This is a genomic window from Caballeronia sp. INDeC2 (assembly GCF_023631325.1).
Classification (GTDB): Bacteria; Pseudomonadota; Gammaproteobacteria; order Burkholderiales; family Burkholderiaceae; genus Caballeronia.
In genome coordinates this window covers 169,910-282,974 of the sequence record NZ_JALQDG010000027.1, presented here as the reverse complement: position 1 = coordinate 282,974, position 113,065 = coordinate 169,910, and the positions used below count along the sequence as shown (strand labels likewise).

The window sequence follows — 113,065 nt, the reverse complement described above, 5'->3', positions numbered from 1 at the left end:
CATTCGCGAAAACATCAGTCCGACGATCGCTGCGCTCGCGACGATCCTCATCGTGTTCTCGACGAGTCTGTTGCTTGCGCTGGAGTGGTTGCGGGGTCGTGCAGCGGCGCGTGCAATCGGGTAAGCGCCGGTCCGAGGAAGGCATCGAGGACTGCACTCGAAGCCCTGCCGGCCTGGCTCGAGTGAGTCCACGCGTTTTCTTGAAGACCCCGCGCGGGCCCGTTCGGACATACGATTCGCGCGAATCTCGAACAAAACCATCGCAAGTCTGGGTGATTAACATCGAAAGTGCCATCAGCATCGGTCCGCGAGATACATTACAAATCGCTTGAGCGCGTGCCAGTAAAGGCGCCGCGTGGGTCTCCCACCCAACGCGAATGATTATTCGCAGTAACGGGATAGTGTATTCACTGATGCAGTATTTATCGGAATATGCTTAATGACGTACGTTCTAGGTCGAGTCAAAGCCTGGAACAATGCCATGACAGCTTTTTCGAAAAGAGCGGACCCGTGGTCACAGACGGTTCACCTGCTCGAAGCGATGCCCTCGGACATCGCTCGCACCGCCCCATCCCAGAAAGCCGCCCGCGCGGAGAGCGGTTTCCTCGAACGTCTGACGCGCGACTGGAATCGCACGCATCCGCAACATGCCGACGATCGGCTGCCGTTTCCGCAAGCGATCGTGCGCGTGATCGAGCGTCCGAGCAGCGCGACGGCGCTCGTGTATTGGTCCGATCCCGGAACGTGCCACTACGGTTATCAGGGCTGGCGCGCCACGACCGCGACGGCCGAAGGCGTGTGCTCGCTTTCGGGGATGCCGATTCATCGCGGCGATCAGGTGTATCGGCCGTCGCAGCGCGATCCGAAGCCGCAAAACGCAGCGGCAATGATCCTCGCCGCCGCGATGCCCGAAAACGCCGAGGAGATGGAAGTCGATCTGCACGGCTGATCGCATCGGCGGCAGGACCGGCATCGGTCGATGCCGGTCCTGCCGCCGCGCGCGTTCAATAGCCGACCGTGATGCGCTGACGGATGTGCGCGCCGCTTTCGAATTCGTCGAGGAAGGCGATCGCGTAGTCGTCGTATGAGATCCAGCTTCGCCCGCTGCTATCGACGAGCAATTCGTCCACGCCGAGCCGGAATTTCTGCGTGCGCGGACCGGGCACGAATTCCGCCGATGGCGAAACGAAGGTCCAGTCCACATCGCGCTCGCGGCGCAGCGCATCCAGAAACGCCGCGCCCGCCGTGGCTTCCGGCTTGTAAGCCGCGGGAAAGCCCGGCAAATCTAGCACGCGCTGACCGGGCGCCGCGTACAGGCTGCCCGCGCCGCCGACGACCAACAGCCGCCGCACGCCCGCGCGTCTCACCGGCTCGACGATCGCGCTTTCCGAAACGGTGGCGAAGCGCGCTGCGCTGAACGCAGCGTCGTGTCCGGCGAGCGCGGTTGCAAGCGCGTCGGAATCAAGCACGTCGACGGTGTGCGGAGTCACGCCGTCCCGCTTCTCGAGCGCGGACGTGTCGCGCGCGATCGCTGTGACGGTGTGTCCGCGCCGCAACGCTTCCTCCAGCAGACGGCTGCCGACGTTGCCCGTCGCTCCGATGATCGCGATTTTGCTCATCCACGTTCTCCTTTGCTTTACGGCGTTCGCACCGATATTCGTCGAAACAGCCGATTCATGTTAAAGGGAAATAAACGGTGCACCAGCGACCGCTTTCCATCGTCTTTGTTTCCACATCAGACGAAGTCGGAGAATCGATCGGCGCACGGTCGTTATTAAAAGCATACGTAACAAACATATGGTCATGCAATTTCCGGGCCGAATCCAGTCTTTGTCCGCAATATCGACACACCATTGACATAATCAAATCGCACGTTCGGAAGCGCACGTCGCCGTTACACTAGAGGCCCCGCACTCTCTCGAAACGCGCAACAGCGGCGATTACCGGCGGGCCGCGCAGGCCGTTTAGGAGCGAGTCCTCAAAATCGAAGTCGCCAAAATGTCATGACGTTGGTTTATATTGCAGTTCCTCGCCGCTCCATATCCGGAAGGAGTTAATCGTGAAGAATCCGCAATTGCAGGGTGCCATCGAAGGACGCGACAATCCGGCGGGCGAAACCGCCTACGAATCGATTCCGGTTCGCGCCGTCCCAAAGGAGTCCGCCGACGAACCCGGCTACTCCGATTCGCTGGACATCCCGCTCAATTACGGCATCGTGATGGACGCAGTCAGAGACGCGGTTCGCGCGAATCCCTGAACGTTCGATTTTTTTATGCGAAGCGCCCCACTCGGGGCGCTTTTTTTTGGTCGCGAAAAATGATCCGATGCGCCGCAGACTTGCTAAATCGCAGCCATGTAGCCGCCACTTTGGTAAGACAAATAATCGCTCGATGGGCTATTGGATGACAGAAGTCAATCGGTGCGAATCAGAGCCGACGCGCCGAATGAACTGCATTAACGGGATGGTACACTGCCGCCTCCGCCGCGGCGGGCGGGCCGCGCCCCGGAATTCGAGACGTGCGCGCATGTCGATATTTCGTCCACCCCAACCGTTGCCGAACGCCCGGATTTGGTCGTCCGCCACGTTCTGTTCGCCCGATTGGACAGCGAAATCCGCTGCTAGTCTTTCCACTGGCGAAAATAATCGCATTGAAGTAAGTTCAGACGTGTAATAGCGCCTGGACAAGCGTCCGGATCAATGCTCGCGGTTAAAGGGATGGCCAGCGAGGACGTAAACAAGACTGATCAACCACGCGCTGTGGCTCGCGCCCTGCCGAACCCAAAACATGGCCGCTATTTTCGATTACCTGCTGGACAGTCAGATTTCACGTCAATGGCGAGGCCTTCTGGCCGCCCTTGCGGACGAATTCGAAGCGCAAATCGGGCGCAACGAACTGCGGCAACTGATGCATCGCGTGGGCAGCCGCTTCGCGGAGGCCCGACCGCTGCCGCCCTGCGATTCGACATCGGCGCTCGCCGACGCGCTCAACGCCTTGTGGCGCGACACCGACTGGGGCTTCGTCGAACTCGCCGACGAACGCGACTACTTGAGCATCGTGCATTACTGTGCGCCGCTGCCCGCTTTCGGCGAAAGTGCGCTGGCGTGGACGCCCGCGTTTCTCGAAGGGGCGTATCAGCAGTGGCTCGCCGCGCTCGGCGCGCAAGGACTCGCGATCCGGCAGGCGAGCGAGTTCGGCGACGACGCGGCCGTCGAATTCCGGCTCGCGCGCGTCGCGGCCTGAAGCATCTTCAGTGCAATCCGACCGCCGCCTCGATGCGGCGGCATCGAGCGCCCCGACGGGCGGCTCCAGACAAGCAGCACCGGCCAGGCATCAAGAAAAGGCACGACGAGGAAGCGGCATCATGAATACTTCGCGCGATATCGAGAAGCTGTTCGATCATTTCGGCGGCAACGCGGGCGACTATCAGGAAATCGGACGAGAAAACGAGGCGAAGACGGCGCGCACGCGTTGGCCGCTGCTCGCTACGCTCGACTTCGCCCAGCCGGCGATTCCCGAGATCGCGCCGCGCCGGGAAGCGCAGCCGAACATCGCGCGGGCGCGTTCGAACGAACCGTCCGGCGAGCCGGCCGACAAGCCGACGCCGATTCATCGCGGCAGGCAGCCGCTTTTCACGCGGCCGCATCGCCGCACGATTCCGGCTGTCAATCCGCCCGCCGCGGAGTCGCTGAGCGCACTGCGTTTTTCGGTGCTCGCCGAAGCGGCGTCGAACGAAACCGGAACGATTGCGGATTCCACGCTCGCGCCCGTCGCAAGCGTGCCGCCCGTGCAGACGCCCGCAGCCCCAGTCGAATCGAAGCGCTTGGCGAGCGACGCCGGCGCGGCCGCGCCCGCCGCGCCGCCGTCGATTCTCGGCAAGCTCTTCGGGCAGCCGGCGCAGCACGTCCCGAGCTCGCCCGCGGGTTCACTCGACGCCGTGTTCGAGCGCCTTCGCCACGCGCGTCCGCAGGGCGACGAATCCACGAACACGCCCGCAAGCCGCCACTCACGCTCATGAAAGTCATCACCGTAGTTTCCGCGAAGGGCGGCGTCGGCAAAACGACGCTCGCCGCCAATCTCGCTTCGGTGCTCGCCGCGCGCAACCGCCGCGTGATCGTGCTCGATCTCGATCCGCAAAACGCGCTGCGCCTGCATTTCGGCATTCCGCTCGACAGCATCGACGGCATTTCGCGCGCGACGCTCGCGGGCGATCCGTGGCAGACGGTGATGTTCGACGGCGTCGACGGCGTGACCGTGCTGCCGTACGGCGCCGTGATCGAGGACGACCGCCGTCGCTTCGAGGCGCTCGTCGACAACGATCCCGGATGGCTCGCCCACTCGCTCCAGTCGCTCGCGCTCGACGCCAACGACATCGTGATCGTCGATACGCCGCCGGGCTCGTCCGTCTACACGCGCACCGCGCTGACGGCGGCCAACTTCGCGCTGAATGTCGTGCTGGCGGACGCCGCGTCCTATGCCGCGATCCCAGGCATGGAGCGCATGGTCGATGCCTACGCCGCGCCTCGCCACGATTTCGCGGGCCAGGGCTATGTCGTGAATCAGGTCGATCAGTCGCGCCAGCTAAGCAAGGACGTGCTGAAGGTGCTGCGCAACATGCTCGGCACGAAGATGTTTCCGGGCGTGATTCATCAGGACGAAGGCGTCTCCGAATCGCTCGCGTGCGACACGACGCTCATCCATTACGATCCGCTTTCGCAAGCCGCCGCCGATCTGCGCGCGTGCGGCGACTGGCTCCTCTCCGCCATCGATGCGATGGCCGCCTCGTCGAGGAAGCTCGCATGAGTTCCGCCAAGATTCCCTCGCCCGAGACAGAGGTCAGCGTCGCGACCTCGCGCCTCGAACGTTTCGTCGATGCGGGCATCTGGGGCAGCCGGATCGTCGTGATCCTCCTCACGATCTTCGCGGCGTTCGCGCTGTATTTCGTCGTCACGGTGCCACTCGCGTTCGGCCAGCAGCTCGCCTTCGCCACCATCTGCTTCATCTGCGCGCTCGGGTTTCGCCGTCTGCAAGGCCAGTACGCGACGCTCGTGATGATCATGCTGTCGATCGTCGCGTCGGGCCGATACATGTTCTGGCGTCTGACCGAAACGACCTATTGGGAACGTCCGCTCGACGCCGCGTGGGGCCTGCTGCTCGTCGCGGCCGAAGTCTACGCGTCGCTCGTGCTCCTGCTCGGCTACTTCCAGACGGCGTGGCCGTTGAAGAGGAAGCCACTGCCGCTGCCCGCCGATCGCAGCCAGTGGCCGACCGTCGATGTCTTCATCCCGACCTACAACGAGCCGCTTTCGGTCGTGAAGCCGACGATCTACGCGGCGCTCGCGCTCGACTATCCGTCCGACAAGCTCGCGATCCACGTGCTCGACGACGGCCGCCGTCCCGAGTTCAAAACGTTCTGCGAAGAAGTGGGCGTCAATTGGACGATCCGCACGCACAATCGTCACGCGAAGGCCGGCAACATCAACGAGGCGCTGAAGGTCACGAAGGGCGAATTCCTCGCGATCTTCGACTGCGACCACATTCCGACGCGCTCCTTCCTGCAGATCTGCCTCGGCTGGTTCCTGCGCGACAAGCTCCTGTCGATGCTGCAGACGCCGCACCACTTCTTCTCGCCCGATCCGTTCGAGCGCAATCTCGGCACGTTCCGCAAGGTGCCGAACGAAGGCGAGCTGTTCTACGGCCTCGTTCAGGACGGCAACGATCTCTGGAACGCGACCTTCTTCTGCGGCTCGTGCGCGGTGCTGCGCCGTTCGATGGTGGAAGAGATCGGCGGTATCGCGGTCGAGACCGTGACGGAAGACGCGCATACCGCGCTCAAGCTGCATCGGCTCGGCTATACGACCGCGTATCTCGCGATTCCGCAGGCGGCGGGCCTCGCGACCGAAAGCCTCTCGGGGCATATCGGGCAGCGCATCCGCTGGGCGCGCGGCATGACGCAGATCTTCCGCATCGACAATCCGCTCACCGGCAAGGGCCTCAAGATCGGCCAGCGGCTCTGTTATCTGAACGGGATGCTGCACTTCTTCTACGGCGTGCCGCGTCTCGTGTTTCTCACCGCGCCCTTGTCGTATCTGTTCTTCGGCGCGCACGTGATCGAAGCGGCGGCGAGCACCATCGCGATCTTCGCGCTGCCGCACATGATGCACGCGAGCATCACCAATTCGCGCATGCAGCGCAGCTTCCGCCACTCGTTCTGGGCCGAAGTGTATGAGTCGGTGCTCGCGTCGTACATCACTGCGCCGACGCTGCTCGCGGTCATCAATCCGAAGCTCGGCAAGTTCAACGTGACGGCCAAGGGCGGCCAGATCGCGAAGGATTATTTCGACTGGTACATCTCGCGCCCTTACCTCTTCCTGCTGCTCCTGAACCTGCTCGGCTTCGTCGCGGGCGTGGTGCATATCGTCATGAACTGGCACGTGCGCAGTGAAGTGAACACGACCATCCTTAACCTCTGCTGGACGGTCTACAACATGCTGATTCTCGGCGCGTCGGTGGCGGCGGCGAGCGAGCGCAAGCAGGTGCGCGCGACGCATCGCGTGACGATGAAGATGCCCGTGATGCTCAAGTTCTCGACCGGCCGCACGCTCGCGTGCGAGACCATCGATTATTCGGAAGGCGGCGTGGGCGTCGCGCTGCCGAGCAAGCTCGAAGTGCCGATGCACGAGCGCGTGACCGTCTCGCTCTTCCGTGGCGACGAGGAATATGCGTTCCCGGCGACCGTCGGTTATACCGAGCCGGGCCGCGTCGGCTTGCGTTTCTCGGAGCTCACGCGCGAGCAGGAATACGACTTCGTCAAGACGACTTTCGCGCGCGCGGATGCCTGGACGGGCTGGTCCGAGGGACGCCGCCCGGATACGCCGCTGCGCGGGCTGTCACACGTGCTGCTGGTGGGCACGCGCGGGATTGCGGGATTGTTCGAGCATTTGTACAGCGACCTTCGGACCTGGATGAACAAGCGCCCAGTCGATGTGAAGAAGCTGAAAACCAAAGACCAATAATGGGCACGGGTATGTCGAAGTTGCGCGTTGATAACGAAACGGGCGAGCGCGCGCCGCGTTTTTGCGAAAGACCGCTGGGCCGCGCGCTGGCCGTCTTGATGGCCTTGCAGACCGCATTCGCCGCGCCGATCGCATCCGCGGCCGCGGCGGCGACCGCGGCTTCAGGAGCCGACTCGCCGGCCACGCAGCAGGCGACGGGCGTCGGCGCCGTGCCCGCGCCGAGTCCGGCCGTGGTGTACAACCCCGCCGCGATCCAGCAGCCGGCGCTCGCGATGCCCGTCCCCGCGTTCTCCGGCAAGCCCGACAAGCCGCTCACCTCGCGCATCCCGACGACCGCCGATCCCGGCACGCTGGTGCCCGGCGGACGCCGCCAGACGCTGACCTTCGCCGACTACGGCGCGCTCGATCCGCTGCAACTGCGCGGCACCGACGGCCAGAACGGCATCGCGTTCTCGGTGCGGGGCGACGAAGTCGTGACCGGCGCGATCCTGCATCTGATCTATAGCTATTCGCCGTCGCTGTTGCCTTCGATCTCGCAACTGAAGGTGCTCATCAACGGCGAAGTGGCTGCGACCCTGCCCGTGCCGCGCGATCAGGCCGGCATGCTGGTCGCGCGCGACGTGGCCATCGATCCGCGCTTCATCACCGAGTTCAATCACCTCAACGTGCAGTTGATCGGGCATTACACGCAGCAATGCGAAGACCCGTCGAGTTCGACGCTCTGGGCAACAGTGAGCAACGCGAGCTCGCTCGATCTCACGTATGCATCGATTGCGAACAAGCCCGATCTCGCCGCGCTGCCGCAGCCGTTCTTCGACCGTCGCGACGTGCGCCGCCTCGAGCTGCCCTTCGTGTTCACGGGCAAACCGAGTCTCGCCGCGCTGGAATCGGCGGGCATGGTCGCGTCGTACTTCGGCTCGCTCGCGGGTTATCGCGGCGCGATCTTTCCGGCGCAGACCGACAACGTGCCGCTGTCGGGCAACGCCGTGGTGTTCGCCGTCGGCGATGCGAAGATCGCGGGCGTCGATATTCCGCCGGTCTCCGGTCCGACGATCGCGCTCGTGGAACGCGACGCGAACGCGCGCGGCCGCCTCCTGCTCGTGCTCGGCCGCGACGACAACGATCTCAAGACCGCGGCGAAGGCGCTCGGCGTCGGCCAGAACACGCTGTCCGGCACGAGCGCAACGATCACGCAGTTCACCGACCTGCAGCCGCGCCGCCCGTACGACGCGCCGAACTGGCTGCCGACCGATCGCCCCGTGCGTTTCGGCGAACTCGCGGAAGCGCGCGATCTGACGGCCCACGGCTACGATGCCGACGCCGTGCGCGTGAACCTGCGCGTGCCGCCCGATCTCTTCATGTGGCAGACGAAGGGCGTGCCGGTCGACCTCGGCTATCGCTACACGGTGCGTCCGGCGCCGGACCGCTCGTCGCTCAATATCAGCGTGAACAACGGCTTCGTGCAGTCGCTGCGCATTCCGGCGGTGTCGACATCGACGTTCGATCTCGGCCAGTACTTCAGCCGCGTGCTGCCGGACAAGACCGTCGCCGCGCGCCGCGAGATCTATCTGCCGCCGCTGCTCATCTCGCCGCGCGCGCAGTTGCGCCTGCACTTCTACTACGACATCCCGAAGACCGGCGAATGCCAGGGGCGCGTGCTGGATAACGTGATCGGCGCGGTGGATCCGAACTCGACCATCGATCTGTCCGGCTTCCCGCACTACATGGCGCTGCCCGATCTGGCCGCGTTCGCGAACGGCGGCTTTCCGTTCACGCGTCTCGCCGATCTCTCGCAGACGGCGGTCGTGCTGCCGAACGAGCCGAATTCGGCCGACTACAGCCTGTATCTGCTGGAGATGGGCCGCATGGGCGCATCGACGGGTTATCCGGTGACGGGCGTCACCGTGACGAGCGCGAACGATGTCGACCGTTTCGCCGACAAGGATCTGATCATCCTCGGATCGCCGGGACGCCAGCCTCTTCTGCAACGCTGGGCCAAGCAGATGCCTTTCTCCGGCGACGGCGACGCGCGCACGTTCCAGCTTTCCGATGTCGCGTTCAAGCTCGTCGACTGGTGGCATGGCGAGCAAGGCCCGGAACGCTCGCCCGCGCGCGCGGATCTTTCGCTCGTGAGCGCCAACGGCGATGCGCTCCTGACCGGCTTCGAATCGCCGCTAAAGAGCGGACGCAGCGCGGTGGCGCTCATCAGCGCGGCCGGCCAGTCCGACGCCGATCTTTCCGCCGCCCTGCTCGACAACGACCTGCTGCCTTCCATCCAGGGCGCGATGGCCGTGATCCACGGCCGTACGGTGACGGTCACGTCGAACGGCGAGGCGTATTACGTCGGCCATCTTTCGCCGATGCATTACATGCGCTGGGCGTTGTCGTCGCATCCGCTCTTGCTGGTGCTCGGCGGCGTGCTCGCCGCGCTCATCATCGCCGCCCTGTTCTACCGTGCGTTGCGCTCGATCGCCGCGCGGCGTCTGAGGGACTGATATGCGGGTATCCACCGCCAAGTTTTTCGCTGGTGCAGTCATCGCCGCGTCCGCGGCAAGCACGCAGGCGGCGCAGCAATGCGACTGGCCCGCGTATCGCATCTTCGTCGAACGTGTCGTGCAGGCCGATGGCCGCGTGGTCGACCGCTCGACCGATGCGCAGCAAACCACGTCCGAAGGCCAGTCCTACGCCATGTTCTTCGCCCTCGTCGCGAACGACCGCGCGAGCTTCGACCGTCTGCTCGGCTGGACGCGCACGAATCTGTCGGCCAATCAGTTCGATGCGAACAACCTGCGCCTGCCCGCGTGGCAATGGGGCAGAAGGCAGGACGGCTCTTTCGGCGTGATGGATCCGAACTCCGCCTCCGACTCGGATCTGTGGATCGCCTACGACCTCTTTCAGGCGGGCCGTCTGTGGAAAGAGCCGATGTACACGAAGCTCGCCTACGCGCTCGCGACGCAGATCGTGAAGCAGGAAATCGTCGATCTGCCGGGCCTCGGTCCGATGCTTCTGCCGGGTCCGCAAGGCTTTCGCATCGGCGATGTCACGCGGCTGAATCCGAGTTATCTGCCGCTGCCGCTATTGCGCGGGCTCGCGCACGAGATGCCCGACGGCCCGTGGACGAAGCTCGCGCAAAACGCCGCGAAGATGATCAAAGTCACGTCGCCGCACGGCTATGCGCCGGACTGGGCGGCTTACCGGAATGGCCAGTTCGTCGTCGATCCGAAGAACGGCGATGTCGGCAGCTACGACGCGATCCGCGTATATCTGTGGGCCGGCATGGCGTCGGCCGGCGATCCGCTCGCGCGCCCTTGGCTCGACGCGCTCGGCGGCATGCGCCAGAGCGTCGCGCAGACGGGTTTCCCGCCGGAGAACGTATCGACCATCAGCGGCGCGGCGAGCGGCGAAGGTCCGCTCTCGTATTGGGGCGCGCTCGCGCCGTACTTCAAGGCGTTGAACGACGAACGCGGCCTCGGCCTCGCGCGCACCCATCTCGAAGCGCTGGTCGCGCCGCCGGGCGCGGGACGCGAGCCGGTCTACTACGACCGCGTGCTGGGTCTCTTCGGCGGCGGTTTCATCGACGGGCGTTATCGCTTCGATGAAAACGGGCGTCTCGTGACGAACTGGAGAAGCGCATGCTGATCCGGACGCGCAAACGCATCATCGCGGCGCTCTTTTGCGCCGCGCCGTCGATGGCCTTCGCGCAGGCCGCCGCGACCGATCCGCTCACGGTGCTCATCGATCAGGGCAAGTACTGGCAGGCGCACCGGCGTGGCGACCTCGCGGAGCAGGCGTGGCAGAAGGTCCTGCGCATCAATCCGAAGCAGCCCGACGCGCTCTTCGGCATGGGCATGGTGCTCGCCGACCGCAAGGACGGCAGCGGCGCACAGCAGTATCTCGCGCAGTTGCGTCAGGTCGCGCCGAACTATCCGAACATCGACGAACTCGGCCGGCGTCTGGGCGAAACCAGTTCGCGCGATCAGACCGTCAACGACGCGCGGCGTCTCGCGCAAAGCGGACAAAGCGCGTCGGCGGTGCAGGAATACAAGCGCGCGATCGAGGGCAAACCCGCGACGGCCGCGCTTCAACTCGAGTATTACCAGGCGCTCGCCGCCACGCCGCAAGGCTGGGACGAAGCGCGCCGCGGCCTCGAACAGCTCGCGCGCCAAAATCCCGACGATCCGCGTTATCAGCTCGCGTATGCGCAGCATCTGACTTATCGCGATACGACGCGGCGCGACGGCATCGCACGGCTCGCGAAGCTGTCGGGCGACAGCTCCGTCGGCCCGGATGCGAAGAAGAGCTGGCGGCAGGCGCTCTTGTGGCTCGGCGCGCGCGCATCGGATGCGCCGCTCTATCAGGCATATCTGCAAGTCTCGCCGGACGACGCCGCCGTGAAGGCGCGCTTCGACTCGATGGTCCAGCAGGACAAGTCCGCCCGCGAACGCGCACAGGCCGACTCCGCCGTCGATGCGCGCGGGCGCACTGTCGCGGAAGGCTTCACCGCGCTCGATCGCGGCGATCTCGTGACGGCGCGCGCGCGTTTCTCGTCGGTGCTCGCGAGCGATCCGAACGACGCCGACGCGCTCGGCGGCATGGGCGTCGCGTCTCTGAAGCAGGAGCGTTTCGCGGAAGCGCGGACGTATCTCGAACGCGCATCGCGGGCCGGCAACCCGGCGCGCTGGAAAGATGCGCTCACGAGCGCGACTTACTGGACCTATACGAGCGATGCGATCGGCGCGCGCAGCAACGGCCAGATCGCGCAGGCGAAGGCGCTCTTCGAACGCGCGATCGCGACCAATCCATCCGATGTCACCGCCCAGGTGCTGCTCGGCGAAATGCTGCTCGCGAACGGCGATCCGCGCGGCGCGGAACAGGCGTATCGCATGGCGCTGCGCCGCCAAGCCGACAATCCCGATGCGATCCGCGGGCTCGTCGGCGCTTTGGCCGCGCAAGGTCGCGGCGACGAGGCGCTCGAATTCGCCAATCGACTGAACACGGAGCAGCAGGCGAAAGCGGGAGGCATCAACAAGCTGCGCGGCGAAGCGCAGGCCGCGCAGGCGCGCGCCGCCGAAGCGCGCGGCGATCTCGGCGCGGCGCGCAGTCTCTTCGAAGACGCGCTGCTCAACAATCCCGACGATCCGTGGCTGCGGCTCGACCTCGCGCGCATCTACGTGCGTCAGGGCGCGGTCGGCAATGCGCGCAGCATGATGGATGGCCTGCTCGCCACGCATCCCGACATGACCGACGCGCTTTACGCGAGCGCGTTGCTTTGCGCCGAAACGCAGGACTGGTCGGCGGGCCTCGCGCAACTCGACCGTATTCCCGCCGCGCAGCGCACGCCGGCGATGACCGCGTTGCAGCATCGTCTGTGGGTGCAACAGCAGGCCGAACTTGCGACGCGCACCGCCGTCGCGGGCCAGCGCCAGCAGGCCTTCGCGATCCTGCGCCGCGCCGAGCCGGTCGCGGCGGGCAACGCGGAACTGATGGGCGCGGTGGCGTCGGCGTATGTCAAGGCGGGCGATCCGGGACGGGCGCTCTCGCTCGTGCGCGGGGCGATCGCCAGTGCGCCGAACGACACCGGCTTGTTGCTGCAATACGCGGGAATCTTGTCGGCGACGCAGCAGGACGCCGAACTCGGCTCGGTGATGCGCCGGCTTCAGTCGATGCCGCTCACCACGCAGCAGCGCGCCGACTTCAACAATCTGAACGTGGGGATCGTCGTGGCGCGCGCGGATGTCGTACGCAGGCAAGGCGATCTCGCCGCCGCCTACGACGTGATTTCGCCGTGGCTCGCCGCGATGCCCGACAACGCTGATCTGCAAGCCGCGCTCGGCCGCCTGTACACGTCGGCGGGCGATGACCGCAACGCGCTCACCTGCTATCAGAATGCGCTGTCGCGACGTCCCGACGATATCGGCCTGCAGACGGCCGCGATGTCGGCCGCGAGCGGCGTGCGCGATTTCAAGCTGGCCGAAACCTACGCAAATCAGGCGTATCAGGCCGCGCCGAACGATCCGGGCGTGCTCGCCGCGATCGGCCGGATGTATCGCGCGCAAGGCAAGCTCGATCTCGCCGCGCAGTTCCTGCAGCGCTCGCTCGTCGCCGCCAATACGCCGGCGCCGGTCGCGTCCGCTCAGGGTCGCGGCAATGTTCCGCCGGGCTGGGAAAGCGCGATGAGCCGCATCGGCTCGAATCCGCTGCCCGGCACCAATCCGTTCGAAGGCAAGACGGCCGTCGATACGGCGTCGAATCCGGCGCTCGCATCGGGCGCGTCTTATCGTCAGGCCCTTCCTCAGAGTTATTCGCAGCCCGTGCCGACCTATCTGCCGCCTCCTCAGCCCGCGCCTTATACGACGCCCTACGTGGCGCCTTCCTCCGCTCCGCCGACGATGCCCAATGCCGCGCCGCGTTCGGCATCGAGCGGTGGATACGGTCCGGACACATATGGCTCGGGGCAATCGGGCGCGCCGTTGCAGCCTTATCCGGGACAGGATGGGGGGGCGTATCCGGCGCAGGGGTATCAGCAGCAGCCGGTGTATCAAGCATATCCGCAACAGCAGGGGTACCCGCAGCAGCAGCCTTATCCGCAACAAGCGCCGTACCCTACCCAGGACCCCTACGCCGCGCCTTGGCCGATGTCGCCCGGCGCGCGCGATGCGCAGTCGAACGCCTACGCGCCGCTGCCGGCCGCCAGCACGACTAAGAAAAAACAGGCGTCATCGCGCAAGACGACGGCGACGCGTCCCGCCGATCCCTACGCGTCCGGCGCGCCGCAGCAACAACAACAGCCGCAGTACGCGCAGGCGCCGTACGGCCAGCAGCCCTATTACGCGCCGCCACCGCCGCAACAGTACGCGCCGCAGCCGTATATCCCGCAGCCGCCCGCGGGCTACGCGCAGCCGTATTACCCTTCGCAGGCGCAGCCCGCACAGCGCGCCGCCGCGGCCGCGACGATGAGCGCGGGCGGCGTTCCGGTGCCGGTCGCAAATTCTCAGACCGCGGGCGTCGCGGAAGAACTCGCGCAAATCAACCGCGAGCAGGCGAGCACGGTCTCGGGCGGTCTCATCTTCCGCAGCCGCGACGGCGAGGACGGCCTCTCCAATCTGACCGATATCGAAGCGCCCATCGAAGGCCGCATCAAGGCGGGCAACGGGCACGTGATCGTGCGCGCGACGCCCGTCACGCTCGATGCCGGCACCGCCAGCAGCCAGCCGAACACCCTCGCGCGCTTCGGATCGGGTCTGGGCGCGACAGCCAATCCGCCGACCAACAACTACGGCTCGCAGACGGCGACGGGCGTCGGCCTTTCGCTCGGCTATGAGAATCGTAACTTCAAGGGCGATGTCGGCACGACGCCGCTCGGCTTTCGAGAAACCAATGTCGTCGGCGGATTGCAGTATCAGAACGCGATCAGCGACAAGGTGTCGTACTCGCTCGCGGTCGCCCGCCGCGCCGTTACAGACAGCCTGCTCTCCTACGCCGGCACACGCGATCAGGGCGCGAATCTCGAATGGGGCGGGGTGACATCGACGGGCGCGCGCGCCGATCTCGGCTGGGACGACGGCACGAGCGGCGTCTACCTCAACGCGGCGTATCAGTTCCTCGACGGCAAAGAGGTCGCCACCAACAACGCCGTGAAGGGCGGCGGCGGCATCTATACGCGTCTGCTGAAGGACGCGGACCAGACGCTGACCGTCGGCGCGAACACCACGCTGATGCACTACGACAAGAACCTGTCGTACTTCACGTACGGGCAAGGCGGCTACTTCAGCCCGCAGCAGTACGTGATCCTGAACTTCCCGGTCGAATATGCGGGACGCACGGGGCTTTTCACCTACGATCTGAAGGGCTCGATTGGCGTGCAGCATTATCGTCAGGACGCGTCGAACTATTTTCCGACGAACGCGACGTATCAGTCCATAGCCGCGAACTCCGGCGCCACCCCGGACGCGGGCGCGGTCTATCCCGGCCAGAGCAAGACGGGCGTGTCGTATTCGCTCAGCGCGACGGGCGAGTACCAGCTCGCGCCGCAGCTCGCTTTCGGCGCGACGGCATCGTTCGGCAACGCGTATCAGTATCGCGAGTGGCTCGCCGCGGTGTACGTGCGCTACAGCTTCACGCGTCAGAGCGTCGCGCAGCCGGTGTTCCCGCCGCAGGCGTTCAGCTCGCCGTATCTGTCGCTGTCGAACTGATGTTCGTTCTTGCGTGTGCTGTGCTTGCGGCCGGGATTCGCCGGATCCCGTTGGCGCGTCGGTTTTGGCGTGTCGGTCTATTAGCGTTGCCGCTGTGCGGGGCGGCGTTAATAAACCAAAAACAAAACGGGATCCGGCGAAGTCCCACATCATTCGCCTTAGCGAAAGCGTCGAATACGCTCTTGTCTTGAAGACACTGCCGCAAACGAGCGCATCCGCAAAAGACATTCGAATGAAAACGCAAAGCGCGCTCGTCGCGAACAACGACCAGTTCCTGCGCGACCTGCAGTTGCTCTGCATCGTCGCGCGGCGCTCGAGCTTCATCGCCGCGGCCACCGAGACCGGCATCTCGCCCGCGCACGTCAGCAAGCGCATCGCGATGCTTGAGACGAGCCTCGGCGTCAGGCTCTTCATGCGCACGACGCGCCGCGTCTCCATCACGAGCGACGGCGAAGCGGCCTTTCAGTGGGCGCAAAAGATCCTCGACGACGTGCAAGGCATGGCCGACGCCTTCGCCGGACTCGACGATCCGCGCGGCCTGCTGCGCATCGGCACGAGTCTGCGGCTCGGACGCGAGCACGTATCGCCCGCGCTCACGTTGCTCAGGCGGCGTCATCCGGGGCTGGAGATCTGGCTCGAACTGCTCGACCGGCGCGTCGATCTCGTCGGCGAGAACTTCGATATCGACATTCGCGTCGGCGAGGTGCTGGAGCCGCATCTGATCGCGCACAAGATCGTCGATAGCTTTCGCGTGCTCGCCGCCGCGCCCGCGTATCTCGAAAGGCGCGGCGCGCCGAAGACGCTCGCCGAACTCGCGCAGCACGATTGCCTGCTGTTTCGCGGACGCGATCAGCGCTTCGGCGTCTGGCGGCTCTCCGGACCCGACGGCGAAGAAAGCGTGAAGGTGACAGGGCCGATCGCATCGAACCACAGCGACATCGTGCGGCAATGGGCCGAGGACGGCTTCGGTATCGTGATGGGCTCGATCTGGGATGTCGCCGGCAGCCTGCAGGACGGCAGGCTCGTGCCCGTCCTGCCGCACTATCGGCAGCGCGCGGACGTGTGGGCGGTGACATCGGCACGCTCGTCGCATTCGGCGAAGATCCGCGTGTGCATCGACTTTCTCAGGCAGCAATTGACGCGCGGTCCTTACGCGCTCGTTACATCGGGCCCCGCCGATTTTTAGTCTTCGGCGCGTTCGAGCGGTAAAAAGGTAATCCGCCACTTTTTGTCCGCAATCCGCGAGGATTGAATCCTCCGCTGCTCCTGGCTCGCGCCTTCGCCTCAACTCCTTATCCTGCAAGCCCCGACATCTACCGCGCGGCGTTGCGCCCGCGTCACGGAAACCGGAAAAAAAGCCTGTCCCAAGTAAGTGTTTCTTTCCAAATGTTTCTGAGACGTGTAATGATACCGATTCGCATTTAACTGAATCGCGACAATAGGCCGAGTCAATGAAGCCCGTCGCGAACAACGGGCGCTTACAGGGCGCCGCCGCCGGTTCTTCTCGACGACGTCGCCCGCTCCGCTTTGATCTCGGTTCGATCACATCGGCACGCGAAAACCCGCTTCGCTGCCGGTTCGGATTCACAAACAAGTATCGGGGAAACGACATGTTGAGAAAGACGCCGCTTGCCGCGGCATTGGTAACTATCGTCGCGGCGCCCGTAGCCGCGCCGCTTTACGCCCAGACCGCACCGCAGGCCGCGCAAGCCGCACCGCCGAACGCGCCTTCATCGCAAGTCGCGCAAGCGGCCGCACCGCAAGGCGCTTCCGCCGCCACCGCGCCCGAAACCGCCGCCCTGCCCGCCGTCAAAGTGACGGGCCAGGCCGACGCGCCCGATTTCCAGCCGGACATGTCGAGCGTCGGCGCGAAGGTGCCGACCGCGCTGCGCGACATTCCACAGGACGTCGTCGTGGTGCCGAAGGCGGTGTTGAACTCGCAGGCGGTGAGTTCGTTTTCCGATGCGCTGCGCAACGTGCCGGGCGTCACGCTCGGCGCGGCCGAAGGCGGCCAGATCGGCAACAACATCAATCTGCGCGGCTTCTCGGCGCGCACGGACATCTATCTCGACGGGTTCCGCGATCGCGGCCAGTACTACCGCGATACCTTCAACCTCGACTCGATCGACGTGCTGTACGGCCCGTCGTCGCTATACTTCGGGCGCGGCTCGACGGGCGGCGTCATCAACCAGGTCAGCAAGCAGCCGAACATGAAGCCGCGCGCCGATGTCTCGCTGCAGGCAGGCACGCACGACCGCTTCCGCTCGACCGTCGACATCAATCAGCCGATGACGGATACCTCCGCGTTCCGCATCAACGCGTTCGGCCAGTCGCTCGGCTCGACGCGCGACGAGATGATCAACAAGGACTACGGCATCGCGCCCGAAGTGAAGTTCGGCATCGGCACGCCGACGCAAGTGACGCTGTCCGCGCTGATCCAGCACAACCGCGATCAGCCCGACTACGGCATTCCGCCGTTGAACGGCCACCCCGCGCCGGTCGATACGAAGACGTTTTACGGCTTCACCGACGACCGCACCATTCAGGACGTGCAGACGCTGAACGCGCGCGTGGAGCATCGCTTCAACGACATGTTCACGCTGCGCAACCAGACGCAGTTCAGCCACTACAGCACCGAGGCGCGCGCGACCAACGCCGCGGCCGTGCTGACGGGGCCGCTCGGCACATCGCCTGCGCTTTCGAACGGCAACTACACGACGCTGCCATTGTCGTCGCTCTTCGTGCGTCTGCAAGGCAAGGACCGTAATATCAACGATCACTCGGTCTACAACACGACCGACTTCCAGGGCAAGTTCGCGACAGGCTTCCTCAAGCACGACATGCTCGCGGGCGTCGATCTGAGCCACGAAACGTACAGCAACCAGAGCTTCACCGCGACCACGCCGGGCCTGCCGTCGAACACGCTCGCGATCGTGCCGCTCGTAGATCCCGCTTACGTGCCGCGTCCGGCGAACTATCGCGAGGTGGCGACCAATCTCGCGGAATCGAGCGCGAACGGCATCGGCCTTTATTTGAACGATACGATCTCGATCGGCGAGCACTGGAAGTGGGTCGGCGGCGTGCGCTGGGACCGCTACGAAGCGGCCATCCACAACTCGATCAACGCGCCGGGCTACGCGACCCAGACGAACTACTTCACGAGCGTGCGCACCGGCGTCGTGTGGCAGCCGGCGGACTGGCAGTCGTACTACGTGTCGTACGGCACGTCGTTCAATCCGTCGCTCGAAGCGCTCACGCTCACCAACGGCCAGCAGAACACGCCGCCGGAACACAACCGCTCGTATGAAATCGGTTCGAAGTGGGATCTGCTGAACGGCGGGCTGTCCATCACGCAATCGCTCTTCAATATCGACAAGACCAACGCGCGCACGCAGACATCGACGGGCGAATACACGCTCGACGGCGACGTGCGCGTACGCGGTTATCAATTGGGCGTCGCAGGCCACATCACGCGTCAATGGCAGATGTTCGGCGGCTACACGTATATGGACGGCACGGTGCAGAAGGCCTTCGACGGCACCACGGGCAACCAGCTCGCCAACACGCCGCATCACATGCTGACGCTGTGGACCACGTATGACTTCACGCCTGTTTGGCAGGTTGGCGGCGGGCCGTCGTATGTGTCGTCGCGCTATGCGGCGAACAACAATCTCGTCCAGGTGGGCGGCTACGTGCGCTGGGACGTGATGGCTGCGTATCATCAGAAGAGCTACGATATCCAGTTCAACGTGCAGAACATGTTCGACAAGAAGTACTACGACGCCCTGATTCCGTCCGACGGCGGGCGCGCGGTGCCGGGTCTTGGCCGCACGTTCATCGCGACGTTGAATTACCGCTTCCGTTGATGTGAATGCGAGCGCGCCGCGCGGCACGCGGCGCGCGTTCGCGAAGGCAATAACAATGATCCTCTCGATACCGAACGTGCTGAGCGCGGAAGATGCCGCCACGATGCGCGCGCGACTCGAAGCCAGCGACGCATGGGTCGATGGCCGCGCGACCGCGGGCTATCAGGGCGCGCCGGTCAAGCGCAACATGCAGATCGCGGAAGGCTCGCCGATCGCGCTCGAACTGGGCGATGCGCTCGTCGGCGTGCTCGAACGTCATCCGCTTTTCATCAGCGCCGTGCTGCCCAATCGCGTGTATCCGCCGCTCTTCAATCGCTATGAAGGCGGCATGCATTTCGGCAGTCATGTCGATGGCGCGATCCGCATCGTGCCCGGTCATGGCGCGCGCGTGCGCACCGATGTGTCCGTCACGCTTTTTCTCACGCCGCCCGACGAGTATGACGGCGGCGAGCTCATCATCGAAGATACCTACGGCGTGCAAGAAGTGAAGCTTCCCGCCGGGCATGCGATCGTCTACCCCGCGACGAGCCTTCATCAGGTACGGCCCGTCACGCGCGGCGCGCGCATATCGAGCTTCTTCTGGGCGCAAAGCCTCGTGCGCGACGATGCTCAACGCGCACTACTCTTCGATCTCGACAATTCCATTCAACGCCTGAACGCGACCAACGGCGACGAAGCCGCGAAGCGCTCGCTCGTCGGCTGCTATCACAACCTGCTGCGCATGTGGAGCGATACGTAAGTTACGCGGCGCGCAGTGCGTTCGAAGGCGCCTGCCCCACTTCGGCGAGCAAGGCTTCATCGCGCGCGATCACATCCGGCAGATGCGCGCGAAGGAACTCGACCCACGTGCGCGTCTTCGCATCGACGAACTTGCGTGACGCATAGAGCGCATAGAGATTCGTGCGTTGCAACGTGTGACGCGGCAACACGCGCACGAGCGAGCCATTGCGCAAGCCCTCGATCGCCGCATAGAGCGGCAACATGCCGATGCCCATGCCTTCGCGGATCGCGACCACGAGCGATTCCGCGATATTCACCTGCACCGTTCCGCTGATCTGCAACGTCTCGCGGCCCTCGGGCCCCTCGAGCGTCCATTCGCGCGCGGGAAACGCGGGCGTCTGCAAGGTGAGGCAATCGTGCTGCGCGAGATCGGCCGGTTCCTTCGGCGCGCCACGCGAAGCGATGTAGCCCGGCGATGCGCACAGGATGCTGAAGGTCGCGCCCAGCTTGTGCGAGATGACTTCCGAATCCGATAACGCGCCCGCCGACACGACAGCCACGTCGCTGCTGCCTTCGAAGAGATCGGGCATGCGCTGCGACAGCGTGAGTTCCACTTTCACATCGGGATAGAGCGCGCGATATCGGGCGATGGCGGGCAGGATGTAATGCTGTCCGACGCTCGCGAAGCTGAACATGCGAAGCGTGCCCGACGGATGTTCATGCGCGCAGCTCGCTTCTTCTTCGGCGCCGTCGATGTCGGCGAGAATCTGGCGCGCGCGCTTCAGATAGCGCTCGCCCGCCGACGTGAGCGCGAGACGCCGCGTCGAGCGGTTCATGAGGCGCGTGCGCAAATGGGCTTCGAGTTCGGAGACGGCGCGCGACATCGCGCCTGTGGTCGAGTTCATCGACTGTGCGGCGGCCGTGAAGCTGCCGGCTTCGATCACGCGGGTGAAGACCCGCATGTTCTGTAGGGTATCCATCAAACCGTAACGATGACATCGGAGGCGCTATTGTCCGCTTTCGCGCGCGATCGATTGTTGTTGAATCAGGAAAGAATGTTCCCTGATTCCCGCATTAATCCGGCAAGACAGCTTGCCTACAATCGGCGCCTTCTTGAGCAGAGGTATATCGGCGGATCGCATGTCGTTTCTGGAAGCACGCTTGTCGACGCGCGACTGGTTCGCCACCGACGGCCACGTGTGGCTCCATCTCGCGAAGACGCTGCTTGCCGCGTTCATCGCGATGGGTCTCGCGATGCGCCTGGAACTGCCGCAACCGCGCGTTGCGATGACGACCACGTTCGTGCTGATGCAGCCCTTCGCCGGCATGGTCCTCGCGAAGAGCGTCTACCGGTTCGCGGGCACGGCGCTCGGCATGCTCGCCGCGCTCGTTTTGGGCGCCGCGTTCGTGCAGCAGGCCGAACTCTATGCGCTCGCGCTGACGATATGGGTCGCGGCCTGCACCGCGTTCGCGGTGCGTTATCGACAGTTCCGCTGGTATGGCTTCGTGCTCGCGGGCTATACGGCCGCGTTGATCGGTATTCCCGCCGTCACCGATCCGAACGGCTTGCTCATCGCGACGCTCACGCGCGGCGCGGAAGTCATGCTCGGCATCGTGTGTTCGAGCGTGGTGAGCGCGCTCGTCTTCCCGCGTCATGCCAGCGCGACGCTCATGCACTCGCTCGATGCGCGTCAGGCGCGCTTCGCTGCATTCGCCGCCGACGTGCTGCGCGGCCGTCTCTCGCGCCTCGCGCGTGAGCGCCGTTTCGCCGATTTCGTCGATGAGATCGTGGGCTTCGAAGCGACGCGCGGCTTCGCTGCATACGAGTCGCCCACGATGCGTCAGCAACACGGCAAGCTCGCGCGACTGAACAGCGCGTTCATGGATGCGTGCGCGCGCCTGCATGCACTCGATCAGTCGATGAAGCGTCTGCTCGCCGACGACAACACGCAATGCGCACACGATGCACTCATGCCTTTCCTCGAAGAACTCGCGCGCATCTTCGAACGCGCATCGCCGAACGTGCAATTCGAACGCTACAAGGCGACGCTTCCAAAGCGCCTGCGCGATGCGCAACGCGGCCTCGCCCACGCCGACGATGCGACGCAACTCGACTTCACGACCTCGGCGGAGCTTCTGTATCGCTTCATCGCCGATACGATTCGTTATGTATCGATCGCGAACAGCGCGCATCCTCAAGATCGCGCATCTTCGCGATATGAAGCGAAGACCAACCGCTTCGTGCTCGCCGCGACGTTCATGCGCACCGGCATCGTGATCGCCGCGACCGCGTGGTTCTGGATCGTCACGGCGTGGCCGAGCGGTGGTTACGCGGTGATCGGCGCGACGTTGGCTTGCGCGCTGTCGTCGGCATCGGCGCGGCCTTCGAAGTTCATCGCGCAGATGGCGGCGGGCGCGGCGCTCGCGATCGTCACGGGCTACGTGTATCTGTGTCACGTGTATCCGGCCATCGACGGCTTCGCGCTCCTGTGCGCGATGCTCGCGCCACCGCTCGCGGCAGGCGCATTCCTCGCAATGCGCTCCGACACCGCCGGATACGGTATCGGCTTTTGCGTGTTCTTCTGCCTGCTCGCCGCGCCCGATAACCGCATCGTCTACGATCCGGCGCTGCTGCTGAACAACGGCCTCGCGGTGCTCGTCGCGATGCTCGCCGCGGCCATCGCATGCGCGGTCCTCGTGCCGCCGCGCACGTCCTGGCTCATCGGCAAGACGCTCGCCGAACTGCGCGCTCAGGCCGCGCTCGCGTGCGAAGGCAAACTCGCGGGACTCGGCGAGCGCTTTCATTCGGGCACGCACGATCTGATGTCGCAATTGCGCGGGCTGCTCACGCGACGCTCGCGCGAACATCGTCATGCGCTGTCGTGGATGCTCGTCACGCTCGAAGTCGGACAGGCGATGATCGATTTGCGGCACGAAGCGCGTGCGCTCGATGCACAGCGCTTTCCCGATGTATTGCGCATCGCGTGGAGCACGTCGCTCGCGCGCGTGCTGCGCGATATCGCGGTGCTGTTTCGCACCCCCGACAGCGCGACGCTGCGCCGTGCGATCGGTTCGGTCGTCGCATCGATCCTGATCGCGCAGGGCATGCTCGAACTCGCGCGCGCCGACCGCGAAGCACGCCACAACATGCAACGCGTGCTCGCGTGCCTGCACTTCATCCGCACCGCGCTCGTCGATCCCGATGCGCCTTTCGTTCCTTCGCATGAAAAGGTGCCTTCCTGGCGCAGCGATTAATTCGCGGCATCGTGCGTCTTATAGTGAAGTCGATTCATCGTCGGCGCGCTCATTTGCCGCACTTTCACGGCGGCTTCAGGCGTTCGTACGTGCCTCGAATTGGATGAAACGCAAAGTCGTGCGGCATTGGGACAATGTCTTTCAACCTTGCGATTCGACGGCAAAGCGCGCTACCTATAATCGCCTTCGTTTAAAACGAAGCTCTGGAAGATAGACGTCGATGTACGAAGACCGTATTCGCTGTGCCGCCTTGCGCGGAAAAATCACCTCGGCCGCCGAAGCGGTCCGACTCGTGCGCGACGGCATGATCGTCGGCACGAGCGGCTTCACGCGCGCGGGCGACGCGAAGGCCGTGCCGCTCGAAATAGCGCGCCGCGCGCGTGAAGAAAATGAACCGTTGCGCATCACGCTCATGACAGGCGCATCGCTCGGACATGACACCGACCGCATCCTGACCGAAGCCGGCGTGCTCGCGCGCCGCCTGCCGTTTCAGGTCGATAGCACGCTGCGCCGCGCGATCAACCGCGGCGACGTAATGTTCGTCGACCAGCATCTGTCCGAGACCGTCGAGCTGCTGCGCGCGAATCGCCTCGGCAAACTCGATCTCGCGATCATCGAGGCCGCCGCGCTCACGGAGACGGGCGGCATCGTGCCGACGACTTCCGTCGGCAATTCCGCGAGCTTCGCGATACTCGCGGAACGCGTGATCGTCGAGATCAATCTTGCGCAACCGATGGCGCTCGAAGGCCTGCACGACATCTGGATTCCCGAGCGCCGCCCGCAACGCGAGCCGCTTCCGATCGTGCGCCCGCATGACAGGATCGGCGCCGCGGCAATCGAGATTCCGTTCGACAAGATCGCCGCCATCGTCATCACCAATACGCCGGACAGCGCGTCCACCGTCTTGCCCGCCGACGCGGACACCGCGTTGATCGCCGGGCATCTGATCGAGTTCTTTCAGCATGAAGTGTCGCGCGGGCGTCTGCCGAAACAATTGCCGCCGTTGCAGGCGGGCATCGGCACGATCGCGAATGCGGTGCTCTCGGGATTCGCCGCGTCGCCGTTCGAAGCGCTGACGATCTATTCCGAAGTGCTGCAGGACTCGACCTTCGATCTGCTCGATTCCGGCAAGGCCGCGTTCGCATCGGGCGCGTCGATCACGCTGTCCGCGCAACGGCATGAGAAGGTGTTCAGCGATATCGAACGCTACCGCGACCGGCTCGTGTTGCGGCCGCAAGAAGTGAGCAATCATCCTGAGGTCATCCGGCGTCTCGGACTCGTCGCGATCAACACGGCGCTCGAAGCCGACATCTACGGCAACGTGAATTCGACGCATGTCGGCGGCACGCACATGATGAACGGCATCGGCGGCTCGGGCGATTTCGCGCGCAATGCGGCCTACGCGGTGTTCGCCACGAAATCCGTCGCGAAAGAGGGCCGCATTTCGAGCATCGTGCCGATGGTGCCGCATTGCGATCACAACGAACACGATGTCGATATCATCGTGACGGAGCGCGGGCTCGCGAATCTCACGGGCCTCGCGCCACGCGAACGCGCGATGAGCGTGATCCAGAACTGCGCGCATCCGCTTTATCGCGATCTGTTGCGCGACTATTACCGCGATGCAGCAGCGCTCGGCGGGCACACGCCGCATCGTCTCGATCAGGCGTTTTCGTTTCACACGCGCTTTGCCGAGAGCGGTTCGATGCTTCGTTAAAGCGTTATCGCGCGCATTATGCTGCGCCGCGAAAGCGAATGCTGCGCGACAACGAAGCCGCTGCGCGAAGTTTAGGCGCACAATGGCGGGAGCCTGCTTGGGCTGGCGAACAGGAGGAGCATCATGACCGCCATCACCTGGGTTCTTGCCGCCGATGGCAGCCGGGCCCGGATCTTCGAAACGCAAGGTTTGAAGCTGGACCTGCGACAAGTCGAGGACATCAGGAACCCGGCCACGCGCGCGGCGGAAACGGCAGAAAGGGACCGGGAGAAATTCGCGAGAACCGTCGCCGAGTATCTCGAACAGAGTCGCCTGCATCAACGATTCGATCGCTTGCGCCTCGCCGTCGAGCCCAGGTTTCTCGGCTTGCTGCGCAATCATTTGAGCGGCGAAACGCTCAAGCTCGTGTACGAGGAAGTCAACAACGACGTGTCGAACATGGACACGCGCGATATCCGGCGTCAGCTCGACCGGCCCTGAACAGCGCTTCTGGCGCGCCGTTCCCCGCGAGGAGACACGGCGCGCCGCGCGTCACGCCGCGGGCATGATGTTCTGATTGCTGCGGAACACATTGTCCGGGTCGTAACGCCGCTTCACATCGGCGAGCCGCTCGTAATTCGGCCCATACGCCGCCTTGACACGATCGCCTTCTTCACCCGTCATGAAGTTCACGTAGACGCTGCCGAGTGCGTGCGGCGTCATCGCGGCGAACATGTCGCGCGCCCATTTCGTGCACTTCTCGTCGTCAGCCGCATCGCTCCAGCGGCCGTGAATGTTGATGGTATAGATCGAATCGCGGTTCGCGTAAGCCGTTGCATCGACAGGAACGCGGTTGGTCTGCCCGCCCATCGCGCCGATGAAAACCTCGCACTGCGTCGACGGAAGCGACTTCACCGCATTCGTCAGGATATCGAACGTTTCGTCGTTCAGGCTCGCGAAGTTGTGCGACTTCCAGTAGTTGCGCTCGCCGGGCGTCAGCAGCGGATCGAATGCCTTCTGCCATGCGGCGAACGGCATCGCCCCGAGATGCTCGCCGTAAGGCGTGCCGAAGCTGCGCGCGGGCGCGAGCGCCCTTTCACCGTTTTCAACCGGCCCGACATAACAACTCGCCAGCACGACGACCGGCTTGCCATGCACGTCTTCGGGCAGGAACGGCAACGGCGGCGCGAGACGCAGCACGGCCCACACGGTCAGATCGTCGGGGCTTTGCGCCACGAACTCGCGATACTTCGGCAGCACTTCGTCCGCCTGTTCGAGCGGATACACGACGAGCCCGCCGTAGATCTGCGGACCCACTTCATGCAACTGGTATTCGAATAGCGTCACGACGCCGAAGTTGCCGCCGCCGCCGCGCAACGCCCAGAAGAGATCCGGATCGCTTTCGGCACTCACGCGCCGCCATGTGCCGTCCGCCGTGACGATCTCCGCCGCGACGAGATTGTCCACCGTCACGCCGAACTTGCGGCTGATCCAGCCGAAGCCGCCGCCGAGCGTGAGACCCGCGACGCCTGTCGTGGAGTTGATGCCGAGCGGCGTCGCGAGACCGAATGCCTGTGCTTCGTGATCGAAGTCGGAAAGCAGCGCGCCGGGTTCGACATAGGCGCGTTTCGCTTGCGGATCGATACGCACGGATTTCAGCGCGGAGAGGTTGATCATCAAGGCGTCGTCGCTGACTGCGCTGCCCGCGATATTGTGCGATCCGCCGCGAATCGAGACCAGGAGACCGTTGTCGCGCGCGAACGCGAGCGCGGCGATCACGTCGGCCGTGCCCGCGCAGCGCACGATGAGCGCGGGGCGTCTGTCGATCGTTGCGTTCCAAACTTTGCGTGCATCGTCGTAGTCGGCTTCCGACGGTGAGATGATCCTGCCTCTCACCGACGCCTTGAGGGTGTCGATCGCTTCGCCTGAGATGTTGACCATTGTGAGACCTCGCTGCTGAGTAAAGCGCTGCGACGTTTCCGACCCTGCCAGTTGGTACGCGAAAGCGCAAGGAACCCGCCGTCGGATCGCGGGTGGCGTGTCGATCGGATGCACACCGGAGAGACCACGAGAACGGGAGTGAAATGCGGGAAGCGGACGCTTCGATCCGCTCGTTGATTTAATGCCTCGGGTTACGCGATGTAAAGTGCCGGACCAGTGAAATCGTGCACGCGATCTAGCATGTATCGGACAAAGTTGCCGATGAGGGGCGATAGCTAATTTAGCACTTCATAACTTTGATTCGGACAGTTATATATTGGCGTCGATTAAGGACACACTGCTTATTTAGAAAGCGAAACGGGCGTCTTGCGACGCCCGTCGAACTGCATTGCGACGCTACGCTCTCAAGCCCGCTCGAGCACCGCCATCTCCCGCACCACCACCAGCAACATCGAAAGACTCGCTCCGCCGCTCGCCCGCAGTTCCGCCAGCAGCCGCGTATAGCGATCCAGCGCGTCTTGCCGTTTCGCGCGCCAGCTTTCGACGATCACATCGGGCGCGTCGATGCCACGCGATTGTTCGAGCGCGCTCACGGTCAGCGCGCGCTTCAGTCGCGCGAGCTCTTCCAGCGCCGCCGCGCGTGCGAGCAGATCCCAGTGCGTCGTGATCGGCAACGCCATCGCCCGTTCGGCGATGCCGCGATAGTCGAGCAGCGTGCCGATGCCGAAGTACACGCTCGCGACGAGTTCGAGACTGCGCTCCGAGCACGCCGCCACTTCCGCGCTGTCGAGCACCGCCGTCGCGATCTCGCCGCTCGCGACGCGCGCCGCGAGACTGCTTTCGACGCCCGCATCCTCGAATTCGCGCCGGCGCGCGTACCACGCGTCGAGCTGCGGCGCGGGCAAGAGCGCGGGCAGTTGCGGCGCGAGCCGCTGCGCCGCCTCGCGGCAGCGCGCAAGCAAGCCTCGCGCTTCGTGCGCGCCCGACCCGTTGTGCTTCAGATGACGCAGGAACCAGAGCGACGTATCGTCGAGCAGACGCACGACATCGACGAACATGCGCGCCTGCACTTCATCCGCGACGATATTGTCGAGCTTGTCGATGCTGCGCCACAGATCGTCGAGATCGAACACGTCGCGCACCATCAGCGCCGCGCGCACGATATCGCTCGGGCACGCATCGGTCTCTTCCATCAGCCGATGCACGAACGTGCAGCCCACGCGATTGACGAGCGCATTGGTCAGATGCGTCGCGGCAATTTCGCGCTTCAGCGGATGGCGCTGCATCGTCTCGCTATAACGTTGCTGCAAGGGCTTCGGGAAATAGTCGGGCAGCATGTCCGCGACGAGCGCATCTTCCGGCACGCTCGATTCGAGCAGTTCGTCGTAGAGCCACATCTTGCCGTACGCGAGCAGCACCGCGCGCTCGGGCGATGTAAGGCCCGACTTCGCGGCCGCGCGCTCGCCGATCTCATCGTCCGATGGCAGGAACTCGATCCTGCGCTTCAAGCGGCCCGCGCGTTCGAGGAAGCGCATCATGCGCGCCTCGGCATCGAGCGTCTCGGCCTCATGACGCTTCGCGATCGACAACGCCTGCGTCTGCGCATAGTTGTCCTTCAGCACGAGCAGGCCGACTTCATCGGTCATCTCGGCGAGCAGCGCGTTGCGCTGCTTCTCGGTCATCTCGCCATCCGCGACCACCAGCCCGAGCAGAATCTTGATATTTACTTCGTGATCCGAACAATCTACGCCTGCCGAGTTATCGATTGCATCCGTATTGATGCGCCCGCCGCGCTGCGCAAACTCGATGCGCCCCAGTTGCGTGAGCCCGAGATTGCCGCCTTCCGCGACGACCTTCACGCGCAGCTCCGCGCCGTTCACGCGCACGGCGTCGTTGGTGCGGTCGCCGACTTGCAGATGCGTCTCCGCGCTCGACTTCACGTACGTGCCCACGCCACCGTTGTAAAGCAGATCGGCTTCGGCAAGCAGGATCGCGCGAATGAGTTCGTTCGGCGCGAGCACCGATGCGCTGATTCCAAGCGCCTTCTGCACTTGCGGCGAGATCGGAATGGACTTCGCCGTGCGCGGATACACGCCGCCGCCCGTCGAGATCAGCGAGGCATCGTAATCGGCCCAACTCGAACGCGGCAGCGCGAAGAGACGCGCCCGTTCTTCGAAGCTCGTCGCCGCATCGGGCGTCGGATCGAGAAACACATGCCGATGATCGAACGCCGCGATCAGCCTGATATGACGCGACAGCAGCATGCCGTTGCCGAACACGTCGCCTGACATGTCTCCGACGCCGACCACGGTGAAGTCCGTCGATTGCGTATCGAAGTTCATCTCGCGGAAATGGCGCTTCACCGATTCCCACGCGCCGCGCGCGGTGATGCCCATCTTCTTGTGGTCGTAGCCGACCGAGCCGCCGGACGCGAATGCATCGTCGAGCCAGAAGCCGTATTCGTGCGCGATCGCGTTCGCGTAGTCGGAGAACGTCGCCGTGCCCTTGTCCGCCGCGACGACGAGATACGGATCGTCGGGATCGTGGCGCACGACGTCAGGCGGCGGCACGATGCCATCGGGCGTGCGGTTGTCGGTCACATCGAGCAGGCCGCGCAGGAACATCTGATAGCACGCGACGCCTTCGTTGAGAAACGCTTCGCGATCCGTCGCGGGCGGCGGATTCTTCACCACGAAGCCGCCCTTCGATCCCACCGGCACGATCACCGTGTTCTTCACCATCTGCGCCTTCATGAGGCCGAGCACCTCGGTGCGGAAGTCCTCGCGCCGGTCCGACCAGCGCAGGCCGCCACGCGCGACGCGTCCGCCGCGCAAATGCACGCCTTCCACGCGCGGCGCATAGACCCAAATCTCGAACATCGGCTTGGGCTCGGGCAGGCCCGGCACTTTCGACGGATCGAGCTTGAAAGACACATACGGACGCGACTGGCCGCTCGCATCGCGATGAAAATGGTTCGTGCGCACCGTCGCCGTGATGACGCCCAGAAACTGCCGCAGGATGCGGTCTTCGTCGAGATTGGGTACCTGATCGAGCGCCGCCTCGATATCGGCGAGCACGCGTTCCGCGGCCTTGTCGCGCTCTTCGGCCGAGCCGCTGCGCGCCGGATCGAAGCGCACCATGAAAAGTTGCAGCAGCTTCTTCGCGATCAGCGGATTGCCGATCAGCGCGCGCTCGATATACGCATCGCTGAACGTGGAGCCGACCTGTCGCAGGTACTTGGCATACGCCCGCATGATCGTCACGTCGCGCGCGCCGAACTGCGCGCGCAAGACGAGACGGTTGTAGTCGTCGTTCTCGATCTCGCCCGACCACACGCTCGCGAACGCGTTCTCGAAGAGCGGCTTCACGCGGTCGATGTCGAACTCGACGTCGTCCTGCAATTCGAGCCCGAAATCGTGGACCCATGCATTGGGCGCGCCGGTCGGCTCGATCAGATACGGACGCTCTTCGTCGACACGCACGCCGAGATGCTCGAGCATCGGCAGGCTATGCGACAGCGCAATCGGATCGCCGACGCGATACACCTTGAAGCGGAACGCGCGCCGCCCGGCTTCGATCGGACGGTACAGACTCATCGACAAACCGCCGGGCCGCGTGTGCGTCGCCTCGATCAGTTCGATGTCGCGCACCGCCGTGCGCGCCGGATAATCTTCGCGATAACCCGCGGGAAACGAATCGGCATAACGCTGCAACAGACGATTGCCCGCCTCTTCGCCGTGACTGTCGATGAGCGCATCGGCGAGATCGTCCTGCCAGCGGCGCGCCACCTGCACGATGCGCGCTTCGAGCTCGCGCGTATCGACTTCGGGCATCGCACCGCGGTCTGCGCGTACGACGATATGAATTCGCGCAAGTGGCGATTCGGATAAGAGCGGCGTGAACTCGATGCTCTTGCCGTTGAACGCCTCCATCAATACCTTGCTGATGCGGCGGCGCAAGTCGGTGTTGAACTTGTCGCGCGGCACGAAGACGAGGCACGACACGAAACGGTCGAAGCGGTCGCGCCGCACGAAGAGACGCGTGCGCTGATGTTCCTGCAAACGCAGCACGCCGATCGCGATATCGAAGAGCACGTCTTCATCGGCCTGGAAAAGCTCGTCGCGCGGATACTGCTCCAGCACGGAAATGAGCGACTTCGCCAGATGCCCTTTTTCGAGGAAACCCGCGCGCCGCACGATGTTCGCGCATTTGCGGCGCACGATCGGAATCTCGGAAGTCGGCACGAGATACGCGGTCGACGTGTACAGGCCGAGAAAGCGCCGCTCGCCGGTCACCTTGCCATCGGGCGACGTGCGCTTCACGCCGACATAGTCGAGATAGCCAGGCCGATGCACCGTCGCGCGCGAGTTGGCCTTCGTCAAAAAGATCGGCGCCGCGCCTTCGATGATCGCGGCCGCGCCCGGCGGCAACGGCGTCACGTCGCCCGCCGAGGGCTCGCGCAAGGTTTCGCGCAGAATGCCCAGGCCCGAGCCGGCGACGCCGCGCAACGCGGGACCGCCTTCGTGCTCGACGAGCTCGTAATCACGGCAGCCGAGGAAGGTGAAATGGTCCGCGACCATCCATTCGAGGAACGCGCGCGACTCGATGCCATCGGGCGTCGTGTCGCGCGTCTTCAGATCGCCGATCGCGACGCGCGCCGCGTCGACCACCTTCGGCCAGTCCTCGACCGCCGCGCGCACGTCGCCCAGCACGCGCGCGATGTTGTCGCGCACTTCGTCGAGACGCTCGCCGTCGCCGCAACGGTCCACTTCGAAATGAATGAACGATTCGAGCTCGGAGTTGCCATCGCCCGCTTCGGCGTGACCCTGACCGATGCGCTCGATTTCGCCCGCATGCGCGCCCGTGCCGGAGCGCCACACGCGAAACACCGGATGAATCGCCGAATGCAGCGCGAGACCGAGGCGGTTGAGTTCCATCGACACCGAATCGACGAGAAACGGCATGTCGTCGTTGACGATCTCGACGACCGTGTGATCCGAGTGCCAGCCGTGCTGCTCCAGATTCGGGTTGTAGACGCGCAGCACCTCGCGCCCGGGCACGAACTTCTGCGCCGTCTGCCAGTGCGCCATCGCGGCGCCGTAGAGATCGGCGACATCGCGGTTCGCGATATCCTCGACATCGACCTGCTCGTAGTAATAGCGAAGCAGCGGCTCGATTATTTTGAAGGCTGGCTCCGGCAATCGTCCGCGCGCGAAGTCCAGAAGATCGTTGATGAGCTGTTCGACCCGCGCTTCGTTCTTGACCAGCATGATGTCCTCCCGAGGCTTTCGGTTGCGATGCGGTTGCGGCGCTCTTCGAGTCAATCAACAAGATTATGCGCCGGCCCGCGCCATTGGCCCCGGGTCCGGCATGTGCGGTTGCACAAAGACGGTGCGCGCATGTCCCGTACCTTAGCCGCGCCGCGTGACCTTTGCGCGACATCGGCTTTGGACTTATCTTCGATAGCGGCGCATCAGCCGACGGAGGAATCGTTATGCACGACACGACGCAAGAGACAGCGCAGCAAACGGTCGTCACGGTGCGGCCGCAGGAAAAGCTCGCGACGGTTCAGCATCTTCCCTATTTCATCGGATTGTCGGCGGCGACGGCCGGCACGCGCGGCCTCGCGATGCATCTCGTCGTCGTGCCGCCGGGCGGACGCGGCGAGCCGCATGTCCATGTGGGGTACGAGACGGGCATCTACATACTGGAAGGACGCATCGAAACGCGCTATGGGCCGGGACTGGCGGAATCGGTCATCAACGAGCCGGGCGACTTCGTGTTCATACCGCCGGGCGTGCCGCATCAGCCGGTCAATCTGAGCGCAACGGAGCCTGCGCGCGCCGTGATCGCCCGCAACGATGCGAACGAGGCGGATCGCGTCGTGCCATACGATCCGGCAGACGCGAAGCCTCAGTAGCCGGAAGCGCCGGTTCCCGGAAGATCGACGTAGCCGCTGTCGGCGAAGCGCGCGCCGCCGAACGCGCCGCCCGCGAGCTTGCCGCGCACCGCATACGACACCTTGCTGACGGTGTCGCCGCTCGCGAAGCCGAATGCCTGACGCGCGACCGAAAACGCCGATACGGTCACCGGCACGGACACCACCGTCTCGCCGAAACGCGGCACCGTCCCGCGCTGATCGCTCACGCCGCTCGCGAACGCGCGGCCGTTGAGGTCGAGATCGAGCGCGACGCCGTCGAAGTCGATCGGCGCATCGTTCGGATTCTGCACGCGCAACTTCACGGCGAAGCGCATTTCGAGCCCTTGGCCTTCGAGCGGTTCGATGCCCGCGACGGTCACGCGCATCGCGTCGCGGTTGAAGAAGCCCGCGCAGCCGTCGAGCGCGAGCATCGCGAACAACGCGAGGAAGAAGAACAGGAAGCGATTGCGCATGGGATTCGATTGCATGAGAACGTGACTCCTCGCGATGTCGTGCTAGATGTGCAGCGCATTCAGCAGCATGCGGCCATAGACGTGATGAAACCAGACATCGTCGACGACGAAAAGCGCCGCAGCCCACGAAGCCGCCACGATGATCAGATCGCAATGCCCGCTCGTCCACAGTCTGAGCGAATGCCGCCCGACGATCCACGGCACGCCGAGCGGATTGGGCCAGTCCGCAAGCAGATGCATGAGGCCGCCGCACGCGAAGCCGAACGCGAGCGGCGCCGCCGGATGCTGCCCGAGAAAGTGATAGGACAGCGCGAGCAGCGCGGCCCAGCCGATGCCCCAGTGCGTGAGGGTGCGATGCGTGATCCAGAGCCGGCGCGCGCGCGTCCACCATGCGACTTCGAGCCAGTCGGGCGCGGTGGCGCCGACGACGCCCGCGAGCAGCGCAAGCACGCCCGCCACCATGTCCGCGCCCGCGTCCCTGACCGGATGCATCACGACCGCCGCCGCGATGATGCCCGCCGCCCATCCGGTCGCGTGATGCGCCTTGCTCGATGCCATCGAAAAACCTGCCTTTGTAGCCCATGCCGAAGAGCGCGCATGTTCGCACGGCGGACACATCCGAAGCCGGGCTGAAACATAAACTTACGCAATTGCGCGCGTCGAAACACGCTTGTGATCACATCGGCGGCGACGCGGCGCGGCGTTGACTAAAATGATTGCTAGATTGCTGCGCAATTCACGCTGCGGACGCTCTCGAAGCGTCCCACGCCCGCCTGCGCATCAGGCATTGAACGTATCCATACCCATCCGGCCGTCATGCAACACCTGAAATACCTGAGCGCCTACCCGAACACGCTACAGGACAAGGTGCGCCGATTGATCGCCCAGCAACAACTGGGCGCTTATCTCGATGCGCGCTATCCGAACAAGCACGCGGTGCAGTCCGATCGCGCGCTTTATGCGTATTGCTCGGACCTGAAGCAGGAATTCCTGCGCGTCGCGCCCGCCATCGACAAGGTCTTCTACGACAGCAAGCTCGATGTGCTCCGACACGCGCTCGGCCTGCACACCGCGATTTCGCGCGTGCAGGGCGCGAAGCTCAAGGCGAAGAAGGAAATTCGCATCGCCTCGCTCTTCAGGGACACCGCGCCCGAATTTCTTCGGATGATCGTCGTGCATGAACTTGCGCATCTGAAGGAAAGCGATCACAACAAGGCGTTCTATCGGCTGTGCGAGTTGATGCAGCCGGGCTACCATCAGATCGAATTCGACTTGCGGCTTTATCTGACGCATCGCGATCTTGCGCGTACCAAGGTGGCGTGAGGGTCGCTGCGGTGCATCAGTATGACCAGGCAAGCGCGGCGGCGTATCCGGCGGGCGCGGTGAGTGAAACTGCATCGAACGCGCCTGCATCGCGCGTGAGTGCGTATCGAACGCCATCGCGCGGCAGCACCGAAAAGCGGTCCATTGCGATCGTCGCGCCGCCGATGCCGTCGCCGTGGGCCTTCAGCACTGCCTCCTTGGCCGTCCAGCAGTCGAAAAACGTCGCGTTCCGGGCGGGCTCCTCGGCCATCGATTCGATTTCTCGGCGGTCCATCTCAGCGAGCACTGCGGGCGCGAGTTCGCGCCACTTGAACGTCGCCTGGGCTTCTTCGATATCCACGCCCACACGCCTTGCCCGCGACACCGCGATCAGGCCATACGCGCCCGAATGCGACACATTGAAGTCCGGCGCGTCCGCATGCGCGAGGAACGGCCTGCCGCGATCGTCGGCGTCGAGCGCGAGCGTCGCGGCATCGCGGCCCGTCTCGGCGGCGAGCACGTGCCGCAACGCGCAACGCACGGCGCTAAAACGCGCGGCATCCGCATGACGCATGAAGCGCGCGGCGCGAGCGCGCTCGCTCGCGTTCATCACCGCATAGGCCGCGCTGTCGAGCGGCGCTGAGAAATCGATATCGACCCGCCATACGCGAACGTCCGCAGGCGCAGCGGCGGGAAGCGGCATCGGCTGGATGTCGAAGGGAAGCGCCGTTTCGGTCATTTGGGTGCGTACTGCGCCTCGCCGTTGCCGAAGGACCAGTTCTCCTTTTTCACTTCCACGAGACTGATGAACACGTCCTCGCGCGGCAGTTTCAGGCGTTCGTGCAGGCCATCGGCGACGGCCTTGTAGAACGCGCTTTTCTTCGCGAGATCGCGGCCTTCGTTGAGCGTGACCTGAATTACGACGCAATCGTCGGTGCGGCTGATGCCGAGATATGTGCGATCGACGATGAAATCCGTCGCGCCGTGCTCGGCGATAATCTGGAAGCGATCGTTCTCGGGCACGTCGAGCGTCGTGCGCATGGCGTCGTACACCACGTCGCCGATGGCCGTGCGATACGCGCTGTCCTTGCCTTTCTGCAGATCGATGCGAACGAGCGGCATGATTCTCTCCTCGTAGATGGTTTCAGCGATAGTCCGGATGCAGCAACAGTTGCGGCAAGCCCGCGCGATCAACGTACACGACGGCGTTCTGCCTGAATTCGATCATCAGCGCATCGGCTAAGTCGGGCGTCGCGCCGAGCACGAAGAGGCTCGATTCGGCCGCCCAGATGTTCTTTGGATCGACGCCTTCGCCCGGCAGCGCTCGCAAATCCAACTGCGCGACGCGCTCGATCAGCTTGCGTTGGCGCGCCGCGTTTTCTTCCGGCGCGAGCACTTGCCCGAACGGATTGAACGCCGTGACGAACACCGCGCTCGCGACATCGTGTTGCGCGAGCAACGACGCCGCCCCGCCATTCGCGACGCAAATTTTCATGTCGATGGCCGGCTGCGCATCGATGCGATAGATCGCCGCGCGATACGCATCGAGCGTCGCGGACGGCAGTCCTTGAGTGCGATTCAGAACGATCGGCTGGCCGTGCGGCGTGGCGGGCGCGGCCTCATCCCATTCGACGCGTCTGCGCGCGAGCGTCTCCTCGCTCACGCAGCCCTTTTCCGCCGTGATGCGTTCGAGCGCGTTCAGCCAGTGCACGTAGTACGTATCGCCGTGGTCGGGATCGCCCGCCGCCTGCGCCTCGCCGATGGCGACGCTCAACGCGTGCGCCCACTCCTTCCACGTGAACACGCCGCGCTCGTACAACGCGAGGGTCATCGCGAAAGCCTGCGCTTCCCACGGCGCGCGAAACACCAGGCCGTCGTCGCCGAAAGGCAACTCGGGCAAGACGGCGCGCAGTTCCCGCAGCTTCGGTTCGTTCGTGGTCATGTCACGCGCGCGCGGCATCGAGGTAAGGTTCCCAGCAATCGACGCATACTGAAGATGCGGTCGTGTCCGGTCCCCACAAGGCTTTCGCGTCGAAACGCACGGTGTAGAGCCACTGGGGATGCTCGCCGTGGCCGAGCGCGTTTTCGTCGGGGAACACATGCGTGCCGCGCACCGCGACGATGCGCCCAGGCTTGCCCCGGCAATAGCGCGGCAGACGCGTGTGCGTCGGCGGATTCATCAACTTCGTGCGAACTTCATCGCCGACGGCAAAACGCGCGGGCGATGTCGCCGGCCGCTCGACCGGTGAGCCGCGCAAGAGCGCCGCGCTCACGTCGGCCGCCTTCAGCACGCGCACGTTCGGCTTCGCGGCGGTTTGCGAACGGCCGCTCGCGATTTCGTCCGCGCTCGCGAGTCCTTTCGCCATCAGGAGCTTCTTCAAACCCTCGAACCAGATTTCGTAATAGCTGCTGCCGAGATATTGCGCGGGCGGCAGGCTTTCGCGCGCGGCCCGCGACGTGTCGATGTTCCATTGGCCCGTCGCGCCCATCGCGAGCGTGGCGGCCAGCACCCGCCGCTCCCACTGCGCATGAAAAGGCGATGCGCCCGGCGCGTCGCAAGCGTCGATTTCAACGGGACCGAACGCCTGCATGCCGCCCATGTCGTGCGCCGCGTTCATGCCGATGCTCCCATCGCCCGCGACGGCGCGAGCGCGAGGCCCGTGCCGATCATCGAATCGCGCGTGACGAGATCGGCGAGCGCGTCTTCGTCGAGATGATCCGCGCCGGCAGGACGCATCGGCACGACGAGATAGCGCACTTCGGCGGTCGAATCCCACACGCGCAACTCGACATGCTCAGGCAATTCGACGCCGAAGTCCTTCAGCACGCCGCGCGGATCGATCACCGCGCGCGAGCGATACGGCGCCGACTTGTACCAGACGGGCGGCAGCCCGAGCACCGACCACGGATAGCACGAGCACAGCGTGCAGACCACCATGTTATGTACGTCCTCCGTGTTCTCGAGCGCGACCATGTGCTCGCCCTGCCGCCCGGTGAAGCCGAGCGACGCGATGGCGGCGGTGGCGTCGTCGAGCAACCACGCGCGAAACGCCGGATCGCGCCACGCCTTCGCGACCACGCGCGCGCCGTTGCGCGGCCCGACCTTGTGCTCGTAAGTCTCGACGAAGACATCGAGCGCCTGCGGATCGACATAGCCCTTCTCGACCAGCAGCGATTCGAGCGCGCGCACGCGCAGATCCATCTCCGGCAACGCGCTGCCGTGGTGATCGTGGTCGTGGTCGTGGTGATGAGGATGATCGTGGCTCATGTGCGGACTCGCGAGTGGCACAGACGTCACACGTTACCGGAGTGCGCGCGCGCGTGCAAACGCCGGCACGCTGCCTATACTTCAATCAGCGTCTCATGTGAGGAGGATGCCATGACACGCAAGTACATCGATTGCCGCGAATGTCCGAGCGATGTGAAATGCAGCGTCGCTCTTTCCGCCGACACCGAGGACGAACTGATGGAGGCGGCCGTGCAGCATGCGGTCGCCGTGCATCGGCATACGGACTCGCCCGAGCTGCGCTCGCAGTTGAAGACCTTGTTCCACGAGGGCACGCCGCCTGCCTGATCGCGGTGATCGGCTTCGGGTTGTCAGCCGAGCTCGAAAGTCGTCACGCCGAACACGTTCGCAAGCGGCACGTCCGGGGCCGCCTGCGTGTACATGCGCGCCGTTTCGAACACGCTCTTCATGTCATGCTCGACGGCGAGCGCAACCGCGGCGGGATTGCTTTCGGGTACGTCGAGAAACACGGTTTCGCCCGGCAGTACACTCACGAGCGCGCGATACAGCGCGCGCGCCGTCGCGATGTCGTCGGCGAAAAGCGGACCAATCTTGTGACCCGTGCCGCAACGCCGGATCACGGCGAGACCGCGCACCGCGTCGCCATCGAGCGCGGCGAGTGCGCGCGCGTGCTTCTGCGGCTGCGACAGCCACGCTCGCAGAAACGCCGCGCGCTCGCAGGCGAACATGCGCGTGTCGTAGTGGAGCAGACGATCGAAGGGAACGGCGGACGCATCGGCGATCGTCACGCCATCGACGGGATCTTCATCCACCGGCGCGATGCCCTCGTAGCGCACGTTGCGATACGCGAGCACGAAGCCCGATTTCCGATAGTTCGGCTGCTGCGCGAGCACGCCGTCGAGCCCGATGTTGCGCGCGCCGAGATAGCGCATGCCTTCGTTCCACAGGCGCATGCCGAAGCCCTTGCCGCGCCATTCCGGACGTACGATATACAGGCCGATGAAGCCGAATGCGTCGCCGTATGCAACCGCCGAGATGCAGCCGACCGGCGCGCCGTCCCATGTGCCCATGAAGAAGCCGTGCGAATCGGCGGCGAAGAACGAGCGGGCGTCGTCGAGGCCCGGATTCCATCCTTCGGCCGCGGCCCAGTCGAGCGCGACGCCGACATCGCGCGGTGTCATGCGGCGGATGGCGAAGCGAGGATCGTCGGGCGTGGCGTGAGACGGACAGCGAACGGACGACATGGGGCACGCCTTGGCGAAATGCAGGGGCGTTCAGTGTCGCGCGTTTCTAATGCAGGGGAAAGGTGCAGCGAGGTGCGAGTACAACGGGGACGAAGAGAACGGCGGAAGGACATCGAGGCGAACGTGCTCCGCCCCGGTCAGGAGTACCCTTGGCGCCGCTCGCCGCGGCCGAAACTCTGGCGCGAGCGCCAGTCCTCGGTGCGCAGGACATGCTCGCCGTCCTCGCGCGCGGCTTCTTCGGAATCGAAGCCTTCGTCACTATACGCGACGACTTTGATTCCGCCCCCCGCCGCTCGCTCGACGGTAATGCCCCAATGCCACCCGCCTTCCTGATGGAAGATATGCAGAGTCGGCTTCGACGATGTGGTCAGTTCCATATGTGCGGCTCCTTCAGGCAGACGTCCGTAATGCTTACCGGTGCTGCCCGATGAAACGCTCTGTGTGTGCCGGCGTTTGATTATTCGTGTCGATGTCTCGATGAAAGCGGAAGGTCATGCCACCCGCCAGGAACAGCATACGCAATGCGATGCTGCGTTGCAACACGAGCTTTCCCTAAGCGTGGCCGGAACGGAACGCGCTTTAGAGGAAGTAACGTGAAATAGCGGGACTGTGGCGATCGTTGAGTGCAGTAATGGGCGTGCGCGTCTCGCGGGACCGTTTCACTCGCCGTCCCAGTAGCCCAGCGAATCGCCGGCGCGGAACACGGCGCGCAGGCCTTTCACGCCCGGTTCATCGGCGACGAGCACGGCCTGGCGGCCCGTATCCGGATATTCGACGACTTCAGGCGATTGCATCGTGCTGATCGCAAGATAGCGCAGCGCCCGCGCCCCCGTATTGACGATCTGATGCGCCGTTTCGGAATCGCCCGGCGGACAGGCGATGACATCGCCTGCGCGGATCGCATGCGTTTGTGTGCCGAGCCGCACTTCGCCCTCGCCTTCGATCACGAAAAACATCTCCTCGTTCACGCGGTGGTGATGAAACGGAAACGCGCGCTTGCCCGGTTCGAGCACGATGAGGCTATAGCCGAGCTTTTTTGCGCCGAGCATGCCGCCGATACGCGCGATGCGCGGCGCGTAGCGTTCGGCGGCGGCGCCCGTCGGTGCGGATTCGGACGGAAGCGGTTGCGGATCGAGCGAATCGAGATTGACGATGGGCGGTTTCATAGGGGTTCGATGGTTGAAGTCATGCGCTTGTCGCACGAATGTCACGCGTGCGTTCATGCTCGCCGAGCCATGCGGCGATGGCGTTGCACGTCCAATCGGGATCGTCGTGCGGCAAGTCGTGGCCGGCCCACGGATGCACGCCGTGCGTTGCGCGCCATTGCTTCGCGATGCGCGCCGAACATACTGGATCGACGAGCCGGTCAGCCGCCGACGAGAGCAGCAACACGGGACAGCGCGGCGCATCGGCAGCCGCGCGAAATCGCGCGGCTGCCGCGAGTTGCCGCAGGGCATTGGCCGCGCTCGCGCCGTGCGTGCGCCGTAGCCGCGCCCAGTGCGCGATGTCCGCATCGCGCGTGTCGCGGCGATTGCAGGTGAGCTCGAGAATCGTCGCTTCGCATTGCTCGGGCTGCGTCCATGTCATCGCGATGCGGGCAAGCATCGGCCATGCGGCGGGGCGCAGCCGTTCGGGCAGCCGCGCAAACGGACGCATGCTGGTGTTGATCAACACGAGCCGCTCTATCTCGCCCGCGTGACGTTCGGCCCACGCGGTCGCGACCATCGCGCCGAGCGACATCGCGAGCACGCGGCATGGCCAGCGCACCTTCAGCGCCGTGGCGCGCTCGCGCACGAAATCCATCATCGCGACGACGGAAAGCGGCGCCGCGTGCGCATGCTCGACGCCATTTCCCGGCAGATCGATACCCACGACACGCTCGCTCTCGCCGACCAACCCATGCGATACGAGCGCCGCATCGAACGCGCCCCAATGACGCGTTTCGCGCGTGAGCCCGCGCAGAAGGACCCAATCGCTCATGATGCGCTCGTGCGCTGCCAATGCTCGCGCGCACGCCGCAGCACGTCCTCGCGAAATTCGCCGCTCGGCAGCCAGCGCCGCGACGAGAAAGCGGCGCGCGTGAGGAAATCGAAGAAGTTCGGATGACGCCGCAGCACGCGCCGCGTGCGATGCGCCTTGATCGGATTGAAGATGCCGAGGCGCGAGAACATCTGCATCGGATTCTTGCGAATCCAGCGCCACGAGCCGAGCTCGAGCGTCATCGGCAGAAAGATGTTGGGCGCGCGCGAGCGGTCGTACGCGAAGTCCCAAAGATCGCCGTGCAGCAAATATTGATGGCTCTGCGGCTCGAAAGCATAACCGTGATGCGGATACGATTCCTCGAACATCGTTTTCAGCAGAAACATTTCCGGCAGATGCGCCATCTGACGCTCGGTGCGCGCGTATGGAAACCAGATGCTGTCGTCCCAGCCGAAGCCCGAATGACAATCGAGCGCGAAGCTGAGCGGCCGCGACATCAACTGTTCCTCGACGACCGACAGCAGCGCCGCGCTCTCCACTTCCATGTGGCCGTCGAGAGGTCCGCGATACCACGGCAGCCACGGCCCGATGCGCTGGCCGCCCGCGAGAAACGGCACGCGTCCCTCGGCGCTTTGCGGCGCGTTGCGCATCAGGTCGACGCCGTTCGGATTCGCGCGGGTGCGGGCGAACATGCCGCCGGGATTCACGATCGGCATGAAGATGAGACGGATCGCGCGCAATTGATGATGCAGCGTGTCGTCCCATTCGAGGCGACGCAACAGCGCGCGCATGTATTCGAGCACGAGCTGCGTGCCGATGCATTCGAGCCCATGCACGCCGCCGAAAAAACCGATGGCGGGCGCTTGCGGATCGTCGGAGCCGATCGACGCGGTCAGAATCGGAAACGATTGATGGCGCGCGCGTGCTTCGCCCATCGTGCGCCACGCGAAACGCGCGCCGCCCGCGATGCGAATCGCCTTCAGTTCGTCCATCTCGGGAAAACTGCTGGTGACGGCGACGTTCGAGGTGCTCATGACTGCGGCCTTCTTGTCGTGTATTCGCTGGCTCAGGCTATGGCTCGGTGTCGCGCCGGCGTTTGCCGCCCGAAAAAATCGAGTATAGGGCGGATCGTCAGTACACGACGTATCGCCTATCACGCAACGCGCAGGCGAAACGCAGTGTATCGCTCAGTACCGGGAACGGGTTATGCACATTCTCGTTCTGTCACCTAGAATGAAATCGCCGTGTCATGCGGTGTGAGGGTTCTGTCATGTCATCCATTCCCCGTTTCATCGTCGGCGCGCTGGCATTGTGCTGCGCCGCCTCCGCGCTTGCGCAACCGCAGGCGCAAACCAGTGATCCGAACGCGCCGAAAACACGCGCGCAAGTCCGGCAGGAATTCCTGCTGTGGCGCTCGGTCGGCTACGATCCCAACGACTGGCTGAACTATCCGGACAACGCGATGCGCGCGAGCCGCATCATCGCGCAGCGTCAGGCTCGCGGCCAGACTTCTGTTCAGTAAGCCGGCATTCGTCAGGCGGACGCCGCGCGCGGTTTCTGTCCGCGCAAAATGCGCCGCGCAATGCTCCAGCGATGCACTTCCGAGGGACCGTCGTAGATTCGGAACGCGCGCATGTCCGCGAAAATCCGCGCGACGACGGTCTCGTGCGTGACGCCTTGGCCGCCGAGCATCTGCACCGATCGATCGACGACGCGCCACAGCGCCTCCGATGACACCACCTTCGCAATGCTCGATTCGTGCTTGCCGAGCACGCCCTGATCCAGCACCCAGGCGCAATGCCAGATAGCGAGGCGCGTCACGTGCAGATCCATTTCGTTGTCCGCGAGCATGAAGCCGACGCCTTCGTGTTCGCCCAGCGCACGGCCGAACGCCTGACGCTCTCGCGCGTACGCCGTCGCGACATCGTGCGCGCGCCGCGCGGCGCCGAGCCAGCGCATGCAGTGCGTGAGACGCGCGGGCGAGAGCCGCACTTGCGCATAGCGGAACCCTTCGCCCGGCTCGCCCAACACGTTCTCTTTCGGCACGCGCAAACCCTCGAAGCGCACGACGCCGTGGCCGCCGGGAAAGCACGTATCGAGAGAATCCATTGCACGTTCGATGACGATGCCCGGGCTCGACATATCGGCAAGGAACATGGTCGCGGGGCCGTCGGCGAATTTCGCCATGATGATCGAGACCGAAGCGCCGTGCGCGCCCGTGATGAACCACTTGCGTCCATCGATCACGTATTCGTCGCCGTCCTGCGCCGCGGTGGTCTGCAGCATCGCGGGATCTGCGCCCGCGCCCGGCGGCGGCTCGGTCATGCAGAAGCATGAACGGATTTCGCCCGCCGCGAGCGGACGCAGCCAGCGCTCCTTTTGTTGCGGCGTCGCGATGGCTTCGAGCAGATGCATGTTCCCTTCGTCGGGCGCGGCGATATTCAGCGCGACGGGACCGAGCGGCGAATAGCCCGCTTCCTCGAACAGGATCGCCTTGGCGACGTGATTCAGGCCGAGGCCGCCGAATTCGGGCGACACGTGACTCGACAACAGTCCCGCCTTGCGTCCTTTCGCGACCAGCTCGGCGCGCAGCGACTCGTTCGGGCCATGCGGCGTGCAACGCGGATCGCGCTCGAAGGGCATGATTTCTTCCGCGATGAACGCGCGCACGCGCGCCTGCAGATCGGTGAGTTCGGGCGAGAGCGAAAAGTCCATCGGCAAACCTCCAGGGGCGGGCTGAACCCAAGCTTAACCGCACGAACGCATCGCGCGCCAGAGGCTTTGCCCGTACATGCTCACTCGTCGTACTCGGTGTATTTGCGCGCGTCGCCTTTCACCTTGTGCGCCGGATACTTCGACCGGTTCAGCGCCATTTTTTCGATCAGCGCGCGATGCAGATCGACGTCGAGCGAATCAGCGAGCATCACGAGATACGCGAGCACGTCCGCCATTTCGTGACGGATCGCGCGTAGTTTCGCTTCATCGAGCTCGGCTTTGTCGCCGGTGGCGAGCCACGTGAACGGTTCGAGCAGCTCGCTCGCCTCGACGGACAGCGCCGCCGCGAGATTCTTCGGCGAGTGAAAGCGGCTCCAGTCCCGCTCGCGGACGAACTCGCGCAGCATGTCGCGCATCTGGACGAGCTCGCCTGTGCCTTCGTGCTGGTTTTGCTGCTGCATGGCCTTCCTCTGATGTTTCGTTGTGCGCCTTTAGCTTAGCGCGACGGCCGAGTTTCTTCGCCTTTGGCTGTGCCTCGCGCCCGAACTACGCCTCGTTTCGTCCCAGATCGACTTTGCGATGTCGGAAACTCGCTTACGTCGCGTTCGAATCCGCGAATTCGAGACAATCTGTCGCACGCCGGTCAATTTTCTTGCGTTGATTAACTACGACTCATAGAATCGTAGTTAATCGATGACGACGATGACCGTCCGTCGAACGCCCTCAATATCGAATTTCAAGGAGCATCGAAATGTTCAAACGCATTCTCGTGATCGGAGCCGGCTTCGCAGGCATGTGGAGCGCCCTGTCCGCCGCGCGCCTTATCGATCAACACGGCCGCACGGATATCGAAGTCGTGCTGATCGCGCCGGAGCCGCACTTGCACGTGCGTCCGCGTCTGTATGAAGAGAACGCCGCGGGCATGAAGGCGCCGCTGCTGGACATCTTCGCGTCCACGGGCGTCCGGTTCATTCAGGGTACGGTCGAGCGAATTCATGTCGAGCGCAACGAGGTCGACGTGCTCGGCGCGGACGGCACACCGTCGTCGCTGAACTACGACCGTCTCGTTCTGGCAACCGGCAGCCGCCTGTTCCGCCCACAGATTCCGGGGCTCGCGCAGCACGCGTTCAGCGTCGATCAGGTCGATGAAGCCGCCGCGCTCGAAGCGCATATCAAGGCGCTCGCGACGCGGCCCGATACACCCGCGCGCAACACGGTGGTCGTCGCCGGCGGCGGCTTCACGGGCATCGAAACGGCGGCGGAAATGCCGGCGCGCCTGCGCGCGGCGCTCGGCGAGGACGCGGACGTGCGGGTCATCATCGTCGAGCGCAACGAGGAGATCGGTCCGGACCTCGGCGCGGGTCCGCGTCCGGTCATCGTCGAGGCGCTCGAGTCGCTCGGCGTGCAGTGGCGGCTCGGCGCGACGGTGACGTCGGTCGATGCGAACGGCCTCGGCACGTCCGACGGCGAGCGCATCGAGGCGAGCACGGTGATCTGGACCGCCGGCGTGCGAGCGAGCGCTCTGACCGCGCAGATTCCCGCCGAGCGCGATGTGCTGGGCCGTCTGCATGTGGATCGCAATCTGCGCGTGCTGGGCGTCGACACGGTCTACGCCACGGGCGATGTCGCCTACGCCGCCACGGACGACGAAGGCAATCACGCGATGATGTCCTGTCAGCACGCGATGAACCTCGGCCGCTCGGCGGGCCACAACGTTGCAGCGGACTTGCTCGGCGATGCGCCGATTCCGTATAGCCAGCCGAAATACGTGACGTGTCTCGATCTGGGCCCGTGGGGCGCGGTCTATACGGAAGGCTGGGAGCGTGAGGTGAAGATGTCGGGCGCGCAGGCGAAGCAACTGAAGACGCGCATCAACACCGAGTGGATTTATCCGCCGAGCGCGGCGCGGGCCGAAGCGTTCGCGGCTGCGGACCCGCTGCGTATCGTTGTAGCCTGAAGGTTCACGCCGCCGGATAAAGCCCGAGCGTGCGAGCGTGCAGGCGCGCGAGGCCTAGCAGTGCATCGGTGAACGGGGTCGGCACGCCGGTCATCGTGCCGAGCTCGCGCACCGACGCGACGAGCGCATCGAGCTCGACCGCCTTGCCCGCCTCCACGTCCTGCAACATCGACGTTTTCATCGCGCCGAGCTTGAGCGTGACGGCGTGACGGTCTTCCGGTTGCTGATCGATGGGAATGCCGAAGCGCGCGCCGATCTCCTTCGCTTCGAGCATTACGTTGGTCACGAAGCCGCGCACGAGATTGTCGCTCAGAATGCGGTCGGTGGTCGCGCCGGTAATTGCGCTGATCGGATTCATCGTCATGTTGCCCCACAGCTTGAACCAGACATCGCGTTGAATCTGCGCAGAGAGCGTGGCGTCGAAGCCGGCCTTCGAAAAGAGCGACACGAGCGATTCGGTGCGTGCGGTGGGCGCGCCCGCGGCTTCGCCGAGGATCAGGCCTCTGCCCTGACAATGCCGGATGACGCCCGGCGCTTCGACGAAGCAGCTCGCATGCACGACGCAGCCGACCGTTTGCGCGCCGGGTATCGCCGTGGCGATCGTGCCGTGCGGATCGACGGACGATAGTCGCTTGCCGGTGAAAGGCTCGTTAAGGCCGTCGCAGAACCACCAGGGCACACCGTTCATCGCGGTCAGCACCGTGGTATCGCTCGAAAGCAGCGGCGCGATATGCGTGGCGACGGATTCCATCGCGGGCGCCTTCACCGCCACGACGACGAGATCCTGCGCGCCGAGATCCGCGGGTTCGGCGCTGGCCGCGACCTTCACGGTATGCGTCGCATCTTTCTCGATCAGCCGCAGCCCTTCCTTCTTCAACGCTTCGAGCGTCGCGCCGCGCGCGACGACGCTGACATCGCAGCCCGCCTGCGCGAGCTTCACACCGATCCATCCGCCGATGGCGCCCGCGCCATATACGCATACTTTCATGGTCCCGATCCTCGCTCGTGGCAATCATCCGATCGTCATTGTAAGAGCGGGACGTGCTATGCGCCGCACGATCAGTGCGCGATACCCGTGGCGAGCTTCGCGACCGTGAGCAGCGTCAAGCCGAATGCGCCCGCGAGCATCACGGCGATGACCGGCAAGAGCGGCAGCTTCACGTGCGCGAAATCGGCGTTGTGAGACGCGCGCTTGCGCACGCCGAAAAAGCTCCAAAACACGATACGCATCATCTTCAAGAGTTCCATGAGCGGCTCCTTCGCCTGGGTTCGAATCGATCTTTCATGCATCGATGTTGCGCGCCGCGTCATATGAAAAACAGCAGCAGTTGCGATGTTTTCGGCGATAGCAGAACGGCGCGCGAACTGGACTGCTACCGTCGAATCGATCGCAACTGCTGCTTACGGAATGCGCCGGCGCCGTCTATCGTTGGCCCTCTCTCCGCCATGCCGCCGCATCCATGTACCGATATACCGAGTTCGACAAAGCCTTCGTGAAGAGCCGCGCCGCGCAATTCCGCGATCAGCTGGAGCGCTGGCAGGACGGCCGCCTGAGCGAAGACGCGTTCCGCCCGCTGCGCCTGCAAAACGGATGGTACGTGCAGCGCCATGCGCCGATGCTGCGCGTGGCCGTGCCCTACGGCGAGCTGTCGAGCGCGCAATTGCGGATGCTCGCGCGCATCGCACGCGAATACGACGATCCCGATCCCGAGGTCTATCGCGCCGCCAGCGAAGCGCAGGGCAAGCTCGGCACCGACCGCCTGCCGACGCATTGCGCACACTTCACGACGCGCACCAACGTTCAATTCAACTGGATCCCGCTCGACAAATCCGCGGACGTGATGGACCTGCTCGCCACTGTCGACATGCACGGCATCCAGACGAGCGGTAATTGCATACGCAACATTTCCTGCGATGAACGCGCGGGCGTCGCGCCCGACGAAGTCGCCGATCCGCGTCCTTTCGCCGAGATCATGCGGCAATGGACGACGCTGCATCCCGAGTTCGCGTTCCTGCCGCGCAAGTTCAAGATTGCGATCACGGGCGCGAGCGAGGATCGCGCGGCGACCGCGTGGCACGACGTCGGCCTGCAACTCGTGCGCAACGAGAACGGAGAGCTCGGTTTTCGTGTGAGCGCGGGCGGCGGCATGGGGCGCACGCCGGTGATCGCCACGCTGATGCGCGAATTTTTGCCGTGGCGGCACATCATGAACTACATCGAGGCGATCGTGCGTGTATATAACCGCTACGGACGCCGCGACAACAAGTACAAGGCGCGCATCAAGATCCTGGTGAAAGCCGAAGGCCAGCGCTATATCGACGACGTCAACGAAGAGTTCCGCCAGATCGTCGAGCATGACGGCGCGCCGCATCTCATCTCGCAGGCGCAACTGGATCGCGTGAGCGCGTCATTCGTGCCGCCCGCGTTGAATGCGCCGCGTAGCGCGTCGGATGAGATCGATGCGAACGCGCATCCGCTCTTCGCGCGCTGGCTGCAACGCAACGTGGCGACGCACAAAGACCCCGCGCTGCGTATCGTGACGCTGTCGTTCAAGCGTCTGCTGCAATCGCCGGGGGATGCGAGCGCGGACCAGTTGGATATCGTTGCGAATCTCGCCGATCGCTTCTCGGCGGGCGAAGCGCGCGTCACGCACACGCAGAATGTCGTGCTGCCGTGGGTGCGCGCAAGCGAACTCTTCGCGCTATGGCAAGCCGCGCGCGAGGCAGGCTTCGCGAGCGCGAACGTGCAACTTCTCACCGACATGATCGCGTGTCCCGGCGGCGACTTCTGCGCGCTTGCGAATGCCCGTTCGCTGCCGATCGCGCAGGCCATCGCGGAGCGTTACCAGGATCTCGACGAACTCGACGACATCGGCGAAATCGATCTGCACATCAGCGGCTGCATCAATTCTTGCGGGCATCATCACAGCGGGCATATCGGCGTGCTCGGCGTCGACAAGGACGGACGCGAGTGGTATCAGATCACGCTCGGCGGATCGGACGGCAGCGCGGCGAGCGGCGCGGCGCAGCCCGGCAAAGTCATCGGGCCGTCGTTCAGCGCGGCCGAAGTGCCGGATGTGATCGAGGCGATTCTCACGACCTATCGCGATGTGCGCGAGTGTCGTGAGCGCTTCGTCGACACGATACGCCGCGCGGGTCTCGAACCGTTCAAGGCCGCGGCCCATGCAGCCCGAACGAACGACGAGGCGACAGCGTGAATAACACTCGACGGATGCGCATTTTCGCGCATCAGGATCAAGACGTAGATACGAACGATCGCGTAGTTATCCTCGCAAACGACGACGATCCTCAATCGTTAAAAGATCGCCTGGCGGATATCGATCGCATCGAACTACATTTTCCGCATTTCACCGACGGCCGCGCTTATAGCCAGGCTTATCTGCTGCGCAAACGTCTGGGCTTCGCAGGCGACTTGCGCGCGACCGGCGACGTGTTGATCGATCAACTCGTGCAAATGGAGCGAACGGGATTTTCGAGCGCGGTGCTCAAGGAAGGCGTGGATCTCGCGGACGCCGAACGGCAGTTTGCGCGTTTCGCGGGCTACTATCAGGGCGATCTGGCGTCGCACTGAGAGCGCGCATTCGGACGGATATAAGAGCGCTTGGACGCCTTTCAAGAGCCGCCGCGCGAAAATAAATTGCGCTTGAAACATAGCTCTCCGGTATTGAAACGATAGCCTTCGCTCCTACTTTGGATGCACAGGCAGCGATAACCGCGCTGTCGTTTCAACTTCCTGCTGCCGGCCACGTTGGGCCGCATTATCGGAGACTGGACCATGAGTGACTTTTATTTTGGCGGCGACGTTTTCTCGGAGCTGGATCGCGTGCAACGGCATATGTCCTCGCTCTTAGGCAATCTTCCATCCAGCATTCGTTCGAGCCGTGCGGATGCTTTCCCTCGCCTGAACATCGGCAGCACGGATGACGCGATTCATATCGTCGCATTCGCGCCGGGCGTCGAGCCCGCATCGCTCGATGTGACCGTCGACAAAGGCACGCTCACCATCAGCGGCGAACGCAAGGCGCAAGCCACCGTGGAAGGCGCGCGCACGTATGCGAAAGAACGCTTCGCCGGCAGCTTCCGCCGCGTGATCGAGCTGCCGCAGAACGCGGACGCCGACAAGGTCGAAGCGCGCTATGAGAACGGCACGCTGTCCATCACCATCGGCAAGCGCGAAGCATCGAAGCCGCGCGCGATCACCATTCAGTAAGAGGGAAAACATCATGACCGAGAACACGCAAGTCGCCCCGCAAGCCACGAACGAAGTGACGCGCAAGAACGAAGACACGGCGCGCCGCGCAACAGTGACGCCCGCGGTCGATATCGTCGAGGATAGCCACGGCATCACGCTGTGGGCCGATCTGCCCGGCGTGTCGCGCGAGAAGCTCGACGTGAAGGTGCACGATGCCCGCCTTACCATCGAAGCCGAAGCGGAGCTGCCCGTGCAAGGCGCGGTGCGTGTGCATCATGCCGAATTGCGCGCGCCGCGCTTCGCTCGCGCCTTCACGGTGAGCGATGATTTCGACACCGCGAAGATCGACGCGAATCTCACTAACGGCGTGCTCAGGCTCACGATTCCGCGTCGCGAAGAAGCGCGTCCGCGCCGCGTCGAAGTGCGAGCGGGCTAAGCAACCATAACAACGTGATAACCCTTGCCTTGAACGGCCGCGATCTTTTCGCGGCCGTTTTCTTTTTTGCGCCGCACGCACGCCTCTATAATCGTCGGCGGCGGCTTAAGTCGCCTACATTCGAATACTCATCGCAAAAAAGGGACTATCGTGAAGAGGCTGTTGACGGTGTTATTGGGTTCGATGCTGACCGTATCGATCGGAGCGCATGCAAAGGAATGGTCGACGATTCGCTTCGGCGTCGATGCAAGTTATCCGCCTTTCGAATCGAAAGCACCCGACGGCTCGCTGGTGGGCTTCGACATCGATGTCGGCAATGAACTCTGCCGTCGTCTCAACGCGAAATGCGTGTGGGTCGAGAATGCATTCGACGGCATGATTCCGGGCCTCAAATCGCGCAAGTTCGACGGCGTGCTCTCCACGATGTCGATGACGCCCGCGCGCGTCAAGCAAATCGCCTTCTCGAGCAAGCTCTTCCATGTGCCCACGCGTCTCGTCGCCAAACGAGATTCCAGTATCCAGCCGACGGCGGAATCGCTCGCGGGCAAGACGGTCGGCGTCGAGCAAGGCTCGATGCAGGAAACCTATGCGAAGGCGCATTGGGGCGCGAAGGGCGTGAAGGTCGTGTCCTATGCGGATCAGGATCAGGTCTATCAGGACTTGCTCGCCGGGCGCCTCGACGCGTCGCTGCAAAATGCCGTGCAGGCCGAACGCGGCTTCCTTGAAACGCCGCGCGGCAAGCCCTACGGCTTCGCGGGCGGCGCACTGGAAGACAGCGCGATCTTCGGTCCCGGCACGGCCATCGGCTTGCGCAAGGAAGACACCGACCTGAAGGAGAAGCTCGATGGCGCCATCGCCGCGATGATCAAGGACGGCACCTATAAGCGCATCGAACAGAAGTACTTCGACTTCAATATCTACGGCGAGTAAATGTCATGGCGAAGCCCGCGAACGATCAATCGAATGTGCATCGCGCAGCGGTGCAAGGTTATACGGCCAACGCGGACAGCTACGTGCGCGGGCGGCCCGATTATCCGCCGCAACTCGCGGGCTGGCTCACCGATACGCTCGGGCTGAAACCCGGCGCGAGCGTCGTCGATCTCGGCGCGGGCACCGGCAAGTTCACGCCGCGTCTCGTGCAGACGGGCGCGCGCGTGATCGCGATCGAGCCGGTCGATTCGATGCGCGCCAAGCTCGCGGCCACGCTGCCCGATGTGCAAACGCTCGCGGGCACCGCGCAATCGATTCCGCTCGGGAACGCATCCGTCGATGCCGTCGTGTGTGCGCAATCGTTTCACTGGTTCGCGAGCCGCGCCGCGCTCGACGAAATTGGTCGCGTGCTGAAGCCGGGCGGCCGACTCGGCCTCGTGTGGAATCTGCGCGATGCTCGCGTGCCGTGGGTCGCGAAGCTCGACGCCATTGTCAATCGTTATGAAGGCGACGCGCCGCGCTACTACACCGGCGCATGGCGCAACGCGTTTCCGCATGAAGGCTTCGGCCCGCTGATCGAAACGCATTTCTCGCTCGGCCATACGGGTTCGCCCGAAGACGTGATCGTTCATCGCGTGCGCTCGACGAGTTTCATCGCGTCATTGCCTGAAGCGGTGCGCGCCGAGATCGACGAAGAGGTGCGCAAGCTCATCGAAGCTGAACCCGAACTCAGCGGCAAGCATGAAGTCACCGTGCCTTACGAAACCGCTGCATTCATCGCGATCAAGTCATAAAGATCGGCACGTAATCGAGCAATGCGCACGAGCCGACAGTAGAATGTCCACGGCCTTCGCGTTCTTGTCCGCTGAGGGCCGCGCCCGAATGGAGATGTGATCCGCACGATGTGATTCGTTCCCGCGAGGAGAGTCCATGAAAGTGCTCGCCGTTCATCCCAGCGGCCTGATGTACACCCGCGTGTTCCTCCGGCTCGAACCGCTCGGGCTCGAAACCGTGGCGGCCGCCGTGCGTCAGGCGGGACACGATGTCCGCCTGATCGATCTGCAAGTCGAAACGCATCGCGACTTCGAGCGCCTCGTGCGCACTTGGCGACCGGACGCGCTTTGCTTCTCCGGCAACTATCTCGCCAACATTCCCGAAATCATCGATCTCGCCAAGACGGTCAAAGCGCTGCTGCCCGATTGTTTCGTGTTCGTCGGCGGACATAGCGCATCGTTCACCGCGAGCGACATGCTGCGTCATGCCGAAGGCGCGATCGATTGCGTGCTGAAGGGCGAAGGCGAGGCATCGGTGACTGCGCTGCTTCATGCGGCCGCGACGAAGAACGACCTGCTGGCCGTTCCCGGCGCGGTCACGATCGACGGTTCGGGACCGCCGCCGCGCTTCGTCGAAAGTCTCGACGACATGCTTCCCGCGCGCGATCTGCTGCGGCATCGGCGCAAGTATTTCATCGGTACGCTGGACCCGTGCGCGTCGATCGAATTCGCGCGCGGCTGTCCGTGGGACTGCACGTTTTGCAGCGCGTGGACTTTCTATGGCCGAAGTTATCGCTCGCGCAGTCCCGAAGTGATTGCCGATGAACTGGCGTCGATACGCGAGCCGGGCGTGTTCATCGTCGACGATGTCGCGTTCGTGCATGCAGAGCACGGCATGGAGATCGGCCGCGCGATCGAGCGGCGCGGCATCCGCAAGAAGTACTACCTCGAAACGCGCGGCGACGTGCTCCTGCGCAACAAGGATGTATTCCGTTTCTGGCGCACGCTCGGCTTGCAGTACATGTTCATCGGCATGGAAGCGATAGACGCCGAAGGACTGAAAGCGTTTCGCAAGCGCATCACCCTCGACAAGAATTTCGAAGCGCTCGAATTCGCGCGCTCGCTGGGCATTACCGTCGCGCTCAATCTCATCGCCGATCCCGAATGGGACCGTGAGCGTTTTGAAACCGTGCGGCAATGGTGCCTCGATATTCCCGAGATCGTGAATATCAGCGTGAATACGCCCTATCCCGGCACCGAAATCTGGCTGCGCGAACAGCGTCGTCTTACCAGCCTCGATTACCGGCTCTACGACATTCAGCACTCGGTTTTGCCGACGCGCCTGCCGTTGCCCGAGTTCTATGCGGAACTCGTGCGCACGCAGCAAGTGCTCAATCGCAAGCACATGGGCTGGGCCGCGTTGCGCGGTGCGGCGGGGCAAGCCATGCACTTGCTGATGCATGGACAGACGAATTTCGTGCGCATGCTGCGGCGCTTCAATTCGGTCTTCGATCCGCGCCTGCAACTGGGCGATCATGCACGCGAGGCTCGATATCTGATGACGCCGCCGCCCGCGCCGGACGCCTCCGCGAACGTCAAGGCCGTGTATATTCACGGGCCTGCGGGACGCAAGTCGCGCCGCATCGACGATGCAACCGAGAAGTTCGTCGACGCAACCAGAATGAGCGCCGATTAGCGTCCTGACGACTACCCACAAGCGACAAAGAGGAGCAACGATGGCGACACTCAAGCAAGTGCAAGCAAAACTGAAGAAACTGCAGGCGCAGGCCGAGCAATTGATCGCGAAACGCGCGCAAGCCGTGCTCGACGATATCCGCGCGATGATGGAGAGGCACGGCCTCACGACCGCGGATATCGATCGGCACGGCAAGAAGGTCAAACGCGCCGCGAAGCCGAAGGTCGCGTTGCCCGCGCCAGCGGGTCGCCACCAGGCGATGACGAAGCTCGCGAAAAAGGGCAAGCTGCCCGCGAAATATCGCAATCCGAAGACCGGTGAGACCTGGAGCGGCTGGGCCCGCCCGCCTGCGTGGATCGCCAATGTGAAGGATCGCAGCAAGTTTCTGATCGATGCGCAAGGCGCGGAGAAAGCGGTCAAGCCGAAGGTGGCCAGCAAGAAAGTCGCTGCGAAGAAAACGAAAACAGCGCAAACGAGCGCGCCCGCGGCGAAGAAAAAAACCGCGGCGACTGCCGCGAAGAAAACGACTTCGGACAAGCCGGCCGCAAAGCGCAGCGCGCCGCGCAAACGTACCGCGAAATCGGCGAGCGCTGCTCCCGCGGCTGTGCCTGAGCCGAACAATGCGAATGCGTCGGCTGACAGCGCATCGGCATCGAATTAGCCTTTTTTAGCAAGGCACGGAAGAATCGACACGGGTGCGCGACAAGCGTTGCGCGCCCACGAAGGCCTTTGGTGTCGGCATGGTGCTTGCGTATATCACAACACACCTGCCGAGAGCGCCGAGGACATCATGCATCATTCGATCGAACCACACGAGCTGATGAAAATCGATATCGCGCGCTTTCAGATCGTTCAAGTCTCCGACGGCAATTTCACGGTCGTGCTTTGGGAAGCGCCGGCGGCCGGCTCGAATCACATGGAAACCTCGACGCTCACGATTCGTCTGTGCGATCCGCTCAATGCGGTGCGCCGGAAAGACGTCTGCGAGCATCTGCGGGCACATCTCGCCGCGTCGCGAACGAGGCGCTTGCTAAAGGTCGCCGTCGTGTAATCCCATTGTTTGAGATCGCCGAAAACTCAATTGGCTTTTCGTGCGATTAAAAAGCGGCTCAGTCCTTCTACACTGCGTTCACAAGTCGGGGGCGTTTCGTTACGAACGACACTTTTCTCCGACTGTGGTTGTCGTTGACCGACAACCGCACCTCCTCATATTCGTCGGAGCAATCTCGTGAACACACGTCTCGTAGTGGGCTTTGCTATTGCATTGAGTTCTCTCTTTGCCGGTTCGGCATTTGCAAGCGGTTATGGCCCGGCGCCGCATTATCGTCCCGATGTCGGTGCGCCTGCTTCGCAGCACGGCGTCAGCGCGCAAACCTTCGCGGCGGAAGAAGCCGCGCAAGGGCGCGGTGATTTCGGCAATACGGAACGCACTGCGCAGAATCAGCGCGGACAGGTTTCCGCATCGGCTTCGTCGCAAGTCGCGCAATAAGATTCGGGCGGACGCGATGAATCGATTCGTCGTGTCCGCTTTAAAAATCTCTGATCGTAGTTTCTAAAAAAGTCCAAAGCGCGTCGTCGACGGAATAAGGGACGTTGAATCTGAAGCACGCGCTTTGCGCATCGTCGGGACGGAAATACGAACCGGGCGCGAGCCATATGCCGTGCTCCAGCGCGCGGGTCGCGACTGCACTTTCTTTCGCCGGATCGATCGGCAACGCACCCCACACGAAGAGGCCCGCACGCGGACGCCGGAAGAGTTCGATGCCCAATGCGTCCATGCGATCCTCCACGAGCGCATGCGCATCCTTCAGCTTCTCTACGACGAATTCCACATGCCGCGCATAGCGCCCTTCCGTCAGCACTTTCTCGACGATGCGCTCCGTCGCCTCCGATGACGTCAGTCCCACTGCCATCTTCGTGCGCGCCAGCTCGCGCAGCACATCTCGCTCGGCGACGACATAGCCGCAGCGCAGCGCGGGCGTGATCGTCTTCGCGAAGCCGCCGACGTACAGCACGCGGCTCAGCCCTTCCATCGCCGCGAGCAACGGCGCGCCGGGCGGCGCGAGTTCGCGGTTCACATCGTCCTCGACGACCCACAGTCCGTGGCGCTCCGCGATCTGCATCAGACGAAACGCCGACGCCATGCCGAAGGTCGCGCCCGTGGGATTCTGCAAGGTCGTGTTGAGAAAGACCGCTTTCGGCCGATGCTCGATGACGATGCGCTCGAACACGTCCGTATCGATGCCGGCGGCGGTGCGCGGCACGCCATGCACCTGTAGCCCGGCGAGCCGCAGAATCTGCAGCAGATTGCAGTAGCCCGGATCTTCGACGACGACCGCATCGCTCGGACGCAACAGCGTGCGCACGATGAGATCGAGCGCCTGCGTCGCGCCCGCGGTCAACAGCACATTCGACGCGGCATCGACCGGCAAGCCGTGACGGTCCATCTGCTCCGCGATGCGCTCGCGCAGCGGCACGAAGCCATACGGATGTCCGTAATCCGCGATGCGCGCCGCCGGCACGCGGCTCACCGCGCGCAGCGCATGTTGCAAGCCGCTCTCGTTGACCCATTCGTTCGGCAGCCAGCCGCAGCCGGATTTGATGGGCACGGAATAATCGGCGAATACGTCCGACAGAAGCCACGTCGCGGTGAGGCTCGGCGGCTGCCATTCGACGGCTCTAACGCGCTCGCTGCGCCCGCGCGCGGCCACGCGATAGCCCGAGCCGCGCCGCGCGGTGACGAGGCCCATCGACACGAGCCTGCCATACGCTTCGGTCACCGTGAACGTGCTGAGACCCTCGGCCTCGGCGAGACGCCGCACCGAAGGCAAGAGCGCGCCCGCGCGCAGCGTCTGCTCTTGGATGGCCGAGGAAAACGCGCGCACCAGTTGTTCGACGAGCGTCGGCGTTTGCCGCGTGCCGCGCTCCAGCTTGAGTTCGATCATGGCTTCGAGGTTAGCGTGGCCGACAAGCATCGGCCAATACAGTTTTCAGCATTTTGCCAGCACAGTTGGCAGCGCAGTGATCCAACTGTCTATGCCGCGTAATTTTGCGGAGGAATACAGTGAGTGACCGTTCTTTCCGAGGAGGAGACCTGCCATGAATGCTCGCCCCGTCATCGACGACCTTTCGTCGTTCTGGATGCCGTTCACCGCCAATCGCCAGTTCAAGGCCGCGCCGCGTCTGCTCGAAAGCGCGAAGGGCATGTATTACCGCTCGACCGATGGACGCGAAGTGCTAGACGGCACGGCGGGCCTCTGGTGTGTGAACGCGGGCCATTGCCGGGACGAGATCGTCGATGCGGTGCAGAAGGCGCTGTCGACGCTCGACTTCGCGCCGACTTTCCAGATGGGTCACCCGCTCGCCTTCGAAGCCGCGAGCAAGGTCGCCGATCTGATGCCCGAAGGGCTCGACCGCATCTTCTTCACGAACTCGGGCTCGGAGTCGGTCGATACCGCGCTCAAGATCGCGCTCGCCTATCACCGCGCGCGCGGCGAAGGCCAGCGCACGCGCCTGATCGGTCGCGAGCGCGGTTATCACGGCGTCGGCTTCGGCGGCATTTCGGTCGGCGGCATCGCACCGAATCGCAAGACGTTCTCGGGCGCACTGTTGCCCTCGGTCGATCATCTGCCGCATACGCACGATCTCGCGCATAACGCGTTCACGAAGGGCCAGCCCGCATGGGGCGCGCATCTCGCCGAGGATCTGGAACGCATCGTCACGCTGCACGATCCGTCGACGATCGCGGCCGTGATCGTCGAGCCGCTCGCCGGTTCAACGGGCGTGCTCGTGCCGCCGCAAGGCTATTTGCAGAAGCTGCGCGACATCTGCACGAAGTACGGCATTCTGCTGATTTTCGATGAGGTCATCACCGGCTTCGGACGTTTGGGCAAAGCGACGGCGAGCGAGTACTTCGGCGTGACGCCCGACCTCATCACGATGGCCAAGGCGATCAACAACGCGACCATTCCGATGGGCGCAGTCGCCGCGCATCGCAACGTGCACGACACGGTCGTCGATGCGGGCGCCGCAAACGCCATCGAACTGTTCCACGGTTATACGTATTCGGCGCACCCGGTCGCGACCGCCGCGGCCATTGCGACGCTCGATCTGTATCAGCGCGACAAGCTGTTCGAGCGCGCGGCGTCGAAGGCCGAGAAGTTCGAAAGCGCCGCGCACGCGTTGCGTGATGCGCCGTTCGTGAAGGACATCCGCAATCTCGGGCTCGTTGCGGGCATCGAGCTCGATTCGCGCGACCGCGCACCCGGCGCGCGTGCGTATGAAGTGTTCGTCAAGTGCTTCGAGGCGGGCGTGCTCGTGCGCTATACCGGCGATATCCTCGCGTTCTCGCCGCCGCTTATCATCGAAGACGATCAGATCGATCAGATCTTCGGCACAGTTAGGAAGGCGCTGGAAAGCGTGAAATAAGCGCTTTTCTCGCCGAGCCGACAGCCCGGTTTCTCGCGGCCAGGAACCGGGCTTTTTCTGTCACCGCTCCATGACGAGCAACGTCGATGTCGCCGATGCGAACAATCTGCCGCTCGCATCCCTGAGCGTCGCTTCGGCGAACGCGGCGCGGCGTCCGATCGACAGCACGCGTCCCTCCGCGCGCAGCAAACCCGAATCGCGCGTGAGCGCCTTGTGATACGCGACTTTCAAGTCGAGCGTCGTATAGGCTTGCGTTGCCGTCAGGCATGAATGCACCGAGCATCCGCAGGCGGAATCGAGCAGCGTCGCCGCATAGCCGCCGTGCACGGTGCCGATCGGGTTATACGCGTGATCGCCGGGCACGCCCACGAACACCGCCCTGCCCGCTTCCACTTCGATGAACTCGAAATTGAGCGACACCATGATGCCCGGCTTGCGTCCACACGCGATCAGCTTGCGCAGTTGCGCGAGACCGTCCAGGCCGGCGGCGGTTTCTTCGATCAGGCTCATTTCGTCGTCTCCGTTTTATCGCTGGCGGTTTTGATCACGTCGTCGTCGCCGGTGACGCTCCAGCCGCCGCCCAGCGAGCGATACAGCGCCACCGCCGCGAGCGCGTGTTCGCGCTTCGATTGATTCAATGCATCTGCATCGCGCAGATACGATTGCTGGGCGTCGAGCACATCGAGAAAGCTGGCCGCGCCGCCCTTGTACAACTGCGTCGACAGCGTGAGCGACTGGCCGGATGCCGAGAGCGCATCGGTCAGGCGCGCGGTCGATTCGGTCGTGCTGACGAGATCGCTGCGCGTATCCTCGACATCCTTCAGCGCTTCGAGCATCGTCTGACGCAGACGCAGTTCCGATTCGCGCATCCTGCTGCGGTTCTGCTCGATCTCCGCCGTGATGCGCCCGGCGTTGAAAATTGGGCTCGTTGCGTTGAGCGCGGCCGAGAACAGGTTGTCGGTCAGCGTCGGCAAGCCGAGATACGACGATGCGAGCAAGCCATCGGTCAATCGCAGCGAAAACTTCGGATAGCGCTCCGCACGCGCGACGCCGACTTCCGCCGCGCGCTGCTGCACGGTCGCATATGCGGCGAGCACATCGGGACGGCGCAACAACGCTTCGGACGGCAACATCTGCGGCGCGCCGCTCGCCGGCAGCGGGATGACGGGCGCGTCGCCCGGATTCGCGAGCATCAGCTTGTCGACGGATTCCGGCGTGCGGCCCGAATACACCGCGATCAGGCTCAGTTGATGTTGAATCGTCGCCTGCGTGCGGGGCACGCGCGATTGCAGATCGCTCAACTGATTCTGCGCGCGCGCGACATCGAGCTTCGTCGAGAGACCGTATTGCAGCCGACGTTGCGTGAGCTTCAATGCGCGCTCGCGAATCTCCAGATTGTCTCGCAGGATCTTCAGTTCGGCTTGCGCCCAGCGCAGATCGACATACGCGGCGGCCGTATCGGCGGCGAGCGCGAGCCTGATCTGATCCGCCGCATGTTCACGGCCGATGAGCTGCGCCTGCGATGCAAGCAATTCCAGGCGCTCGCCGCCGAACACATCGGGCGTCCAGTTAAGCGTTAGGCCGAAGCCCGCCTGCTTCACATAGCCGAGCGGCGGCGGCGTGTTCTGACGTGAGTACGATCCGCCCGCGTTTGCGTCCAGTTGCGGCAGCAAGGCCGCGCGGCGTTGCGTCGTGATCGCCTCCGCCTGCTTCACGCGCTCGATCGCCGCCTGCACGTCGAGGTTGTCGTTCAACACCGAAGCGACCAGTTCATGCATGACCAGATCGTTGAACTGATTCCACCATGCGGTGGGATCGATAGCCTGCTTCGGGACATCGACGCTCCAGTCGGCGGGCGCGCTCGCGTTCACGGTCGCCGGAAGATCGGCGTGCGTTTCGGGCTGCACCGCGCACGCGGCGAGCGTCAGAACCGTCACGCCCGCAAGCATGTTCACGAGTAGTTTCTTCATGATCCAAGCATCCGTTTCAATGCGCGTCCGAGGAAGGCGGCGCGCTCGTGATCGGCTTCGCGAACATCACCGTCGTCAGGCCGAAGAGAAAGCACAGCGCGAGCACGTAGAAGCAATCGGCGAAGGTCAGCACGAGCGCTTCGCGCATCACGAGCGCATGCAGCGATGCCAGACCCGCCTGCGACGCATCCAGCGCATCGCCCGCGACGGACGCGAGATGGGCGGAACTGCGCGACAGCAGATCGTCGATGACGGGGCGGCCGATCGTCACGTTCTCGTTCAGTCGCAGGTAATGCAGATTGAGCCGATCGTTGAGCATCGTCGCACTGACCGCGATACCGATCGCGCCGCCGAGATTGCGCATCAGATTGAAAAGCCCGCTCGCCGATTTGAGCCGCGACGGCGGCAGCGAACCGAGCGCCATCGTCACGATGGGCGGCACCGCGAATTGCTGACCGATGCCGCGCAACGCCTGAGGCAGAAGGAACTGTTGCCAGCCCCAATCGTGCGTCAGCGGCGTATAGAAGTAGCAGCCCGCGCCGAAGCAGATGAGCCCGAATGCGAGCAGCACGCGCATGTCGATGAAACGCGACGCGAAGCCGTACACGCCGATCGAAAGCAACTGGAAACAGCCGACCGACAGCAGCGCGAGACCCGTATCGAGCGAATCGAAGCCGCGCACGCGAGCGAGAAACACCGGCGTCAGGAACACCGACACGAAGATGCCGATGCCCGTCACGAACGACAGCACACTGCCGATCGCGAAGTTGCGCACCGCGAGCGCACGCAGATCGACGATCGGGTCCTTCGCCGTGAATGCGTGCACGAGGAACAGGAAACCGCAGATCGCCGAAATCCACGTACACGCGATGATCACGTCGTCGCCGAACCAGTTCTTGCGCGGGCCTTCTTCTAGCACGTATTCCAGGCAGCCGAGAAAGCCCGACATCAACGCGATGCCGAGATAGTCGCCTTTTTTCAGCAACGAAAGATCGGGCTGGTCGATGTTCACGTACTTCGGCACGAGCAGCGCGACGACGAGACCCGGCGCGACGTTCAGATAGAAGAGCCAGTGCCACGACCATTGATCGGTGATCCATCCGCCGATCACGGGTCCGATTGCGGGCGCGAGCGACGCCAGCGCACCGATAGTCGTCGATGCAATCAAGCGCTGCTTGCCTGGGAAGATCACGAAGGCGGTCGTGAACACGGTCGGGATCATCGCGGCGCCGAGCGCGCCTTGCAGTCCGCGAAAGAGGATCATCGAGTTGATGTCCCACGCCATGCCGCACAGCATGCTCGTGATCGTGAAGCCGACCGCCGATGCAACGAAAAGCCAGCGCGTGGAGAACACTTTCGACAGCCAGCCGGACATCGGAATGACGAGAATCTCCGCGATCAGATAGGACGTCTGCACCCAGGACAGCTCGTCCTGGCTCGCGGACAATCCGCCGCCGATATCCTTCAGCGACGACGCCACGATCTGGATATCCAGCGTCGCCATGAAGAAGCCGAGGCACATCAGCGCGAACGCGAACACGCGCTGTTTGATCGGCTGGCTCGCGGGATCGGAGGGAACGGTGTAAGTCATGACTGCTCCTCAGCCGTTCGACTGCTTGCCGAGGTGGACCTTCACGGTCGCCGAAAGGCCCGGACGCAGCACCGATTCCATGCCCTTCGGCACATCGAGACGAATACGCACCGGCACGCGCTGCACGATCTTCGTGAAGTTGCCGGTTGCGTTTTCCGCGGGCAGCACGCTGAAGGTCGCGCCAGTTGCGGGCGCGAGACTTTCAACGTGGCCGGTGAGCGGCACGCTCGATGCGTCGAGCTCGACGTCCGCTTCATCGCCCACGCGCATTTTCTTGAGCTGGTCTTCCTTGAAGTTCGCATCGACCCAAAGGCCCATCGAAGGCACGATGGTCAGGAGCGATGTGCCGACGTTCGCGAGCACGCCCACGCGCGCCGTGCGATTGCCGACATAGCCATCGACGGGCGAGCGGATCGTCGTGTATTCGACGTTCAGCTCCGCGACGCGGCGTGCCGCTTCGGCCGTCGCGACGCGCGCTTGCGCATCCGCGATCTGCGCTTCGATCACGCTCAACTGGCGCTTCGCCGCCACCAGCGACGCGCCGCTGCGATCCACCGCCGCCTGCGCCTTCGTATAGTCCGCGTCCGCGCGCTCGACGATCTGGTTCGACACGGCATCGTCCTTCACGAGCTCGCGATAGCGCGAACGATCCTGCGCGCTGCGCGTGAGTTCCGCCGACGATGCGCGCACTTCCGCCTGCTGCTGACTGATGACGGCCGCCTGCAACGCATCCTTCGCCTGCAACTCGACCACCGACGCGCGTGCGCCCGACAGTTCGGCGTCGGCTTGCGCGAGGCGTGCGTCGTAGTCGCGCGCATCGAGGCGGATCAGCACCTGGCCCGCCTTCACACGCTGGTTGTCCTGCACGAGCACATCGGTGACGAAGCCGTTGACCTTCGGCGCGAGCACGGTGACATCGCCGCCGACGTAGGCATCGTCGGTCGTTTGCACGAAGCGCAGCACGAGCGCCCACCAGGTCACGGCCGCGATCAGCGCGAGCCCGACCAGCCCGAGCGCGAGCAGCATCCAGGGAATCTTGCGCGCCGGCCGCGCCAATGCGGGCGCGGAGACCGATGGAATATTCGTCGTAGGTGTCGTCATGTGTGGTTATAGTGCATATGCACAATTTTGATTGGAGAAAGGGAGAATCCACTGCCCGTCATAGCCCGGAAGACTAGATGTGCATATGCACCAAGTCAACAGTCATAGCGCGCACGAATGAATAACGCTGGCGGAAAGAATCGCGTCGAGCCTTGCGTCACAAGGCCCGGAGGCTTTTCGGCGGGTCGGACAGCATGCCTTCGTCGGCGCAAAAGCGCACCGCGTGTTCGACGAATGTGCGGACCTTGGCCGGCAAGAGCGCGCGCGTGCTGTACGCGATGCGAATCTCTATGGCGGAATCGACGCGCTCGTACGCGTCGAGCAGCGTGACGAGCCGCCCCGTCGCCACTTCCTGCGCGACGAGCGCCGCCGGCAACACGCCGATGCCGAATCCCTGGAGCACCATCTCGCGATTGAACACCGCGCTGTTGGACGACATGTCGTGATCGAGCGGCACGCGCACTTCCTCGCCGCCGATGCGAAACGTGAGCGCGGGCTTGCGGATCGACGGCGACATCGGCACGAACACATGATCGACGAGTTCGGACGGATGACGCGGCGCGGGACGCCGCGCGAGATACGCGGGACTCGCGACGAGCACGAGCGGAATGGTTTCGAGCAGGCGCGTGACCGCCGTATCGGTGGAGAGCATGAACGGCAGCACGATCGCGAGATCGTAACCTTCGCCGACGAGATCGATGGGCCGCTCGGTCAGCGTCACGTCGAGGCGCACGTGCGGATGCGCGCGCCGGAAACTCGCGACGAGCGGCGTATAGCGGCTTGTCATCACCGTCGTGTGCGCGACGAGCCGCAACAGGCCCGTCGCCTCGCTCGCGCGGTTCGATGCGCGCTCTTCCATCGCCTGAAGTTCGTCGAGCAGGCGCGAGCAATCGGAGAAGAAGCGTTCCGCGGTTTCGGTTAGCGAAATCTGCCGCGTCGTGCGATTGAAAAGCCGGCTGCCGAGCCGCTCTTCGAGGCCCGCGATCGCGCGCGACACGACGGGCGGCGACAAGCCGAGTATGTCGGCCGCACGCGCGAAGCTCTTCGCTTCGACCACCGTGCAAAACACCTTCAGGCTCGTCAGATAGTCCATGTGCGTGATCGTGACGCGTGCAGAGAGCCTCGATCATGGCATGAAGCCGCCGCACTCGCACGATGAGACGATCGCGCGGTTCAACGAGCCGCGCGAGCATTCACGCGAAAGACGCATGCGCCTAAAGTTCGATCCATGCCATCGAGATGGCGCAACCACTGAATCAAGGAGCACACCATGTCACGTCTTTCCCAAGTCAACGTCAATGAAGCAACGGGCGCTGCCGCCGATCTTTTCGCCGCCATCAAGAAGGCCGCCGGCCGCGTGCCGAACGCGTACGCGGTCATCGGCACACATAGCCCCGCCGCGCTCGGCGCCGCGCTCAACGGCGATGCGATCCTCGCGAAGAGCAGCCTCGAGAAGGCCGACGTCGAGGCGATCAAGCTCGCCGTCAGCGAACTCGCGGGTTGTGATTACTGTGCCGCCGCGCATACCGTCGTCGGCAAGATGGTCGGGCTATCGCAAAAGGAAACGCAGCAGATCCGCGCGGGCGAAGCGACCGGCAACGCGAAGCGCGATGCGCTCGTACGCTTCGTGCGGCATGTCGCGGGTTCCACAGGCACCATCGACGCGGCGCGTCTCACCGAAGTGCGCGAAGCGGGCTACTCGGAAGCGCAAGTCATCGACACGCTGTTCGCCATGAGCGTCATCAACTTCACGAACCTCGTGAATCGCGTGAACGACACGACGCTCGACTTTCCGGCGCTCGTCTGAGCTACGCCGGGCCCTTGGTCAACCGGTCGATGACGGAACTCACCAGATCGACCGGCACCGGAAAGACGATCGTCGAGTTTTTGTCGCCGGCGATTTGCGTGAGGGTTTGCAGATAGCGAAGCTGCATCGCCTGCGGCGCCTGAGCGAGCATCTGCGCCGCCTGCAAAAGCTTCTCGGACGCCTGCAACTCCCCTTCCGCATGAATGATCTTCGCGCGACGCTCGCGCTCCGCTTCGGCCTGGCGGGCGATCGCGCGGATCATGGTCTCGTTGATGTCGACGTCCTTGATCTCGACGTTCGACACCTTGATGCCCCACGCGTCGGTCTGCGAATCGAGCACGCGCTGGATGTCGGTGTTGAGGCGCTCGCGCTCGGACAGCAGTTCGTCGAGCTCGTGCTTGCCGAGGATCGCGCGCAACGTGGTCTGCGCGAGCTGGCTCGTCGCATCGAGAAAGCGCGCGACCTGGATCACCGCCTTCTCCGGATCGACGACGCGAAAGTACACGACCGCGTTCACCTTCACCGACACGTTGTCGCGCGTGATGACATCCTGCGGCGGGACGTCGAACACGACGGTGCGCAAATCCATGCGCACGACTTGCTGCACGACCGGAATGATCAGCACGAGCCCCGGTCCCTTCACTTTCCAGAAGCGCCCGAGCATGAACACGACGCCGCGCTCGTACTCACGGAAGATGCGCACCGCCGATGCGACGATGAAGATGACGAACGCAATCAGAATGCCGCTGAAACCAAAGGTAAGCCCCATTTTTCAAGCCTCATCGTCGATATGTTCAGGAATGACCGGCCTCGCGTTCGCCGTCGATCGGCTCGACGGTCAGCGTGAGGCCGTGACGCGAGATCACGCGCACACGCGCGCCTTCGTGCGGCAACGCTCGCGACGCGGCCGGCTGCACACGCCAGCGTTCGCCGTGCACACGCGCCCAGCCGCTTTCGGGCTCGTGCGTCAACATCACGCCGATGCTGCCGAGCATCGCTTCGCCGCCGCTCACCACGGGCCGCTTGCGCGCTCTCAACGCGACGCCCGACACGGTGAACACGAACAGCGCCGTGAAGAGCGCGAGCCCCACGACGACGCCGACGGGAACGCCGAAGCCCGGCACGTCGGTATCGATCAGCATGAGCGCGCCGATCGCGAACGCGATGATCCCGCCGATGCCGAGCGAGCCGAACGTCGGCAGAAACATTTCCGCGACCAGAAAGCCCATGCCGAGCACGATCAATCCCAGTCCGACGAAACTGATCGGCAATAGTTGCAGAGCGAACAACCCGACGAGCAGGCAGATCGCGCCCGCGACGCCCGGCAGCACCATGCCGGGATTCGCGAACTCGAAGAAGAGCCCGTACATGCCGATCATCATCAGGATCAGCGCGACGCTCGGGTCCGTGATGGTCGCGAGAAAGCGGCTGCGCCAGTCGGGCTGCACGACGACGAGCGGCGCGTGCTTCGTCGCGAGAACGTGATCGCCGCTCGCGGTCTTGACGTGGCGGCCGTCGAGTTTGGCGAGCAGGTCGGGAACGTCGGCGGCGGTCAGGTCGATGACGTTCTGCGCCAGCGCTTCCGCCGCCGACAGCGCCACCGCCTCGCGTACCGCGCGCTCCGCCCATTGCGCGTTGCGTCCGCGCAGTTGCGCGAGGCCGCGAATGTAGGCGGCGGCGTCCTGCATCTGCTTGCGGGTTTCCGTCGATTGCGCGTCCGATGCGGCCTTGCCCGTGCCAGCCGGCTCGCGCTCCGGTCCGCCCATGCCGAGCTGCACGGGCGACGCCGCGCCGAGGTTCGTGCCCGGCGCCATCGCCGCGATGTGGCTCGCGTAGGTGATGTAGGTGCCCGCGCTCGCCGCGCGCGCCCCGCTCGGCGCGATGAAGGCGACCACCGGCACGGGCGAAGCGAGTATCGCCTGGATGATCGAACGCATCGAGAGATCGAGGCCGCCCGGCGTATCGAGTTCCAGCACGGCGAGTTGCGCGCGCTCGTCCGCTGCCCGGGCAAGCGAACGCACGACGAAATCCGCACTCGCCGGGCCGATCGCGCCCTTCAGCGGGATCACGACGGCAGGCGCCGTTGCTGCTGCGGTCATCGGCGTGAATGCGAACGCCATCAGCAATAGCGCGCAGCGTGCGCAAGTCCACAGCCAGTCGGCGAGGTGCGTTCTCATCGGCGAAAACCGGACGCGCGCATGCGCGACGGTTCCTCGTTTGGTCTCTCTCTCAGCTTAGGTCAAATCGAGAATCAAGGCCGCCGCGTCGTGCGGTCGATGACCTTTTCGACATCGGCCGTCTCGCCGAGTGCCGACACGAAGCGCGCCGTGTCGAAATCGCGCGACACGCAGCCGTCGAGATAAATGAAGCGGCGTTGCAGCGTGAGCCACAGGCTCGTCTTCTCGCGCCATTGCAGTGACGCGTTCAGCGAATTCAAGCGCCGCGTCACGCTCTCGGCGATTTCCTTGTCGTAGAGATAGCTGTTCGAGAGGCGGCAGCGGCCCGCGATCCAGCAGCTATTGCCCCGTTCGATGCGGTAGTGCGCTTCGTCGAGCCATTCCTGTTCGGTTTCGACCGGGCCGCGCGGCGCGGCGCAATCGGCAATGGCGCTCGATACGTGCAGGAAGGGATCGTTGCCGCGATTCTCGCGTTTGTCGTCGGCGCCGAGCGTGAGCGATGAGGCCGTCAGCACGGCGATGAACGAGAGCATTTTTCCTTTTGAAAGCATTCGGACCATCTTCGCGCCTTGCATCGAACCATCGTCCAGACAGGATAGTTCATCGCATCGTAACGAACCGGCGCGCGGGAAGCCGGTAAACTCGCACAACGGCGTACCGCCCATTTTTCGCACCGAGGCCGACATGAAACAGGCACTCCACCATCTGACGGTCGCGACAGGCTCGCGCGGCCTGCACGAAGTCACCCGCGAGATCGATCACTGGATCGATCTTCAGGACGTTCGCACCGGCTTGCTCACGCTGTTTTGCCGGCATACGTCGGCGTCGTTGCTGATACAGGAGAACGCCGACCCCGATGTGCGTACCGACCTCGAACGCTATTTCGAAACGGTGGCGCCGGAAGCGCCCGGCCGCTACGTGCACGACACCGAAGGCCCCGACGACATGCCCGCACACCTGCGCACCGCCCTCACCACCGTGCAGCTTTCGATTCCCGTCGAAGCGGGCCGCATGGTGCTCGGCACCTGGCAAGGGATCTACGTGTTCGAGCATCGGACGGCGCAGCATCAGCGCGAACTCGTCTTGCATCTGATCGGCGAGTGACCTAATATACGCACCGCGTATATTTACGGGACGATGACGGTGACTCAGGAACTTCAGCAGCAGACGATTCTTCGCGACGCCATGCGGCGTCTGAACATGACTCGCGACGCCTTCGCGTCGCGTATCGGCGTGACGCGGCGCGCACTCGATACCTGGCTGCTGCCGGACGAGTCGCCGGAATCGCGCGCGATGCCGGAAATCGCCGCGCGTTACGTCGGCGAGATTCTCGCGGGCATGCCGGAAACGGGTGCGTATACGCAGAGCGCACACTCGACAATCGAATTCGAAGGCCGGCCGCAACTGCTTTCGATCGACCAGTTTTCGCGCGAATCCGCCGAAGCACTGTTTCGCACGGCCGACATGATGCAGCCTATCGCGCGCCGCAAGAAGATCACGCGCGTGCTCGAAGGCGCGGTGCTCGCCAATCTGTTCTTCGAGGCGAGCACGCGCACCCGTGTGAGTTTCGGCGCGGCGTTCGCGCGTCTCGGCGGCTCGGTGTGCGACACGACGGGCTTCACGTTCTCGTCGATGGCCAAGGGCGAGTCGATCTACGACACGAGCCGCGTCATCAGCGGCTACGCGGACGCGATCGTCGTGCGGCATCCCGAGCAAGGCTCCGTCGCCGAATTCGCGCGCGCGACGAACATTCCCGTCATTAATGCCGGCGACGGTCCGGGCGAGCATCCGAGCCAGGCGCTGCTCGACCTCTATACGATCCAGCGCGAGTTTTCGCGTCTCGGGAAGATCGTCGATGGCGCGCATATCGCAATGGTCGGCGACCTCAAGTACGGGCGCACCGTACATTCGCTCGCCAAGCTGCTTTCGCTCTACAAAGGACTGAAGTTCACGCTCGTGTCGCCGGGTTCGCTGGAGATGCCGGCGCATATCGTCGAACGTATCGCGCGTGGCGATCATGTGATCGAACAAACCAGCGATTTGCGCGCGGGACTCGCGGGCGCGGACGTCGTGTATGCGACGCGCATTCAGAAAGAGCGTTTCGCCGACGAATCCATCGAAGGCTATATGCCCGATTTCCAGATCAACCAGGCGCTCGTCGACGATGTCTGCGGACGCGATACGCTCATCATGCATCCGCTGCCGCGCGACAGCCGCCCCGGCGCGAACGATCTCGCCACGGATTTGAATCACGACTCACGCCTCGCGATCTTCCGTCAGACCGACAACGGCATCGCGGTGCGCATGGCGATCTTCGCGGTGCTGCTGGGCGTCGAGCATCAGGTGCGCCATTCGATGCGCGACGCGGCGTGGAAATCGCCCGCCTCCGTCGGCCCGGACGATGCCGTATTCCACGGCTTCGATTGATACGTTTTTTACACGGCGGCCCTATCTCTTAACGTGACGTTGACGAAAGCCGGCCTATGCTTCTACACAAGGAATACGTGATGGAGCAACGGTCATGGATATGTCGCTTGCATGGGTGGCCAGCCGCAAAACATTACACGATGAAGGTTTCGGCGCATTCCAGCGTGTGCGCATTCTGGCGCTGGCGCATTTCGCGGACAGCGAGGCGTCCAGGGAGCGTATACGTGCGCTGTTTCATTCGCCGCTTGGCATCTATGTGAGCCAGGCGCAGCGCGAAGGCTGCGAGTTGCGGCTCGAATTCGATACGGCCAGCGAGGATCTCTCCTTCACGCTGCGCACGCTGAAACGTGTCCTGCCGGAAGCGCGTGTTGAGGGAATCGCGCCGCGCGTGTTTGCGCATCGAACATGCACGCGCGGCGCGAGTTGACAACTCATGTTTTCAATCGCTCGATCAGATCAGGATGATGCTCACGCATGAATTCGGCGTAGGGCTTCATCCGTTTGAATTCTTCGTCGGAAAGCTCCCACGTGTCGGGGTCCAAGGCTATACCTCTGTTGATCTCCTCTTCTTCCTCGGGCGTGTTAAGGATGAATCCGTTATAAGTTCTTTGCATACCGCTTAACCTCTCTATTATTTGCGCGGCGCAGGCTGATGATGCGCCGCGTCTCGTTTCTCCGCGTGAGTACCACGCAGAACGTACGTCCGCGGATAGGCGCATAACCCACCTCGCGAACCTCTCCATACTCGCGACGATCGTCCACTTCCAGCACGATGTCGTCCCAGGCGATCTCACTTGCAAGACCGAGCGACACGCCGTGCTGTATCCGATTGATCGCGTCCTTCAACGGGTCAAACGTAATGTCGCCGAAGTGCATTCATTGTGGTTCCCAAAAGTAGAAGTGACAAGGCACGAAAGTTCTGATTTGCGGATCGTCTTTTAATCCGAACTCCGAAGCATTCGCGTCACTTCATTCTTCTGCAAAACCTCAAGGCTTTTCTATAGACCGATTGGCCAGCGCGCACGTGTGATCCTGAAGCTCTTCGGACGACGCCCAGTCGCCCGGCTGAACGTGATCGTTGAGCAAAAAGAACGCCGGTGCGCCATCGCTGCGCACGGCGCCCGCGAGCAGCAGCGTCTGTTCGCCCATCGTCTGACCGCGACTGGCGGCGTAGGGCGCGAGGAGCTTGAAGGGATCGGTGTGTGTGAGATCGGCATCGTCGATGCGCATCGCGCTGTAGACATGACCGCGCAGTCTCACCGGCAGCGGCTTCCACTCGGTGCCGATGCCCGGTCCCACTTCGCGCAGCGTCTGCGCGACATCGGACGCGAGGCAATCGATATGAATGTGGAACTGATTCTGCGTGCGACCGCTCGCGGAATTGATTGCAAGCGAAACTTCATCGCGCGGCAACGTCCGGCGCAATGCGCGATCCACATAGCCGCGCGCGTGCCACGCGTCGCGGAAATAGTTCGGCGCATCGGGTTCGAGCAACGCGGAACTTTCGATGCCGCTCACGCGCGCGGTCGGAATCAGCAGATACTGCGCGATGCCGACGATATCCTTCAACACCGCATAGCCGCCCGCGAGATTCACGTCCGCGCATTTCTGCTGAACGTGCGCGCCCTCGGCCGCCGGCTCGCAATAATCGTGGACGATCTCCCATAGCGCGTTCGGATTCGCCGCGCACGCGAGCGGCAAACAGAGCAAGCCGAACGCGGCGAGTCGGCGGAGTGTGATCGTGGGTTTCATCGGCATGATCGGGCGGCGCAAAAATAGAGAGGCTGCCGGATTATGCTTGCAGGCGCGTGAAAGCGCCTCGAAACGCGATAAAGCCCCGCATCGCAGAGATGCGCGGCTTTATATTCGAACGCGCGTCAGACTGCTTCGGCGCGATTCACCGGATGCGGTTCCTTCAGCTTGTTCGCGACGCGCGCCGCCTCGAAGTACGACGCGTTCGGCGGACGCTTGAGATATTGCCCCGCGCCGCGCTCCGCCCGCAGATCGCCGTTCGCCCACGCGAGCGCGCCGCGCGTGAGCGTGTGCGTCGCGACGCCTTGCACCGTCATGCCTTCGAAGACGTTGAAGTCCACCTTCTGATGATGCGTCTTCACGGAGATCGTGCGCGTCGCTTGCGGATCCCACACGACGAGGTCCGCGTCCGCGCCCACCTGCACCGCGCCTTTTCGCGGATAGAGATTGAAGATCTGCGCGGCATTGGTCGACGTCACGCGCACGAACTCGTTCGGCGTGAGACGCCCCATGTTCACGCCGTGATGCCACAGCACCGACATGCGATCCTCCACGCCGCCGCAGCCGTTGGGAATGCGGGTGAAGTCCTCGCGGCCCATCGCCTTCTGCGACGCGCAGAACACGCAATGATCGGTCGCCGTCGTGTGCAGTTGCCCGGATTGCAAGCCGCGCCACAGCGCTTCGCGATGCTCGCTCGTGCGAAACGGCGGGCTCATGACGTGCGCGGCGGCGCGCGTCCAGTCGGGATCGCGATACACGGATTCATCGATCACGAGATGCCCCGGCAGCACTTCGCCGAACACGCGCAGTCCATCGTTACGCGCCTTTGCGATCACATCGACCGCATCTTTCGCCGAAACGTGCACGATATAGAGCGGCACGCCGAGCACCTGCGCGATGCGGATCGCACGATTCGCCGCCTCGCCTTCCACTTCGGGCGGACGCGATAGAGGATGCGCCTCCGGTCCCTTGAAGCCCTTCGCCAGTAGTTGCTTCTGCAACTGGAAGACGAGTTCGCCGTTTTCCGCGTGCACGGTCGGCAGCGCGCCGAGTTCGAGCGAGCGCGTGAAGCTGTTCACGAGCACTTCATCGTCGGCCATGATTGCGTTCTTGTACGCCATGAAGTGCTTGAAGCTCGACACCCCGTGTTCGTGCACGAGCAGCCCCATGTCGCGATGCACGGACTCGTCCCACCACGTCACCGCGACGTGAAAGCCGTAATCCGCCGACGCCTTTTCCGCCCAGCCGCGCCACTCCTTGAACGCGTCCATGAGCGGCTGCTTCGGGCTTGGAATCACGAAGTCGATGATGCTCGTCGTGCCGCCGGAAAGTCCTGCCGCGGTGCCGGTGTAGAAGTCGTCGCTGGCGGTCGTGCCCATGAAGGGCAGTTCCATGTGCGTATGCGGATCGATGCCGCCGGGCATGATGTATTGGCCGCCGGCGTCGACTGTCTGCGTGTCTGCGGGGGTGTCGAGATCATTGCCGATGGCGAGGATCGTGCCGCCTGCCTTGGGGTCTGCGCAAAGTACGTCTGCGCGGTACGTGCGGTCTGCGTCGATGATCGTGCCGCCGCGAATCAATGTTGGCATTTTGGTGTGCTCCTTGACTTTGTTTCGGTCGCTTTGCTTTGCTTTCGTAAAGTCCTGATTCTGTGTCGGTCTATTGGCTCTGCCCTATGGGACAGTGCCAATAAACCAACGCCCACACGGGATCAACAGACAAGAAAACATCAAGCACTCAAAACCCCCGCCCTCGGGCTCCCCCGCAACTTCATCCAAGACCCATAAACGATCGCCGCAAGCACAAGCCCCACGAACCACGCATACGTATAGAGCGTATTGAAAAACACAGGCACGCCAGGAAACGATGCGGGAAACGCCGTATGCAAAAACCCAGGCAAATTCGGCAGCACGCCGACAAGCAACGCCACCACCGCCGCCACATTCCAGCCATTGCTATACGAATACTCGCCGTCCTCATCGAAAAGCTCACGCTGATCGAGCCGCGTGCCGCGAATGAAGAAGTAATCGACCATCAGAATCCCCGCAACCGGCCCGAGCAGCGCCGAATAGCCGACGAGCCAAGTAAAGATATACCCCTGCGTGGTAGCGAGAATCTTCCACGGCATCATGACGATGGCGATCGTCGCCGTGATCATGCCGCCCGCGCGATACGAAATACCCTTCGGCCACAAGCTAGAAAAATCGTATGCCGGTCCGACGAGATTGGCCGCGAGATTGCAGCACATCGTATCGAGCGTGAGGATGATGAGCGCAATTCCCACGCCGATGCCCGTCATGCGGCTCGTGAGATCGATCGGATCCCAGATCGCCTTTCCGTAGATCACGACCGTCGCCGACGTGACGACGACCGAGATCACCGAAAGCAACGCCATCGGTACAGGAAGGCCGATCGTCTGGCCGATCATCTGATCGCATTGCGTGCGCGCGAAGCGTGTGAAGTCGGGAATGTTGAGCGCCAGCGTCGCCCAGAAGCCGACCATCGCGGTGAGGCCCGGCCAGAACGTCGCCCAGAAAAGCCCTTCCTTCTTGCCGCCCGCAACGAACTGCGACGGCGCCGAGAGCATCGAACCGAGTCCGCCCGCCTTGCTCGTCGCCCACCAGACGAGCGCGACGCACATCACGACCTTGATCGGCGCGGACCAGCTTTCGAGCCAGCGGATCGAATCCGTGCCATGCCAGATGAAGTAGAGCTGCAACGCCCAGAACACGAGAAAGCACGCGAGCTGTCCGATTGAAATGTCGATGAGCGGCAGCGCCGCGCCATGCAAGGCATTGCCCGTGAGGATATTCGCGAGCGTGTAGATCGCGCTGCCGCCCAGCCACGTCTGAATACCGTACCAGCCACACGCGACGATCGCGCGCAGCATCGCGGGCAGCTTCGCGCCCTGCGTGCCGAACGACGAGCGCACGAGCACCGCATACGGAATGCCGTGCTTCGCGCCCGCGTGTCCGATCAGCAACATCGGCACGAGCACGATCAGGTTGCCGAGCAGGACCGTCAACACGGCCTGCCACGGCGACATGCCCTGATCGGTTAGACCCGCGGCCAGCATGTACGAAGCGATATTCATCACCATGCCGACCCACAGCGCCGCGAAGTGATACCACTTCCAGGTGCGCTGCGCAGGGCCGGTCGGCGCGAGGTCGTCGTTGTACAGACTGCTCGTCTCGACGTTATGCGCTGTCTGATTCATCGGATGCACTCCGTTTCAGTGTGCTGTTGATCATGGAATTTCAACGACGACGAGCGCTATGTCACGTTATGCCGCTTTCGCGGGTTCCTCCGCATCGACGCGAGCGGGATTGTTCGGATGCGTGGTCCAGTTCGCGTATTCGCCCGCATCGACGCGTTCCATCGTGATGCACTGCTCGACCGGGCACACGTGCATGCACAGATTGCAACCGACACATTCCGAATCGACCACTTCGAAATGGCGCTTGCCGTCTTTCTCCTTCAGGATCGCCTGATGCGATGTGTCCTCGCACGCGATATGACACAGCCCGCACTGGATGCACTTGTCCTGATCGATGCGCGCCTTGATGTCGTACTTGAGATTGAGGTACTTCCAGTCCGTGACGTTCGGCACGGCGCGGCCGCGAATGTCGTCGAGCGTCGCGTAGTCTTTCTCGTCCATCCAGTTCGAGAGGCCGTCGGCGAGATCGGACACGATGCGAAAGCCGTAGTGCATCGCCGCCGTGCACACCTGCACGCTGCCCGCGCCCAGCACCATGAATTCAGCCGCATCGCGCCACGACGAGATGCCGCCGATGCCCGAGATGGGCAGATTAGGCGTCTCCGGATCACGCGCGATTTCCGCGACCATGTTGAGCGCGATCGGCTTCACCGCGGGACCGCAATAACCGCCGTGCGTGCCCTTGCCGTCGACGGCCGGCAGCGGCGCCATCTGATCGAGATCTACCGCGACGATCGAGTTGATCGTGTTGATGAGCGACACGCCGTCCGCGCCGCCCTTGAACGCGGCGCGCGAGCCCATGCGAATATCGCTGATATTGGGCGTGAGCTTCACGAGACACGGCAGCTTCGTGCCTTCCTTTACCCAGCGCGTGACCATCTCGACATACTCGGGCACCTGCCCCACCGCCGCGCCCATGCCGCGCTCGCTCATGCCATGCGGACAGCCGAAGTTCAGTTCGACCGCATCCGCGCCCGTGTCCTCGACTTGCGTGAGGATCCACTTCCAGTCGCGCTCGTTGCACGGGACCATCAACGAGACGATCAGCGCGCGGTCAGGCCAGTCGCGCTTCACTTGTTCGATCTCGCGCAGGTTCACGTCGAGCGGACGATCGGTGATCAGTTCGATGTTGTTCAATCCGGCGATGCGCTGCCCGTTCCATTGCACCGCGCCATAACGCGAGCTCACGTTGACGACATGCGGATCGAGCCCGAGCGTCTTCCACACGACGCCGCCCCAACCCGCCTCAAACGCGCGGTTGACGTTATAGGCCTTGTCGGTCGGCGGCGCGGACGCGAGCCAGAAAGGATTCGGCGATGTAATGCCGGCGATGTTGCAGGTCAGATCGGCCATGTTTATGCGGCTCCTTATGTTCTTCAGGCGGCTTTGATCGCAGTCAGCTCGAACGACGCGTCGATGGACGCCGCCGCGAGCTTGCCGTCCTGCACGGCCTGCACGGTGAGATCGAGTCCTTCATGGGTCGCGCAATCGCCGCCGGCCCACACTTTCGCGAGCGTCGTCTGACGATTCTCGTCGGTGACGATGCGCCCGCCGTCGAGCGTCAGCAACGCGCGGTCGATGCCGACGGGCACGAGCGTCTGACCGATCGCCTTCAGCACCATGTCCGCGTCGATGACGAAGCGCTCCGTGTCGCGCTCGAATTCGACGCCGGTCACGTGTCCGCCATCGCCGATGAGACGCACCGGCTTCGCATGCGTGACGATGCTTACGCCGTTGGTCTGCGCAAACTCGCGCTCGGCCCACGTCGCGCTCATGTTCTCGACGCCGCGCCGGTAGACCATCGTCACGTTCGCCGCGCCGAGCTTGGCGGCCTGCACGCATGCATCGACGGCCGTGTTGCCGCCGCCGATCACGACGACGCGCCGGCCCACCGGCACATTCGCGAGGTCGTCGGCCTGGCGCACTTGCTCGATGAAATCGACCGCGTTCATCACGCCGTCCAACGTCTCGCCTTCGAGCGCCAGTTCGCGCACGCCCGCAAGACCGAAGCCGATGAACACCGCGTCGTATTGCTTGCGCAATTCGTCCAGCGTGAAGTCGCGGCCGAGCGCGTGACCCGCCTTGATCTCGATGCCGCCGATCGAATAGAGCCATTCGATTTCGCGCTGCGCGTAATCCTCGACCGTCTTGTATGCGGCGATGCCGTACTCGTTCAGGCCGCCGGGTTTGTCACGCGCATCGAAGATCACCGCATGATGGCCCGCCAGCGCGAGCCGATATGCGCACGCAAGCCCCGCCGGTCCCGCGCCGACGATCGCCACGCGCCTGCCCGTCTCCGCAGCGCGTTTGAAAAGCGGCGCGCCTTTCGCCATCGCCCAGTCCGTCGCATGACGCTGCAACGCGCCGATCTTCACGGGATCGTCGCCCGGATGATTGCGTACGCAACTACCTTCGCACAGGATCTCGGTCGGGCACACGCGCGCGCACATGCCGCCGAGCGGATTGGCCGAGAGGATATCGACGGCCGCGCCCTTCAGATTGCCGTTGCCGATCTTGCGGATGAAGCTCGGAATGTCGATGCTCGTCGGGCAGGCCTGCACGCACGGCGCGTCGTAGCAGTAGTGGCAGCGGCTCGCGGCGGCCGCTGCGGCGGTGGCGTCGAGCAACGGCGCGACGTCCGAGAATTCGCATGCGAGCTGTTCCTGCGTGAGGCGATGGCTCGCTATATCGCCGGTCGTTTTTATGGTCATGCGCGTTCCTTGTGGGGACGTACGAGTGCCCGTCATCCGCGCGCAATGGCTCGGACGACGATGAACGTGAGACGAAAGAGCGCTGCTTTACGTGGATGAAACGTGTTCCGAGGCGCGCTCCAGCATCGCGTGCAGAAGCACGTTCGCGCCCGCCTCAATCCATTCCTGGCTCGCGTCTTCGATTTCGTTATGGCTGATGCCGTCGACGCACGGCACGAAGACCATCGACGTCGGCGCGACTTGCGAGAGATAGCACGCGTCGTGGCCCGCGCCCGACACCATGTCGCGATGCGAATAGCCGAAGCGCTGCGCCGCCGCGCGCACGGACGCGACGCACGCGGCATCGAATCTGACGGGCTCGTAGTAGAAGATCTGTTCGAGCTCGGTCTGCAAGCCGATCTCGCCGGCAATACGCGCGACGCCTTCACGCAGCGCGGCGTCCATGCGCGCGAGCACGGCATCGTCGGGATGACGGAAATCGACGGTGAAGAATACGCGGCCCGGAATCACGTTGCGCGAGTTCGGATGCACCTGCATCATGCCGACGGTCGCGCAGGCGAGCGGCGCGTTGTCGAGGCCGATGCGGTTCACGAGATCGACCACGCGCGATGCGCCGAGCAGCGCGTCCTTGCGGCGCGGCATCGGCGTCGGGCCCGCGTGCGCTTCCTGGCCCGTCAGCGTGATCTCGTACCAGCGCTGACCTTGCGCATCGGTGACGACGCCGATCGTCTTGTCCTCGGCTTCGAGAATCGGGCCTTGCTCGATATGCAACTCGAACGCCGCATGCAGCTTGCGGCCGCCGCACGGCAGATCGCCCGCATAACCAATGCGCTTCAGTTCCTCGCCGATCGTCTTGCCGTCGACGTCCTTGCGCGAGAGGCCGTAATCGAGCGAGAACACACCCGCGAACACGCCCGATGCGACCATCGCGGGCGCGAAGCGCGAACCTTCCTCGTTGGTCCAGATGACGACTTCGATCGGATGCTCGGTCTCGATGCCGCGATCGTTGAGCGAGCGGATCACTTCGAGTCCGCCGAGCACGCCGTAGATGCCGTCGAAGCGCCCGCCAGTGGGCTGCGAATCCGCATGCGAGCCGGTCATGACCGGCAGCGCATCGAGATTGCGTCCGGCGCGGCGCATGAACACGTTGCCCATCTGATCGACGCTCACGGTGCAACCCGCTTCTTTAGCCCAACTAACGATGAGATCGCGCCCTTGCTTGTCGAGATCGGTCAGCGCGAGCCGGCACACGCCGCCTTTGGGTGTCGCGCCGATTTTGGCCATCGTCATCAGGCTGTCCCACAGACGCTGGCCATTCACCTGGATGGACGTATCGAGACCCGCCTCTCTGATTGCATCCGTTACGACGTTCATTCGCCTCGCTCCTTACGATCGACTTCGTACGTGAGTGACTTCGTTTCGTGCACGCCGGGCGCCTACGGTGCGATGCTGCACGCGCCCGGTGCACACTTCTGTCATGCGATGCCTGATGCGCACGACACGCTTCTTCGCTTTTTCGAGCGTTCTTCAAATCCTGTCCGGTTGGACAGGTTGTAGCCGATTAAAATAAGCAAATCAACGACTTTCGTGTGCGGACAAACACGGAGCAATCTAAGCGATAACCGTGCCATTGCAATGCAGCATCGACAGGCATTGGCCGTAACGCCCTTTTCGACGCGATGCAGCGCCGCGTGCAGGATCGGCGCGAATGAGGCACGATGCGGCACACACGAAAGATCAAATCGACGATGAGACACGACGACGCGGCTGACGGCATGACCGAACACGCGGACTCCGCGCCACCTTTGCGGCGACGCAAGGCGCAGATTCGCGAGAGCAACGAAGCGCAGCTGCTGGCGTGCGCCGAAGAAGTTTTCGCGGAAAAAGGATTGGAAGGCGCAAGCACGGCGATGATCGCCGAACGTGCCGGCTTGCCGAAGGCCAACCTGCATTACTACTTCCCGACGAAGCTCGCGCTCTATCGCCGCGTGCTGGAAGATTTGTTCGAGGACTGGCATCGCGCGGCGGACACCTTCGAATGCAGCGACGATCCGGTGGAAGCGATCGGCGGCTACGTGCGCGCGAAGATGGAGTTGTCCAGACGCCGGCCGCTCGGCTCGAAAGTGTGGGCGAGCGAGATCATCCACGGCGCGCGTCACATGCAGGACATCCTCAACGAGCGCGTGAAGCCGTGGCTCGATACTCGCGTCATCGTGATCGAAAGCTGGATCGCGCGCGGCCTGCTCGCGCCGGTCGAGCCGGACACGTTCATGTTCATGATCTGGGCGATCACGCAGCATTACGCCGACTTCGATGCGCAGATCCGCGCATTGAAAGGCAAGCGCGCGCTCACTCGCAAGGCCTTCGAGGAGCAGACGGAGGAAGTCGTGCGCCTCGTGATTCGCGCGTGCGGCGCGGTCTCGCCTCGCGTCGAAGAGAAACGGGACGCGCAATAAAAAACGCCGGTCGCTCGATAGCGGCCGGCGTTCGACTTCCTTACTGCTTGTACTTACTGCTGCGCTGCTTCACTGCGGTACTGCAACTGCATTTCTCGCAAGAGACTGATACTGCCAACGCTTTGCTGCACCATCTACCGCTGCTGCTGCTCACTGCTACTGCTTCGTCGAGCTCGACTTCGAGATCGTCGAGCTCGACTTCGAGAGCCGATCAGTGACCGAAGTAGACCGAATTGCGATCCGACATCGACACGTTAGCGCGCGCGACCGGCGCGGCTGCGCCCGATTGCGAAGTGCCAGCCGTCGAAGGACCGTATGCCGATCCACCATTCTCAGCGTTCACACGCGCTTCGGCGGCCTGAATGTTTTGCGGGTAGTTCACGCGATCGGTCGACGGATCGTAGCCGGCCTTTTCCAGTTGAACCAGTTCCGCGCGCACTTGAGCGCGGGTCACCGGCGCGTTGTCTTGCGCGAACGCGAAAGTCGGAGCGGCCAGAGCGCTGGCGATGACGAGTGCGGGAACGAATGCCTTGATCATGATGAACCTCCAATAGTCTTGTTTTGAAATCGAAACTGAATCGGAAGCTTTTTAAGTGGTTTCTGATTTCGTTTCGCTTGAAGACAGTGTAGGAGGCCGCCGCCCTAGGGGAAACCCCAATTTTCACGAAACATAATTGTCGGGATCGCAACAATCCGTTTCGCGACGCGAAGCGCATCGAGGTCTCGCTATATTCGATCAAGTCATTGTTTTTACTGCATTAACTACTCGCACGCGCGGGTCGGAAAGGCGCGCGCAATCGAGTCGTCATTGCGACATCGCCAGACGATCGCCATTCACGCGCCAGTTTTTACGCGGCGGTCGTGTAGGTAAGCGCGGCTGTCAGGAGTTCGCGCAGCAAAGGCTCGATCGAGTTCGCCTTGGCTTCGTCGTAAGCGAACGGCGACGATTCTTCCATGTAGCTGATCTGCGTCAACTCCAGTTGAACCGCGTGAACGCCCTGCTCGGGCTGGCCGTATCGCCGCGTGATGTAGCCGCCCTTGAAGCGGCCGTTGGCCACTGTCGAAAAGCGGCCGTCGCGCTCGACGATTCCCGCGAGATGCTCGGCCAGCCCCGGCACCGCCGATGCGCCGTCCGCCGTGCCGAAGTTGAAATCGGTCAGGCGTCCGTCGAAAAAACGCGGTACGACCGAGCGGATCGAATGCGCTTCCCACAGCAGCACGCGGCCGTGCGCCTGCCGCAGCGCGTCGAGTCCACTGGCGAGGGCATCGTGATAAGGCTGCCAGTACATCGCGCGACGCGCATCGATCTGCTCGCGCGACGGCTCGTGGCCCGGCTTGTAGAGCGGCGCCTTGTCGAAGGTGTCGACCGGACATAGTCCCGTCGTGTCGCGGCCGGGATAGAGATTCGCGTCGTCGGGCGGACGGTTCAGATCGACGACATAGCGCGCGTAATGCGGCGTCAGTATCGATGCGCCCAGCTCGCGTGCGAACGCGTAAAGCCGCTCGAGATGCCAGTCGCAATCCTCGGTGAGTTGTGCGACGGGCGTCATCTCATCGGCGAGCGCGCAGGGAATCTGCGTGCCGCGGTGCGGAATCGAAATCAGCAGCGGCGCGTTGCCGCGCTCCAGCGTGAAAATCGAAGAGTCGTTCATGAATGACCTCAATCGAGCAAGCCGCGCAACGCGGCGCGATAGCGGGCAAGCGCTTCGTCTTCCTGCGCGTGACGGCGCGCGTCGATCACCTTGCGGCCGGAGACGAAGACATCGCGGACCGGCGTGTCGCCATGTTCGCAGAAGACCGCGCTCGAAAGCCACGTTTCGGGCGCATGTCCGCCGATGCCCGGATGCGCGTCGTCGAGCACGAGCCAGTCGGCGCGCATTCCCTGCGAGAGCGCGCCGACAGGGCGTCTAGTCGCGTGCGCGCCGCCGTCGAGCGCGGCGTCGAAGAGACGATCGGCGGGACGGCTCTGCGTCGGCGACGCGAGCACGTTGCGCTGCTGACGGCACAGGCGCTGGCCGTATTCGAGCAGACGCAGCTCGGAGCGCCAGTCCACGCCGACATGACTATCCGAACCGACGCCGATGCGCCCACCCACATCGAGATAATCGCGCGACGGAAAGACGCCGTCGCCGAGATTCGCCTCGGTCGTGAGACACAGGCCCGCGACCGCGCCGCTTCCCGCGAGACGCGCGCATTCGCCGGCGTCGATGTGCGTCGCGTGTACGAGGCACCAGCGCTCGTCGACGTTGAAATGGTCCAGCAGCCATTGCACCGGACGGCGGCCCGTCGCCGCGACGCACGCCTCGACTTCGGCCGTCTGCTCCGCGACATGGATATGCACCGGCGCACGGTCGAAGCGCGCATCCAGGCCTTCGAGCACCGCCGCGAGCGATTCGCCCGATACCGCCCGCAACGAATGCGGCGCGACGCCGTAACGCCGCATGCCGTTCTCGGGCCGCGCGCGGGCGAGCGAGTCGATGAGCGCGAGCAGCGCGTCGGGCGTGTTGAGAAAGCGCCGCTGATCGTCGCGCGGCGCGGCCTTGTTGAAACCGCCGTGCTCGTACAGCACCGGCAACATCGTGATGCCGATGCCCGCGCGCCCGGCCGCATCGACGACGCGCTCGGCGAGTTCCGCGCGATTCGCATACGGCGCACCGCCGGGCGCGTGATGCACGTAATGGAACTCGCACACCGACGTGTAGCCCGCTTTGAGCATCTCGATGTAGAGCCAGTGCGCAATGTCCGCGAGCGACTCCGGGCCGATCCGCGCGGCGAAGCGATACATCAGATCGCGCCAGCTCCAGAAGGTGTCGGCGACGCTCGCGCGATATTCGGTGAGGCCGGCCATCGCCCGTTGGAACGCGTGCGAGTGCAGGTTGGGCATGCCGGGCACGACCGGGCCTTTTGCGCGTTCGGCGCCCGCGGGCGCCGCGCTGTCGGGCGCAACCCGGACCAGCGTACCGTCATCGTCCCATTCGAGCAGCACGTTGCGCCGCCATCCATCGGCGAGGCGCGCGTGATCCGCGAAGAATGCGCTCATGTTCCCGTCTCCCTTTTTATATCGATGCGCGGCCGATCACAAATCGTCGATGCCGATGTGCAGCCAGGCCGCGTCGTCCGATGCCTCGAATTGCAGTTCGGCCGCACGATCGAGACGCAGCGTGTCGCCCGTTTCGAGCGTATGCCGCGTGTCTCCGGCGGCTTTGATATCGATCCTTCCACGCACGCAGAAGATGAAAGTCAGATCGTGACGGGCATCCGGCGAGCACGATGCGCGCCGGACATCCACCGTCGCGCGGGCGCGACCGCGGCGCACCATCACGTTGAAATCGCGCGTCGGGCCGTTTATCAGCGTCGCGTGAATCGGCGTTTCGCCCGCAAAGCGCGCGATCGCGAGCGGCGCGTCGAGCGTATGTACGCGGCCGTCCGCTTGCTCGAGACGCATGCCCGCGCCATCGAGCAGCACGAGCACGCGATCGACGCCCGCGAAACGCGAGAAAGCGCCGTCGGATGCCACGTCAGCCATCGACAAACGCCAAGCGAACGCATCGAGCGACGCGCCAAGCGGCCCCGCCGCGATCTCGCGCGTCACGCCGCCGCCGTTCTTCCAGGGCGTGGCCACGAGCGAACCGGCTCGAATGATCATGGCGTTCAGAAGTGCCCCGTGAATTGATAACGGTCGCCCGGATGCCAGAGATTCGCGACCGATGCCACCGCGTCGCGCGACCACGTGCGCCGATGCAGCAGCAGACACGGCTCGTGCTCCGCCATCGCGAGCGCGAGCCGGATTTCCGCCGACGGCACCGACGCCTCGATCCGGTATTCGACGCGCTGCAAGGGCGCGGCCGTCATCAGATACTGGTTCGGCGTGATCGCCGTGAAATCCTGGCGCGCGTACTCCGGCGCGAGCGCGGGATTCACGAAACGCTCTTCCATCTGCACCGGTTCGTCGTTCTCGAAGTGCAGCACGCGCGAATGAAACACCGGGCTGCCGAGCGTGAGATGCATTTCGTCGGCGAGCGCCTCGTCGACGATCGATGCGCCCAGATGCAGCACATGCGCGCGATACGCGTGGCCGCGCGCGACGATTTCATCGGAGATGCTGCGAATTTCGACGAGCGTCGACGCGTATTTCGGCTGCGCGACGAAGGTGCCCGCGCCCTGCACGCGCGTGAGCACCTGCTCGGCGGTCAGCTCGCGCAGCGCGCGGTTCACCGTCATGCGCGCGACCTTGAATTCGCGCGCGAGCTCGTTCTCGGAGGGCACCTGATCGCCCTCCTTCCATTCGCCGATATGAATGCGCCGGAGAATGTAGTCCTTGATCTCCTGATACGCGGGCGTGCTCATACAGGCTGTTCCGACGAGAACGCAAACGGGCTGTGCCGCGCGATCGCGCCGTCCTGCACGAGCGTTGCGATCGCGGCGATGTCGGGCGCGAAGTAGTGATCCAGATCGTAATGCGCCACGTGCGCGCGCAGCGTCTTCATCACGTCGAGCAAGGGCGCGCTCGTCTGATGCGGCGCGCGCAGATCGACGCCCTGCGCCGCCGCGAGCAGTTCGATCGCGAGAATGTTCGCCGTGTTGCTGGCAATGTCGCCGAGTTTGCGCGCGGCGAACGTCGCCATCGAAACGTGGTCTTCCTGATTCGCGGATGTCGGCAGCGAATCGACCGATGCGGGATGCGCGAGCGTCTTGTTCTCCGATGCGAGCGCCGCAGCCGTCACGTGCGCGATCATGAAGCCGGAGTTGACGCCGCCGTCGCGCACGAGAAAAGGCGGCAGGCCGGAGAGCGTCGCGTCGATCAGCAGCGCGATGCGGCGTTCCGCGAGCGCGCCGATTTCGGCGGCGGCGAGCGCGAGGTTGTCGGCGGCGAACGCTACCGGCTCCGCGTGGAAATTGCCGCCCGACAGCACTTCGCCCGTGTCGGGGAAAATCAGCGGGTTATCGGAGACGGCATTCGATTCGATCAGCAGGATGTCCGCCGCGTGGCGCATCTGGTCGAGGCACGCGCCCATCACCTGCGGCTGGCAGCGCAGGCTGTACGGGTCCTGCACCTTCTCGCAGTCCGCGTGCGACAGGTTGATGCCCGAGCCCTTGAGCAGCGTGCGGTACGCCGCCGCCGCCTCGATCTGCCCGCGATGGCCGCGCAGTTCGTGGATACGCGCATCGAACGGGACGACGGAACCCGCCGCCGCATCGACCGACAGCGCGCCCGCGACGAGTCCGGTACGGAACAGATCCTCGATCGCGAAGAGGTTGTAGAGCGCGAGCGCCGCCGACGCCTGCGTGCCGTTCAGCAGCGCGAGACCTTCCTTCGCCTGCAGCGTGAGCGGCTTGAGGCCCGCTACCGTGAGGCCGTCGAGCGCACTCGCGCGCTCACCGCGAATGCTGACCTCGCCGATGCCCAGCAGCACCGTCGACATATGCGCGAGCGGCGCGAGATCGCCCGATGCGCCGACCGAACCCTTGATCGGGATGATCGGCAGCACGTCGGCGTTGAAGAGCGTGATGAGCGCGTCGATGACCTCGCGGCGGATGCCCGAATGACCGCGCCCGAGGCTCGACAGCTTGAGCGCCATCAAGAGACGCACGACCGGCCGCGACATCGGCTCGCCGACGCCTACCGCGTGAGACAGCACGAGATTCTTCTGCAGCAGTTCCAGTTGATCGGCGGGAATGTGCGTATTGGCGAGCCGCCCGAAGCCCGTATTGATGCCGTAAGCCGGATCGCCCTTCGCGGCAATCGCGGCGACGGCGCGCGCGCTCGCGTCGATGGCGTCGAAGCTGGCGGCATCGAGTTGAAGCGGGTCCGAACCACGCGCGATGCGGCGCAGTTGCGGGAGCGTCAGTTTTCCGGGCGTAAGCGTGATCATGGTTCGTCCTGTCTATACAAGTTAGACTCAAGTCTAAACGTGCCGAAAGGACGAAACAAGGGGATATCCGGGATATCACTAGGTTCATCCCGGGAAGTTCATGCGTCTTGTCTATACAGATTTCACGTTTCCAGCACCTTTTCCATCACGAACTGGACGAAGCGCTGCTCGCGCACGATGACCGCACGCGCCAGGAGCATCGTGAAACCGCAATACTCGAAGAAAGGCCGCGCCGTGACGCTCGAGTAGGTATGCAGGGTTTGCATGCCGGCTTTTTCCGCTTCGGCTTCGATGCGCGCGAGCAGCGACGTTGCCACACTTTTGCGCTGATGCAGCGGATCGACGAACATCATGTCGATGAGACCGTTTTTTTCGAGATCGGCGAAGCCCGCAAGTTCGCCGTCGACGAGCCCGACCCATGTCGGGCGGTTCGCGCGGGCGAGCTCCCATTCGTCCCGGTCGGCTTGCGCCCACGCTTCGATCTGCGCTTCGTTGTAGTCGGCCGATGCCGTTTCGCGAACGGCGCGTTGGAACAGATCGATCACACCGTCGAGATCGCTGGCACGATACGGTCTCACATCGATGAGAGGCAGCCCTTGCATTTCATCACCTTCGTTTACTGTCAAAAGAAAAAACCGCTGCCGAGGCAGCGGGGGTCTAGCGTTGAAAACGCGGAAAATTTGTACGGGAATGAATCGGAAATCGGGCGCGCGCAAACGTTGAAATTGCAGGGAGTCGAATCGCGGAATCGCGCCGTCGGGAGGCCTTCAGGAAACCACGGCCACCGTCGCGATACCGAGCGCGGTCATCAGCAGCGATGCGCATACGTGGATTGCGATCTCAGCGAGCGCCCAGCCGAGCCGCCCTTGCTGCAAATGCGCGACCACTTCGGCCGAGAACGTGGAAAACGTGGAGAGCCCGCCCATCAGCCCGGTGATGACGAACAGCCGCCATTCCACCGAGATATCCGGAAAGCGCGCGAAAAACGCGACTGCCACGCCGATGACGTAACCCGCGATGACGTTCGATGCGAACGTGCCGAGCGGCAGATTCGGAAAAATCGCATTCAGGCGCAGACCGAGGACCCATCTGAGCAGCGACCCAAGGCCGCCGCCGAGCCCCACGGCGATGATCGACAGATACATGAGTTGTGTGAAATCGATTCGAAATTAACTGCGTTGTGCCTCGCGTGCGAGCCGCTCGACCAGTGCGCCGCGGCTCGTCTCGACGATCCAGCCGTCCTTGTGCCGCAGATGCGCCGCCCACGTGCCGTCGCGCCGTTCTTCCCAGCAGCCGGCATCGCGGCCGTCGATGAAAAGCGAGCCGCGCGTAACGAGCTGGGGATCGGCGGGGTCGAGCACCTCGTCGTCATTGTGTTCGAGCTTCACCGTGTGCATGAGCGTCGTCTGCAAAAAGACGTCAAGACCAGAGCCGGTCTCGCGAATGGCTCCATTCTAACGATACTCAAAGCGCTTGGTCCAAACGCTCACCGTATCATGAAGGACATTGCCGAAAGGCAATTGAGTATTCGCACGACATGTTCGACTGAAGGCGCATCGAAAGCGAGCGTCACGGCATCGATGCGTTCGAGCGCCGGCCATTGGCAGAAGAGATCGGCGAAGGCGCTCGTCTGCGCGCGCAGTTCGCAGCGAAGGCCGATGACAGGCGAGCGTTTCGCATGTGACGACGACGCCGCCGCTTCGATCGTTTCGCGCGCGGCGAGCCGGATCGCGTCGCATGCCGCGGCGGGCGTTTCGGTCACGCCGCTCGAATAGCCGTGCGCGGTCTTCACGCATAGAAAACGCGCGCCGGGAAATGCGGGGAGCGTCTCGGCGCCGAACACGTCGTCGCCCGTGAGTAACGCGACACGCCCGCCGTGTTCCTCAGCGAGCCTGCCGTAAAGCCCCGCCTCGCCGACTTCCTCGCCATCTAGAGTGACGCGCGCGAACGCGGCGCTGTTGATCGTATGCGCGAGGATGCCGCGGCTTTGCGCGCGCGCGTGATAGCCGATCATGAAGACCACTTCCGGCGATGCTTCCAGCCCCGCCATCATGCCGAGCGTGCGCGGCTTGCCGAGCACGAGACGCGCGCGCTGATCGATGAGGTCGGGCATCAGATTGCGAAAGCCGCCGTGCGAATCGTTGATCCACACTTGCGATGCGCCGCCATCGAACGCGCCTTGCGCGGCCGCATTCGCCTCGCGCGTCATCCAGCGGCGCGCCTGTTCGTATTCGGCGTTGCCCGCGCGCGTCTGCTCCGGATGGAACACGCCCGCGATACCTTCGATATCCACAGAGATCAGCACTTTCATGGTCTTGTCCTCAATGCGTCCTTGAGCGATATGCGCCGATGGCCATCGCGTCCGGCGACCGTCTCCGCGCTGAAGAGCGCATCGAGGATCGCTTGTTCGATGCTGTCGGCGGCGGCCTGAAAGAGAGGATCGAGCCGCGCGTCGCTGATGAGCGGCGGTATAGCGATGAAGTCCGCATCGTGCGGCACGGTGTAGGCGGTCGTGAACGCCAGCGCGATATCGCCGCTGCCGTGACCGTACACCGAGCCCGTGCGCGCGAGGCCGGCGGCGGAACGCATCGCGAGACGGCGCAACTGACGCGCGTCGAGCGGCGCGTCGGTTGCGATCAGCATGATGATCGAGCCTTGCTCGGGCTTCGCGTTCGCTTCTTTCATCAGCGTCTTTCCGACGGCATCGCCCGAGATCATGAGCTGCGGCAAGCGGCCGAAGTTCGCGAGCACGAGCGCGCCTGTCGTGTATGCGTGCTCGTTGATCTGCACGACGCGCGAAGCCGATCCGACCCCGCCTTTCAATTCGAAGCACGACATGCCGCGTCCCGCTCCGACCGCGCCGCGTTCGAAATCGACGCCGCACGCATCGAGTGCGCTCATGTAATGCGCTTCGCGAATCGCGAGCGCCTGCATGTCGTTGAGATAGCCGTCGTTGCATTCGAACACGAGCGGATTCACGCTCGGATCCTCGCGTCCGATACCCGGATTCGCGGCGATGGCAGCGCGAATCTGCGCATTCGCGATCGTGCCGACACCGAAGGTATTGGTCAGCGCGACCGGCGTTTCGAGCACGCCGAGTTCTTCGACCTGCACGAGCCCGACGCTCTTGCCGAAGCCGTTGATCACGCACGCGGCGGCCGGCACCTTGTCGCGATAGACGTCGCCGTCGTGCGGGCGAATCACCGTCACGCCCGTTTGCACCGCGCCTTCAGCGAGCGTGCAATGACCGACCGTCACGCCCGCGACATCGGCGATCGTGCCGCGCGGCCCCGCTTCGAGCGGACCGATATGCGTCATGGCCGGTCGAGCTTCGGATCGAGCGCATCGCGCAGGCCGTCGCCGAGCAGATTGAACGCGAGCACCGTGAAGAAGATCGCGAGACTCGGGAAGATCGCGACGTGCGGCGCCATCGCCATGTCGGCGCGCGCTTCGTTGAGCATCGCACCCCACTCGGGCGTGGGCGGTTGCGCGCCGAGTCCCAGGAACGACAGACTCGCCGCCGTGATGATCGACGTGCCGATGCGCATCGTGAAGTACACGACCACCGACGATATCGTGCCGGGCAGGATATGCCGCGCGAGTATCGTCCAGTCCGACGCGCCGATGCTCTTCGCCGCCTCGATATAGGTGAGATGCTTGAGCGCGAGCGTATTGCCGCGCACGAGCCGCGCGAACGCGGGAATGCTGAAGATCGCGACCGCGCACACGACGTTGACCATGCCGTTGCCGAGAATCGCGACGACGCCGATCGCAAGCAGAATCCCGGGGAACGCGAACAGCACGTCCGCGATGCGCATCACGATGCGGTCCCACCATCCTTCGTAATAGCCCGCGAGCAAACCGAAGAACGTGCCGATCACCGCGCCGAGCACGACGGAGAGCAAGCCCGCCGTCAACGAAATGCGGCTACCGACGAGTATGCGGCTCAGAATGTCGCGCCCCAGCGAATCGACGCCGAACCAGTGCGCCGCCGATGGACCGGCGTTGAGCGCGTCGTAATCGAAGTAGTTCTCCGGATCGTAAGGCGCGATATACGGCGCGATGATCGCGATCACGATCAGCAGCAAGACGAACACGGCCGCGATCATCGCAATGTGCTGTTGCCTGAACTTGCGCCAGAACTCCGTCCACGGCGTGCGGATTTCTTGCGGCGCTTGCACCGCGTTTTCGGCTGCCACGCTCATCGCGTCCTCACTTGAAACGAATGGTCGGATTGATGATCGCGTACAGCACGTCCACGATCAGATTGATCACGATGAACTCCAGCGAGAACAGCAGCACTTCCGCCTGAATCACGGGGTAATCGCGCATCTCGACCGCATCGACGAGCAGGCGTCCCAGCCCCGGCCAGTTGAACACCTTCTCCACGACGATCGAGCCGCCGAGCAGAAAGCCGAATTGCAGACCCATCATCGTGACGACGGGGATCATCGCGTTGCGCAGGCAATGCTTCACGATGACCATCGGTTCGTGCACGCCCTTCGCGCGCGCGGTGCGCACGAAGTCCTCGCCGAGCACTTCCACGAACGACGCGCGTGTGAAGCGCGCCATCACGGCGGCCACCGCAGCCCCGAGCGTGATCGATGGCAGCACGTAACCCTTCCATGTGCCGTCATCGACGATAGGCAGCCAGCCGAGCTTCACCGAGAAGATTTCCATCAGCAGCATGCCGAGCGCGAAGGCCGGAAACGATATGCCCGATACCGCGAGCGTCATGCCCAATCGATCCGGCCAGCGATTGCGCCACACCGCCGACACGATGCCGATCGTCATGCCGAAGACCACCGCCCACACCATGCTCGCGAGCGTGAGCCACAACGTCGGCATGAAACGCTCGGCGATTTCCGTCGACACGGGCCGCTTGCTGCGCGTCGACATGCCGAAGTCGAAATGCACGACCTTGCCGAAGAAGCTCACGAGCTGTTGCGGCAGCGGCTTGTCGAGGCCGAGATCCGCGCGCACGAGCGCGACCGTCGCTTCGTCGGCCTCCGCGCCCGCGGCGAGCCGCGCGGGATCGCCCGGCAGCATGTGCACAAAGAAGAACACCAGCACCGCGACGATGAAAAGCGTCGGGAGCAGACCTAACAGGCGTTTGGCGATGAAGTTGAGCATCGTTTTAAGTCAGATGCGGCCGGGCGATCACGTCCGGCCGAAAGCGATTACTTGATCGCGATCTCGTCGAAGCTGAACGAGCCGTCGGGCATCACGTACGCGCCGGAAAGACGCTTGCTGCGCGCATACACGACCTTCTCCGTGACGAGGAAAATCCACGGAGCGTCGGCCCAAATGCGCTTTTGCGCATCGGCGTAGAGCTTGGCCTTCTCGCCGCGATCCGTGGTGGCGAGCGCCTTGGAGAGATCGTCGTCGACCTGATCGTTTTTGTAGTACGCGGTGTTGAAGAGCTTCGGCGGGAACGACGTGCCGCCGAGCAGCGGCGAGATCGCCCAGTCCGCTTCGCCCGTCGACGACGACCAACCGATATAGAGCATGCGCACGGGCGCCGTCTTCGGATCGGGCGCGCTCTCTATGCGCTGCACGCGCTGCCCCGCTTCGAGCGCTTCGACCGTCGTCTTCACGCCGACTTGCGCGAGTTGCTGCTGCACGAACTGGATGATCTTCTGCGCGGTCGTGTGGTTATAGCCCGACCACAGCACGGTTTCGAAGCCGTTCGGGTATCCCGCTTCCTTCAACAATTCGCGCGCCTTCGCGGGATCGTATTTCCACGGCCCGAGCTTCGTCGCGTAATCGACGCCCTGCGGCACCACGCCTTCTGCGGGCATGGCATAGCCCGCGAACGCGACCTTGACGAGCGCTTCCTTGTTGATCGCGTAGTTCATCGCCTCGCGCACCTTCGGATTGTCGAAAGGCTTTTGCAGCACGTTCATGCTGACATAGCGCTGAATGATCGACGGCGCCGCGATCAGATCGACCTTCGGGCTTGCCTTGAGCGTCCCGGCCTGCTCGAACGGAATCGAAAACGCGAAGTCCGCTTCGCCCGTCTGCATGAGCGCCGCGCGCGTGTTGTTATCGACCACCGGCTTCCAGTCGATCATGTCGATCTTCGGCAAACCCTTCTGCCAATAGCCCGTGAATTTTTTCACCTTCAGGTCGTCGGTCTGCTTCCATTCGACGAACTCGAACGGGCCCGTGCCGACCGGATGAAACGCGATGTCCTTGCCGTACTTCTTGAGCGCGGCCGGCGAGATCATCACCGCCGACGGATGCGCGAGCACGTTGATGAACGCCGAGAAAGGAATCTTCAGCGTGATCTTTACCGTGTACGGGTCGACAACTTCGGTCTTGTCGATCTTGTTGAAGAGGTTGTAGCGCTTGAGCTTGTTGTCCGGATTCGTCACGCGGTCGAACACGGCTTTCACCGCGTCCGCGTTGAAATCGGTGCCGTCCTGGAACTTCACATCCTTACGCAAATGGATCGTGTAGACCTTCGCATCGGGGCTCGCCTCGTAGCTCGTCGCGAGCACGTTGCGGATCTTCATGTCCTTGTCGAAGCCGAAAAGGCCTTCGTAGAAGGACTTCGCCACCGCCTGCGAGAGCGTGTCGTTGGCGTCGTACGGATCCATCGTCGTGAAGGTCGAAGCGACCGCCATCACAGCGGTGCTTTGCGCGTGCGCCGCGACGGGCGCGAGTGCGGTCAGCGTGGCGAACGCGCTTGCTGCGAGCATCGCGCGCAATTGAAAGGACGGCATCGTTGGACTCCTTTTTGAAGTGCTTCTAGTAAGCGCCGCCAACGTGATGCTCGGCGACAAAATGATCTGGTCCGACTGCAACCAGCTTTGCGACGATCGGCTCATCGCCGAGCTTGCGGATCGGGCTCGGAATCTCGTCGGCGGCGAGCATGCGTTTCGCATGCCTGCGCGACGGGTCGGCGACCGGCACCGCGCTCATCAGCTTGCGCGTGTACGGATGACGCGGCGCTTCGAACACGGCGGCGCGCGGCCCGATCTCGACGATCTGCCCGAGATACATCACGGCCACGCGATGACTCACGCGTTCCACGACCGCCATGTCGTGCGAAATGAAGAGATACGCGACGCCCAGCTCGCGCTGAAGATCGAGCATCAGATTGACGATCTGCGCGCGCACGGAGACATCGAGCGCGGAGACGGATTCGTCGGCGATCACGACTTTCGGATTCAGCGCGAGCGCGCGCGCAATCGCGATGCGTTGTCTCTGCCCGCCCGAAAATTCATGCGGATAGCGCTGCGCCGCTTCGGGCGGCAAGCCGACCTTTTCGAGCAGCCAGTCGACGCGCGCCTGTGCTTCCTTGCCGCTCGCGACGCCATGCACGAGCAACGGTTCCATCACCGAGAAACCCACCGTCAGACGCGGATTGAGCGACGCGAACGGGTCCTGAAAGATGAACTGGATATTGCGCCGCAGTGTCTGCAATGCATGGCCTTCGAGCTTGCTGATGTCGCGTCCGTCGAATTCGATGGAACCGCTCTGGCTCTCGACGAGCCGCAGCAACGAACGTCCCGTCGTCGATTTGCCGCAGCCCGATTCGCCGACGAGCGCGAGCGTTTCGCCCGGGCGCAGGTCGAAGCTCACGCGCTCGACCGCATGCACCGCGGCCGTCGTGCGGCCGAACAAGCCGCTCTTCACCGGAAAGCGAGTGACCAGATCGCGCACGCGCAGAATCGGCCGGATGGTTTCATCGACGGCGGGCTGCGTTTCCTTTTCGACCGCTTCCGATGGCCGCAACGCGCTCGCATCGTCGGGCGCGATGTCCACCGGCTCCGCTTCGAGTATCGGGAATTTCGCGGGGCGATCGGTGCCGCGCATCGCGCCGAGGGTCGGCACGGCGGCGAGCAGCGCCTTCGTGTAGGGATGCTTCGGCGCATGGAACAGCGTGTCCGAATGCGCTTCCTCGACCTTCTCGCCGCGATACATCACGAGCACGCGATCGGCGACTTCCGCGACCACGCCCATGTCGTGCGTAATGAAGATCACGCCCATGTTCATTTCGTCCTGCAGGCCGCGCACGAGTTGCAGGATCTGCGCCTGAATCGTGACGTCGAGCGCGGTGGTCGGCTCGTCGGCAATCAGCAGCGCGGGCCTGCACGAGAGCGCCATCGCGATCATCACGCGCTGGCGCATGCCGCCCGACAACTGATGCGGATAGCGCGCGAACACGCGTTTCGATTCGGGGATGCGCACGAGATCGAGCAGACGCAGCGCTTCGGCGCGCGCCTCCGACCGGCTCTTGCCCTGATGCAGCGCGATGGCTTCCGCGATCTGGTCGCCGACCGTGAACACGGGATTGAGCGATGTCATCGGCTCCTGGAAGATCATCGCGATGTCCGCGCCGCGCACGCTGCGCATCGCCGCGGACGACGCCTTCGCGAGATCGAGCACTTTCCCGTTGCGCCGCCTGAACGCGATGCTGCCCGAGACGATGCGCCCGCCGCCATGCTCGACGAGACGCATCAGCGCAAGCGACGTGACCGATTTCCCCGAGCCCGATTCGCCGACGATCGCGAGCGTCTCGCCGCGATCCACGGTGAACGAGAGGTTGCGTACGGCTTCGATCGTACGCGAGCGCGAGCGGAACGAGACCGACAGATCGCGCACGTCGATCACACGGGAATCGGGCAAGGTCGCAGTCGTCATCGATAGATCGCCGTGACGGGCGCTTCGCCTGCGCGCGCATAGCCGCGATACATGCCTTCCGTGTTGAACGGCAGCACGACGTTGCCCTTCGCGTCAACGGCGATGAGGCCGCCGCGTCCCTCGATGCGCGGCAGCTTGTTCGTCACGACATCGTGTGCCGCGTCTTCCAGCGACAAACCGCGATATTCCATTTGCGCCGATACGTCGTACGCCGCAAGCATGCGGATGAACATCTCGCCCGTGCCGGTGGTCGAGACGGCGCAGGTCGCGTCGTTCGCATAGCAGCCCGCGCCGATCAACGGCGCATCGCCGACGCGGCCCGCCTGCTTGTTGGTGATGCCGCCCGTCGATGTCGCCGCCGCGAGATGACCGTTCGCGTCGAGCGCGACCGCGCCGACGGTGCCGAACTTCTTGTCGGGATCGATGGGATCGTTGTCGAATGCGAACTTCGTCATCGCATCGTGATCGAGCATCGTGCCCGATGTGCCGCGCGCCTTGAGCCATTGCTGATGGCGCGCTTCGGTATGGAAGTACGACGGCTCGACGAACTCGAGCCCTTGCGCCGCGGCGAACGCTTCCGCGCCCGCTGCCGTGAACATCACGTGCTCGCTCACGTCGAGCACGCGGCGCGCGGCGAGCACGGGATTCTTCACGCGCGTCACGCAACTGATCGCGCCGGCTTCGAGCGTCGCGCCGTCCATCACGGAGGCGTCGAGTTCGTGCGTGCCGGCCGCCGTGAACACCGCGCCGTGGCCCGCGTTGAAGAGCGGACAGTCTTCGAGAAGACGGACGGCTTCGGTGACGGCGTCGAGCGCGTTGCCGCCCGCGGCGAGAATGCGCTCGCCCGCGCTCAAAATCTCGCCGAGCGCCGCGTGGTAGCGCCCTTCCGTTTCGGCGTTCATCGCGTGGCGCAGAAGCGTGCCCGCGCCGCCGTGAATGGCAATGACTGGTGTGGCGTTCATGTCTCGCGTGGTTCCGTGTGAGTGTGTCGTTTCGCGGCCGTGCGGCGCGGCGCGGAGACCGTCTGCGGCCCTTTGGCGATCGACGGTGCGACGAGCCACGGCAGAACGAATTCGGTCAGTCCAGACGCTGCTTCGACCGAGCGTTTCGCCCGATGCGCGACTGCATCGCAGAGTGCTTCGACGACGGCGAGCACCGCCGTGTCGCAATTCGCCGCGAGCCTGCGTTCGGCGTGAATCGCGAGCAGGATGTCGGCGACTTGCGCGAGCGGCGACGCGGCGCTGTCCGTGAGCGCGATGACGCGCAAGCCGTGATCGCGCGCGAGCCGCGCCAGCGTGATGGTGTCGTCGACATAACGCGGGAAAGCGATCGCGATCAGCACATCGCCGCGCGACGCCGTGAAGAGCCTGCGCGCCGCGTGCGACGGTCCGCCCATCAGCGCGAGCGATTGAACGTTCGCGCAGTACGGCGTGAGTCCGTGCTCCATCAATCCCGCGAGGAACGCGCTCGCGCCATAGCCGACCACGAAGATGCGCGGCGCAGCGAGGATCATGTCGACGATCGCGCCGGCCTTCGCGCCATCGACGGAAGTCTGGGCAAGACGCAGATTCGCTGCCGCCTGCGCGAGCGATGCATCGAATACTTCGGCCCCGCTCGCCGGCGATTCGAGCGCGGTGCGCAAGCGCTCGACCGGCGCGATGGTCGCCTCGAAGCCGCGCACGAGCGCCTCGCGAAACGCCGGATAGCCCGAGAAGCCGAGCGCGCGCGCGAAACGGTTCGCCGTCGCCACCGACGCGCCCACCGCGCCCGCCAGCTCGTCGATGCGCATCGTCGCGGAACGGAACAGGTTCGCCAGCACGAACGCACCCATGCGCCGATGAATCGGCGTGAGCGTCGGCATGGCCGCCGCGATGCGCGCGGAGATCAGGACGTCGGCGTTGGCCGGCGCACGAACCGATAGTGAACGGGACATGGAATGCGCTGCGCTCTCATGGCAATCAAACGCGATGAAAGTATATTTACTCGAAAAACCCGCCAAAAAAAATTCATTTTCATCGAACTCGGGTTTTCGATAAGGCGCGCAAGCAGGCCGCTTCCGATGCATCGAACGTGCACGATCATGCACAATACGGTGCGCGCCGCGCCGAGAAAGCGCATGACGCGCATGCGCTCATAGCCCTCACCCAACCGTATGAACTTCGACTTCCTTCCCGATCCGCTGCCCCATCTGCTCGCCGCTCATCCCTGGGCGCAACTGGTCGCGGGTCTCGTCGCGCTCGCGCTGATCGCGCTCTTCCTGCAATGGGTGATCGTGCGCATCGTGCTGTATGTCGCGCATCGGTTGCTCGTGCTCGCCGGTCATCAGAAGTGGGACCGCGCGTTCATCAAGCATCGCGCGTATCACCGCCTCTGGTACGCGGTGCCGTTCGCGACTATCGCGCTCGGCATCGACGAGGTGCCGCGCATCGGCCATTGGGCGACGGGCATCGGCCGCGTCGCGCACGGCGGCGCGTGGATCTGCATTTTCTTCGCGGCGGGCAGCGCGCTGTCCGCGTGGCAGGACGTCTATGCGGAAAGCAAGGAAGCGCAGACGCGCTCCATCAAGGGCTATATCCAGATCGGCAAGCTCGCGCTCGCCCTCGTGTGCGGCGTGCTCGTGCTGTCGATTCTCATCGACCGCTCGCCGCTCTGGATGCTCTCCGGCCTCGGTGCGCTTTCCGCCGTGCTGCTGCTCGTGTTCAAGGACACGCTGCTGTCGCTCGTGGCGAGCACGCAGTTGACGTCGAACGACATGCTGCGCATCGGCGACTGGATCGAGATGCCGCAAGCCGCCGCCGATGGCTTCGTGAAGGACATCGCGCTGCATACGGTCAAGGTGCAAAACTGGGACAACACCGTGACCACCGTGCCGACCTACAAGCTTTTTTCGGAGAGCTATCGCAACTATCGGCACATGTTCGAATCGGGCGGGCGGCGCATCAAGCGAACGTTGCGCATCGACGCGCAATGCGTGCGCTTTCTCACCGAGGAAGAGACCGCGCGCCTCAAGCGCTTTCGCCTGCTGCACGATTATCTGGAACAGAAGCAGACCGAAGTAGAGCAGGCGAACCGCAATCTCGGTGAACTCGCTAACGAGCCCGCGAACCGGCGGCGGCTCACGAATATCGGCACGTTTCGCGCGTATGGGCTCGCGTATTTGCAGCGGCATCCGGAAATCCGCCAGGACATGGCGATTATGGTCCGCATGATGGAGCCGCAATCGGAAGGCATTCCGGTCGAGGTCTACTGTTTCACCGCGACAACCGCGTGGACGCAATACGAGCGCATTCAGGGCGACGTGTTCGATCATCTGCTGTCGATCCTTCCGGAGATGGGCCTGCGGCTGTATCAGGCGCCGTCGGGCGCGGACATGACCGGTTTCGCGGGCCGTCTGCGCGGCGAAATGCCGGCTCTTTGATTCGCGGCATTCGCGTCGTCAAAAAGGATCAGGCAAGAATCCTCCACTTTTGTGTATTCACGTTGACGCTTCACGCCCTTACGATTTAACCATCGCCGATGCGCCTTTTTTCCGCAGCTTCACAGCCGCGGTGGAAACGCTTTTTCCGCGCATCGCCACTCAATCGTTATAAAAGGAAAACTCAACGTGATCGATCGCGTCCATGCCATGCGTGTCTTCACGCGTGTCGTCGATACGAACAGTTTCACGCGCGCCGCCGAGTCGCTCGGCATGCCGCGCGCGAGTGTTTCGACGACCGTGCAACAACTCGAAGCGCTCGTCGGCGTGCAATTGCTCGCACGCACGACGCGGCGCCTGAATCTCACCGTCGACGGCGCCGCTTACTACGAGCGTTGCGCGCAAATCCTCGCGGATATCGACGAACTCGAATCCGGTTTCGGCGCGGGCGAGGAGCGTCTGCGCGGACGGCTGCGCGTCGAGATGCCGGATACCGTCGCGACGTCGATCGTCGTGCCCGCGCTGCCGGAGTTTCATGCGCGCTATCCGCACATCGAGTTGTCGATCGGCATCGGCAATCGCAATGTGGATTTCGTAGGCGAAGGTGTCGATTGCAGCGTGCAACTCGGCGAACTGCCCGATTCGGGTCTGATCGCGCGCCGGCTCGGCATGCTCGAACAGGTGACGTGCGCGAGTCCGGCGTATCTGGACCGGCACGGTACGCCCGAAACGCTCGACGACCTCGCGCAGCACGTCGCGGTCAATTGCATCTCGGAGAAAAGCGGCCGCCCCGCCGACTTCGATTTCGATGTCGACGGAGAATCCGTCACGATGAAGATGCGCGGCTTCGTGCAGGTCGCCGACGAGCATGCGTACCTCGCATGCGGCATCGAAGGGCTGGGGATGATCCAGCCGTTGCGCATCGCGGCGCAGCCGTATCTGCGCTCGGGGCAGTTGCGCGAATTGCTGCCGCAATGGAAATCGCGGCCGCTCAAGGTGTCGGTGGCGTTTCTGAAAAGCCGTCAGGCGACGCCGCGTGTGTCGGTGTTCGTCGACTGGCTCGCGACGCTCTTCGAGCGTTCGCAGCAGATCGACGACACCCTGACGAGCCTCTATCGCTCGGCGCAGCGCCGCGGCTCCACCCGCCGGGATCGTCCCGAGGAAGAAACCGCCGACGCGTGAGGCCCGCGTCGTCGCGCTATCTCACGGGCGTGGCGGCATTCGCGCCCACGACCGTGTTCCACTTGCGCACTTCCCAGCGCTCGACCAGCCCGTTCTTCACGTACGGATCGTTCTTCGCGAAATCTTCCGCGGCGGCGGGCGAGTTGCTGTGAAACAGAAGCATCGCGCGATCCGCGGGCGCATCGAGCGCGCCCGCGAGCACGATGTCTCCCCGCTCGACCGCCGCCCACGCGAGGGCGAGATGCGCGTCGCGAAACTGCGCGCGGCGCTCCAGATAGTCCGAACAGAGTTCGTAGATCAACAAATAGTGCATCGCCGTCTCCTTTCAGTAAAACGGTGCCGGATTATCGAGCTAGTTTGTCCTATTTCCGAGATAGAAACCAAGAGTTCAATCGGAAGTCTCTGATCGATTAACGATAGCGTATCGAAGATCATATGCGGAACGTCAAATGGATTCCGCCATGAACCGCAATCAACCTCCCTGCAACGCGTGCCCGAAGCACGATTGCCGCACCTGCGCGTGGACGTCGCCGCTCGACGCTTCCTACCGCACGCTCATCCATTCCCACTCCATGCTGTCGCTCGTCGCGCTTGCCGTGAAGGATGCCGAACCCGCGCCCGCAAAGCCGTCGTGGCTCGGCATCGCCGGCAAACGCATTCTCAAATTCTTCGCCGACCTGAGCTTGCGCGCACGCTAAAGAAGGCGCAACGCGAATCGCGTTAATGCACCGTTTTCGTAAAGAAGTATGCGCGGTTCTTTTTAGGATAACTGTGCATATAGAATGCGCTGCACAATTGCGCTTGCGTTAAGCGTTCATGTCGAAAGGAATTTCAGTCGATGAGCATCAATCTGGTCCAGGCGGTCAATGCCGCAATCTCGGAACACATCGCGGAGCAGTTGTCGCAACAATTCGGCATCCCCGGTCAGATCGTCCGGCAGCTCGTGACACGCATCGCGCCCGGCATGGTCGCGTCGCTGATGGACCGGGCGACGCTCGTGCCCGGCTCGCAGTCGGTGTACGCCGTCATCATGCAGCAGGAGACCAACGCCCATATCGCGGATCATCTGTCCAAGCTGATCGCGACCACCGGCGGGCTCAAACAGCTCGAAGCCAACGGTCACGCGCTTGCCGCGCTCGCGACGGGCCAGCGCGTCGATGCGCTGTCCGACGCGGTTTCCGCCGAAACCGGCGTTCCCACGCAGGCCACGTCGGCGCTCGCGGGCATCGTCGCCGCCGTGCTGTTCGGCATCATGAAGCGCCACTTTCTGCTCGCGCAGTGGGGGCTGCCGCAGGTGCCCAAGCTGCTGCGCGATCAGGTCGGCGAAATCAATACGTCGATGTCGAACGCGGTCGCCACGGCCATCGGCGTCGGCAATACCGAAGGCTTCACCAGCTGCATCACGCCGCGACTCGATACGGTCGCATCGAGCCTGGAACCGCGCATCGATGCCGATGTCGCGCTGGCAACAGCAGTCGCGCCCGCGGCCGTCGTGCAGACGCCTCCCCCTGCGCAAGCTGCGCCGGTTTCGAAGGCCGCACCGCCCGCGCCGCCCCCGATGCGCGCTCCGGTGCGCAAGCCCGCGCCGAAACGTTCGAACAAGTGGATCTGGCTGCTCTTCGCCCTGTTGGCCGCCATTCTCGCGCTGGTTTATTACCGCGGCTTCACGCACGGCGGCAGCGTCGATCTGAGCGCGGCGCCCGCCACACAGCAAGTCACGGATATGTCGACGCCGGCTTCGTCCGCGGCGCTGTCGACTACGGCGGCCACCGACAATGCGCCGGAAGCTGCGCCCGTGAGCGCGCCGGTTACAACCGCGGCGGCAACTCAAACGGCATCGGCGCCGAAGGCCGCTCCCGCTTCCTGGAAAGACGCGCAGTTGGTGTTCAGCGTCAACGCGTCAGGCGTCCCGGCGATCGAGGCGACGGTGGGCACGGAAGCAGAGAAGAAGCATCTGATCGACTCATTGACCGCCCGCTTCGGAAAAGCTTACACGGCGGACGTTACCGTCGTCCCCGAAACGCGCCCGGCGACCTGGCTCTCGCGCCTGAACGACTTTTTCCCGCTCATGGCCCTGCCCGGCGCGGAAGCGAAGGTCAGCGGCTCTAAAGTCGAACTGAGCGGCACGGCAGCGAACGGGAAGCTCGGCTGGACCGATCGTCTGAAAGGCACGCTCGGCGGCATGTTCCAGGTCGCGGCGTTCGACGTCGACGGCGCCGTCGCCACCGCGACGCAGTCCTTCCGCAACGCGATGAAGAGCCTCCTCGCCACTGACACACCGTGCTCCGGCGACAAGCTGACCCGCGTGCTCGACCTTCAGGTGGTCAACTTTGCGCGCTCGAGCGCCCAAGTGCCGGAAAGCGCCTACTCCACGCTCGGCGAGACGGCACAATTGCTCAAAAGCTGCGCCGCCAAGGGTTCGATGGTGAATCTCGAAGTCGCGGGCTATTCCGATGGACAGGGTGCAGCATCGGCGAAGCTCGAAGTATCGAAGGAACGTGCTGAGGCTGTCCGCGGTTACCTGGTGCGAAATGGCGTGCCGCCTCAATCGCTCACGGCCACGGGTTACGGCGATGCCAATCCCATTGCCGACAACGATACCGCGAGCGGACGTTTCGCCAACCGCCGGATCGAATTCGTCGTCCGGAACCGCTGAGAGCCGAACCGACTCGCGCAATTTCTCACGACGCCGTCGCACGAAAGTGCGACGGCGTTTTTCTTTGGTCACGCGATGAAGGCGACGCGCCGTGCAGCCGATTCAGTTCGGCTTCGCGAAATCGTTCTCCGCCCAGCGCTCAGCGCTCGCCTTGCTGAGCTTGAATGCCGGCGACACACGCACGTGCGCCAGTTGCGCGCCGTACGCATCGAAGGCTTTGAGATTGGCGTAGGGATCGTCTTCATCGGGAACGATCTCCAGCGTGACGGTCACTTCGTCGCCCTGCACGTCGACGGTAATGTTCTTGTTCAGCATCGCGTGACGTTGCTGCTCATGGCGGCGCAACACTTCCGACGCCGTCTTGACCAACGTGCGAAACGCGTTTGCATCGAGCGGCTTCGGGTTTTTCTTGTCACGGCCCATCGTCCACGGACCGACGAGCGCGGGCTCCGCCTCGCCAGCCTGAATCATCTCGACGGCCCAGCCGTCGTCGTCCTCGTTCTTGATAACGCGCGCGGTCCAGCCGTCGTCGCGCCAGAGGCGATCTTCGTGGATCGCGTCGTCGCCGGAAGGGAATTCGGAATCGGTCATATCGTAGCAAGGCTGCATTGAGGCAATGCGACGAATTTTACCTTGCGCGACGCACGGGGCATCGTTCCTGCTTGGAGGAATGGCCAGACGGCCAGTGTCATACCCAAACGCATTGCGCCGTGCTACTTTGAACGTACCGGGACCGTCCGGAATCCATCGGCAACGCAATCAAGAAGCCGTAAAACTCTGTCAAGGAGCAACCGCATGTTTGCATTCATCGGCACTTTGATCGTCGGACTCGTCGTCGGGCTCATCGCGCGCGCGCTCAAACCGGGCGACGACAACATGGGCTGGATCATGACCATCATCCTCGGCATCGCCGGCTCGCTGATCGCGGGATACGTCGGCCGAGCGTTCGGCTGGTATCAGCCGGGACAGCCGGCGGGATGGATCGCTTCGGTGATCGGCGCGATCATCCTGCTCGTCGTCTGGGGAATGATCCGAAAGCGCACGTAACGCCACGCTTCATCGTTTCTTTCTTGGCGCAACGCCTCGTCCCGCCCGGACGAGGCGTTTTGTTTCATCCCGCGATGCGCTCGAAATCGATCTCCGAGCCGCCACGCACGACGCGATTCGGCAGCGCGCCGCCGAGCCAGTACGAAAGTTCAGCAGGCCTGTCGATTTGCCAGGCGACGAAATCCGCGGCCTTTCCGGCTTCGAGCGATCCGTGCGTCGCTTGCAAACCGAGCGCTCGCGCTGCATGCATCGTCACACCGGCGAGCGCTTCTTCCGGCGTCAGGCGAAACAGCGTGCATCCCATGTTGAGCATCATGCGCAACGAAAGCGCCGGCGACGTGCCGGGGTTCAGATCGCTCGCCAGCGCGATCGGCACGCGATGCCGCCGCAACGCGTCGATGGGCGGCGACTGCGTTTCACGCAACATGTAGAACGCGCCCGGCAGGAGCACGGCGACGGTGCCGGACTGCGCCATCGCGATGGCATCGTCCTCGGTCATGTATTCGAGATGATCCGCCGACAGCGCCCGATAGCGCGCCGCAAGCGACGATCCATGCAAGGACGATAACTGTTCGGCGTGCAACTTCACGGGTATGCCGAGAGCTTGCGCGCGTCGAAACACGCGCTCGACTTGCTGCGTCGAAAACGCGATGTGCTCGCAAAACGCATCGACGGCATCGACGAGGCCTTCTTCGACGAGTGCCGGCAGCATTTCATCGCAGACATAGGCGATGTAGCCGTCCGCGCGGTTCGCGTATTCGGTCGGCAAAGCATGTGCGGCGAGACACGTCGCGCGCACGGTGAGCGGCAGCGCATTGCCGATCCGTCGCGCCACGGCGAGCATCTTGCGTTCGTTGGCGAGATCGAGCCCGTAGCCGGATTTCACTTCGAGCGCGGTCACGCCCTCGCGCATCAGGCCGACTGCGCGCCGCTTCGCGGCTTCGAACAGCGCGTCTTCGCTGGCTTCGCGCGTCGCGCGCACGGTGCTCGCGATGCCGCCGCCGCGCGCCGCGATCTCCGCGTAGCTCACGCCTTCGAGCCTCTCTTCGAACTCGCCGCTCCGATCGCCGCCGAAGACGAGATGCGTGTGGCAATCGATCAGCCCCGGCGTCACCCACGCGCCGTCGAGATCGACACGCTCGCCGTCACCGATCGCCGGCGCCGCCGCGGACGGCCCGATCCAATCGATGCGGGCGCCGTCGGTCAGAATCGCCGCGTCTTCGATGATCGAATACTTGCCGCCGGCCATCGTCGCGGCGTGGCAGTGATGCCAAACGGTTTTCATCGCGTGATCATCGGCAAATCGAGGCCTTGGTCGCGCGCGCATTCGATCGCGATGTCGTAACCGGCATCGGCGTGGCGCATGACGCCCGTCGCCGGATCGTTGTTCAGCACGCGCGCGATGCGTGCATCGGCTTCGCGGCTGCCGTCGCATACGATCACGACGCCCGCGTGCTGCGAGAAGCCCATGCCGACGCCGCCGCCGTGGTGAATCGAGACCCACGTCGCGCCGCTCGCCGTATTCAAAAGTGCGTTCAGAAGCGGCCAATCGGATACGGCGTCCGAGCCGTCCCGCATCGATTCGGTTTCGCGATTCGGACTCGCGACCGAGCCGGAATCGAGATGATCGCGGCCGATCACGACCGGCGCCGACAGCTCGCCGTTGCGCACCATCTCGTTGAACGCGAGGCCGAGCTTCGCGCGCTGGCCGAGCCCCACCCAGCAGATACGCGCCGGCAGGCCCTGAAAGCTGATGCGCTCGCGCGCCATGTCGAGCCACCGATGCAGATGCGCGTCATCGGCGATGAGTTCTTTCACCTTCGCGTCGGTCTTGTAAATATCTTCGGGATCGCCGGAGAGCGCGGCCCAACGGAACGGCCCGACGCCGCGGCAAAAGAGCGGACGGATGTAGGCCGGCACGAAGCCCGGGAAATCGAACGCGTTGTCGACGCCCTCTTCCTTGGCCATCTGGCGGATATTGTTGCCGTAATCGAACGTCGGCACGCCCTGTTCGCGCAACGCGAGCATCGCGCGGACGTGCTCGGCCATCGATTGTTTCGCGGCTTTCACCGTCGCCGCCGGTTCGCTTTGCGCGCGATCGCGATACTGCGCCCAGGTCCAGCCCTTCGGCAGATAGCCGTTGAGCGGATCGTGGGCGCTCGTCTGATCTGTAACCATGTCCGGTCGCACGCCGCGGCGCACGAGCTCGGGCAGGATGTCCGCCGCGTTCGCGCACAGCGCGATTGAAATCGCGCGGCCTTCCGACGTATAGCGCTGGATACGCGCGAGGGCGTCGTCGAGATCGGTCGCCTGTTCGTCGACGTAACGCGTCTTCAGACGGAAATCGATGCGGCTTTGCTGACATTCGATGTTCAGCGAACATGCGCCCGCGAGCGTCGCCGCGAGCGGCTGCGCGCCGCCCATGCCGCCGAGACCGGCGGTGAGCACCCAGCGGCCTTTGAGCTCGCCGCCGTAATGCTGGCGTCCGGCTTCGACGAAGGTCTCGTACGTTCCCTGCACGATGCCCTGGCTGCCGATGTAGATCCAGCTACCGGCGGTCATCTGCCCGTACATTGCGAGGCCCTTCGCGTCGAGCTCGTTGAAGTGCTCCCAGTTCGCCCAATGCGGCACGAGATTCGAGTTCGCGATCAGGACACGCGGCGCGTTCTCATGCGTCTTGAACACGCCGACCGGCTTGCCCGACTGGACAAGCAGCGTCTCGTCCGCTTCGAGCCTCTTCAGCGTCTCGACGATCTTGTCGTAGCACGCCCAGTCGCGCGCCGCCCGGCCGATGCCGCCGTACACGACTAGTTCCTTCGGATTCTCGGCCACGTCGGGGTCGAGATTGTTCATCAGCATGCGCAGCGGCGCTTCGGTCAGCCAGCTTTTGGCGTTGAGTTGCGTGCCGCGCGGCGCGCGGATCTCGGTATCGCGAAAACGGGAGGGTGAAGTCACGAGTGCTCCTGCGCATCAAGAAAAAAAGAGTGTCGATGGACGCGCCATCGATTAAGTCTCATGTTCTTGTATATACAACTTGGGTTGTATTAGGGGAATCCCGAAGCTTTAAGCGCCGTGTTTGCCTCGTCGTTGTATAGACATCAAGGCACCGGGAGACCGCTGTCGCGCTTGACCTCTCGCAACGAAAGCATCGATTCGACGGCCGTCACGCCCGGCAAGGTTCGCAAGACGTCGCGCATGAAGACGCCGTATTCGTCGAGATCGCGCGCAATGATCTGAAGCAGATAATCCGCGGTGCCCGACACGTTGTGACACGAGACGATGCGCGGTATGCCCTGAATTTCGCGTTCGAAGCGATCGGACAGCGCGCGATCATGGACGCTGAAACGCACCTGCGCAAAGGCGACGACGCCCAGATCCAGCGCCTTGCGCGACAGCACCGCGCGATAGCCGTCTATATAGCCCTCGCTTTCGAGACGCTTGAGCCGGCGCGCGCACGGCGTTTCGCTCAGGCCGACGCGCTCGGCTAGTTTCGCGACAGGCATGCCCCCGTCCTGCTGAAGCGCGGCGAGCATCGCGCGGTCGATACGATCGATCTCGGTCATGGAGCTTTCCCCTTTTATTGATGCCAATTTTAGGGGAAAGTCGTTGCGCATCAGTTTTTACCGGCATAAAAAGGCCCGAAAACGCTCGTTCCGAAGTGGCACGATGTAGCCTTCGAAACAGGAGCACATCATGGTCTCGGCACACTTGCTTTGGGTTTTCATCGGCGCGCTTGCGGTCGTCTACGCGCTGCCGGGGCCGGACATGGCGCTCGTGCTTCAGACGAGCGGCACCCGTGGTTTCCGTCACGGTCTCGCGGTGGCCGGCGGACTCGCCACGGCGCGGGCGACGCACGTGACGCTGTCGGCGCTCGGCGTCGCTGCGCTCTTGCGCAGCGCGCCGTGGCTTTACGATGGCGTGCGCATCGCGGGCGGCCTGTATCTCTCCTACGTGGCGATTCAGATCTTTCGCTCGCCGGCATTCGGACTCGACGCGACGCCCGGTCAGGCAACCGCATCGACGCGGCGTTCGGCGTACGCCAGAGGCATTCTGAGCAGCATCCTCAATCCAAAGGCGCTGCTGTTCTGCTCCGTGCTGCTGCCGCAATTCGTGCGTCCGCAGTCCGCGCCGGTCTGGTCGCAGGTGCTCGAACTGGGCGTCGTGCTGGTCGCGGTCGGCGTCCTGTTCGACCTCACGCTTGCGGCAGGCGCGGTGCGGATTTCCGGCTGGCTCCGCCGCCATCCGAAAGCGCAGACCGTGCAGCGCTGGACATTCTCCGCCGCGCTGCTCGCGTTCGCCGCGCGGCTCTCGCTGGACTGAAATCAGGCTTCGAGCGGCTTCAGAAAGAGCTCGTGCTTCGGCGCGAAATGCGCATAGAGCGGCAGGATCGCGCCGCCCATCGCGCGGGCGTCGGGGCCGATCTGCCCTTCGACGAGACGCGGGCGCGTCATGCCTTGCCAGTCGAAGTCGGCGAGCGCATCGCCGGTGCGGCGGATGACCTCGCGCAGCAAGGTCCGGTCGATTTCCCCGTCGATCACCACGGCTTCGAGATCGAGCAATGCGGCCGACGATGCGATGCCCGTCGCGATCGCGGGACACGTCTGTCGCATCCACGCATCCGATAGCGCGCGCAACGCCGGCGACATCGCCCGCTCGTCGTGCGCTGCGGCGGCCGGCGCGCCCGCCGCGGCGAACGCCTTCTCGAGCACATACACCGACGCCGTGTCGAGCAATTGCCCCGCGCGCTGCCCTTTGCCGCGGCCCATCAGCGGCAATGAGCCGATGGCGCCCGCGTTGCCGCTCGGGCCCGCATGCAATCGGCCGTCGATCACGAGCCCGCCGCCGATGAACGTTCCGATGAACACGTACAGGAAGTTGCGCAGCCCGCGTCCCTGGCCCATCACCAGTTCGGCGGCGCACGCGGCCGTCGTGTCCTTGGCGAACTCGACAGGCAGCGCCGACATCGCTTCGATCCGCTCGCGAATGTCGATGTCGTCCCAAGCCGCGAGCGCGTCGGGCGGCGTGTCGAAGAAATCGCGCCAGCCGCTGAGCCACAACGGCGCAGCGACGCCGACGCCCGCGATCTTCCGCGCGCCATCACCGAGCGCGCCGATCGTGCGCGCGAGCCGCTCTTCCAATGCTGGAAAGAGCGTTTGCGGATCGGGATACGGATAGGCAAGCGTCTCGCGCGTGCGTACGTTGCCGGCGAAGTCCATCGAAAGAACATCGAGACTGCGCCGCCCCACTTTCACGCCGATGGAGAACGCGCCGTCCGCGCGCAGCGAAATCGGCACCGACGGCTGACCGATACGTCCGCGCACACGCGAGCGCGGCTCTTTCGCGAGCAGGCCGTCCTCGATCAGATGATCGACGATCAGCGAGACCGTCTGCATCGACAGACGCGTCATGCGCGCGATATCGGCTTTGGGCAACGCGCCGTGGAGCCGGATCGTCTGCAGGACGATGCGCTCGTTGAACTGGCGCATGCCGAGCTGATTCGAACCGACGGAATGCGCCGAGGCTTTGCGCGCGGGCGGCTCAGACATCGGCCCGCGCCTCTCGGGGCGGACGCGAGCGCCGGACATCGTTCATGTGTTCGTCCCCGTTCGATTAAATCCAGTTTTTTTATTTAGTAAAGACGTCCGCGACGATTTTATCAAGCGCCGTTCCAAAAACCGCACGCGCGATGCAGGTCGATTTTTTTTCGCGATTTTTAGTCGGTTATCTTCGACGAGAACCGTCATCACCGAAAAACAGCCATGAGCACACTCGAAGCCCTCCACGCGATCGTCAAGGACGAGAACGCGCCGCAGATCATCCGCGATCACATCGTCGATTCATTACAGTTCGCGCTGCGCAATCACGCCGGCTATTTCACGCGCAAGGAGATTCAATGGCTTGCGCAATGGGACGACACGCGCATTCCGATTGCGGCGGCCAAGGTATTGAACGAGATGAAGACGGCTTGAGCCGCGTGGTGCTCAGTGCGTGCCCGAGGCGCGCGCGTGCCATTCGTAGTCGAACACGTTCGCCTGAGCCGGCTCCGACAGACCTTCGACGAAACTGATCACTTCCGGATCCTTCACGAAACTCGCGGCCGAGCTCGCCGCGAGGATCGCCGAGCTATCCTGCGGCCGCGCCACCAGGAAGCCCTGCACGTAGTCCACGCCGATCTCCTGCAACGCGCGCAACGTGTCGACGTCCTCGACCCACTCCGCGACGCTGCGCATGCCGAGATTGCGCGCCAGTGCGACGATCGCCTCGACGATCGCGATATCCGCCGGATGCGCGCACATCGAGCGCACGAATTCGCCGTCGATCTTCAGCGCATCGGCGGATAGCGCCTTCAGATATTTGAACGACGTGTAGCCCGCGCCGAAATCGTCGAGCGCGATCTTGCCGCCCATGTCGTGCACGCGCGCGATGAAGCGCTGCGTGTTCTCCAGATCGTGCAGCGCGACGCTCTCCGTGATCTCGAGGCACAGGTAATGCACAATCGACTGGTGACGCGCGAAGAGCGCGAAGATGTCCTCCATGAACTGCTCGTCGTTCAGCGAGCCGCCCGACAGATTCACGCAGATGAACTGTGTGTTGCCGAGCCGATGCTGATGCGCCTCGATCCAGTCGAGCAGCGTCGAGATGACCCAGCGATCGATCGCGGCGATATTGCCCGACTCCTCCGCCGCGACGATCACCTTGCCCGCGGGCAGCGTCGCGCCGTCGGGTGCGCGCATGCGCAACAGAACTTCGAAGTTGAGCGATTCGGTCGGCGCGGACAGCGACATGATCGGCTGCATCACGAGGAAGAGTCCCGGCGGCAGGCGATTGCGCCCGAGCGTCTCGACGAGCTTCAGTTCCTCCGCGCGCTCCTCGAACGCGGCCGCGCCCTTGCGGTACGTGACGAGATGCGTATGCGCGACCTTCTTCGCTTCACGGCACGCGCGATCCGCGTGAGAAAGCGCGTCTTGCACGCGCACGCCCTGCGAGCATTCGACGAGACCGATCGACGCCTTCACCTGGAACGCGCGATTGCCGACTTGATACGGCGCGTCCGAAAGAATCGAAATGAGCTCGCGACATTGCGCGATGGCGTCTTCGATCGACGTGTCGTGCATCACGCAGACGAACTCGTCGCCGCCGATACGCCCGACCGGATAGCTGCGCGCGAAGTGCGCCCGCGTGCGCGCCGCGACCTGGCGCAGCACTTCGTCGCCGCTGCGATGGCCGAAGAGGTCGTTGACGAGCTTGAAGCGGTCGAGATCGACATATGCGAGCGCCCACGGCAGCGTCTCTTCGCTCTGCGCGGCGATCGCCTTCTCGACGCCGCGGCGATTCAGCGAGCCCGTCAGCGAATCGTGCTCCGCGAGAAATCGTAACCGCTCGACGGCCTTCGAGCGTTCGGTCGTGTCCTGCAGCGAGCCTTCGATCCAGCCGTTCGAGCGGATCGCTTTCAGCAAGTAGCGTCGCTCGCCGGTGCCGCGCTCGGGTGAGCCGCCCATTTCGAGTTCGCCATCGCTGCCCTTCGACGCCAGCGCCTGCAACGCGCCCCATGCGCCCGCCTCGAAATAGTCGTTCCAGTGGCGCGCCTTGTAGTCGCTCTTTTGCAGATCGAGCATCGCGCGCAACGCGGGATTCGCGCGCACGAAGTGACCGTCGGCATCGAGCGTGAAGAGGCCGATCGGCGTGACTTCGTAGGTATTGCGCAATTCCATCTGCGCCTGGCGGCGGAAATCCCGCTCGGCGCGCATCTGCTCGGCGATCGCGAAGGCGGCCATCATGCTCGACGACAGCGCGGCCATCACCGTATTGACGCCGCCGACGAGCACCTTCAGGCCGAAGGCCGCGCCGAGGACTTCGGAGAACGTCGAGAACAGCACCACGCCGAGCGACGCGACATACCAGAGCACGGTGCGCGAGCGCGCCATCCACACGAGCCGCGCGAGGAAGAACAGCAGCACGCAGATGCCGAAACCGGCGATGACCCAGAGCGTCGGAATGAAGAGCGCGTACGGCAATGCGAACGCGGCCGCCAGCAGCACGATGCCGACATATTGAATCACCCGCAGCAGCCAGCGATAACCGACCACGCGCAACTCGCGCCGGAAAAGCTGCTGGAACAGCGCGGCCGTCAGCAGGTAATACGCGGCGAAGGTGAACTGCCGCAACGGCTGCATGAAATCGGAAGGCAGCATGCGGCCGAGCCATTGCATGTCCCAGCCCATCGCGTTCGCGCAGAGGCGCAGATTGCCGACCAGCCACACGGCGAAAATCACGTAGGTCCATTCGTGATTGATGAGCGCCGTGACGAACACGAAAACCGCGAGCGTCAGCAAACCGCCGGCGATCAGCCCCGAGCTTTCCTGAAAATCGAGCGCCGAATTGCGCAGGCCCTGCCATTCCCACGCGTACGCATTGATTTGCGCGGGACCAGAAAAAGTGCCGCGGCACAAGACGCTCTCGGCCTCCTTGATACGGCCGACCTGAATGGAGAAGCCGGCCTTCACCACGCGCATCTCGCCGCTCACGCCTTCGCGATCCGCCTGGCCGAGCGGCGCGAGCGTGCGCGCGTTCCAGCAGGCAAGCGTTTGCGCATGGCGTGAAGGCAATTCGACGACCGTCGACGATTCCGCGCTCATGCTGGGCGTCGTGAAGCCGAACCAGATCGGCTTTTCGGAGAGACGTGTGCTGTAGCGGGAGACGGGCGCGGCGCCTTGCAGCGCTTCGAGCGCATCGGCGGGCGTCATGATGCCGCCTTTATCGGCGACGACGTGCAGTTGGAGCGGAACCGCGCCGCGCGTTTCGTATTGGCGCGGCAGGAAATAGAGCGTCGCGATCGTACCGAGCAGAATCAGAATCGGCACGGCGTAAACGGCGACCGCGTACAACGCGTCGTCGATCCACGAGCCCGTGCGTCTGAATCTCGATAAGGAAGCTGGAATAACCGACGCCATACCTGGAAAAACCCCCGTTTGCGCCCAGCGAGAACTGCGCCGGCGCAGACAGCGGCGGAGCGCGAAGAATCCCGTGCGCCGCCGCTTCTTGGCCTACCGGACCGCTTTGCGGCCCGGTTATTCGCTTTTACCTTCCTGGATACGATCGTGCCTTTTCACCTGCCGTAAGCCATCAACGGGGCTTCCGGGCATCGTACCGGTTCCCAGTCAAAAGATAAATCTACAGAATGCAAATCGATGTCGGGGTGATGCGTGTGCACCATGTAATTGAAGAGCGGATGACGGGCTTCTTCCCAGCGCTGACGTGCCGCGGCGACGTCCTTCGCGAGCACGCGATGCGGCAGGCCGCCCACGTGCGACATCGGCAAAAATTCGCCCGCGCCGAAAACATCCTTGAAGAGCATCGCCTCATACTCCCGATCCAGCGGCGTACGCGCCGTGATCACCATGAAATCGATCCCATGCAATTCGCAGAACATCCAGAGCGCCTTGCACAACGCCACCTTGACCACCCGGCCCACCATCCCGCCCGCGACGCCGAGACGCGTCGCTTCCGCGAGGCGGCTCGTCGCCAGATGCTCGGGCAGACGCACCGATTGCTCGACGGCGAGCGGACCATAGGCATTGGTCTGAATGCGCATGGTGCCGAGCGGCGCGCCGTCCAGCTTGGATTCGGCGAGAAGCACAGCCGTGCCGCGGTCCCAGTCCGAGGACTCGATCGTCATCTTTTCGGCGAATTCGGGCAGATGCCGCCCATAGGCCGAACGTCGGATGCTCACGGCTTTCTGCAATCCAGCATCGTCTCGGACGATACGAATAGTAAACGGCATGCGCTCCGTTTTCTGAAGTGCGGGCACTACCGTGAGAGTCGGGCGAACCGCCGGTTCGGATTGGTTAGCGGCGGCGTTGGCAAGGTTCAGGCGTTCCATTTGTAAACCCCATTTTTTCTTGGCGATTGGAAAGATGCCGCGTGTCAAGGACGTTTATTGAAGGGTTCCTTACACGGGCGAATCGAGCCTCTCACGAAGTCGAACAACGGGGTGCGCGCTTGCCACTGTTTCTCAGCAACTTTCGAGCTAAAGCTGTGGAAGAAAGCCTCTAATCGACGAAAAGCCAATCGCCGGTAGCCGCCCAAAACCAAATGCGCATATGCCGTACAGGAATATGCCGAGCCCGAAGAGGGTGAAAGAACGAGGGCGAGCAGCCACCAATCGACGCGAGAGGCAATCAGGAGAATAGCGTTCGCAGAACCGTCGCGGAGCATCGCGTAAACGCTGGAAAACACATATAAAACAGGGCTCGGTAACGTTTGCTTACACTTTTTCTTCGCATAATGTGCGGCGCGGGAAACGCGCTGAGCCGGGGGAGTGGAAACCGGAGAGATAAACGAAAAGCGGGCGTTCTTGAGGAACGCCCGCTCTATCACGCCATATTCATGGCGGCTGTGTGTATTCCGCCAAAGCGGATTAAAAAATCAGTCGTCTTCGTCGAGCCAGGGAATGTCGACATCGGTAATGAACGCGACCATCGCGAGCGGACGGCCTTCCTGCCGCCCGATATTGCCGTCGGCGCGTTGCCACTCGCAGCGGAAAATCGTCGCCGGCGTATCGGCCAGCAGCGTGATCGTGCGAATCTCGTCCGGATCGTTTTCTTCGACGGGGCCATCGAGCGAGACGAGCAATTGCTGGGGCCACGCGCCGTCGGCCGGATCGTAGATCTTGTCGCCGTCGTGGATGACCACGTGGGCTTCGACGCCGATCGTCGCCGATGCCTCCACGATCATCTTGCCGAGCGCGCGCAGCACGGCGGTGGCGCGGCCCGAGTTGGCCTGGCGGATCGCGAGATCGCCGCGTGTCAGCGCCTGCTCGAGTTTGGGATTGGTTTTCTGTTGCGCCATATCTCTCTCTAGGGGTTCGTTGCAGCTTTCGACGAGCGCGGCCCGGCTTAAGTTGCAGGCGGATCGTAGCATCGCACCAACAAAGATAGGTCGCGAGGGCTCCGGCGGCAAACCGGGGGCGGCCGAAGCGCTCTGGACATATAGACGACTTGGCTGCTCAAGTTTGCGCACGACCGGCCGATAT

At 63.8% G+C, this 113,065-nt stretch carries 106 protein-coding genes (1 of these 106 only partly in view); 44 read left to right on the top strand and 62 right to left on the bottom strand.

Going from position 1 to position 113,065, the window contains the following annotated elements; translation table 11 throughout:
* Positions 1–124: the end of an ABC transporter permease gene (locus NCS28_RS16865; RefSeq protein ID WP_250514892.1), read on the top strand. Its footprint begins 713 nt before the window's first position; only the last 124 of its 837 coding nucleotides appear in the window; the start codon falls outside the window, past its left edge; it ends in the stop codon at positions 122–124.
* 357 nt (positions 125–481) lie between these two features.
* Positions 482–949, top strand: a complete 468-nt coding sequence (locus NCS28_RS16860) for a DUF3331 domain-containing protein (RefSeq protein WP_250514891.1) — start codon at positions 482–484, stop codon at positions 947–949.
* A gap of 55 nt (positions 950–1,004) precedes the next feature.
* Here the strand turns inward: NCS28_RS16860 and NCS28_RS16855 are convergent, their stop codons facing one another.
* Entirely contained in the window at positions 1,005–1,619 is a 615-nt protein-coding gene (locus NCS28_RS16855) for an NAD(P)-dependent oxidoreductase (protein ID WP_250514890.1), read from the bottom strand.
* Between the two features lie 440 nt (positions 1,620–2,059).
* Here NCS28_RS16855 and NCS28_RS16850 point away from each other — a divergent pair, with 440 nt between their 5' ends.
* The 11 genes from NCS28_RS16850 to NCS28_RS16800 all read left to right on the top strand — a co-directional run bounded on the left by NCS28_RS16850 (position 2,060) and on the right by NCS28_RS16800 (position 19,812).
* Positions 2,060–2,257, top strand: a complete 198-nt coding sequence (locus tag NCS28_RS16850) for a hypothetical protein (protein ID WP_250514889.1) — start codon at positions 2,060–2,062, stop codon at positions 2,255–2,257.
* A gap of 529 nt (positions 2,258–2,786) precedes the next feature.
* The gene (gene bcsD / locus NCS28_RS16845; RefSeq protein WP_250514888.1) at positions 2,787–3,242 is read left to right on the top strand and encodes a cellulose biosynthesis protein BcsD; all 456 of its coding nucleotides are present in this window, start codon (positions 2,787–2,789) and stop codon (positions 3,240–3,242) included.
* 121 nt (positions 3,243–3,363) lie between these two features.
* Positions 3,364–4,017 (top strand): cellulose biosynthesis protein BcsP, encoded by a 654-nt coding sequence (gene bcsP / locus NCS28_RS16840; protein ID WP_250514887.1) that lies wholly within the window; start codon positions 3,364–3,366, stop codon positions 4,015–4,017.
* Positions 4,014–4,802 (top strand): cellulose biosynthesis protein BcsQ, encoded by a 789-nt coding sequence (gene bcsQ / locus NCS28_RS16835; protein WP_250514886.1) that lies wholly within the window; start codon positions 4,014–4,016, stop codon positions 4,800–4,802. Before bcsP ends, bcsQ begins: the two co-directional genes overlap by 4 nt.
* Positions 4,799–7,015 (top strand): UDP-forming cellulose synthase catalytic subunit, encoded by a 2,217-nt coding sequence (bcsA, locus tag NCS28_RS16830; protein WP_250514885.1) that lies wholly within the window; start codon positions 4,799–4,801, stop codon positions 7,013–7,015. Before bcsQ ends, bcsA begins: the two co-directional genes overlap by 4 nt.
* On the top strand, positions 7,015–9,510 hold the full coding sequence (gene bcsB / locus NCS28_RS16825) for a cellulose biosynthesis cyclic di-GMP-binding regulatory protein BcsB (protein WP_250514884.1): 2,496 nt from the start codon (positions 7,015–7,017) through the stop codon (positions 9,508–9,510). The genes bcsA and bcsB overlap by 1 nt, the downstream gene beginning before the upstream one ends.
* A 1-nt stretch (position 9,511) precedes the next feature.
* Entirely contained in the window at positions 9,512–10,654 is a 1,143-nt protein-coding gene (gene bcsZ / locus NCS28_RS16820) for a cellulose synthase complex periplasmic endoglucanase BcsZ (protein WP_250514883.1), read from the top strand.
* Entirely contained in the window at positions 10,648–15,207 is a 4,560-nt protein-coding gene (locus tag NCS28_RS16815) for a cellulose biosynthesis protein BcsC (RefSeq protein WP_250514882.1), read from the top strand. The genes bcsZ and NCS28_RS16815 overlap by 7 nt, the downstream gene beginning before the upstream one ends.
* Positions 15,208–15,439: 232 nt before the next feature.
* Positions 15,440–16,393, top strand: a complete 954-nt coding sequence (locus tag NCS28_RS16810) for a LysR family transcriptional regulator (protein WP_250514881.1) — start codon at positions 15,440–15,442, stop codon at positions 16,391–16,393.
* 424 nt (positions 16,394–16,817) lie between these two features.
* Positions 16,818–19,073 (top strand): TonB-dependent receptor, encoded by a 2,256-nt coding sequence (locus tag NCS28_RS16805; protein ID WP_250514880.1) that lies wholly within the window; start codon positions 16,818–16,820, stop codon positions 19,071–19,073.
* Between the two features lie 55 nt (positions 19,074–19,128).
* Positions 19,129–19,812: a Fe2+-dependent dioxygenase gene (locus NCS28_RS16800; protein WP_250514879.1), complete on the top strand. Its 684-nt coding sequence runs from the start codon at positions 19,129–19,131 to the stop codon at positions 19,810–19,812.
* A gap of 1 nt (position 19,813) precedes the next feature.
* On the opposite strand, the gene NCS28_RS16795 is transcribed toward NCS28_RS16800, so the two are convergent.
* Positions 19,814–20,773, bottom strand: coding sequence for a LysR family transcriptional regulator (locus NCS28_RS16795; RefSeq protein WP_250514878.1), 960 nt, complete (start codon positions 20,771–20,773; stop codon positions 19,814–19,816).
* 133 nt (positions 20,774–20,906) lie between these two features.
* On the opposite strand from NCS28_RS16795, the gene NCS28_RS16790 reads away from it, so the two are divergent.
* The 3 genes from NCS28_RS16790 to NCS28_RS16780 all read left to right on the top strand — a co-directional run bounded on the left by NCS28_RS16790 (position 20,907) and on the right by NCS28_RS16780 (position 25,245).
* On the top strand, positions 20,907–23,048 hold the full coding sequence (locus tag NCS28_RS16790; RefSeq protein WP_250514877.1) for an FUSC family protein: 2,142 nt from the start codon (positions 20,907–20,909) through the stop codon (positions 23,046–23,048).
* Positions 23,049–23,268: 220 nt separating this feature from the next.
* Positions 23,269–24,765: a succinyl-CoA:acetate CoA-transferase ScpC gene (gene scpC / locus NCS28_RS16785; RefSeq protein WP_250514876.1), complete on the top strand. Its 1,497-nt coding sequence runs from the start codon at positions 23,269–23,271 to the stop codon at positions 24,763–24,765.
* 123 nt (positions 24,766–24,888) lie between these two features.
* A complete protein-coding gene (locus NCS28_RS16780) occupies positions 24,889–25,245 on the top strand; it encodes a host attachment protein (RefSeq protein WP_250514875.1) in 357 nt (118 codons plus the stop codon).
* A gap of 51 nt (positions 25,246–25,296) precedes the next feature.
* Here the strand turns inward: NCS28_RS16780 and NCS28_RS16775 are convergent, their stop codons facing one another.
* Together NCS28_RS16775 and NCS28_RS16770 are read right to left on the bottom strand one after the other, a co-directional pair.
* Complete coding sequence (locus tag NCS28_RS16775) at positions 25,297–26,685, bottom strand: FAD-binding oxidoreductase (RefSeq protein ID WP_250514874.1); 1,389 nt, start codon at positions 26,683–26,685, stop codon at positions 25,297–25,299.
* Between the two features lie 404 nt (positions 26,686–27,089).
* Positions 27,090–31,955: an NAD-glutamate dehydrogenase gene (locus NCS28_RS16770; protein WP_250514873.1), complete on the bottom strand. Its 4,866-nt coding sequence runs from the start codon at positions 31,953–31,955 to the stop codon at positions 27,090–27,092.
* 224 nt (positions 31,956–32,179) lie between these two features.
* Here NCS28_RS16770 and NCS28_RS16765 point away from each other — a divergent pair, with 224 nt between their 5' ends.
* Complete coding sequence (locus NCS28_RS16765) at positions 32,180–32,605, top strand: cupin domain-containing protein (protein WP_250514872.1); 426 nt, start codon at positions 32,180–32,182, stop codon at positions 32,603–32,605.
* On the opposite strand, the gene NCS28_RS16760 is transcribed toward NCS28_RS16765, so the two are convergent.
* On the bottom strand, positions 32,599–33,093 hold the full coding sequence (locus NCS28_RS16760) for an LEA/WHy family protein (protein WP_250514871.1): 495 nt from the start codon (positions 33,091–33,093) through the stop codon (positions 32,599–32,601). The two genes, NCS28_RS16765 and NCS28_RS16760, sit on opposite strands and share 7 nt — an antisense overlap.
* A gap of 27 nt (positions 33,094–33,120) precedes the next feature.
* Positions 33,121–33,636, bottom strand: a complete 516-nt coding sequence (locus NCS28_RS16755) for a metal-dependent hydrolase (RefSeq protein ID WP_250514870.1) — start codon at positions 33,634–33,636, stop codon at positions 33,121–33,123.
* Between the two features lie 258 nt (positions 33,637–33,894).
* On the opposite strand from NCS28_RS16755, the gene NCS28_RS16750 reads away from it, so the two are divergent.
* Positions 33,895–34,401 carry a M48 metallopeptidase family protein gene (locus tag NCS28_RS16750; RefSeq protein WP_250514869.1) on the top strand — a complete coding sequence of 169 codons (507 nt, stop codon included), beginning with the start codon at positions 33,895–33,897 and terminating at the stop codon, positions 34,399–34,401.
* A gap of 16 nt (positions 34,402–34,417) precedes the next feature.
* On the opposite strand, the gene NCS28_RS16745 is transcribed toward NCS28_RS16750, so the two are convergent.
* From NCS28_RS16745 to nthA, 5 genes are read right to left on the bottom strand one after another with little or no spacing between them, the layout of a single operon-like run.
* Positions 34,418–35,119 (bottom strand): 4'-phosphopantetheinyl transferase family protein, encoded by a 702-nt coding sequence (locus tag NCS28_RS16745; RefSeq protein ID WP_250514868.1) that lies wholly within the window; start codon positions 35,117–35,119, stop codon positions 34,418–34,420.
* Complete coding sequence (locus NCS28_RS16740; RefSeq protein ID WP_250514867.1) at positions 35,116–35,502, bottom strand: tautomerase family protein; 387 nt, start codon at positions 35,500–35,502, stop codon at positions 35,116–35,118. Before NCS28_RS16740 ends, NCS28_RS16745 begins: the two co-directional genes overlap by 4 nt.
* Before the next feature lie 22 nt (positions 35,503–35,524).
* Complete coding sequence (locus NCS28_RS16735; RefSeq protein ID WP_250514866.1) at positions 35,525–36,322, bottom strand: nitrile hydratase accessory protein; 798 nt, start codon at positions 36,320–36,322, stop codon at positions 35,525–35,527.
* 1 nt (position 36,323) lies between these two features.
* Positions 36,324–36,998 (bottom strand): nitrile hydratase subunit beta, encoded by a 675-nt coding sequence (gene nthB / locus NCS28_RS16730; protein WP_250514865.1) that lies wholly within the window; start codon positions 36,996–36,998, stop codon positions 36,324–36,326.
* Positions 36,995–37,648 (bottom strand): nitrile hydratase subunit alpha, encoded by a 654-nt coding sequence (nthA, locus tag NCS28_RS16725; protein WP_250514864.1) that lies wholly within the window; start codon positions 37,646–37,648, stop codon positions 36,995–36,997. The genes nthB and nthA overlap by 4 nt, the downstream gene beginning before the upstream one ends.
* 111 nt (positions 37,649–37,759) lie before the next feature.
* On the opposite strand from nthA, the gene NCS28_RS16720 reads away from it, so the two are divergent.
* The gene (locus NCS28_RS16720) at positions 37,760–37,954 is read left to right on the top strand and encodes a DUF1059 domain-containing protein (protein WP_250514863.1); all 195 of its coding nucleotides are present in this window, start codon (positions 37,760–37,762) and stop codon (positions 37,952–37,954) included.
* Positions 37,955–37,977: 23 nt separating this feature from the next.
* On the opposite strand, the gene NCS28_RS16715 is transcribed toward NCS28_RS16720, so the two are convergent.
* The 5 genes from NCS28_RS16715 to NCS28_RS16695 all read right to left on the bottom strand — a co-directional run bounded on the left by NCS28_RS16715 (position 37,978) and on the right by NCS28_RS16695 (position 41,885).
* The gene (locus NCS28_RS16715) at positions 37,978–38,871 is read right to left on the bottom strand and encodes a GNAT family N-acetyltransferase (RefSeq protein ID WP_250514862.1); all 894 of its coding nucleotides are present in this window, start codon (positions 38,869–38,871) and stop codon (positions 37,978–37,980) included.
* A gap of 137 nt (positions 38,872–39,008) precedes the next feature.
* Positions 39,009–39,248, bottom strand: a complete 240-nt coding sequence (locus NCS28_RS16710) for a hypothetical protein (protein WP_250514861.1) — start codon at positions 39,246–39,248, stop codon at positions 39,009–39,011.
* A 282-nt stretch (positions 39,249–39,530) separates the two neighbouring features.
* The gene (locus NCS28_RS16705; RefSeq protein WP_250514860.1) at positions 39,531–40,037 is read right to left on the bottom strand and encodes a cupin domain-containing protein; all 507 of its coding nucleotides are present in this window, start codon (positions 40,035–40,037) and stop codon (positions 39,531–39,533) included.
* Positions 40,038–40,056: 19 nt separating this feature from the next.
* Entirely contained in the window at positions 40,057–40,851 is a 795-nt protein-coding gene (locus tag NCS28_RS16700) for an alpha/beta fold hydrolase (RefSeq protein ID WP_250514859.1), read from the bottom strand.
* Positions 40,848–41,885, bottom strand: coding sequence for a M14 family zinc carboxypeptidase (locus tag NCS28_RS16695; protein WP_250514858.1), 1,038 nt, complete (start codon positions 41,883–41,885; stop codon positions 40,848–40,850). Before NCS28_RS16695 ends, NCS28_RS16700 begins: the two co-directional genes overlap by 4 nt.
* Before the next feature lie 236 nt (positions 41,886–42,121).
* Between NCS28_RS16695 and NCS28_RS16690 the strand changes: the two genes are divergently transcribed.
* On the top strand, positions 42,122–42,373 hold the full coding sequence (locus tag NCS28_RS16690; RefSeq protein ID WP_250514857.1) for a DUF4148 domain-containing protein: 252 nt from the start codon (positions 42,122–42,124) through the stop codon (positions 42,371–42,373).
* A gap of 11 nt (positions 42,374–42,384) precedes the next feature.
* Here the strand turns inward: NCS28_RS16690 and NCS28_RS16685 are convergent, their stop codons facing one another.
* Together NCS28_RS16685 and NCS28_RS16680 are read right to left on the bottom strand one after the other, a co-directional pair.
* A complete protein-coding gene (locus tag NCS28_RS16685) occupies positions 42,385–43,566 on the bottom strand; it encodes an acyl-CoA dehydrogenase family protein (RefSeq protein ID WP_250514856.1) in 1,182 nt (393 codons plus the stop codon).
* Between the two features lie 80 nt (positions 43,567–43,646).
* Positions 43,647–44,027, bottom strand: coding sequence for a nucleotide pyrophosphohydrolase (locus tag NCS28_RS16680; RefSeq protein ID WP_250514855.1), 381 nt, complete (start codon positions 44,025–44,027; stop codon positions 43,647–43,649).
* Between the two features lie 290 nt (positions 44,028–44,317).
* Here NCS28_RS16680 and NCS28_RS16675 point away from each other — a divergent pair, with 290 nt between their 5' ends.
* Positions 44,318–45,523: an NAD(P)/FAD-dependent oxidoreductase gene (locus NCS28_RS16675; protein WP_250514854.1), complete on the top strand. Its 1,206-nt coding sequence runs from the start codon at positions 44,318–44,320 to the stop codon at positions 45,521–45,523.
* Between the two features lie 4 nt (positions 45,524–45,527).
* Here NCS28_RS16675 and NCS28_RS16670 read toward each other — a convergent pair whose 3' ends face one another.
* Positions 45,528–46,511: a 2-dehydropantoate 2-reductase gene (locus tag NCS28_RS16670; RefSeq protein ID WP_250514853.1), complete on the bottom strand. Its 984-nt coding sequence runs from the start codon at positions 46,509–46,511 to the stop codon at positions 45,528–45,530.
* 71 nt (positions 46,512–46,582) lie between these two features.
* Complete coding sequence (locus NCS28_RS16665) at positions 46,583–46,771, bottom strand: DUF2970 domain-containing protein (RefSeq protein WP_061116125.1); 189 nt, start codon at positions 46,769–46,771, stop codon at positions 46,583–46,585.
* Positions 46,772–46,983: 212 nt separating this feature from the next.
* Between NCS28_RS16665 and NCS28_RS16660 the strand changes: the two genes are divergently transcribed.
* The 10 genes from NCS28_RS16660 to NCS28_RS16615 all read left to right on the top strand — a co-directional run bounded on the left by NCS28_RS16660 (position 46,984) and on the right by NCS28_RS16615 (position 55,060).
* The gene (locus tag NCS28_RS16660) at positions 46,984–48,741 is read left to right on the top strand and encodes a nitrite/sulfite reductase (RefSeq protein WP_250514852.1); all 1,758 of its coding nucleotides are present in this window, start codon (positions 46,984–46,986) and stop codon (positions 48,739–48,741) included.
* Between the two features lie 14 nt (positions 48,742–48,755).
* A complete protein-coding gene (locus NCS28_RS16655; RefSeq protein WP_250515038.1) occupies positions 48,756–49,115 on the top strand; it encodes a DUF934 domain-containing protein in 360 nt (119 codons plus the stop codon).
* Between the two features lie 204 nt (positions 49,116–49,319).
* Positions 49,320–49,754, top strand: coding sequence for an Hsp20/alpha crystallin family protein (locus NCS28_RS16650; protein WP_250514851.1), 435 nt, complete (start codon positions 49,320–49,322; stop codon positions 49,752–49,754).
* Between the two features lie 13 nt (positions 49,755–49,767).
* Positions 49,768–50,172: an Hsp20/alpha crystallin family protein gene (locus NCS28_RS16645; RefSeq protein WP_250514850.1), complete on the top strand. Its 405-nt coding sequence runs from the start codon at positions 49,768–49,770 to the stop codon at positions 50,170–50,172.
* Positions 50,173–50,322: 150 nt separating this feature from the next.
* Entirely contained in the window at positions 50,323–51,102 is a 780-nt protein-coding gene (locus NCS28_RS16640; RefSeq protein WP_250514849.1) for an ABC transporter substrate-binding protein, read from the top strand.
* Positions 51,103–51,107: 5 nt separating this feature from the next.
* A complete protein-coding gene (locus tag NCS28_RS16635) occupies positions 51,108–51,896 on the top strand; it encodes a class I SAM-dependent methyltransferase (RefSeq protein ID WP_250514848.1) in 789 nt (262 codons plus the stop codon).
* A gap of 136 nt (positions 51,897–52,032) precedes the next feature.
* Positions 52,033–53,571, top strand: coding sequence for a hopanoid C-3 methylase HpnR (gene hpnR / locus NCS28_RS16630; RefSeq protein WP_250514847.1), 1,539 nt, complete (start codon positions 52,033–52,035; stop codon positions 53,569–53,571).
* Positions 53,572–53,611: 40 nt separating this feature from the next.
* On the top strand, positions 53,612–54,232 hold the full coding sequence (locus tag NCS28_RS16625) for an H-NS histone family protein (protein ID WP_250514846.1): 621 nt from the start codon (positions 53,612–53,614) through the stop codon (positions 54,230–54,232).
* A gap of 129 nt (positions 54,233–54,361) precedes the next feature.
* Positions 54,362–54,622, top strand: a complete 261-nt coding sequence (locus NCS28_RS16620) for a hypothetical protein (RefSeq protein ID WP_250514845.1) — start codon at positions 54,362–54,364, stop codon at positions 54,620–54,622.
* A 177-nt stretch (positions 54,623–54,799) separates the two neighbouring features.
* Positions 54,800–55,060: a hypothetical protein gene (locus NCS28_RS16615; protein ID WP_250514844.1), complete on the top strand. Its 261-nt coding sequence runs from the start codon at positions 54,800–54,802 to the stop codon at positions 55,058–55,060.
* Between the two features lie 40 nt (positions 55,061–55,100).
* Here NCS28_RS16615 and NCS28_RS16610 read toward each other — a convergent pair whose 3' ends face one another.
* The gene (locus NCS28_RS16610; protein WP_250514843.1) at positions 55,101–56,516 is read right to left on the bottom strand and encodes an aminotransferase-like domain-containing protein; all 1,416 of its coding nucleotides are present in this window, start codon (positions 56,514–56,516) and stop codon (positions 55,101–55,103) included.
* A 154-nt stretch (positions 56,517–56,670) separates the two neighbouring features.
* On the opposite strand from NCS28_RS16610, the gene aptA reads away from it, so the two are divergent.
* The gene (gene aptA / locus NCS28_RS16605; RefSeq protein WP_250514842.1) at positions 56,671–57,999 is read left to right on the top strand and encodes an omega-aminotransferase AptA; all 1,329 of its coding nucleotides are present in this window, start codon (positions 56,671–56,673) and stop codon (positions 57,997–57,999) included.
* Between the two features lie 60 nt (positions 58,000–58,059).
* Here aptA and NCS28_RS16600 read toward each other — a convergent pair whose 3' ends face one another.
* The 5 genes from NCS28_RS16600 to NCS28_RS16580 form a co-directional block, all read right to left on the bottom strand.
* Positions 58,060–58,509, bottom strand: a complete 450-nt coding sequence (locus tag NCS28_RS16600) for a PaaI family thioesterase (RefSeq protein WP_250514841.1) — start codon at positions 58,507–58,509, stop codon at positions 58,060–58,062.
* A complete protein-coding gene (locus NCS28_RS16595) occupies positions 58,506–59,969 on the bottom strand; it encodes an efflux transporter outer membrane subunit (RefSeq protein WP_250514840.1) in 1,464 nt (487 codons plus the stop codon). Before NCS28_RS16595 ends, NCS28_RS16600 begins: the two co-directional genes overlap by 4 nt.
* Positions 59,970–59,985: 16 nt before the next feature.
* Complete coding sequence (locus tag NCS28_RS16590) at positions 59,986–61,560, bottom strand: DHA2 family efflux MFS transporter permease subunit (protein ID WP_250514839.1); 1,575 nt, start codon at positions 61,558–61,560, stop codon at positions 59,986–59,988.
* Between the two features lie 9 nt (positions 61,561–61,569).
* Positions 61,570–62,661 carry an HlyD family secretion protein gene (locus NCS28_RS16585; RefSeq protein ID WP_250514838.1) on the bottom strand — a complete coding sequence of 364 codons (1,092 nt, stop codon included), beginning with the start codon at positions 62,659–62,661 and terminating at the stop codon, positions 61,570–61,572.
* 157 nt (positions 62,662–62,818) lie between these two features.
* Positions 62,819–63,754, bottom strand: coding sequence for a LysR family transcriptional regulator (locus NCS28_RS16580; RefSeq protein WP_250514837.1), 936 nt, complete (start codon positions 63,752–63,754; stop codon positions 62,819–62,821).
* 177 nt (positions 63,755–63,931) lie between these two features.
* On the opposite strand from NCS28_RS16580, the gene NCS28_RS16575 reads away from it, so the two are divergent.
* Positions 63,932–64,468 carry a carboxymuconolactone decarboxylase family protein gene (locus NCS28_RS16575; RefSeq protein ID WP_250514836.1) on the top strand — a complete coding sequence of 179 codons (537 nt, stop codon included), beginning with the start codon at positions 63,932–63,934 and terminating at the stop codon, positions 64,466–64,468.
* Between the two features lies 1 nt (position 64,469).
* On the opposite strand, the gene NCS28_RS16570 is transcribed toward NCS28_RS16575, so the two are convergent.
* The 3 genes from NCS28_RS16570 to NCS28_RS16560 form a co-directional block, all read right to left on the bottom strand.
* Positions 64,470–65,237, bottom strand: a complete 768-nt coding sequence (locus NCS28_RS16570; protein ID WP_250514835.1) for a slipin family protein — start codon at positions 65,235–65,237, stop codon at positions 64,470–64,472.
* 25 nt (positions 65,238–65,262) lie between these two features.
* On the bottom strand, positions 65,263–66,645 hold the full coding sequence (locus tag NCS28_RS16565) for an NfeD family protein (RefSeq protein WP_502801199.1): 1,383 nt from the start codon (positions 66,643–66,645) through the stop codon (positions 65,263–65,265).
* A gap of 74 nt (positions 66,646–66,719) precedes the next feature.
* On the bottom strand, positions 66,720–67,178 hold the full coding sequence (locus tag NCS28_RS16560; RefSeq protein ID WP_250514834.1) for a BON domain-containing protein: 459 nt from the start codon (positions 67,176–67,178) through the stop codon (positions 66,720–66,722).
* 151 nt (positions 67,179–67,329) lie between these two features.
* Between NCS28_RS16560 and NCS28_RS16555 the strand changes: the two genes are divergently transcribed.
* The 3 genes from NCS28_RS16555 (at position 67,330) to NCS28_RS16545 (ending at position 69,499) form a co-directional block, all read left to right on the top strand.
* On the top strand, positions 67,330–67,749 hold the full coding sequence (locus NCS28_RS16555; RefSeq protein ID WP_250514833.1) for a secondary thiamine-phosphate synthase enzyme YjbQ: 420 nt from the start codon (positions 67,330–67,332) through the stop codon (positions 67,747–67,749).
* A 33-nt stretch (positions 67,750–67,782) separates the two neighbouring features.
* The gene (locus NCS28_RS16550; RefSeq protein WP_250514832.1) at positions 67,783–69,072 is read left to right on the top strand and encodes an aspartate carbamoyltransferase; all 1,290 of its coding nucleotides are present in this window, start codon (positions 67,783–67,785) and stop codon (positions 69,070–69,072) included.
* A 94-nt stretch (positions 69,073–69,166) separates the two neighbouring features.
* Entirely contained in the window at positions 69,167–69,499 is a 333-nt protein-coding gene (locus NCS28_RS16545; RefSeq protein WP_250514831.1) for a hypothetical protein, read from the top strand.
* A gap of 170 nt (positions 69,500–69,669) precedes the next feature.
* Here the strand turns inward: NCS28_RS16545 and NCS28_RS16540 are convergent, their stop codons facing one another.
* From NCS28_RS16540 to NCS28_RS16510, 7 genes are all read right to left on the bottom strand, one after another.
* Positions 69,670–69,948: a BrnT family toxin gene (locus NCS28_RS16540; RefSeq protein WP_250514830.1), complete on the bottom strand. Its 279-nt coding sequence runs from the start codon at positions 69,946–69,948 to the stop codon at positions 69,670–69,672.
* 111 nt (positions 69,949–70,059) lie between these two features.
* Positions 70,060–70,824, bottom strand: coding sequence for a CDP-diacylglycerol diphosphatase (locus tag NCS28_RS16535; RefSeq protein ID WP_250514829.1), 765 nt, complete (start codon positions 70,822–70,824; stop codon positions 70,060–70,062).
* Between the two features lie 125 nt (positions 70,825–70,949).
* Positions 70,950–72,413, bottom strand: a complete 1,464-nt coding sequence (gene hydA, locus NCS28_RS16530; RefSeq protein ID WP_250514828.1) for a dihydropyrimidinase — start codon at positions 72,411–72,413, stop codon at positions 70,950–70,952.
* A 140-nt stretch (positions 72,414–72,553) separates the two neighbouring features.
* Positions 72,554–74,041 (bottom strand): NCS1 family nucleobase:cation symporter-1, encoded by a 1,488-nt coding sequence (locus tag NCS28_RS16525; RefSeq protein ID WP_250514827.1) that lies wholly within the window; start codon positions 74,039–74,041, stop codon positions 72,554–72,556.
* A gap of 66 nt (positions 74,042–74,107) precedes the next feature.
* Entirely contained in the window at positions 74,108–75,394 is a 1,287-nt protein-coding gene (gene preA, locus NCS28_RS16520) for an NAD-dependent dihydropyrimidine dehydrogenase subunit PreA (RefSeq protein ID WP_250514826.1), read from the bottom strand.
* A gap of 23 nt (positions 75,395–75,417) precedes the next feature.
* Entirely contained in the window at positions 75,418–76,752 is a 1,335-nt protein-coding gene (locus tag NCS28_RS16515; protein WP_250514825.1) for an NAD(P)-dependent oxidoreductase, read from the bottom strand.
* 87 nt (positions 76,753–76,839) lie between these two features.
* Complete coding sequence (locus NCS28_RS16510) at positions 76,840–78,126, bottom strand: Zn-dependent hydrolase (protein WP_250514824.1); 1,287 nt, start codon at positions 78,124–78,126, stop codon at positions 76,840–76,842.
* Positions 78,127–78,500: 374 nt separating this feature from the next.
* Between NCS28_RS16510 and NCS28_RS16505 the strand changes: the two genes are divergently transcribed.
* The gene (locus NCS28_RS16505) at positions 78,501–79,208 is read left to right on the top strand and encodes a TetR/AcrR family transcriptional regulator (RefSeq protein WP_250514823.1); all 708 of its coding nucleotides are present in this window, start codon (positions 78,501–78,503) and stop codon (positions 79,206–79,208) included.
* Between the two features lie 211 nt (positions 79,209–79,419).
* On the opposite strand, the gene NCS28_RS16500 is transcribed toward NCS28_RS16505, so the two are convergent.
* The 17 genes from NCS28_RS16500 to NCS28_RS16420 all read right to left on the bottom strand — a co-directional run bounded on the left by NCS28_RS16500 (position 79,420) and on the right by NCS28_RS16420 (position 95,666).
* Positions 79,420–79,743 (bottom strand): DUF4148 domain-containing protein, encoded by a 324-nt coding sequence (locus NCS28_RS16500; RefSeq protein ID WP_250515036.1) that lies wholly within the window; start codon positions 79,741–79,743, stop codon positions 79,420–79,422.
* A 313-nt stretch (positions 79,744–80,056) separates the two neighbouring features.
* Positions 80,057–80,860, bottom strand: a complete 804-nt coding sequence (hutG, locus tag NCS28_RS16495) for an N-formylglutamate deformylase (RefSeq protein WP_250514822.1) — start codon at positions 80,858–80,860, stop codon at positions 80,057–80,059.
* An 8-nt stretch (positions 80,861–80,868) separates the two neighbouring features.
* Positions 80,869–82,248 carry a formimidoylglutamate deiminase gene (locus NCS28_RS16490; protein WP_250514821.1) on the bottom strand — a complete coding sequence of 460 codons (1,380 nt, stop codon included), beginning with the start codon at positions 82,246–82,248 and terminating at the stop codon, positions 80,869–80,871.
* A 36-nt stretch (positions 82,249–82,284) separates the two neighbouring features.
* A complete protein-coding gene (locus NCS28_RS16485; RefSeq protein ID WP_250514820.1) occupies positions 82,285–82,854 on the bottom strand; it encodes a HutD/Ves family protein in 570 nt (189 codons plus the stop codon).
* Between the two features lie 5 nt (positions 82,855–82,859).
* Entirely contained in the window at positions 82,860–83,555 is a 696-nt protein-coding gene (gene hutC, locus NCS28_RS16480) for a histidine utilization transcriptional repressor HutC (RefSeq protein WP_250514819.1), read from the bottom strand.
* Positions 83,552–85,081: a histidine ammonia-lyase gene (gene hutH / locus NCS28_RS16475; RefSeq protein ID WP_250514818.1), complete on the bottom strand. Its 1,530-nt coding sequence runs from the start codon at positions 85,079–85,081 to the stop codon at positions 83,552–83,554. Before hutH ends, hutC begins: the two co-directional genes overlap by 4 nt.
* A 122-nt stretch (positions 85,082–85,203) precedes the next feature.
* The gene (locus NCS28_RS16470) at positions 85,204–85,683 is read right to left on the bottom strand and encodes a GNAT family N-acetyltransferase (protein ID WP_250514817.1); all 480 of its coding nucleotides are present in this window, start codon (positions 85,681–85,683) and stop codon (positions 85,204–85,206) included.
* Between the two features lie 165 nt (positions 85,684–85,848).
* The gene (gene crcB, locus NCS28_RS16465; RefSeq protein WP_250514816.1) at positions 85,849–86,226 is read right to left on the bottom strand and encodes a fluoride efflux transporter CrcB; all 378 of its coding nucleotides are present in this window, start codon (positions 86,224–86,226) and stop codon (positions 85,849–85,851) included.
* Between the two features lie 24 nt (positions 86,227–86,250).
* Entirely contained in the window at positions 86,251–86,478 is a 228-nt protein-coding gene (locus NCS28_RS16460) for a hypothetical protein (protein WP_250514815.1), read from the bottom strand.
* A gap of 89 nt (positions 86,479–86,567) precedes the next feature.
* Positions 86,568–87,392, bottom strand: a complete 825-nt coding sequence (locus NCS28_RS16455; protein WP_250514814.1) for a M55 family metallopeptidase — start codon at positions 87,390–87,392, stop codon at positions 86,568–86,570.
* A complete protein-coding gene (locus tag NCS28_RS16450; protein WP_250514813.1) occupies positions 87,389–88,399 on the bottom strand; it encodes a DmpA family aminopeptidase in 1,011 nt (336 codons plus the stop codon). Before NCS28_RS16450 ends, NCS28_RS16455 begins: the two co-directional genes overlap by 4 nt.
* A complete protein-coding gene (gene gsiD / locus NCS28_RS16445; protein WP_250514812.1) occupies positions 88,396–89,286 on the bottom strand; it encodes a glutathione ABC transporter permease GsiD in 891 nt (296 codons plus the stop codon). Before gsiD ends, NCS28_RS16450 begins: the two co-directional genes overlap by 4 nt.
* A 7-nt stretch (positions 89,287–89,293) precedes the next feature.
* Positions 89,294–90,214 carry a glutathione ABC transporter permease GsiC gene (gene gsiC, locus NCS28_RS16440; protein ID WP_250514811.1) on the bottom strand — a complete coding sequence of 307 codons (921 nt, stop codon included), beginning with the start codon at positions 90,212–90,214 and terminating at the stop codon, positions 89,294–89,296.
* Positions 90,215–90,261: 47 nt separating this feature from the next.
* Positions 90,262–91,809 carry a glutathione ABC transporter substrate-binding protein GsiB gene (gene gsiB / locus NCS28_RS16435; protein ID WP_250514810.1) on the bottom strand — a complete coding sequence of 516 codons (1,548 nt, stop codon included), beginning with the start codon at positions 91,807–91,809 and terminating at the stop codon, positions 90,262–90,264.
* 25 nt (positions 91,810–91,834) lie between these two features.
* Positions 91,835–93,733 (bottom strand): dipeptide ABC transporter ATP-binding protein, encoded by a 1,899-nt coding sequence (locus NCS28_RS16430; protein ID WP_250514809.1) that lies wholly within the window; start codon positions 93,731–93,733, stop codon positions 91,835–91,837.
* Positions 93,730–94,695 (bottom strand): isoaspartyl peptidase/L-asparaginase family protein, encoded by a 966-nt coding sequence (locus NCS28_RS16425; protein WP_250514808.1) that lies wholly within the window; start codon positions 94,693–94,695, stop codon positions 93,730–93,732. Before NCS28_RS16425 ends, NCS28_RS16430 begins: the two co-directional genes overlap by 4 nt.
* Positions 94,692–95,666 (bottom strand): MurR/RpiR family transcriptional regulator, encoded by a 975-nt coding sequence (locus NCS28_RS16420; protein WP_250514807.1) that lies wholly within the window; start codon positions 95,664–95,666, stop codon positions 94,692–94,694. The genes NCS28_RS16425 and NCS28_RS16420 overlap by 4 nt, the downstream gene beginning before the upstream one ends.
* A gap of 219 nt (positions 95,667–95,885) precedes the next feature.
* Here NCS28_RS16420 and NCS28_RS16415 point away from each other — a divergent pair, with 219 nt between their 5' ends.
* Together NCS28_RS16415 and NCS28_RS16410 are read left to right on the top strand one after the other, a co-directional pair.
* Positions 95,886–97,151, top strand: a complete 1,266-nt coding sequence (locus NCS28_RS16415; protein WP_250514806.1) for a mechanosensitive ion channel family protein — start codon at positions 95,886–95,888, stop codon at positions 97,149–97,151.
* 186 nt (positions 97,152–97,337) lie between these two features.
* Positions 97,338–98,330, top strand: coding sequence for a LysR family transcriptional regulator (locus tag NCS28_RS16410; RefSeq protein WP_250514805.1), 993 nt, complete (start codon positions 97,338–97,340; stop codon positions 98,328–98,330).
* Between the two features lie 16 nt (positions 98,331–98,346).
* Here NCS28_RS16410 and NCS28_RS16405 read toward each other — a convergent pair whose 3' ends face one another.
* Positions 98,347–98,643 (bottom strand): YciI-like protein, encoded by a 297-nt coding sequence (locus NCS28_RS16405; protein WP_250514804.1) that lies wholly within the window; start codon positions 98,641–98,643, stop codon positions 98,347–98,349.
* A 148-nt stretch (positions 98,644–98,791) separates the two neighbouring features.
* Between NCS28_RS16405 and NCS28_RS16400 the strand changes: the two genes are divergently transcribed.
* Together NCS28_RS16400 and NCS28_RS16395 are read left to right on the top strand one after the other, a co-directional pair.
* Positions 98,792–99,028 carry a hypothetical protein gene (locus NCS28_RS16400; RefSeq protein WP_250514803.1) on the top strand — a complete coding sequence of 79 codons (237 nt, stop codon included), beginning with the start codon at positions 98,792–98,794 and terminating at the stop codon, positions 99,026–99,028.
* A gap of 140 nt (positions 99,029–99,168) precedes the next feature.
* The gene (locus NCS28_RS16395; RefSeq protein ID WP_250514802.1) at positions 99,169–100,986 is read left to right on the top strand and encodes an OmpA family protein; all 1,818 of its coding nucleotides are present in this window, start codon (positions 99,169–99,171) and stop codon (positions 100,984–100,986) included.
* A gap of 102 nt (positions 100,987–101,088) precedes the next feature.
* Here NCS28_RS16395 and NCS28_RS16390 read toward each other — a convergent pair whose 3' ends face one another.
* Complete coding sequence (locus NCS28_RS16390; RefSeq protein ID WP_250514801.1) at positions 101,089–101,577, bottom strand: hypothetical protein; 489 nt, start codon at positions 101,575–101,577, stop codon at positions 101,089–101,091.
* 204 nt (positions 101,578–101,781) lie between these two features.
* On the opposite strand from NCS28_RS16390, the gene NCS28_RS16385 reads away from it, so the two are divergent.
* Complete coding sequence (locus tag NCS28_RS16385) at positions 101,782–102,033, top strand: GlsB/YeaQ/YmgE family stress response membrane protein (protein WP_250514800.1); 252 nt, start codon at positions 101,782–101,784, stop codon at positions 102,031–102,033.
* Between the two features lie 64 nt (positions 102,034–102,097).
* Here NCS28_RS16385 and hutI read toward each other — a convergent pair whose 3' ends face one another.
* From hutI to NCS28_RS16370, 3 genes are all read right to left on the bottom strand, one after another.
* The gene (gene hutI, locus NCS28_RS16380; RefSeq protein WP_250514799.1) at positions 102,098–103,318 is read right to left on the bottom strand and encodes an imidazolonepropionase; all 1,221 of its coding nucleotides are present in this window, start codon (positions 103,316–103,318) and stop codon (positions 102,098–102,100) included.
* Positions 103,315–104,988, bottom strand: a complete 1,674-nt coding sequence (gene hutU / locus NCS28_RS16375; protein WP_250514798.1) for a urocanate hydratase — start codon at positions 104,986–104,988, stop codon at positions 103,315–103,317. Before hutU ends, hutI begins: the two co-directional genes overlap by 4 nt.
* 143 nt (positions 104,989–105,131) lie before the next feature.
* Positions 105,132–105,596 (bottom strand): Lrp/AsnC family transcriptional regulator, encoded by a 465-nt coding sequence (locus NCS28_RS16370; RefSeq protein WP_250514797.1) that lies wholly within the window; start codon positions 105,594–105,596, stop codon positions 105,132–105,134.
* A gap of 130 nt (positions 105,597–105,726) precedes the next feature.
* On the opposite strand from NCS28_RS16370, the gene NCS28_RS16365 reads away from it, so the two are divergent.
* Positions 105,727–106,353, top strand: a complete 627-nt coding sequence (locus NCS28_RS16365) for a LysE family translocator (protein ID WP_250514796.1) — start codon at positions 105,727–105,729, stop codon at positions 106,351–106,353.
* 2 nt (positions 106,354–106,355) lie between these two features.
* Here NCS28_RS16365 and NCS28_RS16360 read toward each other — a convergent pair whose 3' ends face one another.
* The gene (locus NCS28_RS16360) at positions 106,356–107,579 is read right to left on the bottom strand and encodes an ROK family transcriptional regulator (protein WP_250514795.1); all 1,224 of its coding nucleotides are present in this window, start codon (positions 107,577–107,579) and stop codon (positions 106,356–106,358) included.
* A 213-nt stretch (positions 107,580–107,792) separates the two neighbouring features.
* Here NCS28_RS16360 and NCS28_RS16355 point away from each other — a divergent pair, with 213 nt between their 5' ends.
* The gene (locus NCS28_RS16355; RefSeq protein ID WP_061118349.1) at positions 107,793–108,002 is read left to right on the top strand and encodes a hypothetical protein; all 210 of its coding nucleotides are present in this window, start codon (positions 107,793–107,795) and stop codon (positions 108,000–108,002) included.
* A gap of 12 nt (positions 108,003–108,014) precedes the next feature.
* On the opposite strand, the gene NCS28_RS16350 is transcribed toward NCS28_RS16355, so the two are convergent.
* The 3 genes from NCS28_RS16350 to NCS28_RS16340 all read right to left on the bottom strand — a co-directional run bounded on the left by NCS28_RS16350 (position 108,015) and on the right by NCS28_RS16340 (position 112,881).
* On the bottom strand, positions 108,015–110,984 hold the full coding sequence (locus NCS28_RS16350; RefSeq protein ID WP_350029797.1) for an EAL domain-containing protein: 2,970 nt from the start codon (positions 110,982–110,984) through the stop codon (positions 108,015–108,017).
* Between the two features lie 155 nt (positions 110,985–111,139).
* Positions 111,140–111,913 (bottom strand): hypothetical protein, encoded by a 774-nt coding sequence (locus NCS28_RS16345; RefSeq protein ID WP_250515035.1) that lies wholly within the window; start codon positions 111,911–111,913, stop codon positions 111,140–111,142.
* Positions 111,914–112,458: 545 nt separating this feature from the next.
* On the bottom strand, positions 112,459–112,881 hold the full coding sequence (locus tag NCS28_RS16340) for a hypothetical protein (RefSeq protein ID WP_250514793.1): 423 nt from the start codon (positions 112,879–112,881) through the stop codon (positions 112,459–112,461).
* Positions 112,882–113,065 lie beyond the last annotated feature (184 nt).

What these genes read in the sequence shown, in the direction of transcription:
- NCS28_RS16860 (WP_250514891.1), top strand. Translation starts at nt 482, where the DNA reads ATGACAGCTTTTTCGAAAAGAGCGGACCCGTGGTCACAGACGGTTCAC.
- NCS28_RS16855 (WP_250514890.1), bottom strand. Translation starts at nt 1,619, where the DNA reads ATGAGCAAAATCGCGATCATCGGAGCGACGGGCAACGTCGGCAGCCGT.
- bcsD (WP_250514888.1), top strand. Translation starts at nt 2,787, where the DNA reads ATGGCCGCTATTTTCGATTACCTGCTGGACAGTCAGATTTCACGTCAA.
- bcsP (WP_250514887.1), top strand. Translation starts at nt 3,364, where the DNA reads ATGAATACTTCGCGCGATATCGAGAAGCTGTTCGATCATTTCGGCGGC.
- bcsQ (WP_250514886.1), top strand. Translation starts at nt 4,014, where the DNA reads ATGAAAGTCATCACCGTAGTTTCCGCGAAGGGCGGCGTCGGCAAAACG.
- bcsA (WP_250514885.1), top strand. Translation starts at nt 4,799, where the DNA reads ATGAGTTCCGCCAAGATTCCCTCGCCCGAGACAGAGGTCAGCGTCGCG.
- bcsB (WP_250514884.1), top strand. Translation starts at nt 7,015, where the DNA reads ATGGGCACGGGTATGTCGAAGTTGCGCGTTGATAACGAAACGGGCGAG.
- bcsZ (WP_250514883.1), top strand. Translation starts at nt 9,512, where the DNA reads ATGCGGGTATCCACCGCCAAGTTTTTCGCTGGTGCAGTCATCGCCGCG.
- NCS28_RS16815 (WP_250514882.1), top strand. Translation starts at nt 10,648, where the DNA reads ATGCTGATCCGGACGCGCAAACGCATCATCGCGGCGCTCTTTTGCGCC.
- NCS28_RS16810 (WP_250514881.1), top strand. Translation starts at nt 15,440, where the DNA reads ATGAAAACGCAAAGCGCGCTCGTCGCGAACAACGACCAGTTCCTGCGC.
- NCS28_RS16805 (WP_250514880.1), top strand. Translation starts at nt 16,818, where the DNA reads ATGTTGAGAAAGACGCCGCTTGCCGCGGCATTGGTAACTATCGTCGCG.
- NCS28_RS16800 (WP_250514879.1), top strand. Translation starts at nt 19,129, where the DNA reads ATGATCCTCTCGATACCGAACGTGCTGAGCGCGGAAGATGCCGCCACG.
- NCS28_RS16795 (WP_250514878.1), bottom strand. Translation starts at nt 20,773, where the DNA reads ATGGATACCCTACAGAACATGCGGGTCTTCACCCGCGTGATCGAAGCC.
- scpC (WP_250514876.1), top strand. Translation starts at nt 23,269, where the DNA reads ATGTACGAAGACCGTATTCGCTGTGCCGCCTTGCGCGGAAAAATCACC.
- NCS28_RS16780 (WP_250514875.1), top strand. Translation starts at nt 24,889, where the DNA reads ATGACCGCCATCACCTGGGTTCTTGCCGCCGATGGCAGCCGGGCCCGG.
- NCS28_RS16775 (WP_250514874.1), bottom strand. Translation starts at nt 26,685, where the DNA reads ATGGTCAACATCTCAGGCGAAGCGATCGACACCCTCAAGGCGTCGGTG.
- NCS28_RS16770 (WP_250514873.1), bottom strand. Translation starts at nt 31,955, where the DNA reads ATGCTGGTCAAGAACGAAGCGCGGGTCGAACAGCTCATCAACGATCTT.
- NCS28_RS16765 (WP_250514872.1), top strand. Translation starts at nt 32,180, where the DNA reads ATGCACGACACGACGCAAGAGACAGCGCAGCAAACGGTCGTCACGGTG.
- NCS28_RS16760 (WP_250514871.1), bottom strand. Translation starts at nt 33,093, where the DNA reads ATGCAATCGAATCCCATGCGCAATCGCTTCCTGTTCTTCTTCCTCGCG.
- NCS28_RS16755 (WP_250514870.1), bottom strand. Translation starts at nt 33,636, where the DNA reads ATGGCATCGAGCAAGGCGCATCACGCGACCGGATGGGCGGCGGGCATC.
- NCS28_RS16750 (WP_250514869.1), top strand. Translation starts at nt 33,895, where the DNA reads ATGCAACACCTGAAATACCTGAGCGCCTACCCGAACACGCTACAGGAC.
- NCS28_RS16745 (WP_250514868.1), bottom strand. Translation starts at nt 35,119, where the DNA reads ATGACCGAAACGGCGCTTCCCTTCGACATCCAGCCGATGCCGCTTCCC.
- NCS28_RS16740 (WP_250514867.1), bottom strand. Translation starts at nt 35,502, where the DNA reads ATGCCGCTCGTTCGCATCGATCTGCAGAAAGGCAAGGACAGCGCGTAT.
- NCS28_RS16735 (WP_250514866.1), bottom strand. Translation starts at nt 36,322, where the DNA reads ATGACCACGAACGAACCGAAGCTGCGGGAACTGCGCGCCGTCTTGCCC.
- nthB (WP_250514865.1), bottom strand. Translation starts at nt 36,998, where the DNA reads ATGAACGCGGCGCACGACATGGGCGGCATGCAGGCGTTCGGTCCCGTT.
- nthA (WP_250514864.1), bottom strand. Translation starts at nt 37,648, where the DNA reads ATGAGCCACGATCATCCTCATCACCACGACCACGACCACGATCACCAC.
- NCS28_RS16720 (WP_250514863.1), top strand. Translation starts at nt 37,760, where the DNA reads ATGACACGCAAGTACATCGATTGCCGCGAATGTCCGAGCGATGTGAAA.
- NCS28_RS16715 (WP_250514862.1), bottom strand. Translation starts at nt 38,871, where the DNA reads ATGTCGTCCGTTCGCTGTCCGTCTCACGCCACGCCCGACGATCCTCGC.
- NCS28_RS16710 (WP_250514861.1), bottom strand. Translation starts at nt 39,248, where the DNA reads ATGGAACTGACCACATCGTCGAAGCCGACTCTGCATATCTTCCATCAG.
- NCS28_RS16705 (WP_250514860.1), bottom strand. Translation starts at nt 40,037, where the DNA reads ATGAAACCGCCCATCGTCAATCTCGATTCGCTCGATCCGCAACCGCTT.
- NCS28_RS16700 (WP_250514859.1), bottom strand. Translation starts at nt 40,851, where the DNA reads ATGAGCGATTGGGTCCTTCTGCGCGGGCTCACGCGCGAAACGCGTCAT.
- NCS28_RS16695 (WP_250514858.1), bottom strand. Translation starts at nt 41,885, where the DNA reads ATGAGCACCTCGAACGTCGCCGTCACCAGCAGTTTTCCCGAGATGGAC.
- NCS28_RS16690 (WP_250514857.1), top strand. Translation starts at nt 42,122, where the DNA reads ATGTCATCCATTCCCCGTTTCATCGTCGGCGCGCTGGCATTGTGCTGC.
- NCS28_RS16685 (WP_250514856.1), bottom strand. Translation starts at nt 43,566, where the DNA reads ATGGACTTTTCGCTCTCGCCCGAACTCACCGATCTGCAGGCGCGCGTG.
- NCS28_RS16680 (WP_250514855.1), bottom strand. Translation starts at nt 44,027, where the DNA reads ATGCAGCAGCAAAACCAGCACGAAGGCACAGGCGAGCTCGTCCAGATG.
- NCS28_RS16675 (WP_250514854.1), top strand. Translation starts at nt 44,318, where the DNA reads ATGTTCAAACGCATTCTCGTGATCGGAGCCGGCTTCGCAGGCATGTGG.
- NCS28_RS16670 (WP_250514853.1), bottom strand. Translation starts at nt 46,511, where the DNA reads ATGAAAGTATGCGTATATGGCGCGGGCGCCATCGGCGGATGGATCGGT.
- NCS28_RS16665 (WP_061116125.1), bottom strand. Translation starts at nt 46,771, where the DNA reads ATGGAACTCTTGAAGATGATGCGTATCGTGTTTTGGAGCTTTTTCGGC.
- NCS28_RS16660 (WP_250514852.1), top strand. Translation starts at nt 46,984, where the DNA reads ATGTACCGATATACCGAGTTCGACAAAGCCTTCGTGAAGAGCCGCGCC.
- NCS28_RS16655 (WP_250515038.1), top strand. Translation starts at nt 48,756, where the DNA reads ATGCGCATTTTCGCGCATCAGGATCAAGACGTAGATACGAACGATCGC.
- NCS28_RS16650 (WP_250514851.1), top strand. Translation starts at nt 49,320, where the DNA reads ATGAGTGACTTTTATTTTGGCGGCGACGTTTTCTCGGAGCTGGATCGC.
- NCS28_RS16645 (WP_250514850.1), top strand. Translation starts at nt 49,768, where the DNA reads ATGACCGAGAACACGCAAGTCGCCCCGCAAGCCACGAACGAAGTGACG.
- NCS28_RS16635 (WP_250514848.1), top strand. Translation starts at nt 51,108, where the DNA reads ATGGCGAAGCCCGCGAACGATCAATCGAATGTGCATCGCGCAGCGGTG.
- hpnR (WP_250514847.1), top strand. Translation starts at nt 52,033, where the DNA reads ATGAAAGTGCTCGCCGTTCATCCCAGCGGCCTGATGTACACCCGCGTG.
- NCS28_RS16625 (WP_250514846.1), top strand. Translation starts at nt 53,612, where the DNA reads ATGGCGACACTCAAGCAAGTGCAAGCAAAACTGAAGAAACTGCAGGCG.
- NCS28_RS16620 (WP_250514845.1), top strand. Translation starts at nt 54,362, where the DNA reads ATGCATCATTCGATCGAACCACACGAGCTGATGAAAATCGATATCGCG.
- NCS28_RS16610 (WP_250514843.1), bottom strand. Translation starts at nt 56,516, where the DNA reads ATGATCGAACTCAAGCTGGAGCGCGGCACGCGGCAAACGCCGACGCTC.
- aptA (WP_250514842.1), top strand. Translation starts at nt 56,671, where the DNA reads ATGAATGCTCGCCCCGTCATCGACGACCTTTCGTCGTTCTGGATGCCG.
- NCS28_RS16600 (WP_250514841.1), bottom strand. Translation starts at nt 58,509, where the DNA reads ATGAGCCTGATCGAAGAAACCGCCGCCGGCCTGGACGGTCTCGCGCAA.
- NCS28_RS16595 (WP_250514840.1), bottom strand. Translation starts at nt 59,969, where the DNA reads ATGAAGAAACTACTCGTGAACATGCTTGCGGGCGTGACGGTTCTGACG.
- NCS28_RS16590 (WP_250514839.1), bottom strand. Translation starts at nt 61,560, where the DNA reads ATGACTTACACCGTTCCCTCCGATCCCGCGAGCCAGCCGATCAAACAG.
- NCS28_RS16585 (WP_250514838.1), bottom strand. Translation starts at nt 62,661, where the DNA reads ATGACGACACCTACGACGAATATTCCATCGGTCTCCGCGCCCGCATTG.
- NCS28_RS16580 (WP_250514837.1), bottom strand. Translation starts at nt 63,754, where the DNA reads ATGGACTATCTGACGAGCCTGAAGGTGTTTTGCACGGTGGTCGAAGCG.
- NCS28_RS16575 (WP_250514836.1), top strand. Translation starts at nt 63,932, where the DNA reads ATGTCACGTCTTTCCCAAGTCAACGTCAATGAAGCAACGGGCGCTGCC.
- NCS28_RS16570 (WP_250514835.1), bottom strand. Translation starts at nt 65,237, where the DNA reads ATGGGGCTTACCTTTGGTTTCAGCGGCATTCTGATTGCGTTCGTCATC.
- NCS28_RS16565 (WP_502801199.1), bottom strand. Translation starts at nt 66,645, where the DNA reads ATGAGAACGCACCTCGCCGACTGGCTGTGGACTTGCGCACGCTGCGCG.
- NCS28_RS16560 (WP_250514834.1), bottom strand. Translation starts at nt 67,178, where the DNA reads ATGCTCTCGTTCATCGCCGTGCTGACGGCCTCATCGCTCACGCTCGGC.
- NCS28_RS16555 (WP_250514833.1), top strand. Translation starts at nt 67,330, where the DNA reads ATGAAACAGGCACTCCACCATCTGACGGTCGCGACAGGCTCGCGCGGC.
- NCS28_RS16550 (WP_250514832.1), top strand. Translation starts at nt 67,783, where the DNA reads ATGACGGTGACTCAGGAACTTCAGCAGCAGACGATTCTTCGCGACGCC.
- NCS28_RS16545 (WP_250514831.1), top strand. Translation starts at nt 69,167, where the DNA reads ATGGATATGTCGCTTGCATGGGTGGCCAGCCGCAAAACATTACACGAT.
- NCS28_RS16540 (WP_250514830.1), bottom strand. Translation starts at nt 69,948, where the DNA reads ATGCACTTCGGCGACATTACGTTTGACCCGTTGAAGGACGCGATCAAT.
- NCS28_RS16535 (WP_250514829.1), bottom strand. Translation starts at nt 70,824, where the DNA reads ATGAAACCCACGATCACACTCCGCCGACTCGCCGCGTTCGGCTTGCTC.
- hydA (WP_250514828.1), bottom strand. Translation starts at nt 72,413, where the DNA reads ATGCCAACATTGATTCGCGGCGGCACGATCATCGACGCAGACCGCACG.
- NCS28_RS16525 (WP_250514827.1), bottom strand. Translation starts at nt 74,041, where the DNA reads ATGAATCAGACAGCGCATAACGTCGAGACGAGCAGTCTGTACAACGAC.
- preA (WP_250514826.1), bottom strand. Translation starts at nt 75,394, where the DNA reads ATGGCCGATCTGACCTGCAACATCGCCGGCATTACATCGCCGAATCCT.
- NCS28_RS16515 (WP_250514825.1), bottom strand. Translation starts at nt 76,752, where the DNA reads ATGACCATAAAAACGACCGGCGATATAGCGAGCCATCGCCTCACGCAG.
- NCS28_RS16510 (WP_250514824.1), bottom strand. Translation starts at nt 78,126, where the DNA reads ATGAACGTCGTAACGGATGCAATCAGAGAGGCGGGTCTCGATACGTCC.
- NCS28_RS16505 (WP_250514823.1), top strand. Translation starts at nt 78,501, where the DNA reads ATGAGACACGACGACGCGGCTGACGGCATGACCGAACACGCGGACTCC.
- hutG (WP_250514822.1), bottom strand. Translation starts at nt 80,860, where the DNA reads ATGAACGACTCTTCGATTTTCACGCTGGAGCGCGGCAACGCGCCGCTG.
- NCS28_RS16490 (WP_250514821.1), bottom strand. Translation starts at nt 82,248, where the DNA reads ATGAGCGCATTCTTCGCGGATCACGCGCGCCTCGCCGATGGATGGCGG.
- NCS28_RS16485 (WP_250514820.1), bottom strand. Translation starts at nt 82,854, where the DNA reads ATGATCATTCGAGCCGGTTCGCTCGTGGCCACGCCCTGGAAGAACGGC.
- hutC (WP_250514819.1), bottom strand. Translation starts at nt 83,555, where the DNA reads ATGAGCACGCCCGCGTATCAGGAGATCAAGGACTACATTCTCCGGCGC.
- hutH (WP_250514818.1), bottom strand. Translation starts at nt 85,081, where the DNA reads ATGATCACGCTTACGCCCGGAAAACTGACGCTCCCGCAACTGCGCCGC.
- NCS28_RS16470 (WP_250514817.1), bottom strand. Translation starts at nt 85,683, where the DNA reads ATGCAAGGGCTGCCTCTCATCGATGTGAGACCGTATCGTGCCAGCGAT.
- crcB (WP_250514816.1), bottom strand. Translation starts at nt 86,226, where the DNA reads ATGTATCTGTCGATCATCGCCGTGGGGCTCGGCGGCGGCCTTGGGTCG.
- NCS28_RS16460 (WP_250514815.1), bottom strand. Translation starts at nt 86,478, where the DNA reads ATGCACACGGTGAAGCTCGAACACAATGACGACGAGGTGCTCGACCCC.
- NCS28_RS16455 (WP_250514814.1), bottom strand. Translation starts at nt 87,392, where the DNA reads ATGAAAGTGCTGATCTCTGTGGATATCGAAGGTATCGCGGGCGTGTTC.
- NCS28_RS16450 (WP_250514813.1), bottom strand. Translation starts at nt 88,399, where the DNA reads ATGACGCATATCGGTCCGCTCGAAGCGGGGCCGCGCGGCACGATCGCC.
- gsiD (WP_250514812.1), bottom strand. Translation starts at nt 89,286, where the DNA reads ATGAGCGTGGCAGCCGAAAACGCGGTGCAAGCGCCGCAAGAAATCCGC.
- gsiC (WP_250514811.1), bottom strand. Translation starts at nt 90,214, where the DNA reads ATGCTCAACTTCATCGCCAAACGCCTGTTAGGTCTGCTCCCGACGCTT.
- gsiB (WP_250514810.1), bottom strand. Translation starts at nt 91,809, where the DNA reads ATGCCGTCCTTTCAATTGCGCGCGATGCTCGCAGCAAGCGCGTTCGCC.
- NCS28_RS16430 (WP_250514809.1), bottom strand. Translation starts at nt 93,733, where the DNA reads ATGACGACTGCGACCTTGCCCGATTCCCGTGTGATCGACGTGCGCGAT.
- NCS28_RS16425 (WP_250514808.1), bottom strand. Translation starts at nt 94,695, where the DNA reads ATGAACGCCACACCAGTCATTGCCATTCACGGCGGCGCGGGCACGCTT.
- NCS28_RS16420 (WP_250514807.1), bottom strand. Translation starts at nt 95,666, where the DNA reads ATGTCCCGTTCACTATCGGTTCGTGCGCCGGCCAACGCCGACGTCCTG.
- NCS28_RS16415 (WP_250514806.1), top strand. Translation starts at nt 95,886, where the DNA reads ATGAACTTCGACTTCCTTCCCGATCCGCTGCCCCATCTGCTCGCCGCT.
- NCS28_RS16405 (WP_250514804.1), bottom strand. Translation starts at nt 98,643, where the DNA reads ATGCACTATTTGTTGATCTACGAACTCTGTTCGGACTATCTGGAGCGC.
- NCS28_RS16400 (WP_250514803.1), top strand. Translation starts at nt 98,792, where the DNA reads ATGAACCGCAATCAACCTCCCTGCAACGCGTGCCCGAAGCACGATTGC.
- NCS28_RS16395 (WP_250514802.1), top strand. Translation starts at nt 99,169, where the DNA reads ATGAGCATCAATCTGGTCCAGGCGGTCAATGCCGCAATCTCGGAACAC.
- NCS28_RS16390 (WP_250514801.1), bottom strand. Translation starts at nt 101,577, where the DNA reads ATGACCGATTCCGAATTCCCTTCCGGCGACGACGCGATCCACGAAGAT.
- NCS28_RS16385 (WP_250514800.1), top strand. Translation starts at nt 101,782, where the DNA reads ATGTTTGCATTCATCGGCACTTTGATCGTCGGACTCGTCGTCGGGCTC.
- hutI (WP_250514799.1), bottom strand. Translation starts at nt 103,318, where the DNA reads ATGAAAACCGTTTGGCATCACTGCCACGCCGCGACGATGGCCGGCGGC.
- NCS28_RS16370 (WP_250514797.1), bottom strand. Translation starts at nt 105,596, where the DNA reads ATGACCGAGATCGATCGTATCGACCGCGCGATGCTCGCCGCGCTTCAG.
- NCS28_RS16365 (WP_250514796.1), top strand. Translation starts at nt 105,727, where the DNA reads ATGGTCTCGGCACACTTGCTTTGGGTTTTCATCGGCGCGCTTGCGGTC.
- NCS28_RS16360 (WP_250514795.1), bottom strand. Translation starts at nt 107,579, where the DNA reads ATGTCTGAGCCGCCCGCGCGCAAAGCCTCGGCGCATTCCGTCGGTTCG.
- NCS28_RS16355 (WP_061118349.1), top strand. Translation starts at nt 107,793, where the DNA reads ATGAGCACACTCGAAGCCCTCCACGCGATCGTCAAGGACGAGAACGCG.
- NCS28_RS16350 (WP_350029797.1), bottom strand. Translation starts at nt 110,984, where the DNA reads ATGGCGTCGGTTATTCCAGCTTCCTTATCGAGATTCAGACGCACGGGC.
- NCS28_RS16345 (WP_250515035.1), bottom strand. Translation starts at nt 111,913, where the DNA reads ATGGAACGCCTGAACCTTGCCAACGCCGCCGCTAACCAATCCGAACCG.
- NCS28_RS16340 (WP_250514793.1), bottom strand. Translation starts at nt 112,881, where the DNA reads ATGGCGCAACAGAAAACCAATCCCAAACTCGAGCAGGCGCTGACACGC.